The following is a 112428-nucleotide window of genomic DNA, read 5'->3' as shown; positions in this document are numbered from 1 at the left end:
TCGCGCCGCATGGAAACGCACATCCGCAAGGGCCAGGGAGCGCAGAGCCGCTTCGGCGAACATCTCTGGCTGGACATCACGCTGCTGGGCCGCGCCCACATCGAGAAGAACCTGCGCGAGGTGAAGGAGATCTGCGAGAGCTTCCTCGGCATCGACCCGGCCGAGAAGATGATCGCCGTGCGCCCGGCCCAGCACTACACGATGGGCGGCGTGCGCACGGACCACACCGGCCAGAGCCCGACGCTGCGCGGCCTCTTCTCTGCCGGCGAGGCCGCCTGCTGGGACATGCACGGCTTCAATCGCCTGGGCGGCAATTCGGTGGCCGAGACCGTGGTCGCCGGCATGATCGTCGGCGACTTCGTGGCCGACTTCTGCGATGCCAAGGCCAGCGAGGTCAACATCCCCACCGGCCTGGTGCGCGAATTCGTGGCCGCCGAGCAGGCCAAGCTCGACTGGCTGGCCAAGGGCGGGGGCAAGGAAGACGCCTCGGCGCTGCGCATCCGCATGCAGGAGATCATGACCAGCAAGGTCGGCATCTTCCGCACTGGCGAAGACCTCTCGTCGGCGGTGAGCGAACTGCAGAGCCTGCTCGAACGCAGCCGCCACATCGGCCTGCGCTCGCAGCAGGCCGGCGCCAACCCCGAGCTGGCCACCGCCTACCGCACGCAGAAGATGCTCAAGCTGGCGCTGTGCGTGGCCCATGGCGCGGCCCAGCGCACCGAGAGCCGGGGCGCCCACTTCCGCGAAGACTTTCCGCGCCGCGACGATGCCCAATGGCTCAAGCGCACGCTGGCGAGCTGGAAAGACCCGCAGGCCACGCTGCCGACGCTCAACTATGAGCCGCTGGACATCGCGCGCATGGAACTGCCGCCGGGCTGGCGTGGCTACGGTGCCAAGGACTATGTCGACCACCCCGACACCGCCACCCGCGCGGCCGAGGTGGCGGCCCTGCGCGAACGCATGGCGGGCGCCGACCGCCACGCGCTGCAGGGCGCGCTGATGCCCTACCAGGACCTGCTGCCCGCGCGCCTGCGCGGCAAGAACGAACGCATCGACGAGCCGCTGTGAAGACCATCCCCATCCTCCCGCTGCAGGCCTCGCTGCCTGCCCATGCTCTTGCCCCCGCTCCGGCCGCGGCCCAGCCCACGGCGGTGACGCGCCGGCTGCAGATCCGCGTGCTGCGCTTCAACCCGGCCCACCCCGAGGTGGCGCCGCACTGGCAGAGCTACGAGATCGACGATGCCGCGGGCATGACGCTGTTCATCGCGCTGAGCGAAATCCGCGAGAAGCTCGACCCCAGCCTGCAGTTCGATTTCGTCTGCCGCGCCGGCATCTGCGGCAGCTGCGCATTGCTCGTCAACGGCCGCCCGGCCCTGGCCTGTCGCACGCTGACGCAGAACCTTGACGCCACCTTCACGCTGGCACCGCTGCCGGTGTTCGAGCTGATCGGCGATCTCTCGGTCAACACCGGCAAGTGGATGCGCGGCATGAGCGAGCGGCTGCAGACCTGGGTTCACCAGCAGGAAGCCGAGCGCGATCTCAGGCGCCTGGAAGAACGCATGGAGCCCGAGCTGGCCGAGAAGATCTACGAGCTCGACCGCTGCATCGAATGCGGCTGCTGCGTCGCCGCCTGCGGCACGGCGCGCATGCGCGAAGACTTTGTCGGCGCCGTCGGCATGAACAAGCTGGCGCGCTTCCGCCTCGATCCGCGCGACACGCGCGACGACGACGACTTCTACGAGGTCGTCGGCGACGACGACGGCGTGTTCGGCTGCATGTCGCTGCTGGGCTGCCACGATGTCTGCCCCAAGCAGCTGCCGCTGCAGACCCAGATCGCCTTCCTGCGCCGCAAGATGGTGGCCATGGGCTGGCGCTGAGGCGCGCAAGGCCATGGTCCCAAGCCCTGTCTCAGGTACCCGCACTCCGCGCTTTGCGGCCCTGGTGAGTGGGGTTTGTGCCGCATCAACTTCCACCCGCGCACCAGCGTTAGGCTGCACATCGGTAGTCCTTGGGAGCTTGTGTCATGTTCAATGAACGGGTCCGGCATGTGATGACGCGCGAGCGTCTGGTGGTCGCGCCGCCCCAGACCTCGGTACGCGCCGCCGCCCGCCTGATGGCCGAGACCGCGAGCAGCGCGCTGCTCGTCGTCGACAGCGAAAAGCTGGTCGGCATCTTCACGGCGCGCGATGCGCTGCGGCGTGTGATTGCCTGCGACCGCGATGCCGATGCCACGGCGCTGGACGAGGTGATGACCAAGTCGCCGCTCACCGTGGCTCCAGAGCGCCTGTTCGGCTTTGCGCTGCAGGTGATGCAGGAGCGCGGCGTGCGCCACCTGCCGGTGGTCGAGGGCCAGCGTGCGGTGGGCATCGTCACCGCGCGCAGCGTGCTCGACCCCGAGATGGAAGACTTCAACTGCGAGGCGCTGCGGCGCGAGGGCTTCAGCACCGAAGGCGTGCCCAGGGGTTGAAGGCCAGGGGGCGGCGGGCGTCGGCGAAAATCGCCGACGAGGAGAAGACCACCATGAAGCCCACCTTCCAAGTCCGCCCCAGCGGGGCTCGTTCCAAGCCGGCCCGCGCGATCGCTGTCCTCATCGCCGCGACGGCCGCCACCGCCGCTGCCCCTGCAGCGGCGCAAAGTGTCACCGTCTACGGCCTCATCGACCTCGCGGTCGAGCATGTCACCAAGGTCGGGGCCGCGGGCAGCGGCCTCACCCGCATGCCCAGCCTCACCGGCACCGTGTCGTCGCGCATTGGCCTGCGCGGCAGCGAAGACCTGGGTGGCGGCCTGCGCGCGGTCTACGCCATCGAACAGGGCTTTGCGCCCGACCAGGGCACGCTGATCCAGGGCGGGCGCGCCTGGGGCCGCCAGGCCTTTGTCGGCCTCGCCGGCAACTGGGGCACGGTGAGCCTGGGCCGCCAGTACACCATGCTGTTCTGGTCCATCCTCGACGCCGACGTGATGGGCCCTGCCCTCTACGGTACCGGCTCGCTCGACGCCTACATCCCGAATGCGCGCGCCGACAACGCGCTGGCCTGGAAGGGCACGTTCGGCGGCCTCACGCTGGGCGCCACCTACAGCCTGGGACGCGACACCGTCAACGCCGGCAGTCCGGCCGGCACCAATTGCGCCGGCGAATCGGCCACCGATACCAAGGCCTGCCGCGAGTGGTCGGCGCTGGCCAAGGTCGACACGCCGGCCTGGGGCGCGGCGCTGGCCATCGACGAAATGCGCGGCGGCGCCGGCGCCTTTGCCGGCCTCACCCGCAGCGAGATGCGCGACCGCCGCGTCTCGGCCAATGGCTATGGCAAGTTCGGTGGCCTGAAGGCCACGCTGGGCCTGATCCGGCGCGACAACGGTGCCAGCGCGGCCACGCCCAAGAGCGATCTCTGGTACCTGGGTGCCTCGTGGGCGGCGAGCAGCGCGCTCACGCTTGAAGGCCAATGGCACACGCTGCGCATCAAGAACGGCGGCGGCGATGCCGACCTGCTGGCGCTGCGCGCCGCCTATGCCTTCTCGCGCCGCACCTCGGTCTACGCCATGCTGGGCCGAATTGACAACAGCGCCGGCCTGTCGATCTCGGTCAGTGCCGGTGCCGGCGGCAGCAACCCGGCGCCCGGCGTCTCGCAATCGGCCTTCGCGGCCGGCCTGCGCCACGCCTTCTGACAAGGCCGGCGTGAACTACACACCCGCCGGGTTAGGGGGGGTGTGGCGCCGATTTGGCCTAGCGCAAGATTGGTGCGGCATGGGCTCCCTAGACTGGCCGGCCCTGCGCAAGCCCGCAGGGCATGTAGCACGCGTCGGGGGAGAACACATGTACAAGCGTCTTTTGGTTCCGGTCGACGGCAGCGAGTTGTCGGACCGCGCCATGCAGGAGAGCGTGGCGCTGGCCAAGCAGCTCGGTGCCGCCATCACCGGCTTCGTTGCCGAACCCATGCAGCCCACGCTCACCGAGACGCGGCCCCATTCGCTGTGGGCCCAGGATCTGAAGGAACACGAGGCCCGCACCGAGGCCCATGCGCGCCAGGTGCTGGCCAGGTTCGAGGAAGTGGCGCGCGCTGCCGGCGTGCCCTTCGACGGCGTCCACGACCATGTGCCGCGCATCGACAAGGCCATCATCCAGATCGCCGAGTCGCAGGGCTGCGACATGATCGTCATGGTTACCCACGGACGCGGCGCCTTCGGCGAATTCCTCTTCGGCTCGCACACCAAGGCCGTGCTGGCGGGGTCGAAACTGCCGCTGCTGGTGCTGCACTGAGCCGGGCCGCCGCGGGCGCGGCGGTCGATTGGCATTGGCGCTAGCGGCTAGTGCTTTCGCGGGGCGAGGCTGGCGATGCTGGCCGCCCGCGCCCGCGCGGCGATCAGCCGCTGCAGGTCCAGGTCTTCGAGGTAGCGCGCGATCTGGTCGACCTGGCCGGCAACGGCGCCGACCACCTGCTCGCTGCGCCGCGGGTCGCGCTGCAGCTTGGCAAAGTCGGCCGCGTGCGCTTGCATGTAGCGCGCCACCGCGCGCATGCGGTCGGTGTCCAGGGGATGGGTGGCTTCGTCCAGCCACTTCTGGTAGTCCCCGGCGCTGAGGAAATCGGCCCTGACGCGGCCGTGGTGGCTCATCACCGCGAAGAAGAACTCGACGCCCAGCGGCGGCATGCCGATGCGCCGCATCACCTCGAGCGCGAAGGCATCGGCCGAGGCTTCGTTGCCGCGTGCTGCCGCGCGTGCGACGCCAGGCCCGTAGCCGGGATCGCGGTGAACAATGTGGGCCAGCTCGTGCAGCAGGATGAAGGCCAGCGCCTGGTTCAACAGGTGCAGCGAGAACTGGTCGACCTGTTGGTCCTGGGTCGCATCGGCCGGTATCTGCAGCGCGGTGCGCGGATCGGGCCAGTCGTCGCGCGGACGCTGCTGGTACTTCATGAGGCTGATGTACTCGTACACGGTATTGCTGCGGTAGTCGCGCATCAGCAGCCACGTTTGCGCGATGGCCAGGTCGCTGAGAAAGCGGATCGAGAACACCGGCAGATGTACGCGCTGGTCGCCGGTGGCGAAGAACTCGAAAGGCGTGTTCTGGCGGCCGCGCAACGGAAACTCGAGCTTCACCGAGGACAGCGCTGCACGCTGCTGGGCCGACAGCGCAGGCAGGAAGACCCGGCGCAGGTTGTCCTCCATCACCTCGCGGTAGTCGGCCACGCGTGAGGCCAGCAGGCTGTCCGGGTACATGGTGCCTGGTGCAGCGGCAGCCGGCATGGCGGCGAGGGCCGCCAGGGGCATCGACAAGACGGATCGGCGTTTCATGGTGTGGCTCCGGTCAGGATGCGCGCCGCCTGCGCAATGGACGGCGGCGGTGGGGCGGGCATGCCGGCGTTGCGCCAGGCTTCGAACTCGTCCAGCCGGCCCCAGTCGGCTTCGTGCCAGGTGCCGCGCATGAGCGCGAACTTGGCCTCGTCGAGGGCGCGCAGCGCGTCGTCGGTGCTGCGGCCCTTGTGGGCCGCCTGCAGCGTGGCCTCGATCAGGCGCAGGCCGCGTACCGTGCCGACGATGCGAGTTCTTTCGGTCTGCTGGCGTTCGGCGTCGGCCACCGTGGCGACGCTGCTCATCCCCGAGTAGTGGGCGGCCGGCGCCAGTGCCAGTGCCGGCGCCGGACTGGCCGGGCCCGCCGCCGTGCCGGCGCTGCCCACCGTGACCGTGGCCTGCATGGCAAAGACCAGGATTCCAGTGCCGAAGAGGGCGAAGAACACGCCCGGGCCTATGCGGCTGAGGAAGATAGACACGCCGCCGGGCAGCAGCAGCCGGCCGCTGCCCGAGGCTTCGAGGGCCGGCAGGGCGATGAACAGCCGGTAGCCGAAAAAGATGGACAGGATGCCGCCGCCGACGACCAGCAGCCGCTCCAGTTCGCGCAGCGCGATGGCGAGAAGGTGGGCATCCATGGCCGTCGTCGCCATCAACACGGACGCAAGGCCTGGCCACCCAGCATCAGCACGGGCAGGCCGTCGCGGCCCGGCTGCAGGCTGGCGCCGGAATTCCGGAAGCCCGGCGTGCCGGCCGCGGCGATGTGCAGCTCGCCCGCCACGACGCGCCATTGGCCTTGCATCCATTTCGTCTCTTCGGGGATGTGAAAGACCTGGCCCCCGGGCGCGCTGACGTAGCCTTCTTCGCGCTGCCTTGCGGCATAGCTGCCGTCGGGCTTGAACCACAGCGTGGTGGCTTCGAGCGTGCTGTCGCTGGACGACTGGCTGCACCAGGCGTGGCGGGTCAGCCCTTCGGCCGACACGCCTGCCGCACACGCACCCTGGCAAGCCAGGATGGCCGCCAGTGTGGCCACGGTCATCTGCAGGGTCGACATGCACTTCTCCTGGGTGGTGGCTGGACTTGCGCCAGGGACAGCAGGCGCCGGCTGTTGGGGGCCGCCGGGCGGCCTCGTGCGAAGAATTCTGGTTGGCCTTCGTTGCCCGCGCCATGGGCCAGAGGGCTCAGCCAATCGGCTGAGGGGGGCGTGGGTATGGCGCTGCCGGCGCCGCGGGCGGCGGCGTGTCGAAGACCAGGCCCAGGCGGTTGGCAGCCACCACGGCCTGGGTGCGGGTGGCGACATTCAGGGCGCGCAGCACGGCCGACAGGTGGGTCTTCACGGTGGCCGCCGAGACTCCCAGCTGGCGGCAGATGCGCTTGTTGGCACAGCCCTGCAGCAGCAGCTGCAGCACCTGGGCCTGGCGCGGGGTCAGGCCCAGATCGGCCGCATGGCGCGGCGGTGGCGGCGGGCACGCCGACGCGGGCTCGGAAAGAAAGACTTCGGGTGGCAGGTAGACACCGCCAAAGCGCAGCACGAGCTCCAGCGCGCCTTGCACGAGCTGCGGCGGGTGCGAATCGGGAATCACGCCACGGGCCCCGGCGCGCAGCAGCGCCAGTGCGCGCTCTTGGCTGCAACTGCCCACCAGCACCAGCAGCGGTGCCTGCGGACGGGCCTGCAACAGGGGTAGCAGCGCCGCGTCATCGGCGCCGGCGACCAGGTCCAGCACGGTGAGCACGATGCGCGGGCGCTCGAGCATCAGGGCCAGTGCGCACTCGCAATCTGGCGCGTGCAACACTTCGAGCGGCGTGCCCAGGGCTTCCTGCAAGGGCAGCGCCAGCCGGGCCAGGCCCTCGGCCACCAGGGACCGCGCCACCACCACCACCGCCGGCGCCAGGGGCGCAGGGGCCTGCGCCCATGCCGATGGCGTGAGCACCAGCCCCAGGGCCGGCCGGCGCCGGGCCGGTGCCGGTGGCGTGTTCATTCGGCTGGGTGACATGGCGGACCCTCCTCTTGCGATGGGTGGTCGACTGCAGCCCCGGGCCAGAGCCGTGTGCGGCGCCTCTTACGAGCCATCATGCATTGCGGCGTGGCCGCGGCTCAATGATGCAAATGCACCAGACCGTCCCATTGATTGCGGACGTTCGCGCGGCCACTCCAGCCCCTGGCTCACGGCCGCCTTCCGGGCCAGGTTCCTGACCTGCATGCGCCGGCAGGCCGCTGGCAGCCGTGCGCATGCGGACCCGTCGGCATGGCCTGGCCCGCTCCCCAGCGCGCCGTATCGAAGGGCAGAGGGCTCTTCAGTGGCTCCGGGGCCCCGTCGAGAAAGCCGTCCAGGGGCCGGGGTGTGCGCAACCCGTTGCAGATCGAGTGCCAGGCGGCCGAGTCGGTCGAGCGCGTGCATGAGCCCTCCTCATCTGCGACTTGGGCGGTGGCCGTCGCCGGGCGGGATACAGCGGCCTGGGTGCCAGCGTGCAAGACGGGCAGCTTATGCCTCGGCCTGTAGCGGGGGCGGATTCATGAGCGATTCCCTGGGTGAATCCATCCCTATATTCGCGGACGAATGCGGCCCGGCAACGCAGGCCGTGTCGCTGGCCCAGCCCCTTCCCGCGCTTTCAATCGCCAGCGTCGACCAGCACTCTCCTGACCTTGCCGCTGCGCGCCTGCTGGCGCGGCGGCGCCTTGCCCTGGCTGATGCGCACCGGCAGTGCGCCATGGCGCGCGAAGAAGGCCAGCATCACCTTGCGGCAGGCGGCAAAGGCGGCGCGCGGGTCGGCAACGCCGGCCTCGAAACGAAGCTCGATGCCGGCGGCACCGCGGTCCAGCACCTGGAACAGCGTTACCCCGGCCTCCTCCTCGATGGCGGTTTCCAGCGCCAGCGGCAGGATGGTGACCGCGCGGCCGTCGCGGCCGGGCAGCTCCAGCGTGTGGTCGGCGCGGCCCTGCACTTCGATGACCGGAAAGGCGTTGCCGCAGGAACAGGCTTCGCAGGTAAAGCGCACGCGGTCGGCGAGCTCGTAGCGCAGCAGCGGTTGGGTGCGGTTGGCCAGGTTGGTGAGCAGGGTGGTGTGCGATTCCTCACCGGGCGCCACCGGCCGCAGATGGCGGTCCACCGGCTCCAGGATGACCCAGTCGTCGTTGAGGTGCAGCCGGCCTTCGCTGCATTCGAAGGCCATCGAGAAGAACTCCGAGGCACCGTAGCTGTTGCGCACCGGACAGCCGAAGGCACCGCGCACCAGCTCGCGCTGCGCAGCCGACAGCTGCTCGCCGCCCAGCCACAGCTCGCGCAGCTTGAGCGTCAGCGTGCCTGCGGCCTGCAGGCGGGCCAATGCGCTGGCGGCGCTGGGATAGGTGATCAACACATCGGGCTGCAGGGCCTGCAGCCTTGCCGCCAGCTCGCGCAGCGGCTCCAGCACCGAGAGCAGCTCGACGCGTGGCGCCCAGGGCGGTGGCGCCAGGCGGCGCAGGCGTTCCATGCTCACATGGCCGGCGAAGTGGCCGCCGGTGGCGCCCAGGAAGGCGAAGCAGCGCCCCATGCCCCAGGCACCCAGCGGCACCGGGTTGCGGCCGACCGCGCGCAGGCGCAGGCTGTCGATGGCATCGTAGGCGGCCAGGCTGGCGCCGTCCTGCACGAAGACGCCGGGCTCGCCGCTGGTGCCCGAGCTGGTCCACACCAGGTAGCGGCCCAGCCAGCCGTCGGCGATGGCGGCGGGGTCGGCGACAAAGGCGTCAACCGCCCCGCGCGTGATGCGGCGGTCGGTGGCCCAGTCGTCGAACTGCGCCATCAGCAGCTTCTTGGACACTGGCTCGAAATCGGCCAGCGCGCGTGCGCCGCTCGCGTGGCGGCGGTACAGCGGCGAGCCGGCCTGGGCCGCGGCGATCAGGCGCTCCAGCCTCAGCGCGGCGAGCTGCCGGCCGCGGCCGGCCGGGTCGAGCGCCGCCGACCATGTCTCGGCCTGGCACTGGGTCCAGGCCCAGACGTCGAAGGGCGGCGCCGGACGGACGCTCATTCAGCGCGTGCCGCGGGCGCGTCCATGCTCAGCGGAAGGGCTCGGCTCGCGCCAGCAACTCCTCGAGCCCGGGCTCGTTGGGGTCGCGCGGCTTGCCGGGGTGAATGATGGCGACCTGGCAGCTCTCGGCCGCCTCGACCAGCTGGCGGTAGCTGCCGGCCGCCAGATCCTTGATGAAGGCCTGCTTGCGCTCGTCGTAGCCGAACATGCGGTCGTTGATGAGCTGGCATTCGTTGCAGCTGGGGCAGCGCGGCGTGTCGATCCAGGCCTCGTCGCGCGAGCGCGCGGGGGCGGCCTCGGCGGCGGTGCCTGCGTCGGCGGCCGGCTTGGCTGCCGGTGCCGCTGCGGGCGCTGCGGCCACGGGCGCAGCAGCGGCTGCCACAGCCTGGGCCTCACGCTCGGCCAGCAGGCGCACGGCATGCGAATCGTTGATGCCGGCGTGCTCCTGCAGGCGGCGCCACAGCAGCTGGCAGCGGCGCGCGGCCTGCATCAGGCGCGCGTCGACGATGACGCGCTGCAGCTTGTCCTGCGCGTCCACCGTCAGCAGATAGGGCACGCGCTGCGCCGCCTCGGCCTCAGGCAGGGCCAGCCAGTCGGCGGCCGGCAGCATCTCGCTGCCCCAGTGGCTGCGCGGCACGAGGGCGAAGTGGCCGGCGTGGCGGCGGTCGGCCAGCGCGAAGTCGGCAAAGGTGAAGGCGATGTGCTCGCGCACGCGCTGCAGCTTGTCGTCGGCGTACTCCAGCGTCTCGACGGCCCAGTCGGCATCGGGCTGGGGGTTGTCGGCCAGTGTGAAGCGGCTCGCCCAGTTGCCGCCCGCCGCAGCGTCGTAGCAGAAGCTGGGGAAGGCGCGCGCATGCGTGGCCACCGCGCCGGCCAGGTAGGGCGGCAGGCTCAGGTCTTCGGGCCGGGTGGCGGCATAGACGCTGAACAGCGCCGGGCCTGAAGCCGCCAGGCCCTGGGCGATGCGCTCGCGCTGGGTGTGCAGGCTGCTGCTGGCGGCTTGCAGCACGAACATGCCGCCCAGGCCCATGGCCGTGGTGGCCAGGCGTGCGCTGCGCACGCCAAAGGCAAAGCGGCCCGTGCCTATGGACGAGTCTTCGAGCAGGTCGCCGGTCTGTACCAGCACCTTGACTGGCAGGCCGGAGGACAGCATCTCCAGCAGGCTGGCGTTTTCGGGCGCGTCACTGCGCTCGGGCGGGATGCAGACCAGGTAGTCGGGGAAGCGCGCCAGGTCGTCGGTGGTCAGGGCATGGGCGTCGAAGGCGTCGAAGAAGGCCGCGTGCTCGGACTCGACATAGGCGCCGCGCACTTCAAGCTCGGCGATGGCCAGGGCCTTGACGAGCTGGGTCAGATCTTCGAGCCGCTCGCGGAAGGCGTTGGCGGCGGCGTCGCAGTTGTCGAAGGCAAAGCCCAGCACGTCCGCGCCGGGTTCGTCGTCGTCCTGGGGCCAGAAGCGCTGGGCCTCGAGCACGCCCAGGGTGCGCACCAGGCGGGCGCGGCGCGCGGCAGGCAGCTCGTCGCGCGGCGCGCCCTTGCCAACCACGCGCGACAGCGCCGAGAAATCGAACTGGTCGCGGTGCGGGCCGCCGACAGCAGCCCGCAGGGCCTGAGGCGCGCGGCCGGCCTGCGAATGGCTGTAGGCGGCGCGCAGGATGTCGGAGAGCTTTTGCACCAGGCGCGCGAGATCGGTGCGGAAGCGCTTGGCCTTGGCGCGCTGGGCGTGGCGCCAGGCGTGCGTGAGCAACTGGGCCGGCATCGCGGCATTGCATCCGAGCACGGCGCCGTCGCCGCGCAGCGCGCCGCCGGTGAGTTCGAGCACCTGCTGCAGGGTCTCGTCGAGGCTGCCCGAGCCCTCGGCGACGCGCAGCGCGGCGGCTCGCCACAGCTCGGCCAGTGTGCCTTCGGCGCCGGCATCGACGGCGCGGCGCACCTCGGTCTCGACCTGCAGCGCGTGGCGGCGCAGGCGTTCGCCTTCGATGCCGCGCGGCGCGACCGCGGCGAGCACCGCGTCGACCATGTCGGCCAGCGTCTGGGCATAGCCCTGGCTGGCCGGCCTGGCCGCCAGCACGAGGGGGAAATCATGGCGCAGCGCGCCCATGTCGCGGTAGGGCGCGAGCAGGGCGGGGCGCAGATCGAGGCCGTCGATCGCGGTCAGGGCGTCGCCGGTGCGGCGGCCGCTGAGGTGGAAGACCAGCTGGTCTTGCGGCTTGGCTTGCGTGTCCATCGCGGCGGTCTTCTTCAGTCGGCGGCCGCGGCTTCGGCGCCTTCGGGCCAGAAGGTGAACTTGTCGAGTTCACGGTCGAGGCCGGCGCGTATGGCCGCCGGGCTGCGCAGGGTGCCGGCGTGGCGCAGGTCTTCGTAGCAGGGCGCGCCAGCGTTGCGGTAGAGGATGCCCACGGGGATGGGGTCGTCCATCGACGCGATCTCGCGTGCGCGGTCGATGTCGGCCGGGTCGTGGGCGAGCTGGTTGCGGTAGGCGCTGGACAGGCTGGGGCTCAGCTGCAGGCCGTCCTTGTGGGTGAGGATCTGGGTGCGCTGCGGATCGTGCAGCCAGGGGTCGAAGGCCTTGGGCATGAATTCGGGGCAGCGTTGCAGCACGCGCACGAAGCTGAAGCCGCGGTGGCGGTAGGCGGCCTTGAGGATGTCGTACAGCACCTCGGGCACCCAGTCCACGGCCTGGGCGATGAAGGACGCACCCTGCACGCCCAGCGACACCGTGAGCGGGTTCATGGGCTCCAGCGTGGCGCCATAGGGCGTGGTGTTGCTCTTCAGGCCGCGCGGGCTGGTCGGCGAGGCCTGCTTTTTGGTGAGGCCGTAGACATGGTTGTCGTGCAGCACCACGGTGATGTTCATGTTGTAGCGCAGCGCGTGGATCCAGTGCGCCGCGCCGATGCTGCAGCAGTCGCCGTCGCCGGTGCTGACGAAGACATTGAGGTCGGGCCGCGCCATCTTGATGCCCTCGGCCACCGGGAAGGCGCGGCCGTGCAGGCTGTGGAAGCCATAGGTCTTCATGTAGTGCGGCAGGCGGCTGCTGCAACCGATGCCCGATACGAAGACGGTGTTTTCCGGCGCCAGGTTCTCGTCGCTGCACAGGCGCTGCATGGCGGCCAGGATGGCGTTGTCGCCGCAGCCGTTGCACCAGCGCGGCACACCGCCCTGGTAGTCTTCCAGTGCATGGTGCTCCTCGTGGAGCCTGATGACGGAGCTGTTCAATGAGCGGCTCATGACTTCGCCTTTCCTTGCAGGGCCTTGCGCGCGACGCCACAGATGTCGGCGGGCTTGATGGGGCGGCCACGGGCCTCGCTCCAGCAGTCGATGTCGACCAGGAAGCGTGCGCGCAGCATCATCGCCAGCGCCGAATAGCGGCGGTTGTCTTCGTCGATGAGTTCGTCTTCGGGCTTGTCGGACCAGTTGCCCTCGATCGTCATCACCTTGGCGAAGCGCTTCAAGATCTCGCGGATGCCCGAGGGCAGCGGCTGGATGAAGCGCAGGTGCATGGAGCTGACCGCGAGGCCCTCGCCGCGCAGCCGGGTCACGGCTTCTTCGATGGCGCCCATGGTGCTGCCCCAGCCCACCAGCAGCAGGTCGCCGTCGTTGCCGCCGAAGACGGTGGGCGGCGCCAGCGTCTTCTGCAGCGCCGCCAGCTTCAGGCTGCGCATGCGCAGGCCTTCCTCGTTGATGGCGGGGTCGTAGGCGACCTTGCTGTTGCGGTCGTGCGCCAAGCCCGTGAGCGTGTGCATGCCGCCGGGCTGGCCCGGCTGGAAGCGGCGCGAAAGGCCGGTGATCGGATCCCAGTCATAGGGCTTGCCGCCGGCGGGCACCGGGGTCTGGTCGACCGGCGGGGCCAACCAGTCCTCGCTGAACTGCGGCCTTGCGAAGGGCTGCTGGGCCGTGGACAGGCTGGCGTCGGAGAGCACCACCACCACCATGCCGAAGGTCTCGGCGATCTTGCGCGCCGTGATCATCGAGTAGAAGCAGTCCTCGATGCCGTTGGGCGCCAGCACCACCTTGGGCGCGTCGCCGTGGCTGCCGTAGATGGCGCTGAGCAGGTCGCCCTGCTCCACCTTGGTCGGCTGCCCCGTGCTGGGGCCGCCACGCTGCACGTTGACGATGACGAGCGGGATCTCGGCCATCACCGCCAGGCCGATGACTTCCTGCTTGAGCGAATAGCCGGGGCCCGAGGTGATGGTGACGGCGCACTTGCCGGCGTAGCTGGCACCTACCGCGAAGGCGCAGGCGGCGATCTCGTCCTCGGCCTGGTGCACGAGGCCGCCCACCTTCTCGAAGGCCTCGCTCAGGTAGTGCGAGGCCGAGGTGGCCGGCGTGATGGGGTACATGGCGCAGATGTCCATGCCGGCGGCCATCACGCCCAGGGCGACGGCGGTATTGCCGTTGATGACGATCTGCGCCTCGGTGGACTTGTTCGCCGGGATGCGGTACTTGAAGGGCAGATTCGCCTCGCCCCAGGCGGCGCCGGCCTCGTAGAGGGCGACGTTCTGCTTGATGACCTTGTCGTCCTTCTTGCCGAAGATGCGCGCGATCTGGTCGCGCGCCAGCTGCGGATCCAGCCCGTACAGATTGCACAGCAGGCCCAGAACGAACATGTTCTTGCCCTTGCGCGGGTCGTTCACCAGTTCCTTGCAGCGCTCTTCCAGCGGCACCTCGTGCACGTCGTAGCCGTCGGCACGCAGCGAGTCCACGGTCTGCCTGTAGCTGGCCACCACGGCCGGGTCGCGGTGCTTGGCCCACATGCTCTCGAGCAGGATGGTGGCGCCGGGCTTCAGCTCCTTGGCCTGCACGCGGCCGATCAGCACCTGCTCGTTGAAGGCCACCACCAGGTCGGTGTCGTCGCCGCCATTGGTGACGCGGCTGGTGCCCATGCGGATGCGGATGCCGCTGGCCCCGGCCACGCTGCGCGCTGGCGGCTGGATCTCGGCCGGGATGATCTCGGTCGTCCAGATGCCGTTGCCCATGCGCGCGGCGATGGCGGCCAGGCTCTGGCCGCAGCGCTGCGCGCCTTCGCCGGAATCGCTGATGACCTCGACGATGTGCTCGGCCAGGACGGTGGCGGCGCGGGCCGCGGCCGGGCGTTCGAGGACGCTGCTGTCGTTCATGCTGTCTCCAAGTGTTCTCGGGCGGGGTGTGGTGCGCGCATCGCGCTACAGGTGCACCCGCGCAAAGCCGCGTTCGCGGCGGTCGATGCCGAAGATCCGGGCCACGGGGTCGTCGGCGGCGGCCGGCGTGTAGACGGCCGCGGTGTCGCGCAGGCCGAGGAAGGCCTTCATGCCGCGCGCCGCCTTGCGGCCGGCGCCCATGGCCATGATCACGGTGGCGGCGCCGGTGACGATGTCGCCGCCGGCATAGACGCCGGCCATCGAGGTGGCGAGGTTCTCGTCGGTCGCGATGTAGCCGCGCTTGTTGAGCTTGAGCCCCGAGGTCTGGCCCAGGATGGGGTTGGCATTGGTGCCGATGGCGAACACCACCATGTCGGTCTCGAGCTCGAATTCGCTGCCGGCCACCGGCACCGGCTTGCGCCGGCCCGAGGCGTCGGGCTCGCCAAGCTCCATGCGCTCGCAGCGCATCGCGCGCACGTTCTTGCTGTCGTCGCCCAGCAGTTCGAGCGGGCTGGTGAGCCAGAGGAACTCGATGCCTTCCTGCTGCGCGTGGTGGATCTCCTCGGCCCGCGCCGGCGCCTCGGCGGCGCTGCGGCGGTAGACGCAATAGACCTTCTCGGCGCCCACCCGCAGCGACACGCGCATGGCGTCCATCGCGGTGTTGCCGGCGCCGATGACGGCGACGCGCTTGCCCGGCTGCAGCGGGGTGTCGAAGCTGGGGAAATCGCGCCCGCGCATCAGGTTGCAGCGCGTCAGCCACTCGTTGGCCGAGAGCACGCCGCCCAGCGATTCACCGGGGATGCCCATGAAGCTGGGATAGCCGGCGCCGGTGCCGACGAAGACGGCGTGGAAGCCCATCTCGGAGAGCATCTGCTCGATCGTGAAGAGACGGCCCACGAGCGTGTTGTTCTCGAACTTGATGCCCAGCTGGCGCAGCTTGCCGATCTCGACGTCGACCACGCTGTTGGGCAGGCGGAAATCGGGAATGCCGTACTTGAGCACGCCGCCGGGCTCATGGAAGGCCTCGTAGACCGTCACGTCGCAGCCGGCCTTGGCCATGTCGGCGGCGCAGGCCATGCCGGCCGGGCCCGAGCCGACGATGCCGATCTTGAAGCGCTGCCGCTCGATGTAGGGGATGTTGGTCCAGCCCTCGGCGATGGCCATGTCGCCGACGAAGCGCTCGAGCCGGCCGATGGCCACCGGCTCCAGGCTCTCGCCCACCGTACACACGCCCTCGCACTGGTTCTCCTGCGGGCAGACGCGGCCGCAGACGCTGGGCAGCAGGTTGGTGTCGGTGATGACGTCGTAGGCGCCGTGGAAGTTCTTGTCGGCGATCTTCTTGATGAAGGCCGGGATGTCGATGCCCACCGGGCAGCCGCGCACGCAGGGCTGGTCGGCGCAGTCGAGGCAGCGCTCGGACTCCACGAGGGCGTCTTCCAGGCGGTAGCCGCAGGCCACCTCGTCGAAGTTCTTGACGCGCGCCTCCGGTGCCTGCTCGGGCATGGGCGTGCGGTCTTGCGGGATGCTGCGGATGGTCTTCTTCTTGGCCATGGTCGTGCGCCTCGCTCAGTGTTCGTGGCCAGCGCCGCCGCGCAGGCGGCAGCTGTCTTGCCAGGCCTGCAGCGCCGCCTTCTCGGTGGGCTTGTAGCGGCCCAGGCGCGCCATCAGGTCATCGAAATCGACCTGGTGGCCGTCGAAGTCGGGGCCGTCGACGCAGGCGAACTTGATGCCGTCGCCGATCTTCACGCGGCAGCCGCCGCACATGCCGGTGCCGTCCACCATCACCGGGTTCAGGCTCACCATGGTCTTGATGCCGAAGGGGCGGGTGGTGTCGCTGCAGCCCTTCATCATGATGGGCGGGCCTATGGCCACCACCTCGTCGATGTCGGCATGGGCCGAGACGGCCTGCTTGATGCCTTCGGTGACCAGGCCCTTGATGCCGGCCGAACCGTCGTCGGTGCAGACGATGAGCTCGTCGCAGCAGGCGCGGAACTTGTCTTCCCAGAACATCAGGCCCTTGTTGCGAAAGCCCAGCACCCCGATGACGTAGGCGCCGCTGTCCTTGTAGGCGCGGGCCTGCGGGTAGATGGGCGCCACGCCCAGGCCGCCGCCGACGCAGACCACCTTCTTCGCCTTGCCGATGTGGCTGGGGATGCCCATCGGGCCCACCAGGGCGTGCAGATGGGTGCCGACGCGGCAGTTCTGCTGCATCTCCTTGGTGGTCTTGCCGACCGCCTGGATGACCAGGGTGATGGTGCCCTTGGCGGCGTCGAAGTCGGCGATGGTGAGCGGGATGCGCTCGCCGTGTTCGTGCTCCATCACGATCACGAACTGCCCGGGCCGGGCTGCGCGGGCCATCTGCGGGTGGCGCACCTCAAGCAGGTAGGTGACGTCGGAAAAATCGGCGCGTGCGACGATCTCGAATTCAGCCATGCATGTCCCCTTGCGTGGCGGCGCTGCGCCGGCGTGGCCTCTTGAGGGGTCACCGGGGCCTTGGCCGCACGATGTGTGATCGGCGGCCAGAGTAGCGGCGTGCCCCTTGTGGCGCTTGCGTTAGATCAAGCGCGAACCGGGGGCGCAGGGCGGGCCGGTGCGTCATTGCGTCGCCCTTGATCCAGATGAAATCCGGGGCGGTGGCACCGCATCGCCCAGGCCTCGTCCCGCTCTTGAGCAAGGTCAACGGGGGCGCGGTAGCGCGGCGCAGAATCGCGGCACGAAACGCCGGCACGGCCGGCGGGATGGGGCCGTACACCTGCGGCCCGCCGAGGAGAAAGCATGTCCGAGTCCCTCTTGCCCGTGCTCCAGAAGCACCCCTTTGTCGCCGGCTTCCGCAGCGAACACGCCGAGCGTCTGGCGGCCCTGGCCAAGCAGGTTCATTTCGATGGCGGCCAGATCATCTTCCACGAGGGCGACGCCTATTCGGTGTTCTACCTGCTGGGCGAGGGCATGGTGGCGCTGGAGCTGGAGATGCCCGGCACCGTGCTGCGCGTGCAGACCCTCTTTGCCGGCGACGAACTCGACTGGTCGGCCGTGCTGCCCAACGCCGGCAAGCACTTCCAGGCCCGCGCGCTGGCCCCGGTCACGGCCCTGGCCTTCGAGGGCGAGCAACTGCTCGCCGCCTTCAAGGCCGATCCCGAGTTCGGCATGGCTTTCATGCTGCGCCTGATGGGCGTGGTGTCCGAGCGCCTGCGCGCCACGCGCGTGCAATTGCTGGACATGTACCTGCCCGAGGCCCGGCGCGCCGGCACCTGAACCGCGAAACCTAGGTCGCGGCGGCCCGCTGCGACCGCGCCTCGGCGCGCCGCGCAATGGCCCCGGCCAGGCCCGGGAAGATCAGCGCATGCGCCGGCGTCAGCGCATGCCAGTAGGCCAGGCCGCGCACGCCGGCCGGGTGGAAGTAGGCGGTGACGACGATGCGGGTGCGGCGTTCGCTCAGCCGCACCAGCTCGAAGCCCAGCGCCGCTGCGCCCGGCAGCTTCATTTCGGCAATCAGCGTCAGGCGCCGGCCCGGCTCCAGCGCCACCACGCGCCAGAAGTCGATGGTGTCGCCCAGCACCAGATCCTGCGGATGGCGGCGCCCGCGCGTGAGGCCGCTGCCGCCGACGGCGCGGTCGAGCTGGCCGCGCACGCGCCACAGCGCATCGAGGAAGTAGTAGCCGTTGGCCCCGCCTATGGACGAGACCTCGGCCCACACCGCATCGGCGCCGCAGTGCGCCACGGCCTGGGCCTGCATGCGCTTGGCGTAGAAGGCGAAATCGGGCCGGTTCTGGCGGTAGAGCATCGAGCCCTCGGTCCAGCGGCCGCCACCGCCTTCGCCACCTTGGGCCGGGGCGCTCTCGGCCGCAAAGGCGGCGCGGGCGGCCTCGCGGTAGGTCAGCAGCGGCAGCGGAATCAGCTCGCGGATGGCCTGGTTGTCGGCCAGCACGTCGTGCTCAAGCCCCTCGATCAGCGCACGCGCCACGTTGGTGGGCACGGCCGTCACCAGGTTGAGCCAGTAGGACGAGAGCCGCGGCGTCAGCACCGGCACCGGCAGGATCAGCGGCTTGCGGCCCACCAACTCGCCGAACTGCTTCATCAAGTCCTTGTAGCTCAGCACCTCGGGGCCGCCGATGTCATACACACCTCCGGCCGCGGCTTCGAGGCGCGGCAGCTGCTCCAGGTACTCCAGCACATCGGCCAGTGCGATGGGCTGCGAGCGCGAGTTCACCCACTTGGGCGTGACCATCGCCGGCAGGTGGAAGACGAGGTCGCGGATGACCTCGAAGGCGGCCGAGCCCGGGCCGATGACGATGCCGGCGCGCAACTCGGTCACCGGCACCGGGCCGGCGCGCAGCACCTCGCCGGTCTCGCCGCGCGAGGCCAGGTGGGGCGAGGCGTGGCCCGCCGGCAGCAGGCCGCCCAGGTAGACGATGCGGCGCGCGCCGGCGCGCGCCGCGGCATCGCGGAAGTGCGCCGCCGCCTTGCGGTCGAGCTGCGGAAACTGCGCCCCCGCGGCCATCGAATGCACCAGGTAGTAGGCCACCGAGACGCCCTGCAGCGCGGCATCCAGGCTGGCCGGCACCTGGGCATCGGCGGCCACCAGTTCGACGCCGGGCCAGGCGCGTGCCTGCAGCACGTCGAGCCGCCGCGCCGCGGCCCGCACGGCCATGCCGCGCGCCGCCAGCAAGGGCACCAGGTGGGTGCCGACATAGCCGCTGGCACCCAGCACCAGCACCTTGCCGCCGTTCAATTCATCCGTCATCCGCTTCGCCTGCTGGTGGGCCCGAGGGGGGCTGGATGGGGCATCCTACTGTGGCGCCGTGCGGTCTTGGGGGGTGGTCGACGATTGAGTGGACGGTGCGAACAGGTGGCGAGGGTCGGGTGGGGGTGAGGGGCGCTGGACGACCCTGAAGAGCCATACGCTGTCCAGAACTCTCCGCCCCGAAGCTGCCGGTCGGACCCGCCGCAAGCACCCGATGCAGGCCCCGCAGCCGAGCACAAAGGGGTCGATTCCGTCAGCGGCATGCTACCGCTACAGGCTCCCGCGCGTACCGAGTCAACCGGTATCGGTGTTGTCTGTTTGATCGTCCGCAATAGTGCGCCGGGGGCCTGACGGTAAGCCGCAGCCGGCATCCAATTTCCTCACAGTCGGCCAGCGCCTGCCGATCCAGTCCGACGAGTGATCCATGGCGCCAGTGCAGCCCACTCCAACGCGATGAGCGTCGGTGCATTCCGACCTGCCAATTGGCTGCTGAGCGCGCGAGTCGCCTGGGCCTCAACATGATCACGCTCGCGACGTGCTGCGCGCGACCGCTCACCTGCTGGCAAGCCGCCGCTGAGCCGCGTCCTCGAAGGGCGCCTCCCCCCGCAAATGCGGGGGGAGGCTCGACGGCGAACTGCGCACGCAGCTGCCAATCACGCTGCGATCACGCTGCAGACGATAGGCTGACCTCTGTGAACGGCCCTGCTCTCTGAGCTGAGCCTTGCCAATCACCTTATGAACAACTGAGGGAGTCTATGCAAATGTCGAATGCGCGCCCAATGCAGCGTCATGCCTGCACCACCATCCTTGCTCTCGGCCTGTTCGCAGGATGCGGCCTTGCCGCAGCAACCACGACCTACGACATCAAGAGGTTCCAAGATCCACGCGGGCAGAGTACCAGTTTCTTCCCGACGGGAATCAACAACAACCATGTGATCGCCGGGACGGCTTCCCCTGATCGTGGATTCACACTCTCGGGCGCCAGCATCACGCTATTTGACGTTCCCTCGGCCTTCAATAACTTTACGTTCGGAGATGACATCAACAATTCGGGCATCGTCGTCGGAACGTATCGAAATTCTTCAGGCGGGCACGGATTCATTCTGGATAACGGCAGCTACACGACAATAAACGTCCCTGGTGCGACGAACGAAACATTGGTCACCGGTATCAATGATGCCGGCCAATTGGTTGGCCAATACCGACGGGCCAACACGACGAATTATCTCGGCTTCGTCAAGTCCGGCGCCACCTTCACGCTGCTTGACGCCGCACAAGCGCAGCCTAATACCGCCGCAAACGGCATCAACAATGCCGGGCAGGTGGTCGGCTTCGTCGGCGGAGGCGGAACGGCTTCGCGTGGCTTTACATTTGAGAATGGCACCTATGGATTCTTCGACGCCCCCGGTGCGGTATGGACGCAGGGCTTCGGTATCAATAACCAGGGCCAAATTGTCGGTGTGGCATCGACGGGGCTCTTTGTCAAGGACGGTGCCAACTTCACGACCTTGGCTCTTCCGGCCAACTGGAATGCTAGAAGCCCCGTTGCGACCGATGTTTCCGACGACGGCGTCGTGGTTGGCTATTTCACGGACAACGGCACCAATCTCATGTATGGATTCATGGCCACACCGACCGCAGCGGTGCCGGAGCCCGCGTCCCTCGCAATGTTGTTGGCTGGGGGCCTCGCGCTTCACTTTGGGCGCCGGGCTCGGCGCCGCTGCTGAAGGCGAGGGCGTTGGCGCGGACGCCAGGGCGGGAGTGGGGTGTTGTCTGCGGTCTCGCAAGGCTGTGCAAGCTGCTTCTGCGGCCGTCTGAGGGTCGTTTGACACAGGCCGGGTTCTATCTTGGCCCTCAAGACTTGTGTACATGCCACCAAGGGCGCCCCTCGGCTCGCCGACTTGGCCACTCTTAGGGGGCGAACAATGGGACCGCTGTACCGTCGTGCAACCCCAAGAGCGGGACTGGCGGCAACGCACCGTACTCTCTATTCGCGTGCATCGACTGTAGGCTCGTTGAGCCGGGATGCCAGTTGACGGCCAGCCACGACCGTCGGCTCCAGGCCTGGAGCGACTCTTCGACTTCCTGCTCGACCAGGCAGACATGTCCGAAGACCTTGACCGCGCCCAGGCGGCCATTGGCGCCGTCAGGGCGACGGCGCAGCACCGCTTGGCGATCACGCCCTTCAACTTCCGCAATGCGGCCGGCAACCCGGCCCAGCGGGAGTTGATCATCCCGTTCGGCGCTACCGGGTATGCCGCGCTCTTCGAGATCGTCAGCGCGTCCAAGGTCGTCGTGCTGGCATTGCGCCTCCAGCGCGAAGAGGGCCGTCACTGACGGCGGGCATGCATGCCCTGGCAGAGACGGGCGGGCATCGACCGCACCGACTCGGGCACTTGCGGCACACGGCGGCGCCCCCCGGGCGGCGAGCCTCTACGGACTCGGCGCCCTACCAGTGCCCCATCACCCAGCCCGGGAACACCGCCACCACCAGGGCGGCGGCCAGGCAGGCCAGGCTGGCGGTGACGGCGACGCCGCGCACCGGGCCGTCCACCGGCGCCTCGGCATCCGGGCTCATGAACATGAACTGGATCACGCGCAGGTAGAAGTAGATGCCCAGGAAGCTGCCCACCAGGCCCAACACCGCATAGACCGGGTAGCCGGCGGCGATGACGTTCTTGAAGATCAGGAACTTGCCGACGAAGCCCGGCAGCGGCGGGATGCCGGCCAGCGAGAGCATGGCCAGGCCGATCATCAGCGCGGCGAAGGGGTTGCGGTGGAACAGGCCCTTGAGGTTGTCGAGCTTGTCGCGCTCGCCGTCGTCCGCGGCCGGCGGCAGGGCGGTGAAGACCAGCAGGTTCAGCAGGCCGTAAGCCAGCAGGTAGAAGGCCACGGCCTGCAGGCGCCCGGCCGGTTCGCCCAGGAAGGCATAGAACAGGTAGCCGGCGTGGGCGATGGAGCTGTAGGCGATCATGCGGCGCAGATTGGGCTGGCGCATCGCCGCCAGGTTGCCCCAGACGATGCTCACCAGCGGCAGCACGGCGACGATCTCCAGCAGCGGCGAGACCAGCTTGCCGTCGCCGAACAGGCGCACTGCCGCCAGCATCACCGCGGCCTTGACGATGACCGCCATGAAGGCCGTCACCGGCACGCTGGCGCCTTCATAGGCATCGGGCGCCCAGGCGTGGAAGGGCACGATGGCCGCCTTGAGGAAGAAGGCCAGCAGCACCAGCACGACGGCGGCGCGCACCATGGGGTCGGTGGAGGCCAGGGCCTGGGCAAAGGTGGCGATGGCCAGCGAGCCGCTGGCGCCGTAGAGCAGCGAGGCGCCCATCAGCAGCGTGGCCGAGGCCGCGCCGCCCAGCACCAGGTACTTGAGCGCTGCCTCGGCCGCCTGCGGCCGACGCCAGGCCAGCAGCACCAGCACATAGACCGGCAGCGACATGATCTCCAGGCCCAGGAACAGGGTCATGAAGCTGTCGGCCGACTGCATCAGGCAGGTGCCGTAGAGCGCCGAGAGCAGCAGCACGCCGAACTCGCCGCCGTGCTCGCCTTCGGGGCCGAAATCGCTGCCGGCGATCAGCACCACCGGCAGGGCCAGCGCCAACACCAGGGCCTTGGCCAGCAGCGGGCCCGGGCTGACCGAGAACTGGCCTGCAAAGGGCGCGCCCGAATAGCCGGCCAGCGCCAGGCAGGCCGCAGCGACCGCGGCGGCGGCCACGGCCAGCAGCGTGACCGGCAGGGCGCCGCGTTTCGACTGGCCGGTGATTTCCAGGATGACCAGCAGCACGATGCCGGCGAGCAGCAGATGCTCGGGCAGCATCGCGGTAAGTATGGCTTGCGCGTTCATTGCGCACCCCCAGCAGGCAGTCGCGGCGTCATCACCAGGCTTCGATAAGCCTTGGCCGCGCCCTCGGTCTTGCGCATGGGCTCGTCGGGGAAGAGTCCGAGCGCGAACACGGCCACGACGAGGATGGCCAGGATGGTTTTCTCGCGGCCGTTCAGGTCGGCCAGCGGATGGGCCTCGCTGTGGTGCGGCGCCTGGGCCGGGCCATACAGGAAGGTGAGCGCGAAGCGCAGCATGTACAGCGCCCCCAGCACCACGCCCGAGACCGCCGTGACCGCCACCACCAGCGGCAGGCTATGGCCCGCCTGGTATTGCGGCCAGGCCGAGGTGAAGGCGCCCAGCAGGGCCAGGAACTCGCCGGTGAAGCCGCTCGTGGTGGGCAGGCCCACCGAGGCCAGCGTGAGGATGAGGAAGAAGACCGAGTAGACCGGAATCAGCTTGGCCAGGCCGCCGTAGGCCGCCAGCTCGCGGCTGTGGCAGCGCTCGTAGATCATGCCCACCATCAGGAAAAGGCCGGCGGCGACGAGGCCGTGGCTGACCATCTGTATCACCGCGCCCTGGATGCCCACGATCTCCAGGCTCAGCAGGCCCAGCATCACATAGCCCAGGTGGCTGATGGAGGAGTAGGCGATGATCTTCTTGATGTCGTTCTGCACCAGGGCCAGGCAGGCGCCGTAGACGATGCTCACCACCGACAGCACCAGCAGCAGCGGCGTGTACAGCTGCGTGGCGTCGGGGAAGAGCGGGAAGCCCAGCTTCATGAAGCCGTAGGTGCCCATCTTCAGTAGCACGCCGGCCAGGATCACCGAGCCGGTGGTGGGCGCCTCGACGTGGGCGTCGGGCAGCCAGGTGTGCAGCGGCACCATCGGCACCTTGATCGCGAAGCTCAGGCCGAAGGCGGCCAGCAGCGTGGTCTGCACGTCGAGCGGCAGGCGTGCCTTCAGGATGTCGGCGATGGCGAAGCTCACCGTGCCGGTGGTCTTGTAGAGCGACCACACGAGGTAGATCAGCGCCGCCAGCATCAGGATGCTGCCGAAGGCGGTGTAGAGGAAGAACTTGATGGTGGCGTAGATGCGCCGCTCGCCACCCCAGATGCCGATCATCAGGAACATCGGGATCAGCATGGTTTCCCAGAACACGTAGAACAGGAACAGGTCCTGCGCGACGAAGGTGCCCACCATCGCGAACTGGATCAGGAAGACCATCGCGTAGAACAGCTTCACGTCCTTGGTGATCGCGGTCCAGGAACCGGCCACCACCAGCGGCCCCAGGAAGGCCGTCAGCATCACCAGCAGGATGTTGTAGCCGTCGAGGCCGATCTGGTAGTTCACGCCCCAGCCGGCAATCCAGGGCAGGCGGGTCTCGGCCTGCAGGCCGGGGGCGGCGCTGTCGAAGTGGACGTAGAGCACGGCGGTGAGCAGGAACTGCAGCACCATCGCCGCCAGCGTGAGGCTGCGCGCCGCGCCCGGATTGCTTGCGGGCACCAGCAGCAGGGCCAGCACGCCGGCCAGTGGCAGGAAGAGGACCAGGTTGAGGATGAGGGCGTCAGACATGGCGCCAGCTCCAGAACAGCGCGCCGACGATGCCGGCCATCACGAACCAGGCGTAGCGGTGCAGCTTGCCCGACTGCAGGCTGGCGAGCACTCCCCCGCCCCCGCGCCCCAGATCGGCCAGGCCGTTGAGCGTGCCGTCGAGCACGATGCGGTCACCCAGGCGCAGGAAGACCATGTCGGACATCCACACCAGCGGGCGGCCGATCAGGATCTCGTAGAACTCGTCGACGTACCACTTGTTGGTGAGCCAGCGATGCACGCCGGCGAAGCGCTCGCGCAGCGACTCGGAGCGCAGCATGCCGCTGCCGTAGATGAAGCGCGCCAGCGCCAGACCGGCCAGGGCCAGCACGATGGAGACGATGAGCAGCGTGTGCTCGTGGTGCTTGAGGTGCTCGTTCAGGCGCGGCAGCGGCAGCTGGGGCTCGAGGAAGTGCGGGATGGCGATGAAGCCGCCCAGCGCCGACAGCACGGCCAGCAGCATCAGCCCGCCGGTCATGGACAGCGGCGATTCGTGGACATGGTGCTCGACCTCGTGCGACATGCGCGAGGTGCCGAGGAAGGTGAGCCAGAGCAGGCGGAACATGTAGAAGGCCGTCATCAGGGCCGTGGCCGCGCCCATCACCCACAGCAGCTGCGAACCGCCGCTGCTGCTGGCGTAGGCGAACCAGAGAATCTCGTCCTTGGACCAGAAGCCGGCCAGCGGCGGGATGCCGGCGATGGCCGCGGTGGCGATGGCGAAGGTGGCGAAGGTGATGGGGATGCGCCGTGCCAGGCCGCCCATCTTGCGCATGTCCTGCTCGCCGCCCAGCGCGTGGATCACGCTGCCGGCGCCGAGGAACAGGCAGGCCTTGAAGAACGCGTGCGTCATGACGTGGAAGATGGCCACGCCGTAGGCGCCCACGCCCAGCGCCAGGAACATGAAACCCAGCTGCGAGACGGTGGAGTAGGCCAGCACCTTCTTGATGTCGGTCTGCACCAGGGCGATGGTGGCGGCGAAGAAGGCGGTGGTGACACCCACCGCGGCGATCACCGCCGAGGCCTCGGGCGCCAGCACGTAGATGCCCGACATGCGTGCCACGAGATACACGCCCGCCGTCACCATGGTGGCGGCATGGATCAGGGCCGAGACCGGGGTCGGGCCGGCCATCGCATCGGGCAGCCACACATGCAGCGGGATCTGGGCCGACTTGCCGGTGGCGCCGACGAAGAGCAGCAGGCCCACCAGGGTGGCCGACACCGCCGGCGCCGCGCCACTGCCGAAGGCCGCGTTGATGCGGTCCATGTCCAGCGTGCCCAGCGTCTGGTAGAGCAGGAACATGCCGAGCAGGAAGCCGGCGTCGCCGATGCGGTTGGTGACGAAGGCCTTCTTGCCGGCGCGCGCATTGGCCGGCTCGTCGAACCAGAAGCCGATCAAGAGGTAGCTGGCCAGGCCCACGCCTTCCCAGCCCACGAACAGCACCAGCAGCGAACGCCCCAGCACCAGCAGCAGCATGAAGAAGAGGAAGAGATTGAGGTAGGCGAAGAAGCGGCCGAAGCTCTTGTCGTGCGCCATGTAGCCGACCGAGTACACATGGATCAGCGTGCCGATGCCGGTGACGATGAGGGCCATCACCGCGGTCAGGCGGTCGAAGTAGAAGCCGATCTCGAAGGCGCTGCCGTCGATCACGGCCCAGCGGTAGACCGGCTCGACGATGGGGGCCCAGCCACCGGCCTGCAGCGCGAAGAAGGTCTTCACGACGAGGCCGAAGGCGATGAGTGGCAGGCCGCAGCCGACCACCGTGACGAAGGGCTTGCCGACGAGGTTGCCGCCCAGGCGGGTGGCGAGGATGCCGTTGAGCAGGAAGCCCAGCAGCGGAAGCAGTGCGATGGTGGTCAGCATGTTGCGTGCGTCCTCAACCCTTGAGGTCGCTGTAGGCGTCCAGGTCCAGCGTCTGCTTGGCTCGCACCAGCAGCAGAACGATGGGGATGGCCAGCGCGATCTCGGCGGTGGCGACGACGAAGGTCAGGAACACCAGCACCGCGCCCGAGAGGGTGTCGGACTGCTGGGCGAAGGTGACCAGGCTCAGGTTGACGCCGTTGAGCATGAGCTCCATGCACATCAGCATCACCAGCACGTTGCGGCGCACGATGACGCCGAGCAGGCCCAGCGAGAACAGCGCCAGCGAGACGGCGATGAGGAATTGCGTCTTATCCATGGCGGGCCTTCCTGGCGGCGGCGTCGGCCTTGCGGTTGACCTTGATGACGGCCATCGCCGCCACCACCGCGGCCACCAGCAGCACCGAGGTCAGCTCGAAGTGCAGCCAGTACTCGTTGAGGAAGGCGATGGAGAAGCGCGAGATGCCGTAGGTGAGCTGGCCGACGGTGCCGCCGGCCGGCGGCAGGCTGGCCCAGACGCTGCCCAACACCACCACCACCAGCAGGCCGAAGGCCACCAGGCCGGGCACCAGCCAGCGCGAATAGACCGGAGCGCCGGTGTCGCGCACCTCGAGCAGCATGATCACGTAGACCATGAAGACCATCACCGCGCCCACGTAGAGCAGCACCTGGAAGGCGGCGATGAAATGCACGCCCAGCAGGCCGAAGATGACGCCCAGGCAGACCATGGTGAAGATCAGGGCCATGGCCACGCGCATGGGCTGGCGCAGCAGGATCATGGCCGCCGCGCCGCCCACGGCCGCGATGCCGAACAGCACCAGCAGAAAGGCTTCGAGGTTCTGCAGCAGGTATTCCATCACTTGCCCCCTCCTGTGCGCGGGGCCGGCGGGTAGGGCTTGGCGACGTCGCTTTGCGGCTTCCAGCTCAGCATCTCGTCCATCGTCAGCCACATCTGGTGGCGGTCTTCGGCCGGCAGGCCCGGGGTTTCCTTGGCCATGCGGATGGCGTCCTCGGGGCAGGCCTCGACGCACAGGCCGCAGAAGACGCAGCGCGAGTAGTCGATCTCGAAGCGGATGGGGAACTTGGGGTGGGCCGAGTCGGCGGGGTCGAAGCCGGCCTCGATCTCGATCACCTTGGCCGGGCAGACGGTGGCGCACATATTGCACGCCACGCACTGCGGTTTGCCATCAGGCCGTTGCGTCAGCACATGCTTGCCGCGGTTGCGCTCGGCGTAGTCCCAGCGCGTCTCTTCCGGGTAGTAGGTGGTGAGCGCGCCCTTGCGGCCGGTCATCCACTTGGCCATGTTGCGCAGGAAGATGCGGCTGGTGATGAAGAGGCCGCGCAGGATCTCGGGCAGGTAGGCGCTTTCCCACAGCGTGAGCTGGGGCTCGTTCCAGTACTGCTTGCGCTTGTAGGGCGCGAACTTGACGGTCTTCAACGCAGCCCCCCTTGCTGGGCCCAGACCCAGACGGCGGTCACCGTCAGGTTGGCCAGCGACAGCGGCAGCAGGAATTTCCATGCGAACTTGAGCACCTGGTCGTAGCGGAATCGGGGCAGGGTCCAGCGGATCAGGATCTGGAAGCTGCACATCACCATCACCTTGACCAGGAAGACCACGATCTGCGTCACTACCACGGCGCCGTGGCTCATCGCGATGACCGTGCCGCCGGGGAAGGCGAAGCCCTTGTCGTTCATGTAGGGCAGGTTGTAGCCACCGAGGAAAAGGGTGGTGAAGAGGGCGCCGATGATGGCGATCTCGATGAACTCGGCAAACATGAACAGGCCCATCTTCATCGCGCTGTACTCGGTGTAGTAGCCCGCGATGAGTTCGGATTCGGCCTCGGGAAGGTCGAAGGGGATGCGCTTGTTCTCGGCGATGGCCGCGGTGAGGAAGAGCACGGCCGCAAAGGGCTGCAGCACCACGCCCCAGGCCGGCAGGAAGCCCAGCACGGTGCCCGATTGCTGCTGCACCATGGCGCCGAGATCGACCGTGCCGTAGATCAGGATCAGGCCGAGCACCGTGAGGCCCATCACCAGCTCGTAGCTGATCATCTGCGAGCCGGCGCGGATGCCGCCGAGCAGCGAGAACTTGTTGGCCGAGGCCCAGCCCGCCAGCATGCTGCCGATGATGGCTAGGCCGCTGAAGGCGAACACCACCAGCAGGCCGGCGTCGAGCTGGGCGATCTGCATCGGGTAGGTGCGGCCCTGGAACCAGTCGGCCAACGAGGGGAAGAGCCGCCCCGGATCGAGCATGCCGCCGAAGGGCACGACGGCGAAGACCAGCAGCACCGGCGCGAACACCACCCAGGGCGCGATGGCATAGGCCAGCCAGTCCTCGGTGCGCGGCTTGAAGTCTTCCTTCACCAGCATCTTGATGCCGTCGGCAATGCCGTGGAAGAGGCCCAGCCAGACCAGCTTGATCTGCGTGAACGGCAGTCGCACATAGGCGCGGTTGGCGCCGATGCGGTCTGACATCACGGCCGCCTGCTTGCGTTCGACCCAGGTCAGCAGGGTGCCGAAGGTCATCAGCATGCCGATGGCATAGGCGATGTAAATGAGAGCGATGACGAGGTCTTGGGTCATGCCGTCACCTTGGCGGCCTTGACCGCGAGTGCTGCGAACACCGCTTCGGCGTCAGCCACTTCGGCGGGCTTGGCAAAGCAGGGCTCGAAGGCGCTGACCACGCCCTGGAAGTTGGTGTAGGTGCCGGCGCGCTCGGTCTGCACGCTGATGGGCAGGAAGACATCGGCATGGCCGTTCTCGGGCTGCAGCCAGCTGTTGAGGTAGATGATCCTTGCCTTGGGCGGCAGCTGGGCGAAGTTGAAGCCCTCGCCCCACACCAGCACCAGGTCGCAGTCGGCCGCGAAGGCGCGGCGGGCGTCGTCGGGCAGGGCCTGGAAGCGCGCTCGCGCGCCGGCCGTGTTGGGGTTCTTGTCGGCGCGGATCAGGATGTCGTCCTGAACCACCTCGCCCGGTTCGGGCTGGCAGTCCACTTTCACGCGGCAGGCGAAGTGCGGTGCCACATGGGTGGCAAAGGCGGCGAGTTCCTCGTTGCTGGCCCAGTTGGAGACCAGGGCCACGGCGTTCCTGGCGCTCTTGATGAGCTGGCGCGCCTGCTCCAGCGCCACGGCCTGTTCGACTGGCCGGCCCTTGAGCAGCGGCTGCAGCGCGCGGGCGCGTTCGAAATGCTGGGCCAGGTCACGCGCCTTGTTGCACACCCAGGGGCCGTTCACGGCGGCGTTCTCGCGCGGTGTCACGCGGTCGATGCGCGCGTTCTGCTTCGCATCCAGCGCCTTGAGCTTCCATTCGCTCTTGCGGTGCCACAGGTCGATGCTGCAGCCGCGGGCACAGCCCGGGCAGACCTGCGCCGTGGGCTTGAGGTACCAGACGCGCGCCTTGTGCAAAAACTGCGTGGGCAGCAGCGCGCCCACCGGGCAGATGTCGGTGACGTTGTCGGAGTAGGGGTCGTTCTCGAAGGCGCCGTCTTCGGTGGGGCGGATCAGGCTGTGGTCACCGCGGTCGATCACGCCCAGCGAATGGGTCTTGGAGATTTCGCGCGTGAAGCGCACGCAGCGCGTACACAGGATGCAGCGCTCGTTGTCGAGCACGATGCGCTCGGACAGCGCGTAGTGCTTGGTGGCGTGTACCTTGGCATCGCGCGAGATCGAGGGCTCGCCGTTGTACTGGTAGTGGTAGTCCTGCAGCGTGCATTCGCCGGCCTTGTCGCAGATGCCGCAGTCCACCGGGTGGTTGAGCGTCACGAACTGCAGCGTGGCCTTGCGGCGCTCGCGCACCTTGTCGGAATCGGTGTGTACGCGCATGCCCTTGCTCACCGGCATGTTGCAGGCAATGTCGAGCCAGCCGTTGCCGCCGCCATCGCCCTCGACCTCAACCACGCAGATGCGGCAATTGCCCGGCACGCTGAGGTTGGGATGCCAGCAGAAGTAGGGGATGAAGATGCCGTTGGCGCGGGCCACCTGCATCACGGTCTGGTCGTCGCCGGCCTGCACGGCCTGGCCGTTGATGAAGATCTCAGGCATGGGCGGGTACCTTGGCAACTGGCGCGGTGATGTCGAGCACGCCATCGCAGCGCGAACGCTTGTGCTCGATGAAGTACTCGAACTCGTCGCGGTACTTGGCGATGATGCCGAGGGTGGCGTAGCCGGCGGCGTCGCCCATGCCGCAGATGGTGGTGCCGTCGTTGGCAATCGAGATGCGCTGCAGCTGCTCGATGTCGCCGGGCTGGCCCTTGCCGTCGACGATGCGGTCGATGATGCGGTGCATCCAGCCCATGCCTTCGCGGCAGGGCGTGCACTGGCCGCAGCTCTCGTGGTGGTAGAAGCGCAGCATCACCTGCAGCAGGCGCACCATGCAGGTACCCTCGCCGATGACGATCATGCCGCCCGAGCCCACGCCGGAGCCGGCCTTGGTGAGCGATGCGTGGTCGTAGGTGACGCCTTGCAGTTCGGTTGCCGTCAGCACCTTGGTCGAGATGCCGCCCGGCACGATGCACTTGACGGCGCGGCCGCCGAGGCCACCGCCGCAGTCTTCAAAAATGAACTTGGACAGCGGGTAGCCGTATTCCAGCTCGTAGACGCCGGGGCGCTCGATGTGTCCGGAGATCGACACCAGCTGCGTGCCCGGGCTCTTGGGCGCGCCGATCTGCTTGAAGGCCTCGCCGCCCATCGCGACGATGGCGGTCACGTTGGACAGCGTCTCGACGTTGTTGATGACGGTGGGCTTCTGGTACAGGCCCTTGACCGTCAGCCGCGGCGGCCGGTTGCGCGGGTAGCCCTTGCGGCCTTCGATGGAGGTGATCAGCGCCGAGGCCTCGCCGCAGACATAGCTGCCGGCGCCGCGGTAGACCACCAGGTCCATCGCGTGGCCGGTGCCCATCACGTTCTCGCCCAGCAGGCCGGCGGCATAGGCTTCTTCCACCGCGGCGGCCAGGCGCCGGTAGGGCAGGTCGAACTCGCCACGGATGTAGACGAAGGCATTGCGAACCTGCAGCGCAAAGCCGGCGATCAGCATCGATTCGATCAGCAGGTGCGGCGCGTGCTCGAGGATCCAGCGGTCCTTGAAGGTGCCGGGTTCGCCCTCGTCGGCGTTGGCGCACAGGTAGTGCGGCTCGCCGTCGTTGAGCTTGATGACGCCCCACTTGCGGCCGGCCGGGAAGGCGGCGCCGCCGTGGCCCAGGATGCCGCTGGCGGCCACTTCCTTGGTCACCTGCTCGGGGCGCATCTCGCGCAGCACCTTGGTGAGCGTGGCGTAGCCGCCGCGGGCACGGTAGTCGGCCAGCAGATGCGAAGTGGCCGTGACCGGGAAGCTCATGATGAGCTTGCGGCCCTGGGGTTGCACGATGGGTTGCGAGATCGCTTGCGGGATCATTTGCGCAACTCCTCGATCAGGGCGTCGAGGCGGGCGGTGTCCATGTTCTCGTGATAGGCCTCGCCCACCATCACCACGGGCGCCGTGCCGCAGGAGCCCAGGCACTCCACCGTGCCCAGCGTGAAGCGGCCGTCGGCCGTGGTCTGGCCGGGCTGCACGCCCAGGCGCTTGCAGAGGTGGTCGATCACGCCCTCGGCGCCGCGCATCGAACAGCTGACGTTGCGGCAGACTTGAACGTGGTGCTCGCCGATGGGCTTGCGCCTGAACATCGAGTAGTGCGCCACCACCTCTTCCACCTGCACGCGGTGTACGCCCAGGTACTCGGCCAGTGCGGCGATGTCGTCGTCGGCGATGTAGCCGCGGTCGTCCTGGATGCGGTGCAGGCAGGGGGTGACGAGCGAAGATTCGCTGCCCGGGGGGTAGCGGCGCTTGAGCGCGTCGAATTCGGGTATCAGATGCTTCATCGTGGGCCTATCGGTCGCACTCGCCGCCGATCATGTTGATCGAGCCGAAGGTGGGCACGATGTCGGCGACCTGGCCGCCGTTCATCATGAGATGCGCCACACCCATGTGTACGAAGCTCGGCGAGCGAACGTGTACCTTGTGCGGCGTGCCGCTGCCGGTGCTGACGAGGTAGAAACCAAGCTCGCCGTTGGGTGCCTCATGCGCGACATAGGCATCGCCGGCCGGCACCACGGGGCCGTCCATGACGAGCTTGAAGTGGTTGATGAGAGATTCGATCTCGGTGTAGACCAGCGGCTTGTCGGGGAAGCTGCAGCGGCGGTCGGCCACGTTGATGGGGCCGGCGCCGGCCTCGGACTGCAGGATCTGCGACAGCTGCCGCATCATGTAGACCGATTCGTCCATCTCGCGCATGCGCACGAAGTAGCGGTCGTAGTTGTCGCCCTTGATGCCCACCGGCACGTCGAAATCGAGCTCGGCGTAGGCCAGGTAAGGCATGTCCTTGCGCAGATCGCAGGCCAGGCCGGTGCTGCGCAGCATGGGGCCGGTGCAGCCGTGGCTCAGCGCCTGGGCCTGGGTGAGGACGCCGACGTCGCGCATGCGGTCGATGAAGATGCGGTTGCGGTCGACCAGGGCGTGGACGCGGCCGATGAAGTCTTCGTATTGCACGAAGATCTCTTCCAGGCGCGCCAGCCAGCCATCGGGCAGGTCGCGCGCCAGGCCGCCGATGCGGCCGTAGGTGTAGGTCACACGCGCACCCGTGAGCGCCGCGAGGTGCTCGTACATGTAGTCGCGGATCATCACCAGGTAGAGGAAGGCGGTCATCGCGCCCAGCTCCATCAGGCCGGCAGCGATGCAGGTGATGTGGTCGACCAGGCGCGAGTACTCGCTCAGCAGCGTGCGCAGGTACTTGCAGCGCGCCGTGATCTGCACGTCCATCAGCTGCTCGACCGCGCCGCAGTAGGCGAAATCGTTGACCAGGGCCGAAACGTAGTTCAGCCGGTCGACGTAGGGGATCAGGTTGTGCCAGGTGTGGTCCTCGCACTCCTTCTCGAAGCCGCGGTGCAGGTAGCCGCAATGCACGTCGCTGCGCAGCACGCGCTCGCCGTCGAGCTCGGCAATGATCTGCACCGTGCCGTGGGTGGCCGGGTGCGAAGGGCCGATGTTGACGATGACGCTGTCATCCTGCAGCGGCGTCGTGAAGATCGAGCGGACGGGGTTGGCGATGGTTGGGGCCACGTCGTCTCCCATCAGTTGCGGTAGGGCACGAGCGGCTGCTCCTGCTGCTTGGGATAGTCCTTGCGCAGCGGGTGGCCGACGAAGCCCTCGTAGAGCAGGATGGGCCGCAGGTCGTCGTTGCCGACGAAGCGGATGCCGTACATGTCGTGGCACTCGCGCTCCATGAAACCGGCCGAGCCGTACAGCGGCACCAGCGAGGCGATCTCGGGTGCGGCCTCTTCGACGCGCGTCTTCAGGCGCACGCGCAGGTGGTGGCGCGTGGAATAGAAGTGGTGTACGACCTCGAAGCGCGGCGCCTGGCCCGGCCAGTCGACCGCGGTGACGTCACTGAACATGTCGAAGCCGAATTCGTCGCGAAGACGCTTGGCGACGACGGGCAGTTCGGCCGGCGTAAGCTGAAGCACGAAGGCGCCATGCACCAGGGTGCCCGCGCCGGCGGTGGGCAGCAGTTGCTGCTGCAGTTGTTCGACGATGCGCTGCGCCACGGTCAGAAGTCCTTGGTGAGGATGGGATGGCGCGAGGTCGCGATCTTTTCCTGCAGCTGCATGATCCCGTCGATCACCATCTCGGGGCGCGGCGGGCAGCCGGGGATGTAGACGTCGACCGGGATCACGCGGTCTATGCCCGGCAGCGCGGCGTAGTTCTGGTAGAAGCCGCCGCTGGTGGCGCAGACGCCGAAGGCCATCACCCACTTGGGTTCGCACATCTGCTCGTACACCTTCAGCAGGATGGGCGCCTGCTTGTGCGTGACCGTGCCCACCACCATCAGCAGATCGGCTTGACGTGGCGAGAAGCGGGGTAAGGCTGCACCGAAGCGGTCGGTGTCGTAGGGGCTGGCGCTCACCGCCATGAACTCCATCGCGCAGCAGGCGGTGACGAAGGGGTAGGGAAAGATCGAGAACTTGCGCGCCCAGCCGATCAGCTCGTCCTTGCGCGTGGTGAGGAACTCGAAGCTGCCGTCCTTGGTGTGGTCGGCGGGAACGATGGGAATGGTGCGTGCGTACATCGAGCGTTACTCCGTCACCATTTCGATCAGCCGTGCCTTGTAGACGTACAGCACGATCAGCACCAGCAGGAACATGAAGACGAGGAAGGTGAACAACATGAAGCCGGTGAGCGGTTGCGCGCCCAGGGCCCAGATGAAGAGGAAGATGGTTTCGAGGTCGAACAGGATGAAGATGATGGCCACCGCGTAGTACTTGATGGGCACCGCCTTCACATTGATGCTGCCCACGGGGGTGGCGCCGCATTCGAAGGGTTCGAGCTTGATCGCGTTGGACACCGGCTTGGGCCCCAGCGCGGCGTTGAGTGCCAGCGTCAGTGCCACGAAGCCGAGGATGGCCAGCAGGTAGATCAGGAAGATCACATAGGCGTTCATGCGCCAGCCCCTTCTCAGTGTTGAGTCCCGCAAGGCGCCCGGACACGCGCGCTGTCGGTGGCTATCGCTGCGGCTTCTGTCTTGCCGGGCCTGGCTGCAAGGCGCAGCGGGCGGGCCCTGGTACGGAAGCGCTTTTGCATCGTGGCCGCAGGCTAAGGGTTAACGGCAGGGCCCCGTTTGCTTAAGATCAATCGGCTCCGCTTGATGCCGGGCCTGGCTTGAGCCAGGGCAAAGGCCACCCAAACGATTCCGCCGGCACGGGGCCGGCGGACTTTGCTTCGGTTCGGGCCGTGGTGCGCGTCGCGAGGCGTTCTAGAAGCGGTAGCTCAGCGAAGCGCGCAGCACCGTAAGGCTGTACTGCGGCGCCTGGGAGCCGAAGCTCAGCAGGTTCTGCACCGTGGCCGGCAGCACGCCGTCGGCATGCCAGTCGCGCATGTCGTAGGTCTCGTACCAGCCGCTGAGCTTGAGCCACAGGTTGTCCTGCAGCTTGACGTTGGCATAGAGCTTGAAGCTGTCCTGCGTCGTGCGTGCCTCGGGGAAGCCGGCCGCCACGATGCCGTTGTCCACCGCCACGCTGGTGCGCGAGCGCGACAGCGAGACATCGGCGCCGATGTCCAGCTTGTCGGCAATCGCCGCGTGCTTGATGCCCAGGCCGAAGGTGGAGAACTGGTCGCGGTTGCGCGCGGCCCAATCAGGTGTCGCGAAGCCCTCGCTGCCGCGCTGGCGCGAGGTGACGGTCTCGCCCTGCACATAGGCGGTGATCTGCGTCTGCTCGCTCAGGGCCACCGCCATGTCCAGCGCGCTGGCGAAGCTGCGTGCCGAGCGCAGGCCCACCAGCGACTGCCCGTAGGCGTCGCTGTTGTAGTCGAGCGTGAGGCCCAGGGTGAGCTTTTCGGTGAGCGCGAAATCGGTGCGCACACCGACGCTGTCGCGCTCGCGTTCGGCGAGGTTGAACTTGCGCAGCAGCGGGTTCTCGGTGCTGCCGAACCAGGTGGCGGTGCCGTAGGTGGAGTGTTCGCGCTTGCCGTGGGCGAGCTTGAAGGCCAGCGTCATGTCGTCGAGCGGGCGCACGCTGGCGCGGCCCCACAGCGTGGTCTCGCGCGTCTGCACCGCCTCGGCGTAGGTGCGCTCGCGGCGGTCGTGGTCGGCGCCGGCGCTGAACTTCCAGCTGCCCGGGCCGCGGTAGTCGGCGCTGAGCTTGAGGCGGTCGAGCGTGAAGCCGAAGGGCGTGTTGCTGCGCGGCGTGGTCACGAAGATGTCGGTGGCCACCTGCGGGTAGGCGCGTACCGCGGTGCGGTTGTCGCGACGATCACGCGACACGCTGGCGTTCAGGCGCAGGCCTTCGACGGGCGCGGCGCTCAGGCGCAGGCTGCCGTTGAAGGTCTCGACCTCGCCGTCCAGCGACGCGGCGGGCAGCGCGCCGGGCGTGAGGCCGGCATTGAGCGTGGGCGCCAGGAAGGCGGCGTCCTGGGTCAGGCGGCCGACGGCGACATCGCCGCTCACCTTGATGGTTGGCGTGATCTCGTAGCCGCCCGAGGCGCTGAGCTGCTGCAGCTTGTTGTCGGGCGCCTGCGCCAGCTGTCCGCGCGTGGCACCCCGCAGCGCCGTGAAGGGGTTGGCGAAGGTCACGGAGTCGATGTCGTTCTTGAATTGCGACAGCTGCCAGGCCACCGTGGCGTGCATGCCGCGGGCGACATAGGCGGCCGAGACCTCGAGCTGGTCGGTGGTGTGGTCCAGCGCCAGCGGCAGCTGGGCCGCGCGGTCGAAGAAGGAGCCGTAGGTGGATTGCGTGCCGTCGCGCACGTCGCGCCGCAGCGTGACGCGGTAGGTGAAGTTGTCGCCGGCCATGAAGCGGCCGTCGAGGTCGAAGCGCTGGCGCTTGGTGGCGATGTCCACCGGCAGCAGGCTGCTGGCCGGCATGCCAGAGGTCGTGCCCGCCGGGTAGCCGAGCGCCGGCAGCGTGAGCACGCTGCCGCCGCTGTAGGGCGAGCGCGCACCGTCCGCCAGGTGGCGTGGCAGTTCGCCATAACCCAGGCGCAGCTGGTAGACGCCTTCCAGGCCGCTGGTGGCCGACAGGCGGCGGCTGTCCAGGCCCAGGTCTTCGGCCGCAAAGCCGGCGTAGTAGCCGCTGCCGCTGCGGTAGTCCAGCGTGCCGCCGAGGACGACGTGCTCGCCCTTGCTCGCGAGGCCGGAGAAATCGCCGAACTTGGCCGAGCTGCCCGACACCGTGCCGGCGCCGACTTCGACCGTGGCGGTCACTCCCTTGGGATAGGGGCAGGTCTCGCACTTCCAGGCCGAGGTGTCGGCCGCGACGGCGGCCGACGACAGGGCGCCCAGGGCGGCGAGTTGGATCAATGAGCTGTAGATCTTCATGGTGGTCGCATCCGTGTTCGGTGGGTAGGGGTGGCGGGCGTCCATTTATTTGGGGCCCGCCGCACCGTTCAGCGCATCAGCTTGGCCCCGGAGGGGTGGTTGGAGCCGTGTACCTGCGAGTGGCAGCTGCTGCAGCTGTTGCCCACCAGGTAGATGGCGCCGGGGCCGCTGCCACCGGGCAGGCCATTGGGGGTGTGTGCGACCGCGGGGTGGCCGGCCGAGCTGTGGCATTGCTGGCACAGCAGCGGTGGGCTCTTGGTGAGCAGGGCATTGCGCACCGAGCCGTGCGGGCTGTGGCACAGCGAGCAGTCTTCGGCCACCGGCGCGTGTTCCCACAACAGCGGGCCGCGCTTCTCGGCGTGGCAGCTGGTGCAGGTCTGGTTGATGGTGGGCTTGGCCAGCATCGAAGGGCCGCCCGAGCCGTGCGGGTTGTGGCAGTCGCTGCAGGCCATGCGGCCTTGGCGCAGCGGGTGGGTCGAGGTCTTCTGGAAGTCGGCGCGCTGCTGCTTGTGGCAGCTGGCGCAGACCTGCGATTCCTTGGCCTTCACCAGCACCGGGTCGCGCTCCTGGTGGACCTTGTGGCAGTCGGTGCAGGCCAGGCCCGCGCGCTCATGGGCGCCAGCGTGCCAGGCGGTGCGCGAAGTGCCGTCGTGGCAGGCCATGCAGGTGGCGTTGCGCTCGGCGAGCGGCATGCTGGAGTCGGCCTTGAAGGTGTTGATGGAGGCCGCCTTCTTGTTCTTGGCGTGGGCCGCGCCAGGGCCGTGGCAGGCCTCGCACTGCAGGCCGCCGGCGCCGAAGGGCGAGCGCTTGTTGCCCGGCTGGGCATGCGGCGTCTTGAAGAGCGCCTTGGCCGAGTAGGTGGCGCTCTCGTCGTCGTGGCACTCGAGGCAGGTGTCGGCGCCTTTGGCGCTGTAGCTGCCGGCCTGCGCCTGCGCCAGTGGCTGCCAGGCCAGTGCGGCCAGCAGCAAGAGCGCACGCATCAGTGGTCTTGTGATGTTCATGGATGTCTGCCTGAGTGACGGGTTGGGATGGCGGGATGAGGCTGGCGGCGGGGCGGGGCGGGCCGCTTCAGCTCTTGGCCTTGGCGGCCGGCTTGCTGGCTGCGCCCTGTGCCGGCTTTGGCGGCTTGAGCGCGCTGACCTGGGCCTTGAGAGAGAGATAGGGGCCGAGCGGCAGCACTTTCTTGCTGACCAGTTCGGTCTTGGTCTTATAGGGCCGGTTGGCGATGATGCGTTCGGCCTCGGCCTTGCCAATGCCGGGCAAGGTCTGCAGTTCCTTGGCGCTGGCGTTGTTCAGGTCAACCACCTTCAGCGGCGCGGCGGGCGCCTTCTTGGCCTTGGCAGCCGGGCTGCCGTGGGGCGAGGTGGGGGCCGAGGCGCCGGGCGCACCGAGCAGAACCTGCTTGGGGGCTTCGGTGGCGGCCAGGGCGGGGGCGGCGATCAGCGCCAGGGCGAGCAGCCCGGCCGCGGCGGCGAGGTGGCGCAACGGAAACTGCCTGTGGATGTCTTGCTGCATGAGCGGGGTCTCTCTGGGATGGTGCCACCGGCCTTGCGGCCGTGGCGGGCCATCGTCGGGGCCGGCCCCACAAAGGGCCGGCCATGATGCAAAAAAGCAACCCGGACGCGTGAACGTGGCCGGGTTGCTGGGCGTGAGGGCAGAGGGCGGCAGGCCGTCCTCCACCTTCATGGGCTGGCTACTTCGAGTGCGAGGCGCTGATGGCTGCAACGCGGCCCGGGCCGTGGCAGACCAGGCAGGTCTCGTTCACTGCCAGCGCCTTGGTCGCCGCTGTCGTTGGCGTCGCCGCCACACCACGCTCGGCGTAGATCGAACCTCCGTTGATGCGGAAGTGCGAGACCGCATCGTTGGAGTCGTGGCAGGCGAAGCAGGCGGTGGCGACCGGCGAGGTCACCAGCGTCGTGTCCACGGCATCGGTGGGCAAGCCGGTGGCACCAGCGACGCTGAAGCCTGCGCCGTAGATCGTACCGACCGTCACATAAGGCGAGTTGGAAATGCTTGCCGCCAGTGCCGACGTGCCCGAGGCCACCGTGCGGTACTGCCTCTTGTCCACCGCCGCCGCTGAAGCGGTGGCGCTGAAGTCGTAGGTGCCTGGCAGGTGGCAGGCCTCGCATTGGTTGAGCACGCCCGGGTAGGTGATGTGCGAGAAGTCTTCGGTCGCCGAAACCGCATGCCAGTTGTAGGGCACGGTGCGCTTGGCGCCGGCATGGATGGCGTGGACGAAGGCGGTGCTGTCGGCCGACCAGCCACTGCTGGCGCGGTTGGGCGTGTGGCACCACGAGCAGGTCGTGCCGTCGTTGCGCTGGCCGCCGTGGAAGGCTTCTTCGGTGAAGGCGCCAAGCTCCTGGTGGCAGGCGTTGCAGCGCTTGTCTTCGACGATGGCGCGGCGGGCGGTGTAGGCGCCAGCGCTTGTGCACGTGCTGTTGGTGGCTGTCGGGCAACCAGCGCTCGCAACCCTCTGCACGTTCGGCGCGACCACGATCAGGCCGCCGGTAATGTTGGGCTGGCCGGCCGTCAGCCCGGCTGCGGTGGAAGCCGCGGTCGGGAAGTCGCTCAGGTTGGTCTGCGTCAGCGGGAACTGGGTGCGCACGCTGTACGAGTAGCCCAGGCCGCCGGTGAGCATCACCGCGTTGTCAGGTACCACGACGCTGGTCAGCGTGGCGGTGTACCAGCCGTTGGCATCGGGGCCGGTCAGCGTGCCGGCACCGGTGCCGTTCCAGAGGCTGCGCAAGAGAGCGGACGCGCTGGCGTTGAAGTCGGCCGGGGTGTCGATGCCGTCCTGCGGTACGGCGAACACGAAGTACACGCTGGGCCCGCCAGCGAAGTTGGGCCAGATCTCCTTCTGGCCGGTGGCCGGGTTCACGGCCGCGGTGGCGAAGTCGCTCAGCGGCGTGACGACGCCGTTCTGCAGCATGCGGAACTGCATCACCGGCCGCTTTGAGGCATTGCGCGTGACGCCGTTGACGGGATTGATCTCGAAGCTGACCTTGATCGCACCGGTCGGCAGGCGCGCGGTGTTGGAGGCGATCCAGGCCGCGTTGGTGTTGGCGTTGGTGCCTTGAGTGGTGCCGGCGAGAAGCGGCAGCAGCGAATTGGCGGGATTCGGCGGCGTGATCGGCAGGTGCGCCAGGTCGGTGTCGACGAAGCCGGGGCTGGAGTTGTGGCAACCGGCGCAGGCCGTGTCGCCCTGACCTTCGGGCTGCGGAGGGTGCACGCCGTTGACCGAGGCGGCTACCGTGCCGGCGGCCTTGGCGGCGGCAGCAGCGGCAATCGTCACACCATTGCCGGTGGTGAAGTTGATGCCGTCGTGGCAGGAGCCGCAGACCAGCCGGCTGGGCTTGGTCTTCCAGTTGTCGCCCTGGGGCGTGCTGGCGGGCACCGCGACGGCCAGCGCGTTCAGCGCCGTGGCACCGGCCGTGCCGTCGTGGCACTTTGTGCAGTTGCGCAGATCCTGCGGGTAGGTCGGGTGGTTGAGCTTGACGCCCGCATAGTCGTAGTTCTGGTGCGTCAGCAGGCTGCTGGCGTGCACCTTGTGGATGAAGTTGGGCAGGTTGCCAATGGCGCGGCCATCGACGACGCGGGTGCCGGCGGCGCTGAAGGTCTTGACGCCGCCGCTGGTGGTGGCGACGGCCTCGACTTGACCGTACTTGCGCTGCTCGGTGTGGCAGACGACGCAGTAGGAGACGTTGTTCCGGCTGCCGCCGTGGAAGCCGGCCGCATTGGCCTCGGCATCACCACCTGGGACGCCGCCGAGCTTGCGGTGGCATTCCTCGCACTTGGCGTTGGCGGCGATTACGCGCGAGGCGTCGGCGGCGGCAACGGCACCGGTGGCGGGCACGAAGTCATAAGTAGCATCGAAGGGCACGCGCATCTGTACAGCGGCAACCGGCGAGGCGGCGGCGGTGCGCGTGTTGGTGCCGGTGCCTGGCGCTGCGCCCGAAAGCTGGATGGTCAGGCGGTGCGTCAGGTCGGCGTTATAGGCCAGGTCGTCAAGGTCGATCCTCCGGTTGTTGCCGGTGAAGGTCATGGCGTTGACCTGCGCCTCGATGGCCTTGATGTCGCGATAGAAGGTGTAGCGATAGCTGCCGTCACCGTTGTCCGCCAGCGTGCCGGTGTTGTCGGTGGTCGGGGTGGTGGCCGTGGCCGCCGTGGTGGTGGTGGGCACCCGGGTGACGATGTAGCTCACCCAGCGGCTGGGGCTGCCATTGGCGGCCGGAATCAGCTTGGCCAGCGAGAAGGCCAGGTTGGGATAGCTCGCGACCGGGGCGTTGCTGGCTTGGCTCGTGTTGCCCAGACCCACCACCGGCTTGCCGAAGCCGTCGGTGACCGTGAAATTGACGATCGGCTTGCCGCCGGTCATGTCCACGCTCGTGACCGCTACCGTGGGTTGCAGTTCGCGCCAGGCCGCGGCGTTCGCGGTGATGGCGGCGACATTGGTCAGCGTGTTGCTGCCGACGGTGGTGCTGCCGGCAGAGCCGCTGCCGGGAGGCGCGGAGGGGCCCGTGGGGCCGGTCGGGCCGGTTGGGCCCGTGGGGCCGGTCGGGCCCGCGGGGCCGGCTGGCCCTGCGTCACCGCTGCCGCCGCAACCCACCAGGGTTGCCGCCATGATGCCGGCGGCGGCGAGCGCCAGCCAGCTACGACTCTTGAACATGCCCATCAACGTCCTCCTCGAGGGGTGGAACCTGTGAAACCCTAAGACCGGGCGGCCCGTGCTTGTCTCCAAACCGCGGGACCCGGCACGCCGAGGGGCTTTCCGCCACGCCGTCTTCCGGGCGCAAGACTTGAAGCCATTCGGTTACGCCGAGTTTAGGAATTGGTTCCTACCGTGCGTTGATGCACATCAGCTTTCACCCTTCTCCGCGCGCTGTGCAGGCGTACACGCTGGCGGTCGTTGCTTTCAGGGCGAAGGGCCGTGCCATGAAAGCACGAAGGCCATGGCCGCGGGCGCGGACATGGCCTTTGTTCGGCTGGCCCGGGCGTGCCGGGCAGGGTGGATCAGTGGGCAGCCAGCACCACGGCGACGATGGCCTTGAGGTCGGCCTCGCTGCCCTTGACGACCTGGTGGTCTTCCTTGCCGCCCGTCTTGAGCATCTCGGCCAGCTTGGCCGGCGCCGCGGCGTCAGCCTTGTACTTGGCGGCCAGCGAAGCGAAGGACGGGCCCTTCTTGGTGGTCTTCTCGGTGTGGCACTTGTTGCATTTTTCCTTGGCGATGAGGTCTTCGCCCGGGCCTGCGATCGCGGCGCCACTGGCGCTGAAGACGAAGGCGGCTGCGACCAGCGCGTGAAGGGACTTCATGGGGTGCTCCTGCAGTCTGTGGGTGGCTTACTTGGACGACAGCACGATGGCGGCGATGGCCTTGATGACGTCGTCGCCGGCCTCGACCTTCTTGTGGTCTTCCTCATCACCGACCTTGCCGCCTTCCTTCAATTGCTTGAAGATCTTGTCGGCCGCACCGGCGTTGCCCTTGTACTTGACCGCGATCGAGGCCCAGGACGGGCCCTTCTTGGTGGTCTTTTCGGTATGGCACTTGTTGCACTTCTCTTTCGCGATGACGTCTTCGGCCGGGCCGGCGTAGGCCGGGGCGGCAAGGGCGGCGGCGGCGAAGGCGGCAGCAAGGGCAAGGGTCAGCTTCATGGTGATGGTTCTCCGATGTGACCTGGCAGGCCAGGGGGCCTCTGTTCAACTGTTGCCGGGGCGGTCTGGTTGACCGCAAGACCGGGCTCGAGGGGCATTCCGGGCAGGTGAGGCGATTCTTTCGGCCCTGCTCAGGCCTTGTCTTGATCCTGGTCAACGGCGCTCCTGGCACCGCTTTCGGCCTTGCCGGCGCGGTGGATGGCCAGGTGGCGCGGCGTCCACGAGTGCGGCACGCGGTACACGAAGTTCGATCGCGCGACGTGGTAGCTGGGGTCGAAGCCGTAGAAGTTGCGCCGCATGCGCGCCAGTTCCTCGTCGGCATAGGCGGCCAGCGGCTTGCGGGCCTCGTCGGCGCGGCGGCGTTCGCGCTTGGCGTGCAGCAAATCGTCCAGGTCGGGCCGCGCCGCCAGCGCTTGCGCGCGTGCCAAGGCCTGGGCCGCGAAGCCGGGTACGCCGTCGCCGAAGGCTTCGTCGATGAGGCCCAGGGCCGCGGCTTCTGGGGCCGCCAGCGGCAGGCGGCGCCCCATGACCTGCGCCGGCGTGCAGCGCAGCGGCCGGCGCGGCAGCAGATAAGTCCAGTACTCCGAGCCGTAGAGATTGCCCATGTTCTTGTAGTGCGGGTTGAGCACGGCACCGCGGCGCGCCCACACCTGATCGGCGGCCAGGGCCATGAAGACGCCGCCGGCGCCGGCATTGCCTTGCAGCGCGGCGATCACCAGCCGGTCCGTGGCTGCTATCAGCGTGCGCGTCAGCTCGTTCATCGCGGTGATGTTGCGCCACGACTCGTCGGCCGGGCTCGCCGCCGCTTCGATGGCGTGCAGGTGGATGCCGTTGCACCAGAAGTCGCCACCGCCCATCAGCAGCAGCACCCGCTCCGGCCGTGCCAACGCATGGCGCAGCGCGGCGGTGAGGCGTTCGCAGCGGGCCGTGCTCAAGGCGCCGTTGTAGAAGGGGAAGTGCAGCGCGAGCACCCCACCGTGGCGCTCGCAGCGGACGTCGCGCCAGCCGGGGCCGGGGTCGTCCAGGGCCAGTGGCCAGTCGGGCAGGGCCGCGAACTCGTCCGCAAATGCAAGCGACACCGGCAGCTTGAAGCCGCGCTCGATATCGAGCCGGCGCGCATGGCCTATCCAGACCGCGCCGTCGGTGGTGACGCGCAGCACGGCCTCGTCGCGGCGGGCGATCAGCATGCCGGGTTCATGGATCGGGCCCGGTGCAGCGCAGGGCTCGGCATGGGCGTCGAAAAGGCGGCACGGGCGGCCGAAGAGCCGGTCTTCGACACCGGGCATGCCGTCGGCTGCCTGGATCTTGCGCAGCACAGTGGCCGTGTCGTCGCGTCGCCAATCGATGAGGCGGTCTTGCTGCTGCATCAGCGGCTGCCAGTGGCCGGCGCCGGCGGGCGTTGGCGCCAGGCCGACCTCGAAGCGCTGCACCGCGGCCAGCACCGCCTGTACCGCGGCCTCGGTGACTTCGCGGCGGTAGAGGCTGGACTTCGTGGCTTCGCGCATCGCGAAGCCGACGCTGGCCCACACCGGGCCGGCGTCCATCTGGGCCTCGGCCTGCAGCACGGTGACGCCCCACGCGGGCAGGCCCCGGTCTATGGCCCAGTCCAGCGCCGAGGGCCCGCGGTCGCCGGCGATGCCGGGGTGGACGACCAGGCAGACGTGGCGCTGCCACAGCGCCTGCGGAATGGCGCGCTGCAGAAAGGGCGCGATCACCAGCTGCGGATCGAAGAGTTCGGCCGCTTCGAGCGTCACGGCATCGGCGATGTCGAGCTCGATGGCGACCGTGTGGCCGGCTGCGCTCAGCTCGAGGTACAGGCGCTGCGCCAGGCCGTTGAAGCTGCGCGTGAGGAAGAGGATGCGCAAGCGGGCCGCCTCGCCCGGCTCAGCAGATGCGCGGCAGCTGGTCGCCGGTGAGCCAGTCGACGATGCGGCGGCCGCCGAAGCGGGCGCGCATCTGCACGAAGTGATGGGGGTCGGCCACCACCTCGCCGATGTCGGCGGCATCCCGGCCCAGCGGATGGGCGCGCATCGCGGCCAGCAGGCGCGGCGCGTCTTCGGGCGCACAGATGGCGATCAGCTTGCCCTCGTTGGCCACATACAGCGGGTCCAGGCCCAGGAACTCGCAGGCGGCCTCGACGGCCGGCCGCACCGGGATGGCGGCTTCTTCGACGAGCATGCCGCAGCCCGATTGCGCCGCGATCTCGTTGAGCGTGGTGGCCAGGCCGCCGCGCGTGGGGTCGCGCAGGCAGTGCAGCGCCGGCACGGCGTCCAGCATCGCCGCCACCAGGCCGTTCAGCGCCGCGCTGTCGCTCTGGATGGCGGTCTCGAAGCCGAGGTTCTCGCGCAGCGACATGATGGCCACGCCGTGGTCGCCCAGCGTGCCGCTCACCAGGATGCGGTCGCCCGGGCGCGCCGCGTCACCCGAGACGTGTACGCCTTCGCGCACCACGCCCACGCCGGTGGTGGTGATGAAGACACCGTCGCCCTTGCCGCGCTCCACCACCTTGGTGTCGCCGGTGACGATGGCCACGCCGGCCTCGCGCGCCGCTGCGGCCATCGAGGCCACGATGCGTGCCAGGTCGGCCAGCGGCAGGCCTTCCTCGAGCACGAAGCCGGCTGCCAGGTACAGCGGGGTGGCGCCGCACATCGCGACGTCGTTGACCGTGCCATGTACCGACAGGCTGCCGATGTCGCCGCCGGGAAAGAAGAGGGGCGACACGACGTGGCTGTCGGTGGCCATCACCAGCCGGCCCGGCGGCAGGGCCAGGCTGGCGCCGTCGTTGCCCTGGGCCAGCCATTCGTTGTCGAAGGCGGGCCGGAACAGCTCGGCCACGAGCTGGGCCATCGCGCGCCCGCCGCTGCCGTGCGAGAGATCGATGCGGCCGTTCTTGATGTCCAGGGGGCGGACGTAGCCGGGGCGGACGGTGCTCATGCCGCCATGATGGCACGCACCGCCCAGCGCTCCCGCATCAATGGATGCCGCTGAGCAGGGCCCAGAAGATGAACACCGCGAGCACCACGCCGATGGTCACGGCCGTGAAGCCGAAGATGTAGGCGCGGCGCCATTCTTCCGGCGTCGGGGGAGGCATCAGGTAGTCGTCGAGCTTGCCTTCGGCGACCAGGCGCTCGTATTCCAGCGTGCGCTCTTCCTTGAAGCGGGCCAGTGGCATGCGGCCGACGAAGACCACCGGGTCGAGCGGGAAGGCCTCGGGCCGCAGGTGGGTGTGGAAGAAGTGGAACAGGAAGATGAAGCCGGTGGCCAGCAGGGCCTCGTCGCTGTGCACGATGTAGGCCGCATTGAGCACCCAGCCGGGCAGGAAGGTGGTGGCCGCGGTGGGCTGCCACAGCATCAGGCCCGACAGGCCGATGATGGCCACGCCCCAGAAGACCGCCAGGTAGTCGAACTTCTCCCAGTAGGTGAAGCGGTCGAACTTCGGCTTCGGCCCCAGGTAGAGGAAGTACTTGATCATGCCGATGAAGTCGAACAGGTCCTTGGGCTGGGGCACCATGGAGGTGGGCCCCCAGAGGTAGCCGCGCTCCTTCTTGACAAACCAGCCGTGCAGCAGCATGCCCAGGTGGACGGCGAAGTAGCCGAAGGTCACCATGCCGGCCAGGCGGTGCAGCACACCGGCAGTCTCGGCGCCGCCGAAGACGGCCATCACGCTCGGCGCCCAGGGCGCGCCGGCAAACTTGAGCGGCAGCCCGGTGGCCGCCAGCAGCAGGAAGCTGCTGACGATGGTGACGTGTACGCCCATCTGCATCTTCGAGAAGCGCCGCACATAGGGGCCGTCGCCGCCGTGGCCGAAGGTGAATTCACCGCGCAGCTTGCCCACCACGGCGCGCTGCATCCACAGCAGGCCGTGCAGGCCGAAGAAGCCGAACACGCCCACCAGCAGCGAGGTCATGCCCAGCCACAGCCAGTAGACGATGGCGTTGCGATTGGGATCCTTCGGGTTGGAGTGCGGGTCGAAGGTGAGGAAGGAGGCGTTGACGTTCTTGTGGCAGGCGCCGCAGGTCTGGGCCAGGTTGTCCGGGTGGATGCTGGACTTGGGGTCGGACTTGGGCAGGTTGTGGTGGGGCGTGTGGCAGTCGGCGCAGACCGCGGCCTTGCGGTTGTTGAGCTCGCTGGCCTTGCCGTGGAAGCTGTCCTTGAAGCTGGCCGCCACTTTCTCGTGGCAGTTGCCGCAGCGGTCGGCCACCTGGCCGCGCACCTGGGCACTGTCGGGGCGCTTGATGGCATGCGGTTCGTGGCAGCTCGAGCACACCGGGCCCTCGCCGGCCTTCTTGTCGCCGTTGCCGTTCTTCTTCCAGAGAGCGCCGTGGGCGCTGGTCTGCCATTCGCGCAGGATGCCGGCGTGGCACTTGCCGCAGGTCTCGGGGATGTTGAGGTGGTTGGTGGTGGCCGCGGCCTCGGTCTTGGGATGGATGTCGTGCTTGCCGTGGCATGAAGAGCACGAGGGCGCACCCACCGTGAGGCCGGACTTGAGCAGCGCGTGCGCGTGTTCGCTGCGCTCGTAGTTGGCCATCATTTCCTCGTGGCAGGCGCCACAGGTCTTGATCTGGTTGACCGGCGACAGCGTCGAGGCCGGGTCGCCGCCCTTGCGCACCAGGTGCAGGCTGTCGTGGCAGCCCATGCAGTCCTTGACCGCCTTGTCGCCCTTGGCGCGGCGGCCGTGGATGCTGCCGGCGATGGCCTTGAACTCGTCGGCGTGGCACTCCTGGCAGACCTCGGGCTTGACCGCGCCCAGCGCCTCCTTGGGGTGCTTGACGGTCGCGGCCGTGGCGTGGCAATCGCTGCAATCGAGCTTGCGGTGGGCCGAGCGCTGGAAGTCGTCGCCCAGCACCGTCATCGACTTGCCGGCCTCGGACTCGATCTTCGGGTCGTCATGGCAATCCAGGCACTTCTGCTTGAGCGCCGAGATGGCGGCCGCATTGGCCACATCGCCTGCGCCCTGCGCCTGCAGCGGCGTGGCGCAGCAGGCCAGCAGCAGCGCTGCGGCGAGCATGCGTGTGGCCCCGGACCCTAGCATCCTGAGCATGTTCTTCCCTGTCGACATGGTGACCCCGTGTGGTGAGGGGCGCGCGACGGAGCGGACGCCGGCGTGCGCGCCAGTGAGCAGGATCATTCTCGCCAGACCGCCCAGGGCCCGGTTGACATCGAACAAGGTCGCGCGATTGCGCAATTTCGCAATAACGCGGCTCAACCGGCGCTTATCGGCACATCCTTGAATCGGCCGTAGCTGTAATGCGCGGCGCAGGCACCTTCGCTGGACACCATGCAAGAGCCGATGGGGTTCTCGGGCGTACACACGGTGCCGAAGACCTTGCAGTCGCGCGGATGCTTCACGCCGCGCAGGATGGCGCCGCATTCGCAGGCCTTGTTGTCGGCCACCGGCCGCGTCACCAGGCCGAAGCGGCGCTCGGCGTCGAAGGCGGCATAGGCCGCACGGATGGCCAGGGCGCTGTAGGGCACCTCGCCCAGGCCGCGCCACTCGAACGTGCGACGCAGTTCGAAGACCTCGGACACCAGGGCCTGGGCCTTGAGATTGCCTTCGCGCGTGACGGCGCGGCTGAACTCGTTCTCGACCTCGGCGCGGCCCTCGTTGATCTGGCGCACCAGCATCAGGATGGCCAGCATCACGTCCAGCGGCTCGAAGCCGGCGATGACCACCGGCTTGCGGTACTCCTCGGCGAAGTATTCATAGGGCTGGCTGCCGATGACGGTGGAGACATGGGCCGGGCCGATGAAGCCGTCCAGCGGCAGCGTGCCGTAGCGGCGCACCTCGGGCGACTCGAGGATGTGGGTGATGGCCGCGGGCGTGAGCACATGGTTGCAGACGACGCTGAAATTGGTGAGGCCCCGCTGCGCCGCCTGCTGGATGACCAGGGCCGTGGGCGGTGTCGTGGTCTCGAAGCCGATGGCGAAGAAGACGACCTCGCGGTCCGGATGGGCCGCAGCCAGCGCCAGCGCATCGGCGGGGGTGTAGACCATGCGCACATCGCCACCCCGGGCCTTGGCCTTGAGCAGAGAAAGCCCGTTGGAGGCCGGCACGCGCAGGCAGTCGCCATAGGTGGCGACGATGGCGCGCTGCTCCAGCGCCAACTGGATGGCGAGATCGACGCGACCTATGGGCAGCACGCACACCGGGCAGCCGGGGCCGTGGATCATGGCCACCGGCGGCGGCAGCAGATCGGCCACGCCATAGCGCGAGATGGCGTGCGTGTGGCCGCCACAGAACTCCATCAGCTGGTAGCGGCGGTCGGGCCTGGCCTCGGCCGCGATGGCCTGCGCGATGCCCTTCGCGACCTCGCCGTCGCGGAACTCATCGATGTACTTCACGGCGCCGCTGGCTCGGTGACGGGCGCTGCCGGCTTGGCCGCGGCGAAGAGCTCCAGCGTGCGCTGGGCCTCTTCGGGGTCCAGCCGCGACAGCGCATAGCCGACGTGGAGGATCACGTAATCACCGACCTGCACGCCGTCCACCAGGGCCAGCGAAATGGTCTTGCGTATGCCTGCCAGATCGACGATGGCGTTGTCATCGGCCAGCAGTTCGACCACGCGCACGGGTATCGCCAAGCACATCTAACACTCTCCTTCGCGGCAGATCGCGATCCAGGCCTGGCCCAGCGCGATGCCACCGTCATTGGGCGGGGCCTGGCCGGCCTGCAGCACGCGCAGGCCGGGCAGCCGATCTGCCAGCAGGCGCGACAGCCGCGCGTTCAGGAAGCAGCCACCGCCCAGCGCCACCGTGTCCAGGCCGCTGGATTCTGCCGCCTGGCGCAGCCAGCGCGCCAGCGCCACGGCCAGGGCGTGATGGAAGAGGGCAGCACCTTGCGGGGCATCGGGCGCGTCGATGAGGCGGGCCAGCAGCGGCAGCGGGTTCAGCGTGCTGCCATCAACGGCCACCAGCGCAGCTGCCTCGTCGTCGTCGAAGGCACCGGCGTACTGGCCGGCCAGCGCCTCCAGCAGCATGGGCGCCTGGCCCTCGTAGGCCTGCAGCTCGCGCACACCCAGCAGGGCCGCGGCGGCGTCGAACCAGCGGCCCATGCCGCTGCTGGGCGGGCAGCGCAGGCCTTGGGCCAGCATGCGCGCCACCGTGGCCGCGGCCGGGTGGTGGGCCCAGCGGCGCGCGATCTCGTCGCTGCGGCCCAGCGTGTGCAGCACGGCCGCGGCCAGCCGCCAGGGCTGGCGGGCGGCGATGTCTCCGCCGGGCAGGGCGATGGGGCGCAGATGGCCCAGGCGGGTGAAGCCGCCGCCATCGACACGCAGCAGCTCGCCGCCCCAGGCCGCGCCATCGCTGCCCAGGCCCACGCCGTCCAGGGCCAGGCCCAGCAGCGGGCCGGTGACGCCATGCTCGGCGGCGATGGCGGCGATGTGGGCGTGGTGGTGCTGCACCGCATGGGCTGGCAGGCCGTGCTCTCGCGCGTAGGCGGCGGCAAAGCGAGCGGCGTGGAAATCGGGATGCAGATCGTGGGCCACCGCTTGCGGGCGCACATCGAGCACGCGGCAGAGATGGGCCACGGCGTCTTCCAGCGCGGCGCAGCTGGCGGCGTTGTCGAGATCGCCGATGTGGGGCGAGAGAAAGGCCTCGTCGCCGCGCGTCAGGCAGACCGTGTTCTTGAGCCAGGCGCCGGTGGCCAGCACCGCGGGCCCGGCGCGCGGCAGGCGCAGGGGCCGCGGCGTCCAGCCGCGGGCGCGGCGTATGAACTGCGGCGCGCCCGCGGCGGTGAGGCGCAGCACGCTGTCGTCGCAGCGCGCAACGATGTCGCGGTCGTGCAGCAGCACGGCGTCGGCAATGCCCTGCAGGCGCAGCAGGGCGTCGTCGTTGGCGGTGACGATGGGCTCGCCGCCGGGGTTGGCGCTGGTCATCACCAGCAGCAGTTCCTGCGCCTCGTCTTGCCAGGCCCTGCCTGCGGGGCGGCCGGCGGCCTCGTGGAACAGCAGATGCTGGATGGGTGTGGAGGGCAGCATCAGGCCCAGTTGCGCCAGGCCGGGGGCCACGCCTGCGATCTGTTCGGCCGCACCCGGCTGCATAGGCAGCAGCACGACAGGCCGCTCGGGCGCGGCCAGCAGGGCCAGCGCCGTGGTGTCAGCCTGCACCCAGCGCGCGGCCGATGCGGTGTTGGCCGCCATCACCGCAAAGGGCTTCTCCTCGCGTGCCTTGCGCTGGCGCAGCGCGGCCACCGCGGCGGGCTGGCGGGCGTCGCAGGCCAGATGGAAGCCGCCCAGGCCCTTGATCGCGACGATGGCGCCGGCGCGCAGCAGCGCCAGCGTGGCGGTGATGGGGTCGCCGGGGATGGCGCGGCCTTGGGCATCGACCAGCCGCAGCGCCGGGCCGCAGGCCGGGCAGGCATTGGGCTCGGCGTGAAAGCGGCGGTGGCCGGGGTCGGCGTATTCGGCGGCGCACTGCGGGCACTGCACAAAGGCCGCCATGCTGGTCTGGGCGCGGTCGTAGGGCAGGGCGCGCGTGATGGTGTAGCGCGGGCCGCACTGGGTGCAGTTGATGAAGGCGTAGCGGTGGCGGCGGTCGGCGGGGTCGAAGAGTTCGGCCAGGCAGTCGTCGCAGGTCGCCATGTCGGGCGCGACGCCGGTCTTCACCACGCCGCCGCGGCTGGGCCGGATGGCGAAGCCGCCGCCGCTGTGCAGGGCGATGCAGGGACTGGTCTCGACCGCCTCGACGCGGGCGCGCGGCGGCGCCTCGCTGTGCAGGCGCTGCACGAAGCGCTTCAAGGTGTCGGCCGCGCCCTCGGCCTCGATGGCCACGCCCTCGGCATCGTTGAGCACCCAGCCGGCCAGGCTCATCTCCTGCGCCAGCCGGTAGACGAAGGGCCGGTAGCCCACGCCCTGCACCGCGCCGCGCACGCGGATGGCGCAGCGCTGCATGGGTTCAGGCGGTGGCCGTGGCCGCTGGTTGCGACGCCTGCTGTGCCGCCGCTGCGCCGCGCGCAATCCAGTCCAGCCAGGCGTCCATGCCCTCGTCGGTGGTGGCCGAGAGCTGCACGATCTGCAGCGCCGGGTTGACGCGCCGCGCATAGGCCATGCAGCGTTCGACGTCGAAGCGCAGGTGCGGCAGCAGGTCGGCCTTGTTGAGCAGCATCAGCGAGGCGGCGTGGAACATGTCGGGGTACTTGAGCGGCTTGTCCTCGCCCTCGGTGACCGACAACACCACCACCTTGTGCGCCTCGCCGAGGTCGAAGCCCGCCGGGCAGACGAGGTTGCCGACGTTCTCGATCATCAGCACCGAACCCGCCGCCGGCGCCAGGCGCTCCAGCGCGCTGGCCACCATCTCGGCGTCGAGGTGGCAGCCCTTGCCGGTGTTGATCTGCAGCGCCGGCGCGCCGGTGGCGCGGATGCGGTCGGCGTCGAAGCTGGTCTGCTGGTCACCCTCGATCACCGCGATGGACAGGCGCTCGCGCAGGCGTTCGATGGTGCGCACCAGCAGCGTGGTCTTGCCGGCGCCCGGGCTGCTGACGAGGTTGAGCGCGAAGATGCCACGCGCGCCCAGCCAGGCGCGGTTGCGGCGGGCCGTGAGGTCGTTCTTGGACAGGATGTCGCGCTCGATCTGCACCATGCGCGCCTGCGTCATCCCCGGCGCCGAGGCGCCGGCCGCGCCGGTGCCGTAGTGCAGGGCACCGTGGTCATGGACGTGCTCATGGGCGTGCTCATGGGCATGGCCGTGGCCATGGTCGCCATGCCCATGGCTGTGCGTCGTGCCATCGGCGTGGGTGTGGACGTGGGCGGGGGCCTCGCCCTCGATGCGGGTCTCGCCGCTGCCGCAGCCGCAGGTCATGCACATGGCCAACTCCTGTTCATTCGGTCTTCATTCGATCTCGATGTCCAGCACGCGCATGCGGTCGCCGCCGCTCACCTGCAGCTGCCAGCTCTCACAGCGCGGGCAGGGGTCGCCGCGCGCCGCGATTTCCACCGCCTGCGAGCAGGCCATGCACCAGGCCGTGCCGGGCGTGGCCACCATCTCCAGCCGCGCCGTCTCGGCCAGCGAGCCGCGCATCACCACATCGAAGGCGAAGCGCAGCGCCTCGGGCTCGACCTGGGCCAGCACACCGATCTCCAGCCTCACCAGCGCGACGCGCCGGGCACCATTGGCGCGTGCCGTCTCCTCGACGATTTCGCGCACGCTTTCAACCAGGGACATTTCATGCATGCGGGTTGATCTCGATGTGGCAGGCGACGCAGGGGTCCAGCGACGCCACCAGTTGCTGCACGCGATTCTGCAGCGCGGCGGCATCGCCCGCCGTGTACCCGGTCAAGGCCGCGGCCAGCGCGCCGGCCGGGTGGAAATTCCATTCGGTGGGCGCGACGATGCGGTAGGGCCGGGCCCGCCCGGCCTGCAGCCGCGCCAGGTGGATGAGCAGGCCGCGTGCGTTCTCCACCCAGCCCAGGCCGGTGCCTTCGGGCAGCGCCATCGCACCGACGGCCAGCGCCGGCCGCCCGGTGAGCAGCAGGGCCAGCTCGCGCAGGCGGGCGACGTGCCTCGCCAGCGCGCGTGACCTCGGCAGCAGCGCGGCCACCAGGGCGTCGTCACGGCGCCGCGCCAGTGCGCCGGTCTCGGCCGGCCGGCCCGCGTGCAGCGGGCGCTGGGCAAAGCTGGCGTCGGCAAGGGTCGCTGCGGCCAGCGCGGCCAGCATCTGCGGCGATGGCGGGCTGGGCAGCAGGGCGGTCTCGTCCGCGGCCAGCTCGCCAGCTTCGAGCGGCTGCGCCGCCAGCCGCGCGATCACGCGGGCCGTGGCCGTGGCACCCGCATCGGCCCAGAGCTGCAGCGCCACCGGCGTGTCGCGCGCCAGCCAATCGGTGGCCGCTTCGCCCCACACGGCCAGCGCCAGCGCCTCGGGCGGTGGCGCCGGGCCCAGCGTGCTGCGCGCGGCGGCGATGGCCGCGCCATCGGGTTGCTCGCCGTGCAGGCGGGGCCAGTCCAGCAGCACGCGGCGCGCCGTTTCGCCCAGGGTCTCGGCCGCCACGGCTTTGCGTGCGCGTTCGATCCCTGCCGCATCGGGCACGCTGCCGCTGGCGGCCTGAAGCGCCAGCGCGCAGGCCTGGCCCTGCGAGACGGCACAGATGGCGTAGAGGCGCGGTACGGCGGCGGCGATCTCTGCGGTGCTGCGGCCTTCGAGCAGGCGCGCGGCGACATCGGGCCGCGTCGAGGCGATCTGGCAGTGCGCGATGCGGCCGGCGGCGATGCGCAGGCTGATGCGCAGTTCGCCCTCAGGGCCCACGACTCGCCGTCGTGCCGAAAAGGAAGCCGCGCTTGCTGATGGCGGCGGGCGCGGCGGCCGTTGGCAAGGCGGTGGCAGGTGCCGCGATCGGGGCAGCGACAGGTGCTGTGCCCAGCTCGGGCGGCGCCTCGGCCTCGATGCGGCTGGCGGGGTCGAGCAGGGCCTCGAGCGCGGCCCGTGCGGTGTCCGCAGCGGTCTCGGCATCGGCAAACTCGAACATCGGCGAGAACAGCGAGCAGGCCAGGTAGTTGCCCAGTTCGGCATCCTGGTTGCCAAGGAACTCGAAGACGCCGGCCGGGAACACGACCAGGCGCGATTCGCGCTCGGCCAGCGGCTGCCACTGAGCCGCCAGGCGCGGCATCAGCACCAGGTTCATGAACCAGGGGGTGAGCAGCACGCCCAGCCAGTGCCCGCCCCAGGGGCGGAAACCCAGGGCCTGCACATCCAGCGCCGGGTTGAGCATGGGCAGGCCGGCCATGGGGCCGTGCCAGATGGCTTCGAAGCGCGTCTGCAGCGCGGCGGCGGGCGAAGCCAGGCCGTCCTGTGGCGCTGTCTCAGTCATCGAGCACCAGGAAGGCGGTCTTCTCGGCCGCGCAGTTGGGGCAGCTCCAGTGCGGCGGCAGCGTGGCAAAGGGCGTGCCGGGCGGGATCTGCCAGACCTCGTCGCCGGCGGCGGGGTCGTACACCGTCCAGCAGATCTTGCATTCCAGGCGCGGGCCCAGGCCGCCGGAGGCCGCTTGCTCGTCCATCGGGCTCAGGCCGAGGCGGCCGATTCGGCCATCCACTGCGCCAGCTCGGCCAGGCGCTCGTGGCTTTCGGCCAGGTCTTCGGGTGCGGCGAGCGCGACTTCAGGCAGGGCGACGACCTCGATGGTGTTGAGGATCAGCGTCTGCATGTTGTTGAAGTACTGCACGCGCCAGACGTGCCGCGCCGCGGTGCTGGCGATGCGGCAGTTGCCGAAGCCGCGCGAGAGGATGACGACGCCGCCGCCGGCCAGCAGCGCATCGAGGTGGGCGCTGTCCTCGCTCGACAGCGGCAGCAGCGTGAGGTTGACGATGTGGGGCGGGCTGGCCGGCGTGCAACGGTCCATCGCCTCCTGCAGCTCGTGGACCAATGCCGGCACGTTCATCGCGCCCGCCGGCAGCGGCAGCACACGCAGACGGGCATCGGCGCTCTGCTGCGCCAGGGCCGCCAGCAGCGGCGGGATCGGTGCGGCCAGCAGGTAGTCGTGCAGCAGTGCGCCGTCGGCGGCGAAGTGCTGCTCGCGCCAGACGCCGGAGAACACCGTCTCCTGGACGCGCACCTCGTGGCCGGCATCGACCAGGGCCGCGACCTCGCCTTCGCCCAGGGTCTCGTTGAGCACCTTGAGCGCCGGCGCCGCCAGGCCGGCCAGATCGAGCGCAGGCGCTTCGCCGCCGTGGTCCAGCCAGTGGCGGAAGTGGCCCAGGAAGACCTGCAGCACGTCGTGCGCGCCGGCAAGATCGCGCCCCGGGCCGGGCTCGGGCACGGCCGGCATCTCGAAGGTGCTCATCTCGCGCGGCATGGGCATGAACTCGACGCCGTCTTCGGGCGCCGGCATCAGGCTGCGGATGGGGATGGGGAAGGGTGTCATCGGCACATTCTCAGGCGCAGGCCGAAGGCCCGGCCGCACGCACGGGGACGCCTATGCCCGGGGCGCGCGTGGGTGTGGCAGCGAGCAGGCGGTCGAGTTCGGCTACATAGTCGTCCCAGTCGCGGATGCCGTCCACCGCGCCCAGGTACTGGCCGTCGCGCAGCATCACGAAGGCCGGCCAGCGCGCAAAGCCGTAGCGGCGCGCAAGCTCGCGCGCCGCTGCCGGTGGCAGCAGGCCGACGCGAAAGGCGCCGCGGCGTGCCGCATGGAGCTCGGGCACGATGACCGCCAGGTCCAGCGTTTCCTTGAAGCGCTCGGGCTCCTCGGTGAAGACCAGCATCGCGGCGCCAGGCCGGGCGGCCCAGGCCTCGCAGTCGGCGCCGTCAAGCACGGCAGCGCCGGTCAGCAGCACCAGGCGCTGCACCAGGGGGTGCAGGGCTTGATGGGCAGGGGAATGGGCGGGCTGGGTGCTCATGCGCTCTCGCTGGCCGGGCCGCGCAAATGCGGCGGCAGTTCGGGTACACGGCCGACGAGGTCGGCGAAGAAGGCGTCAACGTCGGCGTCACCGCGCTGCACCGCGGCCAGGGCAGCGCGGCCGGCGCGGGCCTGGGCCGCCTCGTCGGGCGTCATCACCAGGCGCGCTGTGCCCTGGAAGCCCAGCACCCAGGTGCCCGGCGGCTGGGCGCCGACCAGCATCATGTCCAGCCACTCGCCTTCACCATCGGCCTCGCACCAGGCCTGGGTCTCCAGGCAGGTCTGCACCTGCAGCGGCGTTCCCAGGCACATGGCTCAGGCTCCTCCGTGGACCTGGTTCAGGAAGCGGGCGTCGCCGACGCGGCAGGCCGCGTCGGCCCCGGGCCGGCCGCCTTCGTAATCGGCCAGGGCCAGCGGGCTGGCATTGAGCGCCTCTTCGGGCGGCCCGCTGCGCACCTGCGCGGCAAAGCCCCAGGCCGCCAGTTCGGCCAGCGCCAGCACCACGGCCTCTTGTACCCGCGCCCGCACCAGCGGGCTCAGGCTGCCGCCCAGGTCGTCCAGCACCGCGGGCTGCACGCCGATCAGCGTGATGCGGCGCGGAAAGCGATCACGCAGCCGCGCCAGCGACAGCAATTCCATGAAGCTGGCCTGGTGCAGGCTCATGGTGGTGTCGCTCCACTGCGGGATCTCGGCGTCGCGCAGCACGCGCAGCGTGCCGGGCGGCAGGCCGTAGTCGATGGCGTCGAAGACCAGCACATGGTCTGATTCGCACACCGGCTCCAGCAGGTACAGGCCCTGCGTGCCGCCGTCCATCAGCGTGGCCGATGGCGGCAGCTGCCAGCCGGCGTGCAGCGCCTCGACGGCGCGCACGCCGAAGCCTTCGTCGGCCCACAGCAGATTGCCGATGCCAAGGACCAGAACCTTGGATGCGCTCATTCGCGCGAGGTCCGCCAGCCGCTGATCATCGAGCTGATGATGGTCTCTTTGGAGAAGGAGTCTTCGCGCACCACCATGTACAGGTGTACCAGCACGAAGGTGATGAGGTACCACATGCACAGGTGGTGAAAGGTGTGCATGTTCTGGCTGTAGCCGAAGAGCGGCATCATCCACGAGGTAAAGAGCTTGAAGGTCAGGCTTTCCATGCCCTGGGCCTCGCCGTACATGGCGAATCCGCTCAGGATCATGAAGGCCGTGCCCAGCACGTAGAAGACGAAGGTGGCCGCCTGCGCCAGCGGGTTGTGGCCCTGGGCCACCGGGCCCTTGCCGCGGAAAGTGGCGTAGTAGTGCAGGGCGTCGAAGAGGCCGTGCCACCATTTGCCGTTCAGCGCCGCCAGCGGCACGACGAAGATCTCGCGCGCAAAGCGGTTGCCGATGAAGGCCCAGACGATGCGCATCGCGAACAGGATGGCGAAGACATAGGCCGCCGCAAAGTGGGTGAACCGGATGTAGCCGAACAGGAAGTGGTCGCTGGCCTCGCCGCCCACCGAGCCCGGCGGGCTGCCGATGAGGTAGCCGGTGACGCCCAGCACGACGAAGGCCAGCGCCATCACCCAGTGCCAGATGCGGACCGGCGCCTCCCAAACGTAGACCGGAAAGAGCTTGTCGTGGGGCGTGCTCATGGTCGTGGCCTTTCGAGCCTAGCGCACCGTGGCGCGGCCGATTTCCTGGCCTTCGGGCGACACCACATGGGTGGAGCAGGCCAGGCAGGGGTCGAAGCTGTGGATGGTGCGCAGGATCTCCAGCGGCTCGTCGGGCTTGGCCATCGGCGTGTTCATCAGGCTGGCCTCGTAGGCGCCGATCTGGTTCTTGGTGTCACGCGGGCCGGCATTCCAGGTCGTGGGCACCACGCACTGGTAGTTGTCGATCTTGGTGTCCTTGATCTTGATCCAGTGGCCTAAAGCCCCGCGCGGTGCCTCGCAATAGCCCGCGCCCTGCGCGGCGGCCGGCCAGGTCTTGGGCTCCCAGCTGTCGATGTTGGCGGTGGCGAAGTTGCCGCCCTTGAGGTTGGCGATCAGCTTGTCGAAGAAGTAGCGCATGCGGTGCGCCGACCACGAGGCCTCGAGCCCGCGCGCCGCCGTGCGGCCCAGGGTGGAGAAGAGCGCGGTGATGGGCACGTCCAGCTTTTTCAGCACCATGTCCACCGGGTCCTTGAACTCCGGCCGGCCCATCGCATAGCCGATGACGTAGCGCGCGAGCGGGCCCACTTCCATGGCATGGCCGCGCCAGCGCGGCGACTTGATCCACGAGTACTTGGCGCTCTCGTCCAGCGATTCGATATTGGTCTTGGTTCCTTTGGTGCCCTTGCCCAACTCGAAGTGGGGCTCGGTGACGCCGTCGAAGGGGTGCAGGCCCTTGGTCTCGTCGCCGTACTTGTACCAGCTGTGGTTGACGAACTCCTGCACCTGGGCCGGGTCCTTCAGGTCGACCGGCTGGATGTCCTTGAGGTTGCCGCCCACGATGGCGCCGCGCGGCATCAGCAGGCTCTTGTTGCTGTCGTCGTTGGCGATGTCGGGGAACTCGCCGTAGGCCAGCAGGTTCATGCTGGACAGGCCGCCGCCGATGGCGCCCCAGTCCTTGTAGAACGAGGCGATGGCCAGCAGGTCGGGCACGTAGACCTGGTCGATGAAGGCGATGGTGTCGTCGATGATCTTGGACACCATGTTCAGGCGTTCCATGTTGATCGCGCCCACGGCCCCGGTGGCCTCGAGGTTGATCGAACAGGGCACGCCGCCGACGAGCCAGTTCGGGTGCGGGTTCTTGCCGCCGAACACGGTCTGCACCTTGACGATCTGCTTCTGGAAGTCCAGCGCTTCCAGGTAGTGCGCCACCGCCATCAGGTTGGCCTCGGGCGGCAGCTTGTAGGCCGGGTGGCCCCAGTAGCCGTTGCGGAAGGGGCCCAGCTGGCCCGATTCGACAAACTTCTTGAGCCGGTTCTGCAGGTCGCGGAAATAGCCCGGCGACGACAGCGGCCAGCTGCTGATGGACTGCGCCAGCTCCGACGTGGCCTTGGGGTCGGCCTTGAGCGCGCTCACCACGTCGACCCAGTCGAGCGCGTGCAGGTGGTAGAAGTGCACCAGGTGGTCATGCGCGTACAGCGTCGCATGCATCAGGTTGCGGATGATGTTGGCGTTGTCGGGGATCTTGATCTTGAGCGCGTCTTCCACCGCGCGCACCGAGGTCAGCGCATGGGTGCCGGTGCAGACGCCGCAGATGCGCTCGACGAAAGCCCAGGCGTCGCGCGGGTCGCGGCCCTTGAGGATGACCTCCAGCCCGCGCCACATGGTGCCGGTGCTGACGGCATTGCGGATCACGTTCTTGTCGTCGAGGTTGACCTCGACGCGCAGATGGCCCTCGATGCGGGTGACCGGGTCGACGACGATGCGCCGGCCGCTGTTGTCGAGCTTGTAGCCCTGGGTCTCGATGACAGCCATGATCAGCCTTCTGCCTTTGTAGTTTCACCCTGGGCCTGGGTCTTGCCGCGGTCGGCGGCGCGCTTGATGGCGCTGACGGCGGCGTGCGCCACGATGGCCGCGCCGGTGACGCCGGCCACCGCCATGCCCACCTTGTCGGCATTGGCCTCGACGCCGAACTGGTTGATGCCGCTCAGGCGGTCATAGAACGAGCCCTTGTCCCAGAAGCCGTCTTCGCTGCAGCCTATGCAGCCGTGGCCGCTGGCGATGGGGAAGCTCACACCCTCGTTCCAGCGCGTGGTGCTGCAGGCGTTGTAGGTGGTGGGGCCCTTGCAGCCCATCTTGTAGAGGCAGTAGCCGGCCTTGGCGCCCTCGTCGTCCCACTGCTCGACGAACTGGCCGGCGTCGAAGTGCGGCCGGCGGTAGCACTTGTCGTGGATGCGCTGGCTGTAGAACATCTTGGGCCGGCCCTGGCGGTCGAGCTCGGGGATGCGGTCGAAGGTGGCGATGTAGGTCACCACCGCCGTCATCACTTCGGGGATGGGCGGGCAGCCGGGCACCTTGACGATGGGCTTGTCGGTGATCACTTTGTTGATGGGCACCGCCGTCGTCGGGTTGGGCTTGGCCGCCTGCACGCAGCCCCAGCTGGCGCACGAGCCCCAGGCGATCACGGCCTTGGCGTCCTTGGCGACGTGCTTGAGCTTCTCGACGAAGGGCTTGCCGCCCGGCATGCAGTACATGCCGTCCTCGCCCAGTGGCGGGTTGCCTTCCACTGCCAGGATGTAGTTGCCCTTGTATTCCTTCATCACCTGTTCCAGCGCCGCCTCGGCCTGGTGGCCGGCGGCGGCCATGATGGTGTCGTCGTAGTCGAGAGAGATCATCGACAGGATCACGTCCTTGGCCAACGGGTGCGAGCTGCGGATGAAGCTCTCGGTGCAGCAGGTGCATTCCAGCCCGTGCAGCCACAGCACGGGCGTGCGCGGCTTGGTCTCGAGCGCGTGGGCGATGCGCGGCGCGAAGGCCGGGGCCAGCCCCAATGACGCGGCCGTGAGGCTGCAGAACTTGAGGTAGCTGCGGCGGGTGATGCCCTGGCGGCGCATCACCTCGTAGAAGGTTTCGGTCATCCTGCCTCCTCGACTTCGGGTTGGGACAGACCGTCCTGCGGTCCCCGCGGCGGTCAATGCCGCGCAGTCTGAAGGGGCATTGCGCACGGAAGCTGATGCAGATCAAACCGGCGGGTGGTGGCGAGGCTGTATCAACTAAGGGTTTTCAGCTAAGCGCGTGCGGCAACCAGGTGGCCAGGCCGGGAAGCAGGCACAAGAGCACCAGCCGGGCGCAGTCGGCGACCGCAAATGGTGCAACACCGCTCACCACCGTGCCCATGCTCAGGCCCGTGACCCGCTGCACGACGAAGAGGTTCATGCCCACCGGCGGCACGATCATGCCGATCTCGCACACCGTCACCAGCATCACGCCGAACCAGATCGGGTCGAAGCCCAGGCCGGTGACCAGCGCATAGGCCGGTGCCACCGTGAGCAGGATCATCGAGATCTCGTCCATCAGCGCGCCCAGCACGATGTAGAACAGCATCAAGAGCGCGATCACGGCCCAGCGGTTGAGGCCCAGGGCGGCGACGCCGGCGATCAGGCCGTCGGTGAGCCGGGTCGATTCGATGAAGTAGTTGAAGAGGTTGGCGCCCATCAGCAGCGTGAAGATCATGCCGGTGGTCAGCGCGATTTCGGCCAGCGCGGCCCGCCATTCGGTGCGCGGCATGGTGCGGCCGGTCAGCGCCAGCGCCCCGACCACGCCCACCGCCGCGGCCTCGGTGGGCGAGAACCAGCCCAGCGTGATGCCGCCTATCACCAGGCCGAAAAGCAGCAGCACCGGCCACACGCGGCGCAGCGCGGCCAGGCGTTCGGCGCGGCTGTGGCGCGGGCCGGCGGGGCCGCTTTCGGGCCGCCGCCACACCGACCAGGCCACGGCCAGCATGTACAGGACCGTGCCCAGCAGCCCCGGCAGCACGCCGGCCAGGAAGAGCTGGCCTATCGATTGGCCCGTCAACACGCCATAGAGCGCGAAGAAGATCGAGGGCGGGATCATCACCCCGAGCGTGCCGCCGGCCACCACCGAGGCCGCGGCCAGGGTGTCGGCATAGCCGCGCGATCGCATCTCGGGCAGGGCGATGCGGCCCATGGTGGCGGCGGTGGCGATGCTCGAGCCGCAAATGGCGCCGAAGGCGGCGCAGGCGCCAATGGTGGCGTGGGCCAGGCCGCCGCGGTAGTGGCCCAGCAGCGAGGCCACCAGCGTGTAGAGCGCGCGACCGAGGCCGCCGCGCGCCGCCAGCACGCCCATCGCCACGAACAGCGGCACGACCGACAGTGCATACGGAAAGGCGGCATCGAAGGCGGCGCGGCCGAGCATGAAGCCGGCCGCGCCCCAGCCGTCGGCCAGCGTGATGGCGATCAGGCCCACCAGGCCCATCGCCACCGCCACCGGCACCTGCAGCAGGATCAGCAGCAGCACGAGGGCAAAGGCCAGCGCGCCCGCCCAGGGCCCGGCGGTCATGCCTTGGCGCCTGCGCGCAGCCCCTGGGCCAGCGCCACCGCGGCGCAGGCCAGCACCGCGAGCGCGCAGCCGGCCACCACTGGCGCCCAGTACCAGGTGAGCGGCGCGTTGAGCGTGCTCGAGCGGTCACCGTTGTGCAGGGCCTGCAGCGCCGCGCTGGCCGTGGTCCAGGTGGCCAGGGTCATGTAGGCCGCCGCGGCCAGCGCGGTGGCGCAGCGCAGCGCCGCATGGGCGCGCGGCGGCAGGCGGGTGGTGACGAAGTCGACCTCGATCTGCGCCTCGCGCGCAAAGGTGTAGGGAATGCACAAGAAGGCGGCGGCCATCACCAGCAGCTGGGTCAGGTCGACCATGCCGGCCAGGTTGAGCTGCAGCACGCGGCGCGTGGCGATGTCGCCGACATTGAGCAGCGCGCACAGCAGCAGCAGCGCGGCGCCGGCCAGGGCGGCGGCGCGCGTGAAGCCCTCGATGCGCGCGACCCAGCCGCGCGCCCGGCCCCGGCTCATCCTTGGCTCATTCCCGGCTCAACCCTTGGACAAGCGCGCGATCTCGCGCAGCATGGCGCCGTGGATTTCGCGCGCATTGGCCACACCTTCCTTCTGGAACTCGGCCAGCGCGCCATCGAGCAGCGGCGCGGCGGCGTTGCGCCACTCGGCCTGCAGCGCGGCATCGGGCAGCAACACCTGGCTGCCGCGCGCCCTGGCCGCGGCACGGCCGCCGTCGTCCCAGCTGTCCCACATGGGCTGCACGCGCTTGAGCAGGGCCTCGCCGGAGGCGGCCTCGATGGCGGCGCGCACATCGGCCGGCAGGGCGTCGAAACGGCGCTGGTTGATGCCAAACCAGAAGGCGGCGGTAAAGAAGCGGGCGTCGAGATGGTGGCGCACCACCTCGTCGAGGCGGAAGGAATGCACCGCGTCCCAGGTGGTGGCGGCGCCGTCGATGACGCCCTTGTCGAGGTTCTCGTAGAGCTGGGTCGGCGGCATGCCCACGGGGATGGCGCCCAGCGCGCTGAGCAGCAGCGAGACCGTGGGCGACGGCGTGCGGATGCGCAGCCCGCGCAGGTCGGCCGGGTGCTCCACCTTGCCGCGCGTGTGCAGGCCGCCGGCGTTGTGCGTCATCAGCAGCAGCGGCTTGAGGCCCTTGTAGTCGTCGCCCAGCAGGCGTGGGTAGAGGTTCCACAGCGTGCGCGAACCGGCCTCGGCGGTGGCGGCCATGAAGGGCAGCTCGATCAGCATGCTGCGAGCCATGCGCCCGCGCGGCAGGCCGCACAGGCCGTAGGCAACGTCGACGACGCCGTTCAGGCACTGGTCGAGCTGGTTCTGGGCCTGGCCCAGGGCCGAGTTGGCGGCCGAGATCTGCACCGTCACCGCGCCCTGGGTGCGGGTCTCGATGTCCTTGGCCCAGGGCAGCAGCAGGTCGCTCTGCAGCCGGTGCGTGGGGGCGACGAAATGGCTGACCTTGAGCGTGATGCGGCCCTGGGCGCGCAGCGCGGCGGGCAGGGCAAGGGCGGCGGCAGCCAGGCCCGTCAGCAGGCGGCGGCGCGAAGGCGCGGGGGTCGGTTGACTGGGCACAAGAGTCATCGGCGGGCTTTCATCGGGCACGGCTACACTTTTCCGCTGCGGATGGTACGGCGGGAGGCCGGGTGGAAATCAAGCGATCGGTGTTGCTGCCGTATTCCGTCGAGGACATGTTCGATCTCATCGAGAGGGCCGAGCACTATCCCCAGTTCCTGCCCTGGTGCGCCAGCGCCACCGTGCTGGAGCGCAGCGATGAGTGGGTGGCGGCGCGGCTGGAGTTCAGCTACCTGAAGATCCGCTTCGCCTTCCAGACGCGCAACCCCAAGCGCCGGCCCGAGTGGCTGCGGGTGTTGCTGGTGCAGGGCCCATTTCGCAACCTGCAGGGCGACTGGCGCTTCACGCCCATCGGCGGCGTCGGCTGCCGGGTCGATTTCGCGATGACCTTCGAAGTGGCCGACGGCCGCCTCGATGCGCTGGCCGGGCCGGCCGCCGGGCTGGTGGCCAAGCAGATGGTCGACGCCTTCGTCAAGCGCGCCGCCGCCACCTTGAAGGAATTTGCCCCAGCGCAAATCGCGCCCCCCGCGCCAGCGCAAACTGTGGTCGCGGCAGCCCCCGCCGCGGCACCCGAGCCTCCTCCCCAGGCCGTTGCCGCCGCGCCGGAGCCCGTGCCTGTGCGTGCCGGGCCCATGGCCGCCGTACCGACCGAGGTTCCCTTGAGCGCTTCCTCTTCCACGCTGCCTACCCCGCTGATCGACGACGTCATCGCCTCGCCGCTGGCGCGCTTTCTCACCCCCGCCCAGGCCGCCGTGCTGGCCGGCGTGGTCACCAGCCACACCCATGCCGCCCACGACGTGCTGGCGCGCGAAGGCGCGGCCGACAACCACCTCTATGTCGTCGCCGAGGGCGCGCTCGGCGTCATCAAGCACCTGGGCACGCCCGACGAAACCACGCTCACCACGCTGGCCAAGGGCGGCTTCGCCCACGAGCTGGGCTTCCTCGACGGCGCCGTGCGCTATGCCTCGCTGGTGGCCACCAGCGCCGCACGGGTGCTGGTGCTGGAGCGCGAGGCGCTCGAAAGCCTGATCGAGAGCCATCCGCGCCTGGTCTACGACGTGATGCGCGCCATCGCCGCCAATGTGCACGTGACGCAGACGCGACTGTCCATCCAGGCCGCCGAGCTGACCAACTACATCGTCAAGCAGCACGGTCGCTACTAGAGCCGGCCCAGGCCGGCCGGCACCCAGGCCGGCATTTCGAGCCGGCACTGCGCCAGCAGCGCCGCGTCGGCGAACACCGCCGCCGGCGCGCCGTCGGCTCGCACGCGGCCCTCGCTGAGCACCACCACGCGGCGGCAGACCTCGAGCGCGAGGGCCAGGTCATGCGTGGCCAGCACCAGGGTCTGGGGCAGGCCCTTGAGCAATTCGATCAGGCGCCGCCGCGCCGCGGGGTCGAGGTCGGACGAGGGCTCGTCCAGCACCAGCACCTCGGGCGCCATCGCCAGCACGCCGGCGATGGCCACGGCCCGCTTCTCGCCGCCCGAGAGCCGCCAGGGTGCGCGCGCCGAAAGGTGGGCCGCAGCTACGCGCTCAAGCGCCGCCTGTACGCGCGCCGCCACCGTGGCCGCGTCCAGGCCCAGATTGCTGGGCCCGAAGGCCACGTCTTCGGCCACCGTGGGCATGAAGAGCTGGTCGTCGGCCTGCTGGAAGACATAGCCGACGCGGCGGCGGATCTCGCGCAGCGTGGCCGGCGCCACCGCCATGCCGGCGATCAGCACCTGGCCTTCGGCGGCAGTGAGCAGGCCGTTCAGATGGGCCAGCAGGGTGGACTTGCCGGCGCCATTGGCGCCCACCAGGGCCACGGTCTCGCCGGCTTCAATGCGCAGATCGACGCCGCGCAGCGCCGCCGTGCCATCGGGGTAGACGTGGGCCAGGTCGCGCAGCTCGACCGCTGCCGGGGTCGCCATCAAGCCACCATCATCCCGCCAGCCACCGTGCGGCAACGATGGCCGCGGCCCAGCCGGCGACATGGAGGCTGTCGCCCGCGCGCCAGCGACTGCCGTGGGCCAGGTGCAGACGGCCGTCGTAGCCGCGCGCCAGCATGGCCTGATGGATGCGGCCGGCGCGCGCCAGCGTGCGCAGCAGCCACTGGCCAGCCATGGGCGCCCAGACGCGCAGCGGCGGGCGCCGTGCGGCACCGGCGCGCAGCTGCCAGGCCGTGTGCATGCGCGCGCCCTCGTCCAGCATCACGAAGGCATAGCGGTGCAGCAGCAGCAGTTGCGCTGTCAGCAGCTCGGGCATGCCCAGGCGCGTGAGTGCGGCACACAGTGGGCGCAGGCCGGTGGCGGCCACCAGGGTCAGCGCCGTTGTCACGGATAGCACGCCGCGCAGCAGGGTGGCCGCCAGCACCAGCCAGCCGTGGGCGATCTGGGCGCCGCCGGGCAGGCGGGCCGGCGCGCGGTCCAGCCAGGGTGACGCGCCCACGGCCAGCAGCAGCAGCGGCAGGGCCAGCAGCAGCGCGCGGCCCAGCAGGGCGAAAGGCAGGCCACAGCGAATCACCATCCAGGCCGGATAGGCGGCCAGCAGCAGCAGCGGTGCCACGCGGTCACGGCCGCAAGAGAGCACGGCCAGCAGGAAGAGCGCCGTCACCAGCAGGTGGGCGCGCGCATCTTGTTGGGGGCCGCGGTGCGTGGCCAGGCCGTCAAGGGCGCGCAGCTGCTCCAGCGCCGCGGCATGCGGCCTCATGGGGCCGTGGCGGGGCTCGGTGCCGGCGCCGCCGTGGCCGCGCCGGCGCGCGCCAGCGACCACTCCAGCCCGTCAGGCAGCGGCGAGGCAAACCACGACAGCACGCCGCCCGCCACCAGTGCCGCCAGTGCTGCGCGCCGCATCAGCGGCCGGCGCCACTCGGCGCCGGGGTCCGTGCGGCGCAGCAACTCGGGTGCGTTGGCGCGCAGAAACGCCAGCAGCGCCGCCGTCGCCAGGCCCTCGGCAATGCCGATGGCCAGATGGATGGGTTGCATCAGCCAGGCAAAGGTCTGCCACGGCAGCCCGGCCACGCCCGACAGCGCCGTCTCGGCCACCACGCCGGCCGCGCCCAGTTGCAGGCCCACGACGGCCGCCACCAGCGCGGCAATGCCAGCGCGTCGCGCGGAAGGCGCGGCGCCAGCCAGCGGCCGATACAACAGCGGGTAGGCCAGCAGGCAGGGCAGCACACCCAGGTTGAAAAGGTTGGCGCCCCAGGCCAGCAGGCCGCCGTCGGCGAAGATGAGCGCCTGTATGCCCAGCACCGAGGCCATCACCACCAGGGCAGCGGCCGGGCCGACCAGGATGGCCAGCAGCAGCCCGCCACCCAGATGGCCGCTGGAGCCGGTGGCCGGGATCGCGAAGTTCAGCATCTGCAGCGCCAGGATGAAGGCGCCCAGCACGCCCATCAGCGGCACCAGGCCCTCGTCGGCCTGCGTCTTGAGCCGGCCCTCGTCGGCCTGCGCTTTCAGGCGGCGCGTGGCCCAGGCCAGGGCGGCGGCGCTGGCCGCCCACATCGTGCAGCCCACCGCGGGTGACAGCAAGGCGTCGGCCATGTGCATGCAGGGCACTCCGGCGGTGGTGGCCGCTGCGGCTTCAGAAGGTGTGAAGGAACCGTCGCGAGCGGCCCGAGCTTGGCTCGAGCACCGCAGCCGTACACCCGCACTTTGATGCGCGCAGGGCCGAGATCGGGTCGCGCAGCAGGTTCATTCGCGCCTTCTCAGGACAGGAGGATGGCGACGCAAAGCACCAGCGACAGCATGACCTGGAAGGTGGCCGTGCGCGCCAGCAGCGGATTGAAGGCCGGGCCCGGCGTGGCGCGCCAGAACTGGCGCACCAGGCCCAGGGCCATGGGCAGCGTGATGAGCGGGATCAAGAGCGCCCAGCCGAAGCGCGCCTGCTCGGCCAGCACGCCCAGCAGCGCATAGGGCAGCAGCATCAGCAGCGCGTACTCCCAGCGGCTGAAGGCCCGCCCCATGCACACCGCGAGCGTGATCTTGCCGACCTGACGGTCGGGGTCGAGGTCGCGGTAGTTGTTGACCACCAGCACCGCCGACGCCGGCAGGCCGACGATGGCCGCCGCCGCCCACACCGCCGGGCTCAGCGTCAGGGTCTGCAGGTAGTAGCTGCCGCAGACGGCGACGAAGCCGAAGAAGAGCAGCACCACGGCGTCGCCGAAGGGCGTGTAGGAAATGGGCCGCGGCCCGCCGGAATAGGCCATGGCCGCCAGCGCCGAGAGCACGCCCAGCAAGAGGATGGCCCAGCCGCCGTGCCAGGCCAGGGCCAGGCCGGCCAGCGTTGCCAGGACGAAGCAGGCGCGCGAAGCGGTGCGCACCTGGGCCGTGCTGAGCAGGCCCAACTGGGTGGCGCGCGGCAGGCCCAGGCGGCCGGCGCGGTCGGTACCGCGCTCGAAATCGCTCACGTCGTTGTCGAGGTTGGTGCCGGTCTGCAGCAGCAGCGCGCCCAGCATGGCCAGCAGCATCACCGCCCAGTCGATGCGGCCGGTCTCGACCCAGGCCAGCGAACAGCCCACCAGCACCGGATTGATGCTGATCGACAAGGTATGCGGGCGCGCGGCAATGACCCAGGCCCGCCAGGCCGAAAGCCGGCGGTCACCCGCAATGGCAGCGCGTTCCTCGATCTGCATCCATCCACCTCCTGCACCCGGGCGCCGCCCCAAAGGGCTTGCGTGGTGCGTCTGGCGCGGAGTCTAACCAGCGCCGGCTGAAGTGAGGCCCCCGCTCCCGGCGGGTGGGCGGGGCCTGTGGGGCTTGCTTGACCTGGATCAGACGGGCCCGGCCCGCCGCTTCCTAGAGTGAGCCCCGACCGACGCGTGGCGCACCCCTGCTGTGCATGCCTGTGCCAGGCCGGACGGAAAGGATGCGATGAGCCCCGTCGGAATCACGCTGCTGATGCTGCTGGGCTTTGCCGGCTTTGGCTGGCTGGCCTGGCGCAAGCTGCGCATCGTCATCGCCCTGGCCCCCGATGTGCGCTGGGCCGACGCCGGCGAGCGCGCACTCAGCGTGCTCGTCAACGGCCTGCTGCAGCAGCGCATGCTGAGGCGCGAATGGCGGCCGGGGCTGATGCACGCGGTGATCTTCCTCGGCTTCTGCTCGCTGCTGCTGCGCAAGCTGCAGCTCATCGCCATCGGCTATTTCGAGCCGGCGTCGTTTCCCGATGCCTTTGGCGGGCCCTTCGCGGCCTTCAAGGACGGTGTCGAGCTGGCCGTCACCGCCGCCGTGCTCTACGCCTTCTGGCGCCGCTTCGTGCTGCGCCCGCCGCGGCTGGAGCCCAACCGCGAGGCCATCCTGGTGCTGGGCCTGATCCTCACCATCATGGTCACCGACTTCGCCTTCGATGCCTTCCGCTTCGCCCGCCTCTCGCCGCTGCACGCCTCGGTGGCGCACGAGCAGGGCTTTGCCTTCATCGGCGGCGCGCTGGCCCAGGCTGCGGCGGGCTTGAGTGCGCCGGCCCAGGCCGTGGGCTACCACCTGTCGTACTGGTTGCAGATGGCGGTGGTGTTCGCCTTCCTGGTGCTGCTGCCGGCAGGCGAGCACTTCCACATCGTCACCGCGCTGCCGGTGCTCTTCTTCCGCCGCGGCCGGCCGGCCCACCGCGTGCCCTCGGTCGACATAGCCAAGCTGATGGAGGCCACCGACGAAGCCGACATGAAGGCGGGCGTGCGCACCGTGCGCGACCTGACGTGGAAGGAAGGCCTGGACGCCTTCACCTGCACCGAATGCGGCCGCTGCAAGGACGCCTGCCCCACCCATCTGACCGGCAAGCCGCTGTCGCTGAAGAAGGTACACGACAGCGTCAAGCACCACCTGCTGGAGCAGGGCGAACTGATCGTCGCCGGCGACCCCGAATCCAAGCTGCCGGCCCTGGTGGGCCCGGTGATCGGCGAAGAGACGTTGTGGGCCTGCACCAGCTGCGGTTATTGCGAGGCCGCCTGCCCCATCGAGCTGGAGCACCTGGACAAGTTCTTCCGCATGCGCCAGCACCAGGTGATGATCGTCGGCGAGTTTCCGCACGAGCTGAAGAAGGTCTTCGAGGCCTGGGAATCGCAGGGCAATGCCTGGGGCCTGGCGTCCGATCAGCGCGGCGACTGGGCGCGCGAGCTGGGTGTGCCCGTGGTGCGCAGCGCGGCCGACATGGAGGGGCTGGAGCTGCTGTTCTACGTGGGCTCGGCGATGTCCTACGACCCGCGCGGCCAAAAGATTGCGCGCGCCTTTGTCAGCGTGCTCCAGCATGCCGGCGTGCGCTTCGGCATCCTGGGTGCGCGCGAAGGCTCCACCGGCGAATGCGCGCGCCGTGTCGGCAACGAGATGCTGTTCCAGCAGCTCGCCACCGGCCTGGTGGCGACGCTCACCGAGATGGGCGTGAAGCGCATCGTCACCTGCGACCCCCATGCGCTGAACAGCCTGCGCAACGAATACCCCGAGTTTGGCGGCCACTACGAGGTGGTACACCACACGGCGCTGATTGCCGAACTGATGCGCCAGGGCCGAGTGAAGCTGCAGCCCAGCCCCCAGCGCGTGGTCTTCCACGACCCCTGCTACCTGGGACGCCACAACGGCGAGTTCGACGCGCCGCGTGAAGTGCTGGCGCGCCTGGCGGGCGGTACGCCGCCGCTGGAGTTTGTGTTGGCGCGCGAAAAGTCCATGTGCTGCGGTGCCGGCGGCGGCCGCATGTGGATGGAAGAGACGACAGGCACGCGCATCAACGTCGCCCGCGCCGAGCAGGCCCTGGCCCAGGCCCCCGAGGTGGTGGCCACGGCCTGCCCCTATTGCGCCGTGATGATGGGCGACGGCCTGGCCGCCGCGCGGCCCGACGTGGCGCCGCCCACGCGCGACATCGCCGAGCTGGTGGCCGAGGCGCTGACGCAGCCGGCTTGATCTGGAACAAGGCCGGCGCAGAAGTGGCCTTGTTCATGCATCTTTGCGGTGCCAGCATGGTCTTCTCATCCTTCACGGATCACGAGGAGAGGACCATGTCCTTGGCCAGGTTCCTGCAGTTTCCCCTTGCCGCGCTCTGCGCGCTGCTGCTCACGCTGGCCTGGGGCGATGCCCAGGCCCAGGGCAAGCCCAAGACGCCGGGCTATGACGTGGCCGACTGCTACGACTGCCACAAGGAGGTCAAGGAGTTCCACGCAGCCGGCCAGCACAAGACTGTGGCCTGCCACAGCTGCCACGAGGGCCTGGCGGCGCACGGCGCCAAGGGCAAGGGCCGGCCGGTCACCAAGACCGACTCGGGCACCTGCGGCAGCTGCCACCAGAACCAGTACCGCACGCTTTACGCGATGAACTTCGAGAAGACGGCGCAGAAGGAGAAGGTGCTGGCCACCGGGCCCTCGCCCGACCCGGCCTTCGACAAGCTGATGATGCCGCACGGCTTCACGCGAGAGCATAACGAGCCCCGATCGCACGCCTTCATGCTCTACGACCAGTTGGTGGTCGACCGCGCCTTCGGCGGCCGCTTCGTCAACAAGCAGGGCCGCGAAGGCCTGGCACGCGCCGGTGGCGACTTCAAGATCTGGGACGTGCTGGTCGACCAGTACCCGGGCGAGCCGCACAAGGTCTTCAAGCCGGGCACGGCGGCGGCGGCCAACCCGGTGTGCATGTCGTGCAAGACGGCCGACCACATCCTCGACTGGGCCTACCTGGGCGATGCCGAGCCCAAGGCCAAGTGGAGCCGGCTGTCCAAGGTGAACGAGTTCATCAAGGACGTGAACCACTCGATGAACTGCATCTTCTGCCACGACCCGCACAACGCGAAGCCGCGCATCATCCGCGACGGCCTCATCCAGGCGCTCACGCGGCCCGAGAAGGACACGCTCTGGCACGCCGACCCCAAGGGCGCCAAGATCGACGTGCGCGACTTTGGCGAGCGCGGCTACACGCGCAAGATCGCCATGCTCAGCCGCTACGACACCAAGCTGCAATGCGGCCAGTGCCATGTGGAATACAACTGCAACCCCGGCACCGACCCGGTCACCGGCAAGCCCATCGGCATGGACGACCCGCGCACCAATCACTTCCCCTTCAAGGACGTGAACGGCATCGCCAAGCACTACACCGACCTGCGCTTCCGCGACTTCAAGCACGGCATCACCGGCGCCGGCCTCTGGAAGGCCCAGCACCCCGACACCGAGACCTACTACAACAGCCGCCACGACAAGGAAGGCGTCGAGTGCAGCGGCTGCCACATGCCCAAGATGAAGGATGCCAAGACCGGCAAGACCTACACCTCGCACTGGCAGACCAGCCCCAAGAACTATGTCAAGGAAGCCTGCCTGGGCTGCCACAAGGTGTGGACCGAGAAGCAGGCCATCTACACCATCGATTCGATGAAGAACAAGTACCAGGGCAAGCTGCGCAAGGCCGAGTTCTGGCTCACCCGCTTCGTCGACAAGTTCGAGGAGGCGCAGAACCTGGGTGTCGACAAGGCCGTTCTCGACGATGCGCGCGGCCGCCACTACGAGGCCCATGTGCACTGGGAGTACTGGACCGCTTCCAACGGCAGCCACTTCCACAACCCCGACCTCGCGATGGAGTCCATCAACAAGGGCATGGTCATCTCGCAGGGCGGCATCAAGCTGCTCGACGAGGCGATGGCGGCCAGGCGCGGGCTCGGCAGGCCGGTGGCCGCGGCCACGCCGGCATCGGCCCCGGCGGCACGCTGAGGCGCCGTGATGGCAGCGGCCCGCATGGCGATGCAGGCTGAGGGTCGGCGCTGGCGCCTGCCGCGGCGCTGGGGGCTGCCCGCGCTGGCCGGTGCGCTGGCGCTGGCCGCCTGGTTGGGCTGGCGCGCCCTGGCCCCGGCCGCCGAGGCCGAGCTGCCGCCGCTGGCGGCCGATTCAGCCGCCGATACCCGCTACGAAGCGCTGGCGCAGCAGATCGCGCGCTATCCCCGTGACGCCCGCGCCCGCGTGCTGAAGGCGCGCATGGACCTGCGCGCCGAGCGCTTCGATCTCGCCGTGGCCGGCTACCGCCAGGCGCTGGAGATGGCGCCCAAGGTGGCACGCGATGCCGGCGTCTGGGTCGAACTGGCCGAGGCCCTGGGCCTGGCCCAGGGTGGCCGCCTGGCCGGCGAGCCGACGGCGCTGATCGCCCGCGCTCTGGGTCTGGACGCCGACCATCCGCAGGCGCTGGACCTGGCCGGCAGCGCCGCCTGGGAGGCGGGCGACTTCGCCGGTGCGGCGACGCACTGGCGGCGCCTGCGGGCCCGGCTTGCGCCCGGCGATACTCGACACACCGAACTCTCAGCCGCCATCGTGCGCGCCGAGCAACGCGCCCGGCTGGCCCTGCCGCCGCCCCGCTGAGCGCCGCGCCGGCCGTGATGGCCCACCCTCGACGCCATCCCGCCCATGACCGCAGCCGCCACCCCCGATCTGCTCGACGCCCTCGTCGTCGGCGCCGGCATTTCCGGCCTGTCTACCGCCCAGGGCCTGCGCCGCGCCGGCCTGCGCGTGCAGGTGCTCGAGGCCGAGCCGCGCGCCGGCGGCGTCATCACCAGCGTTGCAAGGGGGGGCGCGCTCTACGAGCGCGGGCCCAACAGCGCGCTCGACACCACGCCGCTGATCGGCGAGATGGTCGAGGCCCTGGGCCTGCAGGGGCAGATGCGCTTTGCCAGCGAGGCGGCGGCCAAGCGCTATGTGGTGCGCGGCGGCGCCCTGCATGCGCTGCCGATGTCGCCGGGCGCCTTTTTGCGCACGCCGCTGTTCTCGGCCGGCGCCAAGCTGGGGCTGCTGCGCGAGCCCTTCGTTGCGCGCGGCGATCCGGCACGCGAGGAAACCATCGCCGCCTTCGTGCGCCGCCGCCTCGGGCCGGAGTTCCTGGACTACGCCATCGACCCCTTCGTTGCCGGCATCTATGCCGGTGACCCAGAGCAGATCTCGGTGCAGGCGGCCTTCCCCAAGCTGCAGGCGCTGGAGCAGCGCTGGGGCAGCCTGATCCGCGGCCAGATCCTCGGCGGCGCCGAGCGGCGGCGGGCCAAGGAGACGGCCAAGAACACCGCCAAGAGCTTTTCCTTCGCCGGCGGCATGCAGGTGCTGACCGACGCCCTGGCCGCCACCGTGGGCCCGCTGGCGCTGGAGACCCGGGTCACGCGCATCGCGCGGGGCGGCGACGGCGTCTTCACGGTCGACGCCCAGCGCGCCGGCGAGGCGCTGCGCTGGCGCACCCGCGCCCTGGTGCTGGCCACGCCCGCCGATGTCACGGCCACGCTGCTGCGCGAGCACGCGGCCGACGCCGCGGCTGCCTTGCAGGAGATCGCCTATGCGCCGGTGGCCACGGTCGCCAGCGTCTATGCGCGTGCGGATGTGGCGCATCCGCTCGATGGCTTCGGCTGCCTGGTGCCGCGCCGCGAGGGCCGCCGCGTGCTGGGCGTGCTGTTTTCCAGCAGCATGTTCGAGGGCCGCGCGGCGGCCGGCGAGGTGCTGCTCACCAGTTTCATCGGCGGACGGCGCCAGCCCGAGTTGCCGGCGCTGGACGAGGCCGCCATTGCGGACATCGCCTGGGTCGAGCACCAGGCCCTGCTGGGCGCCGGCGCCGCGCCGCGCTGGCAGGTGGTGACGCGTTGGCCGCGCGCCATCCCGCAGTACACGCTGGGCCATCTGGGCCGGGTTGCGCGCGCCACCGCGGCGGCGCAGGCGCTGCCCGGCCTGTTTTTCGTCGCCAACTGGAAGGGCGGGGTTGCGGTGGGAGACTGCATCCGCAACGGCCAGGAGGGCGCGCGGGCGGTGGCTGAATGGCTGGGCGGCACAGCCCGCTAGAGCACGCAAGAGTCCCGCAATAGCCCGCTGGTGCCGGTTGGAGCCCGCCAGGGCCGTCTCGAGGCCGATGCTTGCCTGCGACAAGCCGTCATGGCCGCGCAGGCAGGGGCGGCTATCATGCCCGCGCGCTCCCGCAGCGCCCAGGAACCGACCCGCCCATGGACAGATCCGTCTTTCGCCCGATCCACACCAACGCCTGCGAGGTCGAGTGCTCGAGCTGCAATCTGCGCGAGATCTGCCTGCCGGTGGGGCTGACGCGGCTGGAGATGGAATACATCGATTCCCGCCTCGTCGCCACCCGCCGCAAGGTGGCGCGCGGCGCCCCGCTCTACCAGGCGGGTGACCGCTTCGAATCGCTCTACGCGGTGTGGACCGGCTTCTTCAAGACCGCCGTCAACTCGCAGGACGGCCGCAGCCAGGTCACCGGCTTCCAGCTCGGCGGTGAACTGCTGGGCCTGGACGGCATCGGCTCGCGCCGCCACGAGGTCGACGCCACGGCGCTGGAAGATTCCCAGGTCTGCGTCATCCCCTTCGAGGCGCTGGAGTTGCTGTCCGCCGAGGTCGCCTCGCTGCAGCTGCAGCTGCACCGCATCATGAGCCGCGAGATCGTGCGCAACCAGGGCGTCATGTTGCTGCTGGGCAGCATGTATGCCGAGGAGCGCCTGGCCGCCTTTCTGCTCAATCTGACCAACCGCCTGCAGGCGCGCGGCTTCTCGGCCAGCTCGGTGCTGCTGCGCATGACGCGTGAAGAGATCGGCAGCTTTCTCGGCCTGACGCTGGAAACCGTGAGCCGCACCTTCTCGAAGTTCCAGGCCGACGGCCTGCTCTTCGTGCGCAACCGCCAGATCCGCATCACCGATCCGGTGGGCCTGCAGCAGGTGCTGAACGGCGCCGCTCACTAAACAAGACCCCCCCGAAGCGCCTTCGGCGCCTCCCCCCAGGGGGCAACGCCAGCGGCCCGGCAGAGCCGGTTCCGCGGCGTTTGCTTGATGGGGCCGCGCAGCGCGGCGAAAGTCTCAGGGGTTCTGGCCTTGCCGGCCGATGTTTGACCGGAGTCAATTCGGCCCCATGCTGCGGCGCGGCATCCGGGCGCACACTGTGGGCAACGAAGGCTTTGCCGCCCACCGCCGTGCATTCCACCCTCACCGCTCCTGACGCAGCCGTCTGCGACGCCGTCCTTGCCGGCCACGGCCGCGACCCTCATGCGCTGGTGCAGATCCTGCGCGAACTGCAGGCCGCCGTCGGCTGGCTGCCGCGGCCGGCGCTGGGCCGCGTGGCCCAGGCCCTGGGGCTGACGCTGGCCCAGGTGGAGGGGGTGGCCGGCTTCTACCGCTTTCTGCACCTGGCGCCGGTGGGGCGCTTTCGCGTGCTTTTCAGCGACAACGTCACCGACCGCATGGGCGGCAGCGAGGCGCTGATGGCCGATCTCTGCCGCCGCCTGGGCGTGGCGCCCGGCCACGTCTCGCGCGACGGCCTCGTCAGCGTGGACCGCACCTCATGCACCGGCCTGTGCGACCAGGGCCCGGCGCTGCTGATCAACCACCAGCAGGTCGTAACCCGGCTGGATGCGCGCCGTGTCGCGCTGATGGCCGACTTGATACGCGGGGGCACGCCGGTCGAGCAATGGCCGGCGGCCTGGTTCGAGGTACACGACCACATCCAGCGCGCCGACGTGCTGCTGGGCGAGCCGCCCGCGCCGGGCAGTGCGCTGGCGGCAGCCCTGGCGCGCGGCGCTGACGCGACGCTGGCCGAGGTCAAGCGCGCCAGCCTGCGCGGCCGCGGTGGCGCCGGCTTTGCCACCGGCACCAAGTGGGAGCTGTGCCGGCGCGCGCCCGGCGCCGAACGCGTGGTGGTCTGCAACGCCGACGAGGGCGAGCCCGGCACCTTCAAGGACCGCGTGCTGCTCACGCGCCAGGCCGACACCGTGTTCGAGGGCATGACCATCGCCGCCCTGGCCATAGGCGCGCGCCGCGGCCTCGTCTACCTGCGCGGCGAATACCGTTACCTGCTGCCGGCGCTGCAGGAGGTGCTGGCGCGCCGCCGCGCCGCCGGCCTGCTGGGCACGGCCATCCAGGGCCGCGCCGGCTTCGATTTCGACATCGCCATCCATCTCGGCGCCGGCGCCTATGTCTGCGGCGAGGAAAGCGCGCTCATCGAATCGCTGGAAGGCCACCGCGGCACGCCGCGCATACGCCCGCCCTTCCCGGTGGAGGCCGGCTACCTCGGCCTGCCGACGGTGGTGAACAACGTCGAGACCTTTTGCGCGGCGGCCCACATCGCCCTGCACGGTGGCGCCTGGTGGGCCGGCATCGGCACGCCCAAGTCCACCGGCACCAAGATCCATTCGGTCTCGGGTGACTGCGAACGGCCCGGCCTCTACGAATACCCCTTCGGCACCCGCATCGGCCGCATCCTCGAGGACTGCGGCGCCCATGACACCCAGGCGGTGCAGGTGGGCGGACCCTCGGGCGTGTGCCTCTCGGCCTTCGAGTTCGGCCGCCGCATCGCCTTCGAGGACGTGCCCACGGCCGGCGCCTTCATGGTCTTCGACCGCAGCCGCGACATGTTCGAGGTGGCGCGCGCCTTCGCCCACTTCTTCGCCCACGAGAGCTGCGGCTTCTGCACCCCCTGCCGCGTCGGCACGGCGCTGGTGGTCAAGCGCATGGACAAGTTGGCCGCCGGCCAGGGCTCGCGCCACGACATCGACGTGCTGTTCGAACTCGACAAGCTCATGCATACAGCCACCCACTGCGGCCTGGGCGCCGCCGCCTGCAACCCGCTGCGCGACACCATCCTGAAGTTCCGCCCCGCTTACGAGAAGCACCTGAAGTCGCTCTACTTCGAGCCCGGCTTCGACCTCGACGACGAGCTGTCCATCGCGCGCCGCATGACCGGCCGCGACGATGCCGGCGCCTATCTGGAGGACGCCAAGTGAGCGCCGGCCGCTACGAGCAGGACGGCAGCCGCAGCTTCACGCTGGACGGCGAAGACCTGCACTTCCACCCCGGCGACAGCGTGCTGCAGGCGGCCACGCGCGCCGGCCGCTACATCCCCCACCTGTGCTGGCACCCCGATTTCCAGGCCCACGGCTCCTGCCGCATCTGCACCGTCAAGGTCAATGGCCGCGCCGCCGCCGCCTGCACCGTGCAGGCCGCCGCCGGGCTGGATGTGGAAAGCAATACCGAGGAGCTGAACGCCCACCGCAAGACGCTGCTGCAGATGCTCTTCGTCGAGGGCAACCATTTCTGCCCCAGCTGCGAGAAGAGCGGCCACTGCCTGCTCCAGGCCACGGCCTACGAGATGGGCATGGAAGGGCCGCACTTCGAGGAGTTCTATCCTGATCGCCCGGTCGACGCCAGCCACCCGGACATCCTGCTCGACTTCAACCGCTGCATCCTGTGCGAGCTGTGCGTGCGCGCCAGCCGCGACGTGGACGGCAAGAACGTGTTCGCCATAGGCGGCCACGGCATGGGCACGCGGCTGCTCGTCAACAGCGCCAGCGGCCGCCTGGGCGACACCGACATGAACCTCGCTGACCGCGCCGCCCAGGTGTGCCCGGTGGGCGTGATCCTGCCCAAGCGGCGCGGCTTCGTCGTCCCCATCGGCGAGCGCCGCTACGACGCAAGGCCGGTTTCGGCCCAGGTCGAAGGCGAGGACCAGCCATGAACCCGGTGCTGCCCCACGGCCCGCGCAAGCTGAAGGTGGCCACGGTTTCGCTGGCCGGCTGCTTCGGCTGCCACATGAGCCTGCTCGACATCGACGAGCGCCTGCTCACGCTGCTCGAGCGCATCGAATTCGACCGCTCGCCCCTCACCGACATCAAGGAAATCGGCCACTGCGACATCGGCCTCGTCGAGGGCGGGCTGTGCAATGCCGAGAACGTGATGGTGCTGCGCGAGTTCCGCGCCCATTGCAAGACCCTGGTGGCGGTGGGCGCCTGCGCCATCACCGGCGGCCTGCCGGCGCAGCGCAACCACCTCGACCTGGGCGTGATGCTCACCAACGTCTACGGCAGCCGCCACGGCCTGGCCGCCGGCAGCGCCATCCCCAGCGACCCCGAGCTGCCGCTGCCGCTGAACAAGGTCCACCCCATCCACGAGGTCGTCCACGTCGACTACTTCCTGCCCGGCTGCCCGCCCTCGGCCGATGCCTTCTGGGCCTTTCTCAACGACCTGATGGCCGGCCGCACGCCGCATCTGGGCCACGGCCTGATCCACTACGACTGAACCATGAGCGCCCCACTTGAAACCGCGGCCCACCCGGCCGGCCTGCGCCGCGTGGCCATAGAACCGGTGACGCGGGTCGAGGGCCATGGCAAGGTCACCCTCCTGCTCGACGACGCCAACCGCGTGCAGCAGGTGCGCCTGCACATCGTCGAATTCCGCGGCTTCGAGCAGTTCATCCAGGGTCGCCCCTACTGGGAAGTGCCGGTGATGGTGCAGCGCCTGTGCGGCATCTGCCCGGTGTCGCACCACCTGGCGGCCAGCAAGGCACTCGACCGCGTGGTCGGCGCGCGCCCGGTCACGCCCACGGCCGACAAGATCCGCCGCCTGATGCACTACGGCCAGGTGATGCAAAGCCATGCGCTGCATTTCTTTCACCTCAGCTCGCCCGACCTGCTGTTCGGCTTCGACAGCGAGGTGGCGCGCCGCAACATCGTCGGCGTCGCCGCGGCCCACCCCGAGATCGCCAAGAAGGGCGTGCTGCTGCGCAAGTTCGGGCAGGAGGTCATCCGCGTCACCGCCGGCAAGCGCGTGCACGGCACGGGCTCGGTGCCGGGCGGCGTCAACAAGCACGTCAGCGCCGCCGACCGCGAAGGGCTGCTGCGCGACCTGGCGCAGATGAAGGCCTGGGCCATCGACGCCGTGGCCATCGTCAAGAGCCTGCACGCCCAGAACCCGGCGCTGTACGACCATTTCGGCGAGAGCCGCGCCCACATGCTGTCGCTGGTGCGCGGCGACGGCGCGCTCGATCTCTACGACGGCGTCATCCGCGCCCGCGATGCCGATGGCGGCCTGATCTTCGACGGCGCCAGCGACCAGGGCTACCTCGACCTCATCGAAGAAGAGGTCAAGCCCTGGAGCTACATGAAGTTTCCCTATCTGCGCAGCCTGGGCCGCGAGCACGGCTGGTATCGCGTCGGCCCGCTGGCGCGCTTGCAGAACTGCGATTTCATTCCCAGCCCGCTGGCCGAGGCTGAGCGGCGCGAATTCGTCGCCTGGGGCCGCGGCCAGCCCATCCATGCGCCGCTGGCCTACCACTGGGCGCGCATGGTCGAGGTGCTGCACTGCGTGGAGGTCATCGAGCAACTGCTGGACGACCCCGACATCCTTGCCGGCGACTTGATGGCCGGCGGCGCGGTGGCGCGCGGCGAGCGCCGCAGCGGCGTCGGCGTGATCGAGGCGCCGCGCGGCACGCTGATCCACCACTACGAGGTGGGCGACGACGACCTCGTCACCATGTGCAACCTCATCGTCAGCACCACCCACAACAACCAGGCCATGAACGAGGCCGTGCGCTCGGTGGCGCGTGAGTACCTGGACGGCCGCGAGCTCACCGAGGGCCTGCTCAACCACATCGAGGTCGCGATCCGCGCCTACGATCCCTGCCTGTCCTGCGCCACCCATGCGCTGGGCCAGATGCCGCTGGAAGTGGCCCTGGTCGGCCCCGGTGGCGAGACCGTCGACCGCGCCCGCCGCGAGGGTCCGGGGCGCTTCGAGCACCTGGCCCTGGATCAGGCGCTGAATCCGGTGTCCGCATGAGCCGCAGCCCGCCGCCGGTGCTGGTGTTCGGCTGGGGCAATCGCAGCCGCGGCGACGACGCCCTGGGGCCGCTCTTCGTCGAGCGACTGCGCGCCATGCTCGAGCCTTGCGGCGGCGTCGAATGCCTGGACGACTACCAGTTGCAGCCCGAGCACGCGCTCGACCTCGTCAGCCGCGCCCGCGTGCTCTTCGTCGACGCCAGTCTGGACGCCGCACCGCCCTATGCCGTGAGCACGGTGGAGCCGCAGCGCGACGCCAGCTTCAGCAGCCACGCGATGTCGCCCCAGGCGTTGCTGCAGGTCTACCGCGACCTCCACGGCAGCGAGCCGCCTGCCGCCACGCTGCTGGCGATACGCGGCGAGCATTTCGAGCTGGGCCAGGCGCCCGGCGACGCCGCGATGGCCCATCTGGAAGCCGCGCTGGCCTGGGCCCAGGGCTGGTTGAAGGGCTGAGCCTCCTCAGCCCAGTTGAAGCGCAAAGGCGTCGAGCTGGTCGATGCAGAGGTTCCAGCCCTCGTAAAAGCCCATCTCGGCATGGCGGTCGCGCGTGGCCGCGTCGAGGTGCATCGCGGTGGCGGTATAGCGTGTGCCCCCGCCCTCATCGGCGAAGGTGAAGATGGCGGTCATCGGCATCCATGACGTGGCCGGGCGCCAGTCGGCGATCAGGCAGGAAGTGCTGACGATGCGCTGCTGCGGCACGATCTCCAGAAAGCAGCCCGGGTTGTCGCTGGTGCCGCCGTCGGGGCCGCTCATGAAGGTGTGGAAGGCGCCGCCCGGGCGCAGGTCGAAGGCGCGCACCTCGGTGGTCCAGGGCTTGGGGCACCACCATTCCTTCAGCAGCGCCGGGTCGGTCCAGGCACGCCACAACTGGGCGCGGCGGGCGCTCAGCAGGCGCGAGATGACGAGGTCGTGAGTGGCGGCTTGGCTTGTTTCGGGCATGGCGGGCTCGGGCGGTGGTGGCAGACCGGCCGCATCTTGCAGCCGGCCGCCTTCCCGAGCAACAAACCCCCTCAGCCGATCGACTCCACCTGCCGGCTCTGCTGGTAGGCACTGCCATAGCGGTTGGCCAGGAAGTCGGGCAGGGCCACCTCTTCCTGGCGGATGAAGCCGCGCTGCGGCAGCTTGCCCTCGCGGAACAGGTCGACCGCGGCGCAGATGCCGGCGGCGGTGGTGATCTGGATGGCCGACAGCGGCGCGGTCTCGCTGCGGTCGGCGAAGATCTTGCGCGCGAAGACCTCCTGCACCAGGTTGCCGCCGCGCAGGCCGCTGACGGTGACGAAGACCAGCACCACGTCCTGCATCGTGCTGGGAATGCTCTTGCGCATGATCTCCTTGAGCGTCGCCGTGTCCTTGTTGAGCTGCAGTTCTTCCAACAGCATCTTCATCAGGTCGCGGTGGCCGGGGTAGCGCACGCTCTTGTAGTCCAGCGTCTGCACGCGGCCTGCCAGGGTCTCGCACAGCGTGCCGAGGCCACCGCTGGTGTTGAAGGCCTCGTACTCGGTGCCGTCGAGGCTGAAGTGCTCCAGCCCTTCGAGCGGCAGCACCTCGATGTTGCGGCCCTCGCGGATGGCCTCGCAGGGGTGGCAGTACTCGTTGATGAGGCCGTCCACGCTCCAGGTCAGGTTGTACTTGAGGCTGTTGGTCGGAAAGGCCGGCAGCGCGCCGACGCGCATCTTCACGTCGATCAGGGTGTCGAAGCCCAGCGCCAGGTGGTGGGCGACGATGCCGATGAAGCCCGGCGCCAGCCCGCACTGCGGCATGAAGGCGGTGGGCGCGCCCTCGGCCAGGGCCTTGATGGCGCGTGTGGCGGCCACGTCCTCGGTGAGGTCGAAGTAATGGCAGCGCGCCTCGCGCGCCTGCGTCGCCGCCAGCGTGGCCAGGTGGTAGGGCAGGGCGTTGATCACCGCGTCCTGGCCGCGCAGCACGGCCAGCACGGCCGCCGCGTCGTCGGTCTCAGCCTGCACGGTGCGCACGGGCAGCGCGGCCAGGCGCGCCAGCGCGGCGGCGCTGCGGTCGACCACGGTGAGCTGGTAGTCGCCGCTGGCGGCAAGCAGATGGGCGATGGTGTGGCCGATGTGGCCGGCGCCGAGCAGGGTGATGCGCATGGCAGTCTTTCGTAGCGGGTTGCGGGCGGCGGCCGAGAGCGGCCACTGCCGGGCAGTCTAGGAAAGACGGCTGACGAAAGAAACTGCGTGTTCGTCGAAACGACTTGAGATTTCGACTAATTGACCGCCGATTGCTGCAATTTGTCTTCCGCCATCTTGGCCTTGAGCGCGCGCCCCTGTTCGCGCTTGTGGCGCGTGGCGGCTTTCTCGTAGTTGGCCTCGGCCACCTTGCGCATCTCGATGGCGCGGTCCAGCGCGGCGTGGAAGCGCGCCAGCGTGTAGGTGTTCTCGGTGCCGATGTAGATGGAGCGCCGCAGCGGCTTGTCGCCGTAGCGCGGGATCAGCACGCTCAGGCTGCAGTCGCGCGTGCGGCTGCCGCGCCGCAGGCGCACGATGGGGCCGCTGATGCCGGGCGGCAGATCGCTGGTCTTGCTGGCGCTGGGGCCGCGCTGCAACAGCGATGGTGCTGGCAGCTTGGCGATGCGCTTGAGCAATTCCTTGGTGGCGGCCGCCAGTGCCGTGGCCGCACCGCTGCCATCGACGCTGTGGTCGGAGTAAAGGCGGGTACCGCCGTAACGCAGTTGCCATCCATGGGTGGCGCGGTGGTCTATGCGCTGGATGCATTGCGGGACCTGGAAGGTCTCGCCGCTGAAAATGATGACCTCACGAAATTTCATCGCAGGAGCCGAGCCTCGGTAGACGTTTCTCCCTGCTACCTCTTCTATTCTTGGGGTGTCTATCGACACCGTGTAGTTCGACTGTAGGACTGCCCCCCACCCTCGCGCCGTCGGGGGTATCGAAACCGCTCCGACTGGGCAATATGGCATGACGCTGGACACTTTGGACCGCCGCCTGATCGCACTGCTGCAGGCTGACGCCCGCAGCAGCACCGCCGATCTGGCGCGCCGCCTGGGCGTGGCGCGCACCACCGTGCTGGCACGGCTGGCGCGGCTGGAGAAGCAGTCGGTGATCGTCGGCTACACCGTGCGCCTGGGCCAGGACGAGGGCGAGCGCGGCGTCGAGGCCTATGTCGGTATCGCCACCGAGCCCAAGGCGGCGCGCCTGGTCACGCAGCGCCTGGCGGCGATACCCGAGCTGCGCCAGCTCTGCTCGGTGAGCGGTGAGTTCGACTACCTGGCGTTGCTGCGCGCGGAATCGCCGGCGCGGCTGGACGCGCTGCTCGACGAGATCGGCGCCATCGACGGCGTGCTCAGGACCACCACGTCGGTGGTGTTGGCGCGGCGCATTGACCGCCTCTGAATGCCGCTCAGGCGGCGAGCTGCGCCCGCATCGCGGCTATGACGGCGCGGTAGTCGGGCTGGCCGAAGATGGCGCTGCCGGCGACGAACGTGTCGGCGCCGGCGTCGGCGACGCGGCGGATGTTGTCGATCTTGATGCCGCCGTCGACCTCGAGCCGGATGTCGCGCCCGCTGGCGTCAATCAGCTTGCGCGCCCTTTCTATCTTGCGCAGCGCGCTGTCGATGAAGCTCTGGCCGCCGAAGCCGGGGTTGACGCTCATGATGAGCACCAGGTCGACCTTGTCGATCACCCATTCCAGCACATCCAGCGGCTCGGCCGGGTTGAACACCAGCCCGGCCTGCTTGCCTTCACCCTTGATGAGCTGCAGGGTGCGGTCGACGTGGGCGCTGGCGTCGGGGTGGAAGCTCACCAGGTCGGCCCCGGCCTTGGCAAAGGCCAGGGCCAGCGCGTCCACCGGCTGCACCATCAGATGCACGTCGATGGGCACGCTGCTGTGCTTGCGCAGCGCCTGGCAGACCATGGGCCCGAAGGTCAGGTTGGGCACGTAATGGTTGTCCATCACGTCGAAATGAATCCAGTCGGCACCGGCGGCGATGACGTCGCGCAACTCCTCGCCCAGGCGGGCAAAGTCGGCCGAAAGCAGGCTGGGCGCGATGCGGTAGGTCTTCATGGCCCCATTCTAGGAGGGCCCTAGAGGCCGCCCTCCTAGAATGAACCATATGGCCAAGCCCGAATTCAGCTGCAGCGTGCGCGTGCAGTACCTGCCCGAGCAGTCGCACCCACCCGAGGGCCCCTATGCCTTTTCCTACACGGTGACCATACGCAACACCGGCGACATCGCGGCTCAGCTGGTGGCGCGGCACTGGGTTGTCACCGATGCCAACGGCCATGTCGAAGACGTGCGCGGCCTGGCCGTGGTGGGCCACCAGCCCCTGCTCAAGCCGGGCGACAACTTCGAGTACACGAGCTGGACGCGCATTGCCACGCCCCACGGCGCCATGCGCGGCACCTACTTCTGCATGACCGAGGAGGCGTGGCCCTTCGACGCCCCGGTGGCCGAGTTCGCGCTGGTCTTCCCCGGCGCTCTTCACTGATTCACTGAACGAAGATGGCGGCCGGCTGGGATCTCACCGCACTGGCCAATGCCGCCGACCCCAAGGCGCCGCCGCCCGAGCGCCACCTGTGGCTGGTGCGCTTGATGGAATGGCTGCGCCACGCGCCGCAGTCGGCCCTGCCGGCCGCAGCGACCGCTCAAGCCGAGCCGCAGCGCACGCCGCTGCCGGCCACGCGGCTGCGCCACCTGCTCAATCAGCTCGAGCGCCAGCAAGAGCTGGGTGAGCGCGTGCGAGGCGTCGCCCGGGCCTTCTGGGCCGAGATCGACGCCGCCGCGCTGCTGGCTGATTTCGGCTTCGGCGCTCGCCGCTCCTTCGGCAGTGAGCTGCTGCGCCGCATCCAGGCGCGGCTGCTGCCGGGCACGCCCGACACCATGGACCTGGCAGCGCTGTTCCGCCTGCTTTTCGAGCCCGGCGACGCGGCCTGGGTCGAGGCGCTGGACCGCGCCACGCTGGACCAGGCGGCGCGCCTGCTCGGGCCCGGGCCGGCCTTCGTGCAGGGGGCGCTGCTCGACGCCATCACCATCCTCGTCAGCACGGTGCAGGCGGCCGGCTATGCGCCGGCGCTGCGCCTGCGCATGGAGCCGGCGCTGCTGCGCGACGAGCCCTTCCGCCAGCTCAGCCACGCCGCCGACGCGCTGCGCACCGCGCTCACCGAAGGCCGCGCGGCTGACGCGCTGCAGGCCGCCGCCTACCTGCGCGCCCTGCTCGACCGCTGCCGCCGCGCCGCCGCCAGCGTGATGCCGCACCTCGAGCAGTACGGCGTCTCGGTCAACATCGTGTTCGACCTCGACCAGTTGCAGGGGCGCACTCTGCGCATCGAGCAGCTGGTCAACTGCGTGCTCGCGCCCGACCCGGTGGACGAGGGCCGGCGCCTGTGGCTGGAGCTGCTGCGCGCGCTGGCCGAGCAGAGCGGCCTGCGCGCGCTGCTGGCCCGCCACTACTCGCTGCTGGCCCGTCAGGTGGCCGAACGCAGCGCCGAGACCGGCGAGCACTACATCACGCGCAGCCGCGACGAGTACCGCGACATGCTGCGCCGCGCCGCCGGCGGCGGCGCCGTCATCGCCGGCACCACTTTTGCCAAGTTCGCCATCGCTGCCATCGGCCTGTCGGCCTTCTGGACCGGCTTCTGGTCGGGCGCCAACTACGCCGCCAGCTTCGTCGTCGTGATGCTGCTGCACTGGACGGTGGCGACCAAGCAGCCGGCGATGACGGCGCCGGCCATGGCCGCCTCGCTGCCGGTGGGCAGCGAGGCCGGCGACGCCGAGATCGAGGCCTTCGTCGACCGCGTGGCGCAGCTGATCCGCTCGCAGATGGCCGGCATCGTCGGCAATCTGCTGCTGTGCGGGCCGCTGGTGCTGGCGGTGCAGCTGGTGGCGGTAGCGGCCTTCGGCGTGCCGCTGGTGGGTGAGAAGGATGCGCATTACGTGCTGCACAGCCTCACGCTGCTGGGGCCGACGGCGCTCTATGCCGCCTTTACCGGCGTGCTGCTCTTTGCCAGCTCGCTGATCGCCGGCTGGGCCGAGAACTGGTTCGTCTTCCACCGCCTCGACAGCGCCCTGGCCTGGAACCCGCGCATCGTGGCCCGCCTGGGCGCGGCGCGGGCGCGGCGCTGGTCGGCTTGGTGGCGGCAGAACGTCTCGGGCGTGGCCGCCAATGTGTCGCTGGGCCTGATGCTGGGCCTGATGCCGGCGCTGCTGGGCTTCGTCGGCCTGCCCATCGAGGTGCGCCACGTCACGCTGTCCACCGGCCAGCTCGGCGCCGCGCTCGGCGCCCTGGGCTGGCAGCTGCTGGCCGAGCCGGCGTTCTGGTGGTGCGTGGCCGGCATCGCCGCCACCGGCGTGCTCAACCTGACGGTGAGCTTCTGGCTCGCCTTCCGCGTCGCCCTGCGCTCGCGCGGCGTGCGCCTGCACGACCGCGACCGCATCACCGCGGCGCTGTGGCGGCGGCTGCGGCGCGAGCCCGGCTCTTTTTTGCGGCCGCCGCGGGAGGCTTCCTAGTCGTCCTTGCCTTCCTTGCGTCTACCCGAGAACATCGTCCACCAGACGATGAAGACGAGGATGGCCAGGGCCAGCAGGGCTTCGAGGATCAGCAGGATCATCGCGGTTCGGCCCTCATCTCATACCGCGGCGACGACGCGGTCGCGGCCGTGGGTCTTGGCCTCGATCAGCGCCTGCTGGGCGCGCTCCAGGGTCTGCATCACGTTCTCGCCGGCGTGGTGCTCGGCCAGGCCGCCCGAGAGCGTCACGCCCAGGGCCTCGTCACCGTGCAGGATGCGCAGCGCGCCCACGCGCTGGTGCAGGCGCTCCAGGCCGCCGCGCGCCAGCGCCGCCCGCGTGTCCGACATCAGCAGCACGAATTCCTCGCCGCCCCAGCGCGCCAGCACGTCGGAGGCGCGCACATGGCGCAGCGCTTCCTGCGCGACGGCGCGGATCACGGCATCGCCGACGGCATAGCCGTGGCGCTCGTTGACCGGCTTGAAGCGGTCGATGTCGAGCACGGCGATGCAGAAGGTCTGGCCCGAGCGCACGCAGCGCTGGTGTTCCTGCTCCATCACCACCTGCATGTGGCGGCGGTTGACGAGGCCGGTGAGCTCGTCGCGCGTGGTGTGTTCGCGCAGCCGCGATAGCGCCTGGGCCAGTTCGGCGCGCTGCATGCGCGAGCGGTGGCGCAGGCGCGACAAGCGCCCGGCCAGCACCGACACCGCAGGCATCATGGTGGCGACGAGCAGGAAGTGGCCCAGCTCCAGCGCCGGCGGATAGGCCGCCGGGTCGCGCAGCGATTTCGTCAGCATGGTGGCGCCGAAGAGGGCCACGGCGTAGAGGCTGATCCAGCGCATCTCGCGCGGCGAGGCCGAGAACATGCCGAACATCAGGATCACCATCACGATGGGGAAGACGGCGCCGCGGCCGGCGCCCACCAGGGCGTAGGCGATGGCGCCGCTGGTGAGCGCGAACACCATCTGCGGCACGGTCAGCGAGGGCTCGTGCCAGCGCCGCGAGACGCCGCTGCGGATGAGCACGAAGAAGATCGCCATGCCGGCCAACGTGGCGGCCGACCAGAGGTTCACGGCTGCCGCCTTGGCCTGGCCTATCCACACGTAGTAGTGCATGGCGGCCACACCGGCCGTCAGCAGCAGCATCGCCAGCCCGGCCTGCGAAAGCCGCGCACGCTGCACCGGATCGGTGGTGAGCAGGGCGTCGAGCAGGCGGCTCATCGGTTACGGCAGGGGCTGGGTTGCGGCGAGGCGCGAGCGTAGCACCGGCGCCATCGCATCAGCAGCCGGCGCCCAGATGGCCCAGCGGCAGCGCCGCGCCGGCCTTGACCTCGCCCAGCGAAAAGCTGGTGTGCAAGTCCTTCACATTGGGCAGCTTGAACAGCACCTCCATCGCCAGGCGCGAGAAGGCGTCCAGATCGGTGGCCACCACATGCAGCTCGAAGGTGCCGGCGCCGCTGATGTAGTGGCAGGCCACAACCTCGGGGCGGGCGCGGATGGCGGCCTCCAGCGCGGCGGTGGCCTCGGCGTTGTTGCGTTCGGCGTCCACGCGCACGAAGGCCAGCACGCCCAGGCCGATGCGGCGGCGGTCGAGTTCGGCGCGGTAGCCGGTGATGAAGCCCTGGTCTTCGAGCTGCCGCACGCGGCGCCAGGTGGGCGCGGCCGAAAGGCCGATGCGCGCCGCCAACTCGGCATTGGACAGGCGGGCGTCGGCCTGCAGCTCGCGCAGGATGGCGATGTCGTAGCGGTCGAGCGTGGGAGCGGCAGGTGTGGCGGGCACAAGGGGTGTGGCCGCGGCAGGCGGTGGTGATCTGGTTTTCCCCAATTCAGGTCTTCTGGGCATGATCATCTCCTTTTTCTTAATTTTGGCGCAAGAAGCTTGCGCCATGGCCTGGATTCAGGGCATCGAAGGAAAAGACATATGCCGCCCGATTCCCTAAACTGCCCTTCTTCGCCGCCGGGCCCAGCCAGGAGTCGCCGCCATGAATGCCCCCCTGCCCGAGTCGATCCGCAAGGCGCTCGAAACCATCAGCCTCGACGACAAGTACGGCCTCGCCTCGGGCCGCGCCTTCATGAGCGGCGTGCAGGCCCTCGTGCGCCTGCCCATGCTGCAGCGCCAGCGCGATGCGCGCGCCGGGCTGGATACCGCCGGCTTCATCAGCGGCTACCGCGGCAGCCCGCTGGGCACCTATGACCAGGCGTTGTGGGCGGCCAAGAAGCATTTGGAAGAGAACCGCATCGTCTTCCAGCCCGGCGTCAACGAGGAACTGGCCGCCACCGCGGTCTGGGGCACGCAGCAGCTCGCGCTCTATCCGCAGGAGAAGACGGTCGACGGCGTGTTCGGCATCTGGTACGGCAAGGGTCCGGGCGTGGACCGCTGCAGCGATGTCTTCAAGCACGCCAACATGGCCGGCACCAGCCGCCACGGCGGCGTCATCGCCATCGCCGGCGACGACCATGTCGCCAAGAGCAGCACCGCGGCCCACCAAAGCGACCACATCTTCAAGGCCTGCGGCCTGCCGGTCTTCTTTCCGAGCAGCGTGCAGGACATCCTTGACATGGGCCTGCACGCCTTTGCGATGAGCCGCTTCTCGGGCGTGTGGAGCGGCATGAAGACCATCCAGGAGGTGGTGGAGTCCAGCGCCAGCGTCGCCGTCGACGCCGACCGCGTGCGCATCGTGCTGCCCGAGGATTTCGCGATGCCGCCCGGCGGCCTGCACATCCGCTGGCCCGATGCGCCGCTGGAGCAGGAGGCGCGGCTGATGGACTACAAGTGGTACGCAGCCCTGGCCTATGTGCGCGCCAACAGGCTCAACCACAACGTCATCGCCGGGCCGAATGATCGCTTCGGCATCATCGCCAGCGGCAAGGCCTTCAACGACACCCGCCAGGCCCTGGCCGACCTCGGCCTCGATGACGACACCTGTCGCGCCATCGGCCTGCGCCTGCACAAGGTGAACGTGGTGTGGCCGCTGGAAGCCACCATCACGCGTGACTTTGCACAGGGGCTGCAGGAGATCCTGGTGGTCGAGGAGAAGCGCCAGGTCATCGAATACCAGCTCAAGGAAGAGCTGTACAACTGGCGCCCTGATGTGCGCCCCAACGTGCTGGGCAAGTTCGACGAGCCCGAAAGCGGCAGCGGCGGTGAGTGGAGCCGGCCCAACCCCAGCGACAGCTGGCTGCTGCGCGCCAAGGCCGATCTCACGCCGGCCCTGATCGCCAAGGCCATCGCCAAGCGGCTGAAGAAGCTGGGCGTCTCGGCCGACATCGTGCGCCGCATGGACACGCGCCTGGCCGTCGTCGCCGCCCGCGAGGCCCAGCTGGCGGCGCTGAAGGTGGACACCGGCGACCGCGCGCCCTGGTTCTGCAGCGGCTGCCCGCACAACACCAGCACCCGCGTGCCCGAGGGCAGCCGGGCGCTGGCCGGCATCGGCTGCCACTACATGAGCGTGTGGATGGACCGCAGCACCAACACCTTCAGCCAGATGGGCGGCGAGGGCGTGGCCTGGGTCGGCCAGGCGCCGTTCACCAAGGCCGCCCATGTCTTCGCCAACCTGGGCGACGGCACCTACTTCCACAGCGGCATCCTCGCCATCCGCCAGAGCATTGCGGCCGGCGTCAACATCACCTACAAGCTGCTCTACAACGACGCCGTGGCAATGACCGGCGGCCAGCAGGTCGGCGAGCGGCCCGAAGGCCACAGCGTCATCCAGATCCACAAGAGCCTGCTCGCCGAGGGCGTGAAGAAGCTGGTGATCGTGAGCGACCAGCCCGAGAAGTACAAAGGCGTGGCGCTTGAGAGTGGCGTCACCGTGCACCACCGCGACGAGCTGGACGCCCTCCAGCGCCAGTTCCGCGAGCTGACGGGCGCCACGGTCATCATCTACGACCAGACCTGTGCCACCGAGAAACGCCGTCGCCGCAAGCGCGGCAAGCTGGCCGACCCGGAAAAGCGCGTCGTCATCAACGAACTGGTGTGCGAGGGCTGCGGCGACTGCAGCGTGCAGAGCAACTGCCTCAGCATCGAGCCGGTGGAGACCGAGTTCGGGCGCAAGCGGCGCATCAACCAGAACAGCTGCAACAAGGATTTCTCCTGCGTCAAGGGCTTCTGCCCCAGCTTCGTCACCGTCGAGGGCGGGCAGCTGAAGAAGCCCAGGAAAGAGCAGCGCGGCGACCTCGCGGCGCTGCCGCCGCTGCCCGAGCCGGTGATCCCGGTTGCAGAAACTGCCTGGGGCATCGTCGTCGGCGGCGTCGGCGGCACCGGCGTCATCACCATAGGCTCGCTGCTGGGCATGGCGGCCCATCTCGAAGGCAAGGGCGTGGTCACGCAGGACGCCGGGGGCCTGGCGCAGAAGGGCGGCGCCACCTGGAGCCATATCCAGATCGCCAACCGGCCCGAGGCCATCCACACCACCAAGGTCGACACCGCCCAGGCCGATCTGGTGATCGCCTGCGACGGCATCGTGGGTGCCATGAAGTACACGCTCACGGTGATGCAGCAGGGCCGCACCTTCGTCGCCCTCAACACCCACGGCACGCCGACCGCGGCCTTCGTGAAGAACCCCGACTGGGTGGCGCCGGGCGGCAACTGCGAGGCCGCCATCCGCGCCAGCGTGGGCGATGCGCTGGTCGGTGCTTTCGACGCCGAGCAGGTGGCGCAGGCCATGCTGGGCGACAGCATCTACACCAACCCGCTGATGCTGGGCTATGCCTGGCAGCAGGGCCGGCTGCCGCTGTCGCGGGCGGCGCTGATGCGCGCCATCGAGCTCAACGGCGTGCAGGCCGAGAACAACAAGGCCGCCTTCGAATGGGGCCGGCGCTGCGCCCATGACCTGGCCGCCGTGCAGGCCCTGTTCAAGGCGCAGAACGTGATCCAGTTCGTGCGCCGACCGGGCCTGGACGAAACCATCGCCAGCCGCGTCGCCTTTCTCACTGCCTACCAGGACGCGGCCTATGCGGCGCGCTACCAGGCCACGGTCGAGCAGGTGCGCGCGGCCGAGGCGCGCGCCTGCGGCAGTGCCGGCGCCTTGAGCGATGCGGTGGCGCGCGGCCTCTTCAAGCTGATGGCCTACAAGGACGAGTACGAGGTCGCGCGCCTGCACACCGACGCCGCCTTCACCGACAAGATCGCGGCCCTGTTCGAGGGCGACTACAAGCTCGTCCACCACCTCGCGCCGCCGGCCACCGCGAAGAAGGACGCCCAGGGCCACGGCCTCAAGCAGGCCTACGGGCCCTGGATGCGCAGCGCCTTCACCCTGCTGGCGCGCATGAAGGGCCTGCGCGGCGGCCCGCTGGACATCTTCGGCCGCAGCGCCGAGCGCCGCATGGAGCGCGCGCTCATCGAGGAATACCGCGCCTGCATCGAAGGCCTGCTGCCGGCGCTGCAAGTCGACAACCGCGCGCTGGCGGCCGAGATCGCGCGCATCCCTGAAGAGATCCGCGGTTACGGCCACGTCAAGGAGCACCACCTCGCCGCGGCGCGCACCAAGTGGAACGCCCTGATGGAGCGCTGGCGCGCCGGCGCGGTGAAGCAGGCGGCGTGAACGTGGCGGCGCTGGACTGGTCGGCTCTGCTGCGCGCAGCCAGCGCCTGCGATGAATCAGCGCGCCTGCCCTTCCGCGTCGACGGACGCCGGGTCGGCTCGGTGGCTCGCGCCCACCTGCCGGCGCTGCGCGCCTGGCCGCAGTGGCTGGCGGTCGGCGCCGACGTCAATCTGATCGCTTCCGAGCGCGACGCCGCGCTGGCCGCCATGCACGCCGCGCTGCGCGAGCAAGGGCTGATCGTGGCCTGGCGCGACGAGGCCTTTCCGCTCTTCGACCCCGAGACGCGCATGCCGCTGGCGCTGATGGAACGTGCCGCTGCGCGCTTCTGGGGCACGCTGACCCTTGGCGCTCACGCCAACGGGTTTCTTGCCGGCGCGGGTGGCCGGCCCAGCCATCTCTGGATCGCCCAGCGCTCGCCGCACAAGGCCACCGACCCCGGCTGCTTCGACAACCTCATCGGCGGCGGCGTGGCCGCCGGCCAAAGCCCCTGGCAGGCCCTGGTGCGCGAGGGCTTTGAAGAAGCCGGCCTGAGCCCGGACCAGATGGCTGTTGCCCGCGCCGGCCGCGTGATCCGGCTTCGGCGCGACATCCCCGAAGGCCTTCAACTCGAAGACCTGCACAGTTGGGACCTCGCCCTGCCCGAAGGTGTAGCGCCCAGCAACCAGGACGGCGAGGTCGCCGGCTTCACGCTGATGACGGTGGACGAGGCCCTGGCCCTGGCCGCCGGCGGCAGGATGACGGTGGACGCCGCCCTCGTGACCCTGGACTTCGGCCTTCGCCACGGCCTGCTGGCGCCGGCCGAGAGCGAGGCACTGGCCGGAAGATTGTTCGGCTGCGCTGTCTGACGCCATCAAAGGCATTGAACGGAGGGGCGTGCAGCGGCCGGGATACTGCGTCCCGTGACGACCCACTCCACCCCCATTCAGCGCTATGACGGCGTTGCCATCGCGGCCCACTGGCTGCTGGCTCTGCTGATCATCGGCAATCTCGCGCTCGGCGTGTACATGCACGACTTGCCGCTGACTCCGGCGCGTTTGAAACTTTTCAACTATCACAAATGGGCCGGCGTCATGGTGCTGGCGCTGTCGGCGCTGCGCCTGCTGTGGCGTCTCACCCACCGCCCGCCCGCCGAGCCGGCCATGCCGGCCTGGCAGGCCCACGCAGCGCAGGCCGTACACCTGCTGCTCTACGTAAGCTTCTTTGCCCTGCCGCTGTCGGGCTGGGCCTACAGCTCGGCGTCTGGCTTTCCCATCGTGCTCTTCGGCGTGCTGCCCCTGCCTGACTTCGTAGGCCCCGACCGCGCCCTGGCCGACAGCTTCAAGCTGCTGCACAAGCTGCTCGCCTTCGGCCTGGCCGGCCTGGTGGCGCTGCATGTGGCCGCCGCGCTCAAGCACCAGTTCTTCGACGGCGACGGCCTGCTTCTGCGCATGCTGCCTGGCCGCCGCTCCCGCTGAATCTTCCGAAGCATCGCCATGAACACCTCATTCCGCACGGTCTTCCGTCATCTCCCGCTGGCCCTGCTGACCGCCGCCACGCTGGCCCAGGCCCAGCCCAAGCAGGCCCAGCTGAATGCCGCCGGCAGCGAGATCGCCTTCATCACGCGCCAGATGGGCGTGCCGGTGGAGGGCAAGTTCGGCAAGTTCGCGGCCCAGATCGCGCTCGACCCCAAGAAGCCCGAGACCGGCAGCGTCAGCTTCAGCATCGAGACCGGCAGTGCCCGCTTCGGCAGCCCCGATGTCGATGTCGAGGTGCCCAAGCCCACCTGGCTCAACGTCGCCAAGTTCCCGCAGGCCAGCTTCCAGTCCAGCGCCATCAAGGCCGCCGGCCCCGGCAAGTTCGAGGTCGCCGGCAAGCTCAGCATCAAGGGCAGCACGCGGGACATCGTGGTGCCGGTGCAGCTGACGCAATCGGGTGCCACCAGCACCGCCAGCGGTGCCTTCACGATCAAGCGCCTCGATTTCAAGGTGGGTGACGGCGATTGGGCCGACACCTCGATGCTGGCCAACGACATCCAGGTGCGCTTCAAGCTGCAGCTGGGTGGCCTGGGCCCGCTTTGACGCTTTCTTCCCCTCCCTCGCAACAACCCCCTCCAGGAGTGTTTTCCATGAAGTCCTTCTTCGCCCTCACCGCCCTTGCCGCCCTCTGCGCCGCCGCCGTGCCCGCCATGGCCGCCGCCGACACCTACGCCATCGACCCGACGCACACCTTCGTCACCTTCGAAGTGCCGCACTTCGGCACCTCCACCAACCGCGGCCGCTTCGACAAGAAGGAAGGCTCGGTGCAGTTCGATCGCGCCGGCAAGTCGGGCAAGGTCGAGATCACCATCGACGCCACCTCCATCAACACCGGCACGGCGCAGTTCAACGGCCACCTGCAGTCGGCCGATTTCTTCGACACCAAGAAGCACGCCACCATCAAGTTCGTCGGCGACAAGTTCAGCTTCAATGGCGACAAGGTCACCGAAGTGGCCGGCACGCTGACGCTGCTGGGCAAGACCGGGCCGGTGGTGCTCAAGGCCACCAACTTCAACTGCTACCCCAACCCCATGCTCAAGCGCGAGGTCTGCGGCGGCGACTTCGAGACCACCGTCACGCGCAGCAAGTTCGGCATGAACTGGGGCCTGGACATGGGCGTGCCCGACGCCGTGCGCCTGGTGATCCAGGTCGAAGCCGTCAAGCAGTAAGCGGGGCACGCGAGCGCGCCCCGTCGCGCTCGGGCACCATGGGGCATGAAAATGCCCTTTGCCTTCCCCCGACGCCCGGCCCTGAGCCGGGCGTTTGTGCTTTTGTCGGTCGCCTGCGTGGCGCCGCCAGCGCCGGCCGAGCCGGCGATTTACACGCTCGACCCCGCGCACAGCTGGGTCACCTTCGAGGTGATGCACTTCGCCACCTCCACCATCCGTGGTCGCATCGGGCCGGTCCAGGGCCAGGTGACGCTGGACCGCGCCGCCGGCCGCGGCGAGGTGAGCCTGGTCATCCCGACCGCCACCGTCGACGCCGGCTTCCCGTTCTTCAACGCCCGCCTGCGCCAGGCCGACCTGCTGGCCAGCGCCGAGTTTCCCGACGCCTATTTCGTCGCGACGCGTTTCCGCTTTGAAAGCGGCCGCGTCGCCGAGGTGCGCGGCGAGTTCACGCTGCGCGGCGTGAGCCAACCGCTGTCGCTGGTGGCCGCGCACTACGCCTGCCGCAACGATGAGCAGGGCGCGGAGGTCTGCGGCGGCGATTTCGAGGGCGAGGTCTTGCGCAGCGAGTTCGGCGCCAGTTTCGGCCTGCCCCTTGTCGGCGACCGCGTGCGCCTGCGCGTGCAGGTCGAGGGCCGACGGCGCCCTTGAGCGGCGATTAGGCGCGCCGCGGTCAGTTCTGCTTCGACCGTGTCGGCCCCGCGCGTGCGGGAGTCGGGGCCGCCGTCCGGGGGAAACACCGACTTGCGGCCTCGTGATGCGCTGGCAATAGTCCGATGGTCGAACTTCGCCCGGACGCCGTCTGCGTGAAGGCGCACCACACCCGCACCGCTGGAGACCCCGCATGAACAAGACCACGACGCCGGCCCCGCGCCGCCGCTTCCTGAAATCCGCCACCGCGGGTGCCGTCGGCGCCGGCGCGATGGTGGCGCCCGCCATCGTCAGCGCCCAGTCGCCGACCAGCATGCGCTGGCAGAGCACCTGGCCCTCGAAGGACATCTTCCACGAGTACGCGCTCGATTTCGCCAAGAAGGTCAACGACATGACCGGCGGCGAACTCAAGATCGAGGTGCTGCCCGCCGGCGCCGTGGTGCCGGCCTTCGGCCTGCTCGAGGCGGTGGCCAAGGGCACGCTGGACGGCGGTCACGGCGTGCTGGGCTACCACTACGGCAAGCAGAACGCGCTGGCGCTGTGGAACTCGGGCCCCGCCTTCGGCATGGACGCCAACATGCTGTTGTCCTGGCACAAGTACGGCGGCGGCAAGGAACTGCTGGCCAAGCTCTACGCCTCCATCGGCATCACCACGGTGCAGTCGTTTCTCTACGGCCCGATGGCCACCCAGCCGCTGGGCTGGTTCAAGAAGCCCATCACCAAGCCCGAAGACTTCAAGGGCCTGAAGTTCCGCACCAACGGCCTCGCCATCGACCTCTTCACCGCCATGGGTGCAGCCGTCAACGCGCTGCCTGGCGGCGAGATCGTGCCGGCCATGGACCGCGGCCTGCTCGATGCGGCCGAGTTCAACAACGCCACCTCCGACCGCCTGCTCGGCTTCCCCGACGTGAGCAAGATCTGCATGCTGCAGAGCTACCACCAGAGCGCCGAGACCTTCGAGATCATGTTCAACAAGCCCAAGTACGACGCCCTGCCCGAGAAGATGCGGGCTGTCATCGCCGGCGCGGTCGAGGCGGCCTCGGCCGACATGTCGTGGAAATCGATTGACCGTTACTCCAAGGACTATGTCGAGTTGAAGGGCAAGGACAAGGTCAAGTTCTACAAGACGCCCGACTCGGTGCTGCAGGTCCAACTCAAGCTGTGGTCGGCCATCCTGGAGAAGAAGTCGTCCGAGAACGCGCTGTTCAAGGAGATCGTCGAGTCGCAGAAGGCCTTTGCCGAGCGCGCCGTGGCCTGGGAGCAGGACACCTTCGTCAGCCGCCGCATGGCCGTGGGCCACTTCTTCGGCGCGCCCAAGAAGGCCTGATTCCGCGCTGACATCCTGCGGCCGTCCGGGCACCTCCGGATGGCCGCTTTTCTTGATCGGGCCATCGATGCAGAAATTGCTGCTTAAAGTCGACCAGCTGAGCACCCTCGTCGGCCACGCGTTCTCGTGGCTGATCGTCACGCTCACCTTGCAGATCAGCTGGGAGGTCTTCTCGCGCTACGTGCTCGATGCGCCTCACTCCTGGTCCTTCGACGTCATGATCCAGCAGTACGGCACGCTGTTCATGATGGCCGGCGCCTACACCCTGTCCAAGAACGGCCATGTGCGCGGCGACGTGCTCTACAGCTTCTTCGAGCCGCGCACCCAGGCCACGGTGGACCTGATCCTGTACTTCCTGTTCTTCCTGCCCGGCGTGTTCGCGCTCACCTGGGCCGGCTATTTCTACGCCGCCGAGGCCTGGGCCATCCAGGAGCATTCCAACGTCACCTCCGACGGCCCGCCCATCTATCCCTTCAAGACCATGCTGCCGCTGGCCGGCGGCTTCCTGCTGCTGCAAGGGGTGATCGAGATCATCCGCTGCACCATCTGCATCCGCCAGGGCGACTGGCCGTCGCGCGAGCAGGACGTGGAGGAGGTCGACGTCGACAAGCTCAAGGAGATGGTGCATGTGAAGGACGAAGACATCGAGGGTCTCGACAAGTTCGTCGTGCAGCAGGAGGGTGCGCGATGAAGATACGCAAGGAGTTGTGGTTCGGCTTTTCGCTGATGGCGATCATCCTGACCACGGTGCTGATCTTCACGCCCTGGGCCGGTTTCTTCGACGGCCAGCTGAACCGCGAAGACCTGGGCGCCCTGGGCCTGTTGATGCTGGCGCTGATCGTGGTGGCCATCATGCTGGGCTTCCCCACGGCGTTCACGCTGATGGGCATGGGCATGGTCTTCGGCTGGATTGCCTACCGCAGCGTCAACCCCGAGCTGGCCACGCGCCAGATCCTCGACCTGATGGTGCAGCGCGCCTACTCGGTGATGAGCAACGACGTGCTCATCGCCATCCCGCTCTTCGTCTTCATGGGCTACCTGGTCGAGCGCGCCAACCTGATCGAAAAGCTGTTCAAGAGCCTGCATCTGGCGCTGGCCCAGGTGCCCGGCGCGCTGGCGGTGGCCACCATCGTCACCTGCGCCATCTTCGCCACCGCCACCGGCATCGTGGGCGCGGTGGTCACGCTGATGGGCCTGCTGGCACTGCCGGCCATGCTGCGCGCCGGCTACAGCGTGCAGCTGGCCGCCGGTGCCATCACCGCCGGCGGCTGCCTGGGCATCCTGATCCCGCCCTCGGTGCTGCTCATCGTCTATGGCGCCACCGCCGGCGTCTCGGTGGTCAAGCTCTACGCCGGCGCCTTCTTCCCCGGCGTCATGCTGGCGGCGCTGTACGTGGGCTACGTCATCATCCTCGCCAAGTGGAAGCCGCATCTGGCGCCGCCGCTGCCGTCGCAGGAGCGCCTGGTGGCGCTGCCGCCCCTGGCCGCGCGCCTGAGCGCAAGCGGCGGTCACCGCAACGCGCTGGCGGGGCTGGGCGTGGCGCTGCGCGACGCGTCGCTGCCGCGCGCCAAGGTGGGCGGGCAGCTGATGATTGCGCTGCTGCCGGCCTTGTCCATCGCGGCCCTGCTGGGCCTGATGTACCTGGGCAGTACGGCGCCCGTGGCCGCGGTGGACACTGCCGGCCTGGTGCAGGCCGGCGGTGCCTTGGGCGCCGACGAGCCGGCCGCGGCCGAGTCCGGCGGCCTGAGCGAGCCGCCACAGGAAGCCGGTGGCCTGAGCGAACCGCCGCGGGAGTCCGGCGGCCTGAGCGAACCGCCGCGGGAGTCCGGCGGCCTGAGCGAACCGCCCGCGGCCGATGGTGCGGCTTCGGCGGCGCCCGCAGCTGCGGAGCCTGCCGCGGCGGTAGCGCCCACCGCTGCCGCACCGGCCGCGCCCGCACCCCCACCGCCCGCCGAACGCGTGCCCGCACCCACCTGGTACTGGGTGGTCTTCGGCGTGGGCATGACCGCCCTGGCACTGGTGAGCTGGACGATGAACTGGCAACGGCTCGAGATCTTCAAGATGCTGCTGGAGTCCTTCTTCCCGCTGGCCATACTGATCCTGGCCGTGCTCGGGTCCATCGTCTTCGGTCTGGCCACGCCCACCGAAGCGGCAGCGGTGGGGGCCTTCGGCGGTGTGCTGCTGGCTGGCGCCTACCGCTACGTGGCGGCGCGCTCGGCGGGTGGCGGTGCGGCCGCCAAGACGCTGCGCGAGCTGGGCGGCATCGTCAAGGAGTCGTCCTTCCTCACCGCCAAGACCAGCGCCATGGTGTGCTGGCTGTTCGTGGGTTCGTCCATCTTCTCGGCCGCCTTCGCGCTGCTGGGCGGCCAGGATCTGATCGAGCGCTGGGTGCTGTCGCTGGGGCTGACGACGCTGCAGTTCATGCTGCTGTCGCAGTTCATCATCTTCATCCTGGGCTGGCCGCTGGAATGGACCGAGATCATCGTGATCTTCATGCCCATCTTCATCCCGCTGCTGGCCAAGTTCAATGTCGACCCGCTGTTCTTCGGCCTGCTGGTGGCGCTGAACCTGCAGACCGCCTTCCTGAGCCCGCCGGTGGCGATGGCGGCCTTCTATCTGAAGGGGGTGTCGCCGCGGCATGTGACGCTGAACCAGATCTTCGCCGGCATGCTGCCCTTCATGGGCATACAGGTGCTGGCGCTGGCGCTGCTGTACATCTTCCCGCAGATCGGCATGTGGCTGCCGCAGACGCTGTACAAGTAGGAGAAAGGCCCGCCGCTTCGATGCGGCGGGCCCTTGGCATTGCCTCTTGAGCCCTGGGCGCAAGGCCCGGGGATGCGGCGCGGGTTCAGGCGGCGAAATCGCGCCCGAGGGCGAAGACCGAGTTTGGTGCCATCACGCGCAGGCGCTTGGTTGCCGGGCGCCGGGCCGAGGGTGCAGGCGGTGGCGTGGCCGGGGTGGCGCCCTGGGCTATCTGCTCCTGCACCAGTTCGGCCAGCAGGATGGTGGACATGTGGTCCAGCATCACCAGCTGCATGCGCCGCCAGAGCGCGGCGCTGGGGTCGGGGGTCTCCTGAGGCGCTTCCTGCATGGGGTCGTCAACGGCGCGCACGACCTGGCCGATGTTGATCTGGTCGGCGGGCCGACCCAGGGTGTAGCCGCCGCCCGGCCCGCGCGTGCTCTCGACCACGCCGTCGCGGCGCAGCGCGCTGAAAAGCTGTTCGAGATAGGACAGCGAAATCTGCTGGCGCTGGGCGATGGACGCGAGCGCCACCGGTCCGGCTGGCTCGCGCAGGGCGAGATCGATGAGGGCGTTGACGGCATACCGGCCCTTGGTACTCATGCGCATGGCGAGGCTCCCTGGATACTTCGAAGCGAAAAACAGCGAGAAATCTAGGGCCTTTGCCGATTCGCGTAAATTCGAAATTTGAACGAAGTCATATCGCATAAACCGCAACGTGAACTTCAAGCACCTCTACTATTTCTGGGTGGCAGCTCGGGCTGGCGGGGTGGTGCGCGCCGGTGAGCAGTTGCACACCACGCCGCAGACGCTTTCGGGCCAGATCAAGCTGCTCGAACAGCGCCTGGGCCGGCGCCTGTTCAAGCGCAGCGGTCGCAACCTCGAGCTCACCGCCGACGGCCGCGTTGCCCTGCGCTATGCCGACGAGATCTTCGCCCTCGGCGGCGAGCTCGAGGCGGCGATGAGCGCCGCGCGCAGCGGCGCACAACAGACGCTGGAGTTCCGCGTCGGCCTTGAGGACGCGGTGCCCAAGTCGGTGGCCTACCGCCTGCTGGAGCCTGCGCTGGGCGTGGCCGAGTCGGTGCGGCTGATCTGCATCGAGGGCACTTTCGACAACCTGCTGGCGCAGCTGGCGCTGCACCGGGTCGACCTCGTCATCGCCGACGAGCCGTTGACGCCGCGCTTCAGCATCAAGGCCTTCAACCACGAGCTCGGGCGTTCGACGATGACGGTCTTCGGCGCCCCCGCCCTGTGCCGCTCGCTGCTCGGCGACTTCCCCGCCTGCCTGGACGGCGCACCCATGCTGATGCCGGGCGCCACCTCGTCGATGCGGCCCCAGGTCGAGGCCTGGCTGATGCGCCACCGCCTGCAGCCGCGCATCGTGGGCGAGTTCGATGACGGCGCGCTGATGAAGGCCTTCGGCCGCGAGGGCCGTGGCGTTTTCATCTCGCCCACGGTGGTGGAGGCCGAGACCGTGGCGCAATACGGCGTGCAGGTCCTGGGCCGCAGCGACGAGCTGGTCGACCGCTTCTACGCCATCTCGGTCGAGCGCCGCATCACCCATCCCTGCGTCGTCGCGATCACGCAGTCGGCGCGCGGCGAACTCTTCGGCTGACGGCCTGTCCGGCGTCTTGGCAGGCCGTCGCGCGGTGCGCGCAACGCATCGCGCGGCGCTGGCGGCGCCGCCGCGGCTGCGTACAGTCCACCGTATGCATTCCGCCCCGCCAGGCCGCCCATGACAGCCGCCACTCCTCCAACCTCCGGTTCGCGCTGGCAGCGCTACGCCAGCGGCGCCCTGCGCGCCTTCCACGCCTATGCCAACTGGCTGGTGGGCATCAGCTGGAAGCGCTTCATCGTGCTGGCGCTGGCGCTGCTCATCGTGATGGGCATCCTGCACGACCTGCCGCCCTTCACCTGGACCATCACCGAGCAGATCGAGAACCAGCCGGCGCGCAGCGGTCTGCCGCCGCCGCCGCCCAAGCCGCCGAAAGCACCGATACGCATCGAAGCCCCATCGGGCGCCGGCGGTGGCGGCGTCGAGATCAACATCGGCAAGGACGGCATCCGCATCGTCGGGCGGGAGTCGACGCCAGCGCAGGCGGCCTCGGCGGCCGAGGCCGCGGCCGAGCAGGCGCGGCGTGCCGCCAGCGCCGCAGACAGCGCCGCCTCGGCCGCCGGCGTCCACATCACGCTGCCGCCGGGCGTGGCCGCCGACTCGGTGCGCGAGGCCGTGGCCGAGGCGCGGCGCCAGATCGAGGAATCGATACGCGAGGCCCGGCGCGACGCCGAGGAGGCAGCGCGCGACGCCGCCGAGGCGCGCCGCGATGCCGAGGCGGCGATCGAGGAGCTGAGCCGCGTCCAGGCCAGGCCCGGCAAGACCAAGCGCACCACGCGCATCGGCATCGGCGACTTCATGATGCAGTTCACCACGCTGTGGATCCTGGCCTCGGCCATCATCAAGTACACCTACAAGGGCCAGAAGCAGGCCGAGGTGAAGGCGGCCCAGGCCACCGAGACGGCCGAGGCCGAATCGCTGCGGCGCCAGGTGGTGGAAGCGCGCATGGCGGCGATGCAGGCCCAGGTCGAGCCGCACTTCCTGTTCAACACCCTGGCCAGCATCGACCACCTGATCGAGACCGACCCCAAGCGCGCCAGCGAGATGCAGAAGAACCTGATCGCGCTGCTGCGTGCCAGCATGCCCACCATGCGCGAGGCCGCTGGCGGCAGCGGCGGCGGTGTGCGCGACCTCGGGCGCGAGATCGCGGTGATCCGGCCCTATCTGGAGATCCTCAAGGTGCGCATGGAAGAGCGCCTCGTCACCGAAGTTGCCGTGCCCGACGGCCTGCTCTCGGCCGAGTTCCCGCCCATGATGATCCAGACCCTGGTCGAGAACGCCATCAAGCACGGCCTCGAACCCAAGCCCGAGGGCGGCAGCCTGCGCGTGGCGGCCGAAATCGTGCACGGCCGGCTGCAGATGACGGTGGCCGACACGGGCCTCGGCTTCGGCAAGGCGGCCACCGCCGGCACCGGCGTCGGCCTGGCCAATATCCGCGAGCGCCTGCAGCTGCTCTACGGCCCCAAGGCCGCGCTCACGGTGGCCGAGAACCAGCCCAGCGGCACCGTCGTCACCATCACCGTGCCCTACAAGAGCATTGAAGGCGCCTTCGCCTGATCGCGGTTGTGGCAGGCGCGGCTAGGATGGGCGCATGAACGACCCCACCCAAGCCGCACCGCGCGCCCTGCTGGCCGACGACGAGCGCCTGATGCGCGAACAACTGCGCGCCCGCCTGGCCGAGGTCTGGCCCGAGCTGCAAATCGTTGCCGAGGCGCGCAACGGCCTCGAGGCAGTGCAGATGGCCGATGAGCAGCGGCCCGACATCGTCTTCCTCGACATCCGCATGCCGGGCTTGAGCGGGGTCGACGCGGCGCGCCAGATCGCCCAGCTGCCCCCGCGCGAGGGCGGCGACGAAGAGTGGTTGCCCGAGATCGTCTTCATCACCGCCTACGACCAGTACGCGGTCGAGGCCTTCGAGCAGGGCGTGGCCGACTATGTGCTCAAGCCCGCAGAGCGTGAACGCCTGCAGCTCACGGTGGAGCGCATCCGCAAACGCCTGGCGGCGCGCCAGGGCGGTGCCGAGGCCGCCGATGGCGAGGCAGGCCCCCCGCTGCAGCAGCTGCTGCACCAGCTGGCTGCGCGCATCAACCCGGGCGGCGCGCCGCGCTACCTGGAATGGATACAGGCCACCGTGGGCCAGGCGATCCAGATGATTCCGGTCGACGAGGTGCTCTTCTTCATCAGCGACGAGAAGTACACGCGGGTGCAGACGGCCCAGGTCGAGGCGCTGATCCGCAAGCCCATCAAGGAGCTGGTCGACGAGCTCGACCCGCGCCTGTTCTGGCAGATCCACCGCAGCACCCTGGTGGCGGTGAAGGCGATTGCCGGCGTGACGCGCGACTTCCGCGGGCGCCAGATCGTCGCCGTCAAGGGTCACGCCGAGAAGCTCGAGGTCAGCCGCAGCTACACCGGCCTGTTCAAAGGCATGTGACGGGCGTGTGACGCGCGTGTGTCGGGCATGGCGCCGCGCAAGGGCTTACATCTGACGCAACTGCACGCAGGTCGGCACCAGCCGTCACTGCGCGGTCGCCGTGCAACAGTTACCTTCCACGGCATCCGATAACAGGCTTGCGCTGGATCAAAGCGCTGCGCACCACCCGCTACCCAGAACGCCGCACCACCGGCGCACCACCATGCTGTTTGCCACCACCGCCCCCGGACAGTTCCGCTTCGATTTCGTGCGCCGCGCGCCGCGCGCCGCCGCCGGCTGGCTCAAGCGCGAGGAGGCCATCATGGGCACGGCCATCGCGGTGGAGCTGTGGGCCGAAGACGCCCAGGAAGGGGCTGCCGCCATCGCCGCGGTGATGGACGAGATGCACCGCATCGACCGCGCGATGAGCCCCCACAAGACCACCTCGGAGCTGTCGCGCATCAACCGTGAGGCGGCCCTGGGCCCGGTGCCGCTGTCGGCTGAGATGTTCGGTCTGGTCGAGCGCGCGCTGGGCTTCAGCCGCCTGTCGAACGGCGCCTTCGACATCAGCTATGCCGCGGTGGGGCGCCTCTACGACTACCGCCGCCGCGTGCGCCCCACTGAGCCCGCGCTGCAGGCTGCGCGCGAATGCGTCGGCTGGCAGCACCTGGAGCTGGACACGCGCGAGCACACGCTGCGCTTCGCCCGCCCCGGCATGTGCATCGACCTTGGCGGCTTCGCCAAGGGCCATGCGGTCGACCGCGCGACGAGGCTGCTGCGCCAGCGCGGCATCGAGCACGCCATGGTCAGTGCCGGCGGCGACAGCCGCGTCATCGGTGACCGCCGCGGCCGCCCCTGGAGCGTGGCTATCCGCGACCCGCGCCGCGCCGGCGAGACGGTGGCCGTGCTGCCGCTGGAAGACGTGTCGATTTCCACCTCGGGCGACTACGAGCGCTACTTCGAGGAAGCCGGCGAGCGCCACCACCACCTCATCGACCCCGCCAGCGGCCGTTCGCCACGGGGCGTACACAGCGTCACCATCCTGGCCCCCGACGGCCTTACCAGCGAGGCGCTGTCCAAGACGGTCTTCGTGCTGGGCGCCGAGCGCGGCCTGGCGCTGGTGGAGACGCTGACCGACATTGATGCCGTGGTGGTGGACGCCGCCGGCGCGATGCACGTGTCCTCCGGCCTTCTGCACGGCGTGCAGACGGCCGCCCCCTGAGCGACCCCACCCCCGTCCTCCCCAGGAGCAAGCCATGAAGTCCCGACTCTCGCTCCTGGCAGCGAGCGGCCTTGCCGCGATCCTGCTGGCGCTGGCCGCCTGCAGCGGCGGCGGCGACGCCATCGTCAACGGTGACGTGCCCATCGCCTACGTCAAGCGCAGCACGGCGGTGACCATCAATCCGACCGACGGCACCGACAGCGCACCCGGCGGCGACCTGATGCTGCGCGAGAAGAGCAGCGCCAGCGCGCCCGAGTTCAATCTCACCGAGCGCTTCACCCAGGGCCAGGGCGACGCCAGTGACCCCGAGGTGTCCTACGACGGCAAGAAGATCGTCTTCGCGCTGCGCTGCCCGGCCAGCAATGCCGCCACGGTGGCCACGCCGGCGGGCGATGCGCCGGCCTGCACCGGGCGCTGGAACATCTGGGAATACGACATGAGCGTGGGCGGCCTGCGCGAAGGCAGCTTCCGCCGCCTCACCGGCAGCGCCGCCGACGACGATGTCGATCCGGTCTACCTGCCGGCCGGCCGCGGCATCGTGTTCGCGTCCAACCGCCAGGCCAAGTCGCACCTCAACCAGGCCCTGGGCCACAGCTACTACGCCACCGACGAGTACGAGCGCGAGCGCGTGCTCAACCTGCACACGATGACGGCCACCGGCACCGACATCCGCCAGATCAGCTTCAACCAGAGCCACGAGCGCAACCCGGTCATCCGCCCCAACGGCGACATCATGTTCGCGCGCTGGGAGCATGTGGCCGACCGCAACCGCTTCGCCATCTTCCGCGCCAAGCCCGACGGCACCGACCTCTTCGTGCTCTACGGCGCCCACAGCCCCGGCAACAGCTACCTGCACCCGCGCGACATGGACCCACGCGGCGCCTACGCCGGCCAGGTGGTCTCGTCGCTGATGCCGTTGTCGCGCACCCAGGAAGGCGGCTCGCTGCAGATGATCGACGCGGCACGCTATTCCGAATTCAACACCCCGGCCAGCAGCACGGTGCCGGAACGGGGCGGCCAGGCCGAGCCGACCGAACGCACGATGAACAGCGAGCGCGGCCTCTCGGCCGCCGGCCGCGCCACCACGCCCTACCCGCTGTGGGACGGCAGCGACCGCATCCTCGTCGCCTGGCGGCCCTGCGAGGTGACGCGGGGCGGCGTGGTCGTCAACTGCACCACGCTGACGCCCGAGGAACTGGCGCGCATGCAGGACGGCGAGCGCACCGTCGAGGCGGTGGCCGCCGACAGCGTGCGTGACAACGCCCCGGCCGCCTACGCGATCTGGATGTTCGATCCGAGCAAGCTGAAGCAGACCTGGCTCATCGTGGCCGCGCCGCCGCCGGGCTTCATGTACACCGACCCCATCGCGCTGCAGCCACGGCCCGAGCCCAATGTGGTCGAGCCGACCACCGTGGACACCGACCTCGCGGCGCGCGACCTGGCGCTGATCGAGGTGCGCAGCGTCTACGACACCGACGGCCTGCAGCGCATGGCCGAGGCGGTGCTGACCGATGCCGACCGCGTCGGCTGCGGCGTGGGCATCGCGCAGACGCGGCCTCTGGACGCCGCCGACACGCGGGCCTCGGTGGCCGACCTGGCTCGCATCAAGAACCCGGCCGACCCGGCCTATCTCTGTGCGCCGGCGCGCTTCGTGCGCGCCATCCGCGGCGTGCCGCCGCCCAGCGGGTCCACCGGCCTGCGGCGCGCCATCGGCGAGACCGATTTCGAGCAGCAGCAGATCGTCGGCTACGCGCCGGTCGAACCCGACGGCTCCTTCAAGCTGCAGGTGCCGGCCGATGTGCCGCTGGCGCTGTCCATCGTCGACAGCCAGGGCCGCGCGCTGCAGACCCACACCAACTGGATCCAGGTGCGGCCGGGCGAGCGCCGCACCTGCGACGGCTGCCACAGCCCGCGGCGTGGCGCGGCGCTCAATTCCGGCGCCGTGGTCAACGCGCTGCCGGCCGGCCTCAAGCAGGCGCTGGCGGCGCAGCACCTGAGCGGCGAGACCCTGGCCTCGCTGCGCACGCGGCTCGACCCCGTGGCACTCAATCTCGCGGCCGACCCGGTCTACGAGGACATCTGGGCCGACACCGCCCAGGCCGGCGTGGCGGCGCGGCCGGCCATCAGCCTGCGCTACGTGGGCAACCCGCGGCCGGCCGACGACCTCACGACGCCGGCGCCGGTGAACGGCGTCATCAACTACCCCGACCACATCCAGCCGCTGTGGACCAAGAGCCGCGGCACGGCCGGCGCGCTCACCTGCACGGGCTGCCACGCCGACCGCGCCCGGCTGGACCTGCGCGCCCTGGTCGGCGGCAGCGGGCGCCTCGTCTCCTACGAGGAGCTGATGCTGGGCGACCCGCAGTTCGATGCCAACGGCGCGCCGCGGGTGCGCCTGCGCGAGGGCGTGCCCGAGCTGGTGCTGGGTCCGCCGCTGGTCGAGACCAGCTCCGGCGCTGCTGGTGGCGCCGGCCAGGCGCGCAAGAGCCGCCTCGGTGAAATCCTGTGGGGCCAGACCCTGCTGGCCGGCGCCGACGCGCGCACCGCCCACCCCAGCCCGCCGGCCACCGCGCCCGACCACCCCAGCCTGCTGACGCCTGCCGAGAAGCGCCTGGTGGCCGAGTGGATGGACCTGGGCGGCCAGTATTTCAACGACCCCTTCGACGCTGGCAGCGGCGTGCGCAGCGTCAGCGGCCTGAGCCAGACCGTGTTCGCGGCCCAGGTGCTGCCGGTGCTGCGCGCGCAATGCGCCGGCTGCCACGCGCCTGCTGCCGGCACGGCGCGCAACCGTTTCGTGCTGACCGGCAGCGCCGGCGGCGACTACAACGTCACGCTGACGCTGGTGACGAACGTCTGCGACGCCAGCGCCAATGCGCTGCTCAGCAAGCCTTCCACCGTGCCCCACCCGGCTGGCGCGCTCGCCCAGACCACGGCGATACTCCCGCCCGCCAGCTCCGGTTACAACACCATTGCCGCATGGATCGCCAGCGGCTGCAGGCCCTAGAAGGCGCGCATGAACCTGCTGCGCGACCCGATCTCGGTCCTGTGCTACTCGCCGTACGGGTGTACGGCTGCGTTGCTCGAACCAAGCTCGGGCCGCTCGCGACGGTTCCTGCACGCCTTCTGATCGGTACGATGAAGTTGTTCAAATTCTCGATCTGCCTGCCTTTCCTGCTCGCCCTGCTGCCCGGCTGCGGCGGCGGCAGCAGCCCCTTCGACAACCCGAAGAGCGTCGACAATCCGGCCGCCACCGGCGGCCAGAAACTGTCCTTCGTCTACTTCATGCGTTGCGTCACCCCCGTGCTCGAGCAGCCCCTGCGCGTCGTCATCAACGGCAGCGTCACCACCAATACCTGTGCCTCTTCGGGCTGCCACGACAACACGGCCGGCACCGGCGGTGCGCTGCGCCTGCGCGGCGGTGCGGCGGCGGTCGACCCGGCACTGGGCGCGGCCGCCCTGCGTGACACCGACATGTACAAGAACTACTACTCGTCCCTGGGCGAGACCGTGGTGGGCAGCCCGCTGCAAAGCCGTTTGCTCAACAAGCCCTTGGTGCGCGACGTGCTGCACGGCGGTGGCCTGGTCTTCGAGACGCCCGAGGACGCCGGCGCCAAGCTGCTGCGCTACTGGATCAGCCGCCCCATGCCCACGGGCCAGGACGAATTCAGCAGCGCCGCCAACAGCATGTTCACGCCGGCCGACGCGGCCAGCGGCGCCTGCAACACCGACTGATGGGGCCGCTGCTGCAATGGCTGCGCCTGGCGCTGCTGCTCCTGACCTTGGGCACCGCCCAGGCGGCCGAGCCCGAGGCCGCCGAGCGCCTGCAGGTGGCCGGGCCCTTTCTCGAGTTGCACACCGGCCCCGGCCGCGGCTACCCGGTCTTCCACGTCGTCGAGCGGCGGCAGTGGATCACGGTGGAGTTGCGCCACACCGACTGGTTTCGCGTGCGCGACGAGGGCGGCAAGGTGGGCTGGGTGCCGCGCACCCAGCTAGCGACCACGCTCACCGAGGCCGGCGAGGCCAAGCCGCTGGCGGGGCTGCGCGTCGACGACTACCTGGCGCGCCGGCTCGAATACGGCGCCGCCTGGGGCCGCTTCCAGTCCGATCCCCTGCTGGGCGCCTGGGTGCAGGCGCGGCTGGCCGACACCCTGGGGGTGGAGCTGGGCATCGCCCAGGTGCAGGGCCGCTTCTCGTCCACCGAACTCTGGCGCCTGAGCCTGACTTCCGAGCCCTGGTCGGACCGCCGCCTCTCGCCCTTCATCGCGCTCGGCCTGGGCCAGTTCAAGAACCTGCCCAATGCCAGCCTGGTGGACGCCACGCCCACCGACGCCCGCCTCGCCCACGCCACGCTGGGCTTGCGCTGGCACATCGGCCAGCGCTTCGTGGCGCGGCTGGACAGCACGCTTTACACCGCCTTCGTCTCCGACGCCCGCAGCACCGAGTTCCGCTCGGTCAGCGCCGGCCTCGCCTTCTTCTTCTAGCCCGGCCTGCCATGCTGTCCAACCCTTTGATCCCCGTCGCCCTGGCCGCTTTGGCCCTGGCCGCAGCGTCCGTACAGGCCCAGGACGCGCGCCCGGCCGGCGCCACCACCAACACCACGGCCACCGAACAAGTCATCGTGCCCCAGGTCGAGCGCCGCCAGGTCAAGCGGCCGCGCTATGCCTCCAGCGATTTCGGCGTGGGCCTCTACGTGGGCACCTATGCGACCGAGAACTTCGGCAGCAGCCGCGTCGCCGGCCTGCGCCTGGCGTACCACATCACCGAGGACTATTTCGTCGATGTCACCTACGGCCGCAGCCGCATCAGCGACGAGAACTTCCGCCAGGTGCTGCCCGGCGGCATCTTCGTCAACCGCAACGAGGCGTTGAGCTACCTGGGCCTGTCGGCAGGCTGGAACCTGCTGCCGGGCGAGGTCTTCCTCGGCCGCTTCGGCGCGCGTGCGACCCAGGGCTATCTGATCGGCGGCATAGGCAGCACCAATTTCGCCGGCCTCAAGCGCCAGAGCTTCCATCTCGGCTTCGGCCTGCGGCTGATGGTCAACGACCACTTCGCGGTGCAGGCCGATGTGCGCGACCATTTCTACACGCTGGATCTGCTGGGCCGCAACCAGCGCACCCAGAACCCCGAGCTGACGCTCGGCCTCACCGTCTTCTTCTGAGCACGGCCATGCGACAGCTGCTGTTGACCATTCTGCTGGGCCTGGCCGCGGCCGGCGCCAGCGCCGCCGTCACGCTGCAGGCGCCGGCGCCCGATTTCACGCTGCGCGGCGCCGACGGCCGCAACCTGCGCCTGGCCGAACAGCGCGGCCAGGTCGTGCTGGTCAACTTCTGGGCCAGCTGGTGCGGCCCCTGCCGCCAGGAAATGCCCCAGCTCAACCGCCTGTACGACAAGTACCGCAGCGCCGGCTTCCTGATGTTGGGCGTCAACATCGACGACGATGCCCGCCTGGGCACGGCCACCGCCACGCGTTGGGGCGTGAAGTTTCCGGTGCTGCTCGACGCCGAGAAGACCGTCACCCGGCAGTACGACCTGGGCAGCATGCCGGCCACCGTGCTGATAGACCGGGACGGCCGCGTGCGCTACCTGCACCGCGGTTACCGCGAGGGCGCCGAAGAGGCCTACGAACGGCAGATTCGCGAGCTGGTGAAGGAATGACGATGAGGCCGCTGTTCTTGTCGTCGCTGCTGGCCGTCGCCGCCCTGGGTGCCGGCTGTGCCCTGCCCGAACCCTGGGTCAAGCCTTACGAGCGCGAGCGCCTGGCCGATCCCATCATGCAGTTCTCGCGCAGCCCGCTGGCCGACAAGCACCGCGAGCACATCCACAACGTGCGCGAAGGCGCACGCGGCGCCACCGGCGTGCAGGGAGGCGGCTGTGGATGTAACTGATGCGCTGCGCCGGCTGGCCGCGCGCATGCTGCGCCTGGCCAAGGCTGCGCTCGGCAGCCTGCTGGCGGGCAGTGCTGCCACGCACGCCGCCACCCTGCCCGAGGACAAGGCAGAAATCCTGTATCACCGCTACGACGGCGGCGGCGTCAAGGCCAGCGGGCCGGCGCTGCTGGTGCGCAAGAGCCTGGCCGACCGCGTCTCGGCCAGCGCCCAGTACTACGTCGACGCGGTGAGCAATGCCTCCATCGACGTCGTCACCACCGCCAGCCCCTACAAGGAGACACGCACCGCCTGGGACCTGGGCCTGGACACCGTGGTGCGCGACACCACGCTGGGCCTGGCGATGTCGCGCAGCCGCGAGCCCGACTACCAGGCCGACAGCCTGGGCTTTGACGCGGCGCACGAGGTCTTCGGCGGCATGAGCACGGTGAGCATGGGCTTCACGCGCGGCAGCGACAAGGTCGGCCAGAAGGACGTGGCCGGCTGGATAGACCGCGCCACCCACTGGCAGTACCGCGCCGGCCTGACCCAGATCCTCAGCCCGCGCTGGTTGGCCAGCGTCAATGGCGAGGTCATCGCCGACAGCGGCTACCTCGGCAGCCCCTACCGCGTGGCGCGCGTCTTCGGCGCCGCCGTACATGAGCGCGTACCGCGCACGCGCACCGGCCGCGCCGTCAAGCTGCGCGTCATCGGCGACACCGGCGAGTGGCTCGCGCGCAGCTCGGTGCGCGCCGAATACCGCTACTACTGGGACACCTGGGACGTCCGCGCCCATACCACCGAGTTCGGCTTCTCGCGCTACCTGGGCGAGCGCTTCCTGCTCGACACCACACTGCGCCTGTACAAGCAGGGCCGGGCGCTCTTCTACAGCGACGACGCCGGCAGCGAGACCGTCTACGTCACGCGCAACCGCCAACTCGGCGCCTTCAGCAGCACCGCCTTCGCCGCGCGCCTGAGCTACCAGTGGCCGGGCCCTGTGCTGGGCGCCGAGTGGAAGCTCAGCGCCTCCTGGGAGTTGAAGCGCTTTGCCTTCAGCGATTTCACCGACCCGCGCACCGGCCAGCCCTACCGCCACAACGCCCAGGTGCTGCAGCTGCTGGCCTCGGGCAGCTTCTGATCGATTGATGAGGACTCGATGATGGCCCCCCCCCGCCTGCCTTTCATGCGGCTGCTCGCTGCCCTGGCCCTGGCCGCGGCCGGTGCTGCCTGGGCCGCCGATGCCGTGCCCAATACCGCACCGGACACCGCGGCGCTCACCGCGACAGCCACCGCCACGCCCACGGCCGCGCCGGCCTCGCTCGACACCCGGGTGCAGGACATCAAGGCCGAGGTGATGCGCCTGAACCGCGACCTGCTGGTGCTGGAAGAAGAACTGCTCTTCCCCGCCAACACCCAGGTGGCAGTCTTCGTCTCGATGGACGTGGGCAAGCTGTTCGAGCTGGAATCGGTGCAGCTGAGGCTGGACGACAAGCTCGTCAGCAGCTATCTCTATACAGCCGCCGAGGTCCAGGCCCTGCACCGCGGCGGCATGCAGCGCCTGTACGTGGGCAATCTGCGCGGCGGCAAGCACGCCATCACCGCCTTTTTCACCGGCCGCGGCCCCCATGTGCGCGA

Annotated in this window: 106 protein-coding genes (2 of these 106 running past the window's edge); 43 read left to right on the top strand and 63 right to left on the bottom strand. The window is 69.5% G+C overall.

The features are described from left to right. The 5 genes from JMV16_RS23040 to JMV16_RS23020 form a co-directional block, all read left to right on the top strand. Positions 1 to 1068: the 3' portion of a fumarate reductase flavoprotein subunit gene (locus tag JMV16_RS23040; protein ID WP_201496666.1), read on the top strand. Its footprint begins 912 nt before the window's first position; only the last 1068 of its 1980 coding nucleotides appear in the window; the start codon falls outside the window, past its left edge; its stop codon occupies positions 1066 to 1068. Beyond that, the gene (locus tag JMV16_RS23035) at positions 1065 to 1877 is read left to right on the top strand and encodes a fumarate reductase iron-sulfur subunit (protein ID WP_236580670.1); all 813 of its coding nucleotides are present in this window, start codon (positions 1065 to 1067) and stop codon (positions 1875 to 1877) included. Before JMV16_RS23040 ends, JMV16_RS23035 begins: the two co-directional genes overlap by 4 nt. Positions 1878 to 2023: 146 nt before the next feature. Then, positions 2024 to 2467 carry a cyclic nucleotide-binding/CBS domain-containing protein gene (locus JMV16_RS23030; protein ID WP_201496665.1) on the top strand — a complete coding sequence of 148 codons (444 nt, stop codon included), beginning with the start codon at positions 2024 to 2026 and terminating at the stop codon, positions 2465 to 2467. A 53-nt stretch (positions 2468 to 2520) separates the two neighbouring features. Then, a complete protein-coding gene (locus tag JMV16_RS23025; protein ID WP_201496664.1) occupies positions 2521 to 3663 on the top strand; it encodes a porin in 1143 nt (380 codons plus the stop codon). Between the two features lie 148 nt (positions 3664 to 3811). Continuing rightward, positions 3812 to 4255 (top strand): universal stress protein, encoded by a 444-nt coding sequence (locus tag JMV16_RS23020; protein ID WP_201496663.1) that lies wholly within the window; start codon positions 3812 to 3814, stop codon positions 4253 to 4255. A 47-nt stretch (positions 4256 to 4302) separates the two neighbouring features. Here JMV16_RS23020 and JMV16_RS23015 read toward each other — a convergent pair whose 3' ends face one another. From JMV16_RS23015 to JMV16_RS22970, 10 genes are all read right to left on the bottom strand, one after another. After that, on the bottom strand, positions 4303 to 5286 hold the full coding sequence (locus JMV16_RS23015) for a phage exclusion protein Lit family protein (RefSeq protein ID WP_201496662.1): 984 nt from the start codon (positions 5284 to 5286) through the stop codon (positions 4303 to 4305). After that, positions 5283 to 5918, bottom strand: a complete 636-nt coding sequence (locus tag JMV16_RS23010; RefSeq protein WP_201496661.1) for a hypothetical protein — start codon at positions 5916 to 5918, stop codon at positions 5283 to 5285. Before JMV16_RS23010 ends, JMV16_RS23015 begins: the two co-directional genes overlap by 4 nt. Positions 5919 to 5932: 14 nt before the next feature. Next, positions 5933 to 6334: a hypothetical protein gene (locus JMV16_RS23005; RefSeq protein WP_201496660.1), complete on the bottom strand. Its 402-nt coding sequence runs from the start codon at positions 6332 to 6334 to the stop codon at positions 5933 to 5935. A 127-nt stretch (positions 6335 to 6461) separates the two neighbouring features. Beyond that, on the bottom strand, positions 6462 to 7274 hold the full coding sequence (locus JMV16_RS23000) for a response regulator transcription factor (RefSeq protein ID WP_201496659.1): 813 nt from the start codon (positions 7272 to 7274) through the stop codon (positions 6462 to 6464). 616 nt (positions 7275 to 7890) lie between these two features. Beyond that, complete coding sequence (locus tag JMV16_RS22995) at positions 7891 to 9285, bottom strand: phenylacetate--CoA ligase family protein (RefSeq protein WP_201496658.1); 1395 nt, start codon at positions 9283 to 9285, stop codon at positions 7891 to 7893. 28 nt (positions 9286 to 9313) lie between these two features. Beyond that, entirely contained in the window at positions 9314 to 11509 is a 2196-nt protein-coding gene (locus JMV16_RS22990) for a ferredoxin (RefSeq protein WP_201496657.1), read from the bottom strand. 14 nt (positions 11510 to 11523) lie between these two features. Next, a complete protein-coding gene (locus JMV16_RS22985) occupies positions 11524 to 12510 on the bottom strand; it encodes a thiamine pyrophosphate-dependent enzyme (protein WP_201496656.1) in 987 nt (328 codons plus the stop codon). Next, positions 12507 to 14399 carry a 2-oxoacid:acceptor oxidoreductase subunit alpha gene (locus tag JMV16_RS22980; protein ID WP_201496655.1) on the bottom strand — a complete coding sequence of 631 codons (1893 nt, stop codon included), beginning with the start codon at positions 14397 to 14399 and terminating at the stop codon, positions 12507 to 12509. The genes JMV16_RS22985 and JMV16_RS22980 overlap by 4 nt, the downstream gene beginning before the upstream one ends. Before the next feature lie 45 nt (positions 14400 to 14444). After that, on the bottom strand, positions 14445 to 15950 hold the full coding sequence (gene gltA, locus JMV16_RS22975; protein WP_201496654.1) for an NADPH-dependent glutamate synthase: 1506 nt from the start codon (positions 15948 to 15950) through the stop codon (positions 14445 to 14447). Positions 15951 to 15965: 15 nt separating this feature from the next. Further along, positions 15966 to 16832 carry a sulfide/dihydroorotate dehydrogenase-like FAD/NAD-binding protein gene (locus JMV16_RS22970; RefSeq protein WP_201496653.1) on the bottom strand — a complete coding sequence of 289 codons (867 nt, stop codon included), beginning with the start codon at positions 16830 to 16832 and terminating at the stop codon, positions 15966 to 15968. A 342-nt stretch (positions 16833 to 17174) separates the two neighbouring features. Between JMV16_RS22970 and JMV16_RS22965 the strand changes: the two genes are divergently transcribed. After that, entirely contained in the window at positions 17175 to 17651 is a 477-nt protein-coding gene (locus JMV16_RS22965; protein ID WP_201496652.1) for a Crp/Fnr family transcriptional regulator, read from the top strand. Positions 17652 to 17661: 10 nt separating this feature from the next. Here the strand turns inward: JMV16_RS22965 and JMV16_RS22960 are convergent, their stop codons facing one another. Further along, complete coding sequence (locus JMV16_RS22960; RefSeq protein WP_201496651.1) at positions 17662 to 19140, bottom strand: SDR family oxidoreductase; 1479 nt, start codon at positions 19138 to 19140, stop codon at positions 17662 to 17664. Between the two features lie 755 nt (positions 19141 to 19895). Here JMV16_RS22960 and JMV16_RS22955 point away from each other — a divergent pair. Both JMV16_RS22955 and JMV16_RS22950 read left to right on the top strand, forming a co-directional pair. Further along, a complete protein-coding gene (locus tag JMV16_RS22955; RefSeq protein WP_201496650.1) occupies positions 19896 to 20867 on the top strand; it encodes a PEP-CTERM sorting domain-containing protein in 972 nt (323 codons plus the stop codon). 376 nt (positions 20868 to 21243) lie between these two features. Then, on the top strand, positions 21244 to 21477 hold the full coding sequence (locus tag JMV16_RS22950) for a type II toxin-antitoxin system RelE/ParE family toxin (RefSeq protein WP_236580669.1): 234 nt from the start codon (positions 21244 to 21246) through the stop codon (positions 21475 to 21477). Between the two features lie 112 nt (positions 21478 to 21589). Here JMV16_RS22950 and JMV16_RS22945 read toward each other — a convergent pair whose 3' ends face one another. The 41 genes from JMV16_RS22945 to JMV16_RS22745 form a co-directional block, all read right to left on the bottom strand. Beyond that, on the bottom strand, positions 21590 to 22990 hold the full coding sequence (locus JMV16_RS22945) for an NADH-quinone oxidoreductase subunit N (RefSeq protein ID WP_201496648.1): 1401 nt from the start codon (positions 22988 to 22990) through the stop codon (positions 21590 to 21592). Next, positions 22987 to 24540, bottom strand: a complete 1554-nt coding sequence (locus tag JMV16_RS22940; RefSeq protein ID WP_201496647.1) for a NuoM family protein — start codon at positions 24538 to 24540, stop codon at positions 22987 to 22989. The genes JMV16_RS22945 and JMV16_RS22940 overlap by 4 nt, the downstream gene beginning before the upstream one ends. After that, entirely contained in the window at positions 24533 to 26419 is a 1887-nt protein-coding gene (gene nuoL / locus JMV16_RS22935) for an NADH-quinone oxidoreductase subunit L (protein ID WP_201496646.1), read from the bottom strand. Before nuoL ends, JMV16_RS22940 begins: the two co-directional genes overlap by 8 nt. 13 nt (positions 26420 to 26432) lie before the next feature. Continuing rightward, positions 26433 to 26735: an NADH-quinone oxidoreductase subunit NuoK gene (gene nuoK, locus JMV16_RS22930; protein ID WP_201496645.1), complete on the bottom strand. Its 303-nt coding sequence runs from the start codon at positions 26733 to 26735 to the stop codon at positions 26433 to 26435. Continuing rightward, positions 26728 to 27273, bottom strand: coding sequence for an NADH-quinone oxidoreductase subunit J (locus JMV16_RS22925; protein WP_201496644.1), 546 nt, complete (start codon positions 27271 to 27273; stop codon positions 26728 to 26730). Before JMV16_RS22925 ends, nuoK begins: the two co-directional genes overlap by 8 nt. Then, positions 27273 to 27854, bottom strand: coding sequence for a 4Fe-4S binding protein (locus JMV16_RS22920; protein ID WP_201496643.1), 582 nt, complete (start codon positions 27852 to 27854; stop codon positions 27273 to 27275). The genes JMV16_RS22925 and JMV16_RS22920 overlap by 1 nt, the downstream gene beginning before the upstream one ends. Continuing rightward, entirely contained in the window at positions 27851 to 28999 is a 1149-nt protein-coding gene (locus JMV16_RS22915) for a complex I subunit 1/NuoH family protein (RefSeq protein ID WP_201496642.1), read from the bottom strand. The genes JMV16_RS22920 and JMV16_RS22915 overlap by 4 nt, the downstream gene beginning before the upstream one ends. Further along, positions 28996 to 30456: a 2Fe-2S iron-sulfur cluster-binding protein gene (locus JMV16_RS22910; RefSeq protein ID WP_201496641.1), complete on the bottom strand. Its 1461-nt coding sequence runs from the start codon at positions 30454 to 30456 to the stop codon at positions 28996 to 28998. Before JMV16_RS22910 ends, JMV16_RS22915 begins: the two co-directional genes overlap by 4 nt. Then, positions 30449 to 31804, bottom strand: coding sequence for an NADH-quinone oxidoreductase subunit NuoF (nuoF, locus tag JMV16_RS22905; RefSeq protein ID WP_201496640.1), 1356 nt, complete (start codon positions 31802 to 31804; stop codon positions 30449 to 30451). The genes JMV16_RS22910 and nuoF overlap by 8 nt, the downstream gene beginning before the upstream one ends. Then, positions 31801 to 32268 carry an NADH-quinone oxidoreductase subunit NuoE gene (gene nuoE / locus JMV16_RS22900; protein ID WP_201496639.1) on the bottom strand — a complete coding sequence of 156 codons (468 nt, stop codon included), beginning with the start codon at positions 32266 to 32268 and terminating at the stop codon, positions 31801 to 31803. Before nuoE ends, nuoF begins: the two co-directional genes overlap by 4 nt. 7 nt (positions 32269 to 32275) lie before the next feature. Continuing rightward, positions 32276 to 33505: an NADH-quinone oxidoreductase subunit D gene (locus JMV16_RS22895; RefSeq protein WP_201496638.1), complete on the bottom strand. Its 1230-nt coding sequence runs from the start codon at positions 33503 to 33505 to the stop codon at positions 32276 to 32278. Positions 33506 to 33516: 11 nt separating this feature from the next. Further along, complete coding sequence (locus JMV16_RS22890; protein ID WP_201496637.1) at positions 33517 to 33990, bottom strand: NADH-quinone oxidoreductase subunit C; 474 nt, start codon at positions 33988 to 33990, stop codon at positions 33517 to 33519. Between the two features lie 2 nt (positions 33991 to 33992). Continuing rightward, entirely contained in the window at positions 33993 to 34511 is a 519-nt protein-coding gene (locus JMV16_RS22885) for an NADH-quinone oxidoreductase subunit B (protein ID WP_201496636.1), read from the bottom strand. 6 nt (positions 34512 to 34517) lie between these two features. After that, positions 34518 to 34883, bottom strand: coding sequence for an NADH-quinone oxidoreductase subunit A (locus JMV16_RS22880; protein WP_201496635.1), 366 nt, complete (start codon positions 34881 to 34883; stop codon positions 34518 to 34520). 312 nt (positions 34884 to 35195) lie between these two features. Next, positions 35196 to 37256, bottom strand: a complete 2061-nt coding sequence (locus JMV16_RS22875; RefSeq protein WP_201496634.1) for an MtrB/PioB family decaheme-associated outer membrane protein — start codon at positions 37254 to 37256, stop codon at positions 35196 to 35198. Between the two features lie 68 nt (positions 37257 to 37324). Beyond that, entirely contained in the window at positions 37325 to 38257 is a 933-nt protein-coding gene (locus JMV16_RS22870; protein WP_201496633.1) for a DmsE family decaheme c-type cytochrome, read from the bottom strand. Positions 38258 to 38324: 67 nt separating this feature from the next. Beyond that, the gene (locus tag JMV16_RS22865) at positions 38325 to 38771 is read right to left on the bottom strand and encodes a ComEA family DNA-binding protein (RefSeq protein ID WP_201496632.1); all 447 of its coding nucleotides are present in this window, start codon (positions 38769 to 38771) and stop codon (positions 38325 to 38327) included. 178 nt (positions 38772 to 38949) lie between these two features. Further along, a complete protein-coding gene (locus JMV16_RS22860; protein WP_201496631.1) occupies positions 38950 to 41922 on the bottom strand; it encodes an OmcA/MtrC family decaheme c-type cytochrome in 2973 nt (990 codons plus the stop codon). Between the two features lie 344 nt (positions 41923 to 42266). Further along, positions 42267 to 42566, bottom strand: coding sequence for a cytochrome C (locus JMV16_RS22855; protein ID WP_201496630.1), 300 nt, complete (start codon positions 42564 to 42566; stop codon positions 42267 to 42269). A 27-nt stretch (positions 42567 to 42593) separates the two neighbouring features. Then, positions 42594 to 42905, bottom strand: a complete 312-nt coding sequence (locus JMV16_RS22850; protein ID WP_201496629.1) for a c-type cytochrome — start codon at positions 42903 to 42905, stop codon at positions 42594 to 42596. Positions 42906 to 43036: 131 nt separating this feature from the next. Further along, positions 43037 to 44770 carry a hydrogenase maturation protein gene (locus tag JMV16_RS22845; RefSeq protein WP_201496628.1) on the bottom strand — a complete coding sequence of 578 codons (1734 nt, stop codon included), beginning with the start codon at positions 44768 to 44770 and terminating at the stop codon, positions 43037 to 43039. A 19-nt stretch (positions 44771 to 44789) separates the two neighbouring features. Further along, complete coding sequence (hypE, locus tag JMV16_RS22840) at positions 44790 to 45839, bottom strand: hydrogenase expression/formation protein HypE (RefSeq protein ID WP_201496627.1); 1050 nt, start codon at positions 45837 to 45839, stop codon at positions 44790 to 44792. 37 nt (positions 45840 to 45876) lie between these two features. Next, positions 45877 to 47913 carry a cytochrome c3 family protein gene (locus JMV16_RS22835; RefSeq protein ID WP_201496626.1) on the bottom strand — a complete coding sequence of 679 codons (2037 nt, stop codon included), beginning with the start codon at positions 47911 to 47913 and terminating at the stop codon, positions 45877 to 45879. 194 nt (positions 47914 to 48107) lie between these two features. After that, positions 48108 to 49247, bottom strand: coding sequence for a hydrogenase formation protein HypD (gene hypD, locus JMV16_RS22830; RefSeq protein ID WP_201496625.1), 1140 nt, complete (start codon positions 49245 to 49247; stop codon positions 48108 to 48110). Continuing rightward, positions 49244 to 49489 (bottom strand): HypC/HybG/HupF family hydrogenase formation chaperone, encoded by a 246-nt coding sequence (locus tag JMV16_RS22825; RefSeq protein ID WP_201496624.1) that lies wholly within the window; start codon positions 49487 to 49489, stop codon positions 49244 to 49246. The genes hypD and JMV16_RS22825 overlap by 4 nt, the downstream gene beginning before the upstream one ends. Next, positions 49490 to 51790: a carbamoyltransferase HypF gene (gene hypF / locus JMV16_RS22820; protein WP_201496623.1), complete on the bottom strand. Its 2301-nt coding sequence runs from the start codon at positions 51788 to 51790 to the stop codon at positions 49490 to 49492. It abuts the gene before it with no gap. Positions 51791 to 51794: 4 nt separating this feature from the next. Continuing rightward, positions 51795 to 52703 carry a hydrogenase nickel incorporation protein HypB gene (gene hypB, locus JMV16_RS22815; RefSeq protein WP_201496622.1) on the bottom strand — a complete coding sequence of 303 codons (909 nt, stop codon included), beginning with the start codon at positions 52701 to 52703 and terminating at the stop codon, positions 51795 to 51797. Positions 52704 to 52727: 24 nt separating this feature from the next. Next, a complete protein-coding gene (hypA, locus tag JMV16_RS22810; RefSeq protein WP_201496621.1) occupies positions 52728 to 53069 on the bottom strand; it encodes a hydrogenase maturation nickel metallochaperone HypA in 342 nt (113 codons plus the stop codon). Further along, positions 53062 to 54138, bottom strand: coding sequence for a nickel-dependent hydrogenase large subunit (locus tag JMV16_RS22805; protein WP_201496620.1), 1077 nt, complete (start codon positions 54136 to 54138; stop codon positions 53062 to 53064). Before JMV16_RS22805 ends, hypA begins: the two co-directional genes overlap by 8 nt. After that, positions 54128 to 54700 (bottom strand): [NiFe]-hydrogenase assembly chaperone HybE, encoded by a 573-nt coding sequence (hybE, locus tag JMV16_RS22800; protein ID WP_201496619.1) that lies wholly within the window; start codon positions 54698 to 54700, stop codon positions 54128 to 54130. The genes JMV16_RS22805 and hybE overlap by 11 nt, the downstream gene beginning before the upstream one ends. Beyond that, positions 54693 to 54887: a rubredoxin gene (locus JMV16_RS22795; RefSeq protein ID WP_201496618.1), complete on the bottom strand. Its 195-nt coding sequence runs from the start codon at positions 54885 to 54887 to the stop codon at positions 54693 to 54695. Before JMV16_RS22795 ends, hybE begins: the two co-directional genes overlap by 8 nt. 5 nt (positions 54888 to 54892) lie before the next feature. Next, positions 54893 to 55750 carry a hydrogenase expression/formation protein gene (locus tag JMV16_RS22790; protein ID WP_201496617.1) on the bottom strand — a complete coding sequence of 286 codons (858 nt, stop codon included), beginning with the start codon at positions 55748 to 55750 and terminating at the stop codon, positions 54893 to 54895. 10 nt (positions 55751 to 55760) lie between these two features. Further along, positions 55761 to 56225 (bottom strand): hydrogenase, encoded by a 465-nt coding sequence (locus tag JMV16_RS22785; protein ID WP_201496616.1) that lies wholly within the window; start codon positions 56223 to 56225, stop codon positions 55761 to 55763. Beyond that, positions 56222 to 56536: a HypC/HybG/HupF family hydrogenase formation chaperone gene (gene hypC / locus JMV16_RS22780; RefSeq protein WP_201496615.1), complete on the bottom strand. Its 315-nt coding sequence runs from the start codon at positions 56534 to 56536 to the stop codon at positions 56222 to 56224. The genes JMV16_RS22785 and hypC overlap by 4 nt, the downstream gene beginning before the upstream one ends. 3 nt (positions 56537 to 56539) lie before the next feature. Then, on the bottom strand, positions 56540 to 57160 hold the full coding sequence (locus tag JMV16_RS22775) for a HyaD/HybD family hydrogenase maturation endopeptidase (RefSeq protein WP_201496614.1): 621 nt from the start codon (positions 57158 to 57160) through the stop codon (positions 56540 to 56542). Then, entirely contained in the window at positions 57157 to 57843 is a 687-nt protein-coding gene (gene cybH / locus JMV16_RS22770; protein ID WP_201496613.1) for a Ni/Fe-hydrogenase, b-type cytochrome subunit, read from the bottom strand. Before cybH ends, JMV16_RS22775 begins: the two co-directional genes overlap by 4 nt. Positions 57844 to 57861: 18 nt before the next feature. After that, positions 57862 to 59655, bottom strand: a complete 1794-nt coding sequence (locus tag JMV16_RS22765; RefSeq protein WP_201496612.1) for a nickel-dependent hydrogenase large subunit — start codon at positions 59653 to 59655, stop codon at positions 57862 to 57864. A 2-nt stretch (positions 59656 to 59657) separates the two neighbouring features. Then, positions 59658 to 60758 (bottom strand): hydrogenase small subunit, encoded by a 1101-nt coding sequence (locus tag JMV16_RS22760; RefSeq protein WP_201496611.1) that lies wholly within the window; start codon positions 60756 to 60758, stop codon positions 59658 to 59660. Between the two features lie 145 nt (positions 60759 to 60903). Further along, positions 60904 to 62199, bottom strand: a complete 1296-nt coding sequence (locus JMV16_RS22755; RefSeq protein ID WP_201496610.1) for a TRAP transporter large permease — start codon at positions 62197 to 62199, stop codon at positions 60904 to 60906. Then, on the bottom strand, positions 62196 to 62702 hold the full coding sequence (locus tag JMV16_RS22750; RefSeq protein WP_201496609.1) for a TRAP transporter small permease: 507 nt from the start codon (positions 62700 to 62702) through the stop codon (positions 62196 to 62198). The genes JMV16_RS22755 and JMV16_RS22750 overlap by 4 nt, the downstream gene beginning before the upstream one ends. 18 nt (positions 62703 to 62720) lie before the next feature. Continuing rightward, the gene (locus JMV16_RS22745) at positions 62721 to 63776 is read right to left on the bottom strand and encodes a TRAP transporter substrate-binding protein (protein ID WP_201496608.1); all 1056 of its coding nucleotides are present in this window, start codon (positions 63774 to 63776) and stop codon (positions 62721 to 62723) included. A 62-nt stretch (positions 63777 to 63838) separates the two neighbouring features. On the opposite strand from JMV16_RS22745, the gene JMV16_RS22740 reads away from it, so the two are divergent. After that, the gene (locus tag JMV16_RS22740) at positions 63839 to 64930 is read left to right on the top strand and encodes an SRPBCC family protein (protein ID WP_201496607.1); all 1092 of its coding nucleotides are present in this window, start codon (positions 63839 to 63841) and stop codon (positions 64928 to 64930) included. On the opposite strand, the gene JMV16_RS22735 is transcribed toward JMV16_RS22740, so the two are convergent. The 4 genes from JMV16_RS22735 to JMV16_RS22720 all read right to left on the bottom strand — a co-directional run bounded on the left by JMV16_RS22735 (position 64927) and on the right by JMV16_RS22720 (position 68378). Continuing rightward, a complete protein-coding gene (locus JMV16_RS22735) occupies positions 64927 to 65676 on the bottom strand; it encodes an energy-coupling factor ABC transporter ATP-binding protein (protein WP_201496606.1) in 750 nt (249 codons plus the stop codon). The two genes, JMV16_RS22740 and JMV16_RS22735, sit on opposite strands and share 4 nt — an antisense overlap. Before the next feature lie 10 nt (positions 65677 to 65686). Continuing rightward, complete coding sequence (locus JMV16_RS22730; RefSeq protein WP_201496605.1) at positions 65687 to 66454, bottom strand: energy-coupling factor transporter transmembrane component T family protein; 768 nt, start codon at positions 66452 to 66454, stop codon at positions 65687 to 65689. Further along, a complete protein-coding gene (locus JMV16_RS22725; protein WP_201496604.1) occupies positions 66451 to 67293 on the bottom strand; it encodes an energy-coupling factor ABC transporter permease in 843 nt (280 codons plus the stop codon). Before JMV16_RS22725 ends, JMV16_RS22730 begins: the two co-directional genes overlap by 4 nt. A 158-nt stretch (positions 67294 to 67451) precedes the next feature. Next, positions 67452 to 68378 carry a 1,4-dihydroxy-2-naphthoate polyprenyltransferase gene (locus JMV16_RS22720; protein ID WP_201496603.1) on the bottom strand — a complete coding sequence of 309 codons (927 nt, stop codon included), beginning with the start codon at positions 68376 to 68378 and terminating at the stop codon, positions 67452 to 67454. Positions 68379 to 68616: 238 nt separating this feature from the next. On the opposite strand from JMV16_RS22720, the gene JMV16_RS22715 reads away from it, so the two are divergent. The 10 genes from JMV16_RS22715 to JMV16_RS22670 all read left to right on the top strand — a co-directional run bounded on the left by JMV16_RS22715 (position 68617) and on the right by JMV16_RS22670 (position 80721). Continuing rightward, on the top strand, positions 68617 to 70629 hold the full coding sequence (locus JMV16_RS22715) for a (Fe-S)-binding protein (RefSeq protein WP_201496602.1): 2013 nt from the start codon (positions 68617 to 68619) through the stop codon (positions 70627 to 70629). A 95-nt stretch (positions 70630 to 70724) separates the two neighbouring features. Next, on the top strand, positions 70725 to 72416 hold the full coding sequence (locus tag JMV16_RS22710; protein ID WP_201496601.1) for an ammonia-forming cytochrome c nitrite reductase subunit c552: 1692 nt from the start codon (positions 70725 to 70727) through the stop codon (positions 72414 to 72416). A gap of 9 nt (positions 72417 to 72425) precedes the next feature. Beyond that, complete coding sequence (locus JMV16_RS22705; protein WP_201496600.1) at positions 72426 to 73055, top strand: tetratricopeptide repeat protein; 630 nt, start codon at positions 72426 to 72428, stop codon at positions 73053 to 73055. A 45-nt stretch (positions 73056 to 73100) separates the two neighbouring features. Next, positions 73101 to 74507, top strand: a complete 1407-nt coding sequence (hemG, locus tag JMV16_RS22700) for a protoporphyrinogen oxidase (RefSeq protein ID WP_201496599.1) — start codon at positions 73101 to 73103, stop codon at positions 74505 to 74507. A 158-nt stretch (positions 74508 to 74665) separates the two neighbouring features. Next, positions 74666 to 75409 carry a helix-turn-helix domain-containing protein gene (locus tag JMV16_RS22695; protein ID WP_201496598.1) on the top strand — a complete coding sequence of 248 codons (744 nt, stop codon included), beginning with the start codon at positions 74666 to 74668 and terminating at the stop codon, positions 75407 to 75409. A gap of 227 nt (positions 75410 to 75636) precedes the next feature. After that, on the top strand, positions 75637 to 77442 hold the full coding sequence (locus JMV16_RS22690; protein ID WP_201496597.1) for an NAD(P)H-dependent oxidoreductase subunit E: 1806 nt from the start codon (positions 75637 to 75639) through the stop codon (positions 77440 to 77442). Beyond that, complete coding sequence (locus JMV16_RS22685; protein WP_201496596.1) at positions 77439 to 78173, top strand: 2Fe-2S iron-sulfur cluster-binding protein; 735 nt, start codon at positions 77439 to 77441, stop codon at positions 78171 to 78173. Before JMV16_RS22690 ends, JMV16_RS22685 begins: the two co-directional genes overlap by 4 nt. Continuing rightward, a complete protein-coding gene (locus JMV16_RS22680) occupies positions 78170 to 78733 on the top strand; it encodes an NADP oxidoreductase (protein WP_201496595.1) in 564 nt (187 codons plus the stop codon). The genes JMV16_RS22685 and JMV16_RS22680 overlap by 4 nt, the downstream gene beginning before the upstream one ends. Before the next feature lie 3 nt (positions 78734 to 78736). Beyond that, on the top strand, positions 78737 to 80269 hold the full coding sequence (locus JMV16_RS22675; RefSeq protein WP_201496594.1) for a Ni/Fe hydrogenase subunit alpha: 1533 nt from the start codon (positions 78737 to 78739) through the stop codon (positions 80267 to 80269). Further along, the gene (locus tag JMV16_RS22670; protein ID WP_201496593.1) at positions 80266 to 80721 is read left to right on the top strand and encodes a hydrogenase maturation protease; all 456 of its coding nucleotides are present in this window, start codon (positions 80266 to 80268) and stop codon (positions 80719 to 80721) included. Before JMV16_RS22675 ends, JMV16_RS22670 begins: the two co-directional genes overlap by 4 nt. Before the next feature lie 6 nt (positions 80722 to 80727). On the opposite strand, the gene JMV16_RS22665 is transcribed toward JMV16_RS22670, so the two are convergent. From JMV16_RS22665 to JMV16_RS22655, 3 genes are all read right to left on the bottom strand, one after another. Then, positions 80728 to 81207: an SRPBCC family protein gene (locus JMV16_RS22665; RefSeq protein WP_201496592.1), complete on the bottom strand. Its 480-nt coding sequence runs from the start codon at positions 81205 to 81207 to the stop codon at positions 80728 to 80730. Positions 81208 to 81278: 71 nt separating this feature from the next. Continuing rightward, positions 81279 to 82373: a saccharopine dehydrogenase family protein gene (locus tag JMV16_RS22660; RefSeq protein ID WP_201496591.1), complete on the bottom strand. Its 1095-nt coding sequence runs from the start codon at positions 82371 to 82373 to the stop codon at positions 81279 to 81281. Positions 82374 to 82489: 116 nt separating this feature from the next. Next, positions 82490 to 83050 (bottom strand): hypothetical protein, encoded by a 561-nt coding sequence (locus JMV16_RS22655; protein ID WP_201496590.1) that lies wholly within the window; start codon positions 83048 to 83050, stop codon positions 82490 to 82492. 148 nt (positions 83051 to 83198) lie between these two features. Between JMV16_RS22655 and JMV16_RS22650 the strand changes: the two genes are divergently transcribed. After that, a complete protein-coding gene (locus tag JMV16_RS22650; protein ID WP_201496589.1) occupies positions 83199 to 83633 on the top strand; it encodes an Lrp/AsnC family transcriptional regulator in 435 nt (144 codons plus the stop codon). Positions 83634 to 83640: 7 nt separating this feature from the next. On the opposite strand, the gene rpe is transcribed toward JMV16_RS22650, so the two are convergent. Beyond that, positions 83641 to 84303, bottom strand: coding sequence for a ribulose-phosphate 3-epimerase (gene rpe / locus JMV16_RS22645; protein WP_201496588.1), 663 nt, complete (start codon positions 84301 to 84303; stop codon positions 83641 to 83643). 49 nt (positions 84304 to 84352) lie between these two features. Between rpe and apaG the strand changes: the two genes are divergently transcribed. Then, complete coding sequence (apaG, locus tag JMV16_RS22640) at positions 84353 to 84727, top strand: Co2+/Mg2+ efflux protein ApaG (protein ID WP_201496587.1); 375 nt, start codon at positions 84353 to 84355, stop codon at positions 84725 to 84727. A 14-nt stretch (positions 84728 to 84741) separates the two neighbouring features. Beyond that, positions 84742 to 86745: a site-specific recombinase gene (locus JMV16_RS22635; RefSeq protein ID WP_201496586.1), complete on the top strand. Its 2004-nt coding sequence runs from the start codon at positions 84742 to 84744 to the stop codon at positions 86743 to 86745. 119 nt (positions 86746 to 86864) lie between these two features. Here the strand turns inward: JMV16_RS22635 and JMV16_RS22630 are convergent, their stop codons facing one another. Then, positions 86865 to 87962 (bottom strand): diguanylate cyclase, encoded by a 1098-nt coding sequence (locus tag JMV16_RS22630; RefSeq protein ID WP_201496585.1) that lies wholly within the window; start codon positions 87960 to 87962, stop codon positions 86865 to 86867. Between the two features lie 58 nt (positions 87963 to 88020). After that, positions 88021 to 88584 (bottom strand): Lrp/AsnC family transcriptional regulator, encoded by a 564-nt coding sequence (locus JMV16_RS22625; RefSeq protein WP_201496584.1) that lies wholly within the window; start codon positions 88582 to 88584, stop codon positions 88021 to 88023. 139 nt (positions 88585 to 88723) lie between these two features. On the opposite strand from JMV16_RS22625, the gene JMV16_RS22620 reads away from it, so the two are divergent. The 9 genes from JMV16_RS22620 (at position 88724) to JMV16_RS22580 (ending at position 99705) form a co-directional block, all read left to right on the top strand. Beyond that, positions 88724 to 92284, top strand: coding sequence for an indolepyruvate ferredoxin oxidoreductase family protein (locus tag JMV16_RS22620; protein ID WP_201496583.1), 3561 nt, complete (start codon positions 88724 to 88726; stop codon positions 92282 to 92284). Continuing rightward, positions 92230 to 93129 (top strand): NUDIX hydrolase, encoded by a 900-nt coding sequence (locus JMV16_RS22615; protein ID WP_236580667.1) that lies wholly within the window; start codon positions 92230 to 92232, stop codon positions 93127 to 93129. Before JMV16_RS22620 ends, JMV16_RS22615 begins: the two co-directional genes overlap by 55 nt. Positions 93130 to 93183: 54 nt before the next feature. Next, positions 93184 to 93738: a cytochrome b gene (locus JMV16_RS22610; RefSeq protein ID WP_201496582.1), complete on the top strand. Its 555-nt coding sequence runs from the start codon at positions 93184 to 93186 to the stop codon at positions 93736 to 93738. An 18-nt stretch (positions 93739 to 93756) separates the two neighbouring features. After that, on the top strand, positions 93757 to 94341 hold the full coding sequence (locus JMV16_RS22605) for a YceI family protein (RefSeq protein WP_201496581.1): 585 nt from the start codon (positions 93757 to 93759) through the stop codon (positions 94339 to 94341). Positions 94342 to 94388: 47 nt separating this feature from the next. Then, positions 94389 to 94967, top strand: a complete 579-nt coding sequence (locus JMV16_RS22600; RefSeq protein WP_201496580.1) for a YceI family protein — start codon at positions 94389 to 94391, stop codon at positions 94965 to 94967. A 96-nt stretch (positions 94968 to 95063) separates the two neighbouring features. Further along, positions 95064 to 95615, top strand: a complete 552-nt coding sequence (locus JMV16_RS22595) for a YceI family protein (protein ID WP_236580666.1) — start codon at positions 95064 to 95066, stop codon at positions 95613 to 95615. Between the two features lie 193 nt (positions 95616 to 95808). Further along, a complete protein-coding gene (locus JMV16_RS22590; RefSeq protein WP_201496579.1) occupies positions 95809 to 96942 on the top strand; it encodes a TRAP transporter substrate-binding protein in 1134 nt (377 codons plus the stop codon). A 67-nt stretch (positions 96943 to 97009) separates the two neighbouring features. Beyond that, positions 97010 to 97633, top strand: coding sequence for a TRAP transporter small permease subunit (locus JMV16_RS22585; RefSeq protein WP_201496578.1), 624 nt, complete (start codon positions 97010 to 97012; stop codon positions 97631 to 97633). After that, the gene (locus JMV16_RS22580; protein ID WP_236580665.1) at positions 97630 to 99705 is read left to right on the top strand and encodes a TRAP transporter large permease subunit; all 2076 of its coding nucleotides are present in this window, start codon (positions 97630 to 97632) and stop codon (positions 99703 to 99705) included. The genes JMV16_RS22585 and JMV16_RS22580 overlap by 4 nt, the downstream gene beginning before the upstream one ends. An 85-nt stretch (positions 99706 to 99790) precedes the next feature. Here the strand turns inward: JMV16_RS22580 and JMV16_RS22575 are convergent, their stop codons facing one another. Beyond that, on the bottom strand, positions 99791 to 100291 hold the full coding sequence (locus JMV16_RS22575) for an Rrf2 family transcriptional regulator (RefSeq protein ID WP_201496577.1): 501 nt from the start codon (positions 100289 to 100291) through the stop codon (positions 99791 to 99793). Positions 100292 to 100400: 109 nt separating this feature from the next. Between JMV16_RS22575 and nhaR the strand changes: the two genes are divergently transcribed. The 12 genes from nhaR to JMV16_RS22515 form a co-directional block, all read left to right on the top strand. Continuing rightward, positions 100401 to 101297, top strand: coding sequence for a transcriptional activator NhaR (nhaR, locus tag JMV16_RS22570; protein ID WP_201496576.1), 897 nt, complete (start codon positions 100401 to 100403; stop codon positions 101295 to 101297). A 120-nt stretch (positions 101298 to 101417) separates the two neighbouring features. Next, positions 101418 to 102854, top strand: coding sequence for a sensor histidine kinase (locus tag JMV16_RS22565; RefSeq protein WP_201496575.1), 1437 nt, complete (start codon positions 101418 to 101420; stop codon positions 102852 to 102854). A 34-nt stretch (positions 102855 to 102888) separates the two neighbouring features. Continuing rightward, positions 102889 to 103728: a LytR/AlgR family response regulator transcription factor gene (locus JMV16_RS22560; protein WP_201496574.1), complete on the top strand. Its 840-nt coding sequence runs from the start codon at positions 102889 to 102891 to the stop codon at positions 103726 to 103728. Between the two features lie 202 nt (positions 103729 to 103930). Continuing rightward, the gene (locus JMV16_RS22555) at positions 103931 to 104929 is read left to right on the top strand and encodes an FAD:protein FMN transferase (protein WP_201496573.1); all 999 of its coding nucleotides are present in this window, start codon (positions 103931 to 103933) and stop codon (positions 104927 to 104929) included. A gap of 34 nt (positions 104930 to 104963) precedes the next feature. Next, entirely contained in the window at positions 104964 to 107933 is a 2970-nt protein-coding gene (locus JMV16_RS22550) for a hypothetical protein (RefSeq protein ID WP_201496572.1), read from the top strand. A gap of 131 nt (positions 107934 to 108064) precedes the next feature. Then, a complete protein-coding gene (locus JMV16_RS22545; RefSeq protein WP_201496571.1) occupies positions 108065 to 108661 on the top strand; it encodes a hypothetical protein in 597 nt (198 codons plus the stop codon). Then, complete coding sequence (locus JMV16_RS22540; protein ID WP_201496570.1) at positions 108661 to 109410, top strand: SH3 domain-containing protein; 750 nt, start codon at positions 108661 to 108663, stop codon at positions 109408 to 109410. Before JMV16_RS22545 ends, JMV16_RS22540 begins: the two co-directional genes overlap by 1 nt. Positions 109411 to 109421: 11 nt before the next feature. After that, complete coding sequence (locus JMV16_RS22535) at positions 109422 to 110087, top strand: outer membrane beta-barrel domain-containing protein (RefSeq protein ID WP_201496569.1); 666 nt, start codon at positions 109422 to 109424, stop codon at positions 110085 to 110087. An 8-nt stretch (positions 110088 to 110095) separates the two neighbouring features. Further along, a complete protein-coding gene (locus JMV16_RS22530) occupies positions 110096 to 110584 on the top strand; it encodes a peroxiredoxin family protein (RefSeq protein ID WP_201496568.1) in 489 nt (162 codons plus the stop codon). Between the two features lie 2 nt (positions 110585 to 110586). Further along, positions 110587 to 110814 carry a DUF4266 domain-containing protein gene (locus tag JMV16_RS22525; protein ID WP_201496567.1) on the top strand — a complete coding sequence of 76 codons (228 nt, stop codon included), beginning with the start codon at positions 110587 to 110589 and terminating at the stop codon, positions 110812 to 110814. Then, positions 110801 to 111931, top strand: a complete 1131-nt coding sequence (locus JMV16_RS22520; RefSeq protein WP_236580664.1) for a DUF3570 domain-containing protein — start codon at positions 110801 to 110803, stop codon at positions 111929 to 111931. The genes JMV16_RS22525 and JMV16_RS22520 overlap by 14 nt, the downstream gene beginning before the upstream one ends. Before the next feature lie 21 nt (positions 111932 to 111952). Continuing rightward, positions 111953 to 112428 carry the 5' portion of an AraC family transcriptional regulator gene (locus JMV16_RS22515; RefSeq protein WP_201496566.1) on the top strand. 121 nt of this gene lie beyond the right edge of the window, so only the first 476 of its 597 coding nucleotides appear in the window; it begins with the start codon at positions 111953 to 111955; its stop codon lies off the right edge, out of view.

The organism is Rubrivivax sp. A210 (assembly GCF_904426505.1).
In the GTDB taxonomy this organism is placed as follows: Bacteria; Pseudomonadota; Gammaproteobacteria; order Burkholderiales; family Burkholderiaceae_C; genus Rubrivivax.
Note: the sequence above shows the minus strand (reverse complement) of the source record. Positions and strands in the feature narration are given on the sequence as shown.

Coding starts and splice junctions, on each gene's coding strand:
- JMV16_RS23030 (WP_201496665.1), top strand. CDS start 2,024: ATGTTCAATGAACGGGTCCGGCATGTGATGACGCGCGAGCGTCTGGTG.
- JMV16_RS23025 (WP_201496664.1), top strand. CDS start 2,521: ATGAAGCCCACCTTCCAAGTCCGCCCCAGCGGGGCTCGTTCCAAGCCG.
- JMV16_RS23020 (WP_201496663.1), top strand. CDS start 3,812: ATGTACAAGCGTCTTTTGGTTCCGGTCGACGGCAGCGAGTTGTCGGAC.
- JMV16_RS23015 (WP_201496662.1), bottom strand. CDS start 5,286: ATGAAACGCCGATCCGTCTTGTCGATGCCCCTGGCGGCCCTCGCCGCC.
- JMV16_RS23010 (WP_201496661.1), bottom strand. CDS start 5,918: ATGGATGCCCACCTTCTCGCCATCGCGCTGCGCGAACTGGAGCGGCTG.
- JMV16_RS23005 (WP_201496660.1), bottom strand. CDS start 6,334: ATGTCGACCCTGCAGATGACCGTGGCCACACTGGCGGCCATCCTGGCT.
- JMV16_RS23000 (WP_201496659.1), bottom strand. CDS start 7,274: ATGTCACCCAGCCGAATGAACACGCCACCGGCACCGGCCCGGCGCCGG.
- JMV16_RS22995 (WP_201496658.1), bottom strand. CDS start 9,285: ATGAGCGTCCGTCCGGCGCCGCCCTTCGACGTCTGGGCCTGGACCCAG.
- JMV16_RS22990 (WP_201496657.1), bottom strand. CDS start 11,509: ATGGACACGCAAGCCAAGCCGCAAGACCAGCTGGTCTTCCACCTCAGC.
- JMV16_RS22985 (WP_201496656.1), bottom strand. CDS start 12,510: ATGAGCCGCTCATTGAACAGCTCCGTCATCAGGCTCCACGAGGAGCAC.
- JMV16_RS22980 (WP_201496655.1), bottom strand. CDS start 14,399: ATGAACGACAGCAGCGTCCTCGAACGCCCGGCCGCGGCCCGCGCCGCC.
- gltA (WP_201496654.1), bottom strand. CDS start 15,950: ATGGCCAAGAAGAAGACCATCCGCAGCATCCCGCAAGACCGCACGCCC.
- JMV16_RS22970 (WP_201496653.1), bottom strand. CDS start 16,832: ATGGCTGAATTCGAGATCGTCGCACGCGCCGATTTTTCCGACGTCACC.
- JMV16_RS22965 (WP_201496652.1), top strand. CDS start 17,175: ATGTCCGAGTCCCTCTTGCCCGTGCTCCAGAAGCACCCCTTTGTCGCC.
- JMV16_RS22960 (WP_201496651.1), bottom strand. CDS start 19,140: ATGACGGATGAATTGAACGGCGGCAAGGTGCTGGTGCTGGGTGCCAGC.
- JMV16_RS22955 (WP_201496650.1), top strand. CDS start 19,896: ATGCAAATGTCGAATGCGCGCCCAATGCAGCGTCATGCCTGCACCACC.
- JMV16_RS22950 (WP_236580669.1), top strand. CDS start 21,244: ATGTCCGAAGACCTTGACCGCGCCCAGGCGGCCATTGGCGCCGTCAGG.
- JMV16_RS22945 (WP_201496648.1), bottom strand. CDS start 22,990: ATGAACGCGCAAGCCATACTTACCGCGATGCTGCCCGAGCATCTGCTG.
- JMV16_RS22940 (WP_201496647.1), bottom strand. CDS start 24,540: ATGTCTGACGCCCTCATCCTCAACCTGGTCCTCTTCCTGCCACTGGCC.
- nuoL (WP_201496646.1), bottom strand. CDS start 26,419: ATGCTGACCACCATCGCACTGCTTCCGCTGCTGGGCTTCCTGCTCAAC.
- nuoK (WP_201496645.1), bottom strand. CDS start 26,735: ATGGATAAGACGCAATTCCTCATCGCCGTCTCGCTGGCGCTGTTCTCG.
- JMV16_RS22925 (WP_201496644.1), bottom strand. CDS start 27,273: ATGGAATACCTGCTGCAGAACCTCGAAGCCTTTCTGCTGGTGCTGTTC.
- JMV16_RS22915 (WP_201496642.1), bottom strand. CDS start 28,999: ATGACCCAAGACCTCGTCATCGCTCTCATTTACATCGCCTATGCCATC.
- JMV16_RS22910 (WP_201496641.1), bottom strand. CDS start 30,456: ATGCCTGAGATCTTCATCAACGGCCAGGCCGTGCAGGCCGGCGACGAC.
- nuoF (WP_201496640.1), bottom strand. CDS start 31,804: ATGATCCCGCAAGCGATCTCGCAACCCATCGTGCAACCCCAGGGCCGC.
- nuoE (WP_201496639.1), bottom strand. CDS start 32,268: ATGAAGCATCTGATACCCGAATTCGACGCGCTCAAGCGCCGCTACCCC.
- JMV16_RS22885 (WP_201496636.1), bottom strand. CDS start 34,511: ATGTACGCACGCACCATTCCCATCGTTCCCGCCGACCACACCAAGGAC.
- JMV16_RS22880 (WP_201496635.1), bottom strand. CDS start 34,883: ATGAACGCCTATGTGATCTTCCTGATCTACCTGCTGGCCATCCTCGGC.
- JMV16_RS22875 (WP_201496634.1), bottom strand. CDS start 37,256: ATGAAGATCTACAGCTCATTGATCCAACTCGCCGCCCTGGGCGCCCTG.
- JMV16_RS22870 (WP_201496633.1), bottom strand. CDS start 38,257: ATGAACATCACAAGACCACTGATGCGTGCGCTCTTGCTGCTGGCCGCA.
- JMV16_RS22865 (WP_201496632.1), bottom strand. CDS start 38,771: ATGCAGCAAGACATCCACAGGCAGTTTCCGTTGCGCCACCTCGCCGCC.
- JMV16_RS22860 (WP_201496631.1), bottom strand. CDS start 41,922: ATGTTCAAGAGTCGTAGCTGGCTGGCGCTCGCCGCCGCCGGCATCATG.
- JMV16_RS22855 (WP_201496630.1), bottom strand. CDS start 42,566: ATGAAGTCCCTTCACGCGCTGGTCGCAGCCGCCTTCGTCTTCAGCGCC.
- JMV16_RS22850 (WP_201496629.1), bottom strand. CDS start 42,905: ATGAAGCTGACCCTTGCCCTTGCTGCCGCCTTCGCCGCCGCCGCCCTT.
- hypE (WP_201496627.1), bottom strand. CDS start 45,839: ATGAGCACCGTCCGCCCCGGCTACGTCCGCCCCCTGGACATCAAGAAC.
- JMV16_RS22835 (WP_201496626.1), bottom strand. CDS start 47,913: ATGCTCGCCGCAGCGCTGCTGCTGGCCTGCTGCGCCACGCCGCTGCAG.
- JMV16_RS22825 (WP_201496624.1), bottom strand. CDS start 49,489: ATGTGCTTGGCGATACCCGTGCGCGTGGTCGAACTGCTGGCCGATGAC.
- hypF (WP_201496623.1), bottom strand. CDS start 51,790: ATGCAGCGCTGCGCCATCCGCGTGCGCGGCGCGGTGCAGGGCGTGGGC.
- hypB (WP_201496622.1), bottom strand. CDS start 52,703: ATGTGCATGACCTGCGGCTGCGGCAGCGGCGAGACCCGCATCGAGGGC.
- hypA (WP_201496621.1), bottom strand. CDS start 53,069: ATGCATGAAATGTCCCTGGTTGAAAGCGTGCGCGAAATCGTCGAGGAG.
- hybE (WP_201496619.1), bottom strand. CDS start 54,700: ATGACTGAGACAGCGCCACAGGACGGCCTGGCTTCGCCCGCCGCCGCG.
- JMV16_RS22795 (WP_201496618.1), bottom strand. CDS start 54,887: ATGGACGAGCAAGCGGCCTCCGGCGGCCTGGGCCCGCGCCTGGAATGC.
- JMV16_RS22790 (WP_201496617.1), bottom strand. CDS start 55,750: ATGACACCCTTCCCCATCCCCATCCGCAGCCTGATGCCGGCGCCCGAA.
- JMV16_RS22785 (WP_201496616.1), bottom strand. CDS start 56,225: ATGAGCACCCAGCCCGCCCATTCCCCTGCCCATCAAGCCCTGCACCCC.
- hypC (WP_201496615.1), bottom strand. CDS start 56,536: ATGTGCCTGGGAACGCCGCTGCAGGTGCAGACCTGCCTGGAGACCCAG.
- JMV16_RS22775 (WP_201496614.1), bottom strand. CDS start 57,160: ATGAGCGCATCCAAGGTTCTGGTCCTTGGCATCGGCAATCTGCTGTGG.
- cybH (WP_201496613.1), bottom strand. CDS start 57,843: ATGAGCACGCCCCACGACAAGCTCTTTCCGGTCTACGTTTGGGAGGCG.
- JMV16_RS22765 (WP_201496612.1), bottom strand. CDS start 59,655: ATGGCTGTCATCGAGACCCAGGGCTACAAGCTCGACAACAGCGGCCGG.
- JMV16_RS22760 (WP_201496611.1), bottom strand. CDS start 60,758: ATGACCGAAACCTTCTACGAGGTGATGCGCCGCCAGGGCATCACCCGC.
- JMV16_RS22755 (WP_201496610.1), bottom strand. CDS start 62,199: ATGACCGCCGGGCCCTGGGCGGGCGCGCTGGCCTTTGCCCTCGTGCTG.
- JMV16_RS22750 (WP_201496609.1), bottom strand. CDS start 62,702: ATGAGCCGGGGCCGGGCGCGCGGCTGGGTCGCGCGCATCGAGGGCTTC.
- JMV16_RS22745 (WP_201496608.1), bottom strand. CDS start 63,776: ATGACTCTTGTGCCCAGTCAACCGACCCCCGCGCCTTCGCGCCGCCGC.
- JMV16_RS22735 (WP_201496606.1), bottom strand. CDS start 65,676: ATGGCGACCCCGGCAGCGGTCGAGCTGCGCGACCTGGCCCACGTCTAC.
- JMV16_RS22730 (WP_201496605.1), bottom strand. CDS start 66,454: ATGAGGCCGCATGCCGCGGCGCTGGAGCAGCTGCGCGCCCTTGACGGC.
- JMV16_RS22725 (WP_201496604.1), bottom strand. CDS start 67,293: ATGCACATGGCCGACGCCTTGCTGTCACCCGCGGTGGGCTGCACGATG.
- JMV16_RS22720 (WP_201496603.1), bottom strand. CDS start 68,378: ATGCAGATCGAGGAACGCGCTGCCATTGCGGGTGACCGCCGGCTTTCG.
- JMV16_RS22715 (WP_201496602.1), top strand. CDS start 68,617: ATGAGCCCCGTCGGAATCACGCTGCTGATGCTGCTGGGCTTTGCCGGC.
- JMV16_RS22710 (WP_201496601.1), top strand. CDS start 70,725: ATGTCCTTGGCCAGGTTCCTGCAGTTTCCCCTTGCCGCGCTCTGCGCG.
- JMV16_RS22705 (WP_201496600.1), top strand. CDS start 72,426: ATGGCAGCGGCCCGCATGGCGATGCAGGCTGAGGGTCGGCGCTGGCGC.
- hemG (WP_201496599.1), top strand. CDS start 73,101: ATGACCGCAGCCGCCACCCCCGATCTGCTCGACGCCCTCGTCGTCGGC.
- JMV16_RS22695 (WP_201496598.1), top strand. CDS start 74,666: ATGGACAGATCCGTCTTTCGCCCGATCCACACCAACGCCTGCGAGGTC.
- JMV16_RS22680 (WP_201496595.1), top strand. CDS start 78,170: ATGAACCCGGTGCTGCCCCACGGCCCGCGCAAGCTGAAGGTGGCCACG.
- JMV16_RS22675 (WP_201496594.1), top strand. CDS start 78,737: ATGAGCGCCCCACTTGAAACCGCGGCCCACCCGGCCGGCCTGCGCCGC.
- JMV16_RS22670 (WP_201496593.1), top strand. CDS start 80,266: ATGAGCCGCAGCCCGCCGCCGGTGCTGGTGTTCGGCTGGGGCAATCGC.
- JMV16_RS22665 (WP_201496592.1), bottom strand. CDS start 81,207: ATGCCCGAAACAAGCCAAGCCGCCACTCACGACCTCGTCATCTCGCGC.
- JMV16_RS22660 (WP_201496591.1), bottom strand. CDS start 82,373: ATGCGCATCACCCTGCTCGGCGCCGGCCACATCGGCCACACCATCGCC.
- JMV16_RS22655 (WP_201496590.1), bottom strand. CDS start 83,050: ATGAAATTTCGTGAGGTCATCATTTTCAGCGGCGAGACCTTCCAGGTC.
- JMV16_RS22650 (WP_201496589.1), top strand. CDS start 83,199: ATGACGCTGGACACTTTGGACCGCCGCCTGATCGCACTGCTGCAGGCT.
- rpe (WP_201496588.1), bottom strand. CDS start 84,303: ATGAAGACCTACCGCATCGCGCCCAGCCTGCTTTCGGCCGACTTTGCC.
- apaG (WP_201496587.1), top strand. CDS start 84,353: ATGGCCAAGCCCGAATTCAGCTGCAGCGTGCGCGTGCAGTACCTGCCC.
- JMV16_RS22635 (WP_201496586.1), top strand. CDS start 84,742: ATGGCGGCCGGCTGGGATCTCACCGCACTGGCCAATGCCGCCGACCCC.
- JMV16_RS22630 (WP_201496585.1), bottom strand. CDS start 87,962: ATGAGCCGCCTGCTCGACGCCCTGCTCACCACCGATCCGGTGCAGCGT.
- JMV16_RS22625 (WP_201496584.1), bottom strand. CDS start 88,584: ATGCCCAGAAGACCTGAATTGGGGAAAACCAGATCACCACCGCCTGCC.
- JMV16_RS22620 (WP_201496583.1), top strand. CDS start 88,724: ATGAATGCCCCCCTGCCCGAGTCGATCCGCAAGGCGCTCGAAACCATC.
- JMV16_RS22605 (WP_201496581.1), top strand. CDS start 93,757: ATGAACACCTCATTCCGCACGGTCTTCCGTCATCTCCCGCTGGCCCTG.
- JMV16_RS22600 (WP_201496580.1), top strand. CDS start 94,389: ATGAAGTCCTTCTTCGCCCTCACCGCCCTTGCCGCCCTCTGCGCCGCC.
- JMV16_RS22590 (WP_201496579.1), top strand. CDS start 95,809: ATGAACAAGACCACGACGCCGGCCCCGCGCCGCCGCTTCCTGAAATCC.
- JMV16_RS22585 (WP_201496578.1), top strand. CDS start 97,010: ATGCAGAAATTGCTGCTTAAAGTCGACCAGCTGAGCACCCTCGTCGGC.
- JMV16_RS22580 (WP_236580665.1), top strand. CDS start 97,630: ATGAAGATACGCAAGGAGTTGTGGTTCGGCTTTTCGCTGATGGCGATC.
- JMV16_RS22575 (WP_201496577.1), bottom strand. CDS start 100,291: ATGCGCATGAGTACCAAGGGCCGGTATGCCGTCAACGCCCTCATCGAT.
- JMV16_RS22565 (WP_201496575.1), top strand. CDS start 101,418: ATGACAGCCGCCACTCCTCCAACCTCCGGTTCGCGCTGGCAGCGCTAC.
- JMV16_RS22560 (WP_201496574.1), top strand. CDS start 102,889: ATGAACGACCCCACCCAAGCCGCACCGCGCGCCCTGCTGGCCGACGAC.
- JMV16_RS22555 (WP_201496573.1), top strand. CDS start 103,931: ATGCTGTTTGCCACCACCGCCCCCGGACAGTTCCGCTTCGATTTCGTG.
- JMV16_RS22550 (WP_201496572.1), top strand. CDS start 104,964: ATGAAGTCCCGACTCTCGCTCCTGGCAGCGAGCGGCCTTGCCGCGATC.
- JMV16_RS22545 (WP_201496571.1), top strand. CDS start 108,065: ATGAAGTTGTTCAAATTCTCGATCTGCCTGCCTTTCCTGCTCGCCCTG.
- JMV16_RS22540 (WP_201496570.1), top strand. CDS start 108,661: ATGGGGCCGCTGCTGCAATGGCTGCGCCTGGCGCTGCTGCTCCTGACC.
- JMV16_RS22535 (WP_201496569.1), top strand. CDS start 109,422: ATGCTGTCCAACCCTTTGATCCCCGTCGCCCTGGCCGCTTTGGCCCTG.
- JMV16_RS22530 (WP_201496568.1), top strand. CDS start 110,096: ATGCGACAGCTGCTGTTGACCATTCTGCTGGGCCTGGCCGCGGCCGGC.
- JMV16_RS22525 (WP_201496567.1), top strand. CDS start 110,587: ATGAGGCCGCTGTTCTTGTCGTCGCTGCTGGCCGTCGCCGCCCTGGGT.